Origin of the sequence: Flaviflexus salsibiostraticola, assembly GCF_003952265.1 — a bacterium.
GTDB lineage: Bacteria > Actinomycetota > Actinomycetes > Actinomycetales > Actinomycetaceae > Flaviflexus > Flaviflexus salsibiostraticola.
Window position 1 is genome coordinate 517,099 of sequence record NZ_CP034438.1, and the last position, 113,225, is coordinate 630,323.

General features: G+C 65.2%; 111 protein-coding genes and 1 pseudogene (2 of these 112 only partly in view). 68 read left to right on the plus strand and 44 right to left on the minus strand.

What is annotated here, in order from left to right; genetic code table 11:
* The 7 genes in view from EJO69_RS02430 to EJO69_RS02460 are tightly spaced (at most 47 nt apart) and all read left to right on the plus strand, a layout consistent with a single transcriptional unit that may run on beyond the window.
* On the plus strand, positions 1-538 hold the 3' end of the coding sequence (locus tag EJO69_RS02430) for an MFS transporter (protein WP_245993725.1). 767 nt of this gene lie to the left of the window's left edge; the window shows 538 of its 1,305 coding nt (coding positions 768-1,305); the start codon falls outside the window, past its left edge; the stop codon is at positions 536-538.
* Complete coding sequence (gene aes, locus EJO69_RS02435) at positions 531-1,502, plus strand: acetyl esterase (protein ID WP_126038755.1); 972 nt, start codon at positions 531-533, stop codon at positions 1,500-1,502. The genes EJO69_RS02430 and aes overlap by 8 nt, the downstream gene beginning before the upstream one ends.
* A 47-nt stretch (positions 1,503-1,549) precedes the next feature.
* The gene (caiA, locus tag EJO69_RS02440; protein ID WP_126038758.1) at positions 1,550-2,683 is read left to right on the plus strand and encodes a crotonobetainyl-CoA dehydrogenase; all 1,134 of its coding nucleotides are present in this window, start codon (positions 1,550-1,552) and stop codon (positions 2,681-2,683) included.
* A gap of 13 nt (positions 2,684-2,696) precedes the next feature.
* Positions 2,697-3,920 (plus strand): L-carnitine CoA-transferase, encoded by a 1,224-nt coding sequence (caiB, locus tag EJO69_RS02445; RefSeq protein WP_126038762.1) that lies wholly within the window; start codon positions 2,697-2,699, stop codon positions 3,918-3,920.
* A 10-nt stretch (positions 3,921-3,930) separates the two neighbouring features.
* Positions 3,931-5,484, plus strand: a complete 1,554-nt coding sequence (locus EJO69_RS02450) for an AMP-binding protein (protein WP_126038765.1) — start codon at positions 3,931-3,933, stop codon at positions 5,482-5,484.
* 13 nt (positions 5,485-5,497) lie between these two features.
* On the plus strand, positions 5,498-6,373 hold the full coding sequence (locus EJO69_RS02455) for a MaoC/PaaZ C-terminal domain-containing protein (RefSeq protein WP_126038767.1): 876 nt from the start codon (positions 5,498-5,500) through the stop codon (positions 6,371-6,373).
* A 39-nt stretch (positions 6,374-6,412) separates the two neighbouring features.
* On the plus strand, positions 6,413-7,747 hold the full coding sequence (locus tag EJO69_RS02460) for an MFS transporter (protein ID WP_126038770.1): 1,335 nt from the start codon (positions 6,413-6,415) through the stop codon (positions 7,745-7,747).
* A gap of 5 nt (positions 7,748-7,752) precedes the next feature.
* Here EJO69_RS02460 and EJO69_RS02465 read toward each other — a convergent pair whose 3' ends face one another.
* Entirely contained in the window at positions 7,753-8,373 is a 621-nt protein-coding gene (locus EJO69_RS02465) for a TetR/AcrR family transcriptional regulator (RefSeq protein WP_126038772.1), read from the minus strand.
* A gap of 138 nt (positions 8,374-8,511) precedes the next feature.
* Here EJO69_RS02465 and EJO69_RS02470 point away from each other — a divergent pair, with 138 nt between their 5' ends.
* The 9 genes from EJO69_RS02470 to EJO69_RS02510 all read left to right on the plus strand — a co-directional run bounded on the left by EJO69_RS02470 (position 8,512) and on the right by EJO69_RS02510 (position 20,342).
* Complete coding sequence (locus EJO69_RS02470) at positions 8,512-9,264, plus strand: electron transfer flavoprotein subunit beta/FixA family protein (RefSeq protein ID WP_126038775.1); 753 nt, start codon at positions 8,512-8,514, stop codon at positions 9,262-9,264.
* Between the two features lie 13 nt (positions 9,265-9,277).
* Positions 9,278-10,138: an electron transfer flavoprotein subunit alpha/FixB family protein gene (locus EJO69_RS02475; RefSeq protein ID WP_126038777.1), complete on the plus strand. Its 861-nt coding sequence runs from the start codon at positions 9,278-9,280 to the stop codon at positions 10,136-10,138.
* Positions 10,135-11,427 (plus strand): FAD-dependent oxidoreductase, encoded by a 1,293-nt coding sequence (locus EJO69_RS02480; RefSeq protein ID WP_126038780.1) that lies wholly within the window; start codon positions 10,135-10,137, stop codon positions 11,425-11,427. Before EJO69_RS02475 ends, EJO69_RS02480 begins: the two co-directional genes overlap by 4 nt.
* Positions 11,427-11,723 (plus strand): ferredoxin family protein, encoded by a 297-nt coding sequence (locus EJO69_RS02485; protein ID WP_126038783.1) that lies wholly within the window; start codon positions 11,427-11,429, stop codon positions 11,721-11,723. Before EJO69_RS02480 ends, EJO69_RS02485 begins: the two co-directional genes overlap by 1 nt.
* A gap of 127 nt (positions 11,724-11,850) precedes the next feature.
* Complete coding sequence (locus tag EJO69_RS02490; protein WP_211331476.1) at positions 11,851-12,996, plus strand: MFS transporter; 1,146 nt, start codon at positions 11,851-11,853, stop codon at positions 12,994-12,996.
* Between the two features lie 132 nt (positions 12,997-13,128).
* Positions 13,129-16,554: a TM0106 family RecB-like putative nuclease gene (locus EJO69_RS02495; RefSeq protein ID WP_126038786.1), complete on the plus strand. Its 3,426-nt coding sequence runs from the start codon at positions 13,129-13,131 to the stop codon at positions 16,552-16,554.
* A gap of 113 nt (positions 16,555-16,667) precedes the next feature.
* Positions 16,668-18,005, plus strand: a complete 1,338-nt coding sequence (locus EJO69_RS02500) for an MFS transporter (protein ID WP_126038789.1) — start codon at positions 16,668-16,670, stop codon at positions 18,003-18,005.
* Positions 18,006-18,072: 67 nt separating this feature from the next.
* The gene (gene cmtR, locus EJO69_RS02505; protein WP_126038792.1) at positions 18,073-18,444 is read left to right on the plus strand and encodes a Cd(II)/Pb(II)-sensing metalloregulatory transcriptional regulator CmtR; all 372 of its coding nucleotides are present in this window, start codon (positions 18,073-18,075) and stop codon (positions 18,442-18,444) included.
* Positions 18,441-20,342, plus strand: coding sequence for a heavy metal translocating P-type ATPase (locus EJO69_RS02510; protein WP_126038795.1), 1,902 nt, complete (start codon positions 18,441-18,443; stop codon positions 20,340-20,342). The genes cmtR and EJO69_RS02510 overlap by 4 nt, the downstream gene beginning before the upstream one ends.
* Before the next feature lie 305 nt (positions 20,343-20,647).
* Here EJO69_RS02510 and EJO69_RS02515 read toward each other — a convergent pair whose 3' ends face one another.
* Complete coding sequence (locus tag EJO69_RS02515; protein WP_211331527.1) at positions 20,648-21,724, minus strand: DUF3866 family protein; 1,077 nt, start codon at positions 21,722-21,724, stop codon at positions 20,648-20,650.
* A gap of 36 nt (positions 21,725-21,760) precedes the next feature.
* On the opposite strand from EJO69_RS02515, the gene EJO69_RS02520 reads away from it, so the two are divergent.
* The 10 genes and pseudogenes from EJO69_RS02520 to EJO69_RS12525 all read left to right on the plus strand — a co-directional run bounded on the left by EJO69_RS02520 (position 21,761) and on the right by EJO69_RS12525 (position 31,078).
* The gene (locus tag EJO69_RS02520) at positions 21,761-22,678 is read left to right on the plus strand and encodes a helix-turn-helix transcriptional regulator (RefSeq protein ID WP_164519840.1); all 918 of its coding nucleotides are present in this window, start codon (positions 21,761-21,763) and stop codon (positions 22,676-22,678) included.
* On the plus strand, positions 22,678-23,652 hold the full coding sequence (locus EJO69_RS02525) for a helix-turn-helix transcriptional regulator (RefSeq protein WP_126038804.1): 975 nt from the start codon (positions 22,678-22,680) through the stop codon (positions 23,650-23,652). Before EJO69_RS02520 ends, EJO69_RS02525 begins: the two co-directional genes overlap by 1 nt.
* Positions 23,649-23,930, plus strand: coding sequence for a hypothetical protein (locus tag EJO69_RS02530; protein ID WP_126038807.1), 282 nt, complete (start codon positions 23,649-23,651; stop codon positions 23,928-23,930). Before EJO69_RS02525 ends, EJO69_RS02530 begins: the two co-directional genes overlap by 4 nt.
* Before the next feature lie 44 nt (positions 23,931-23,974).
* The gene (gene tatA / locus EJO69_RS02535) at positions 23,975-24,235 is read left to right on the plus strand and encodes a twin-arginine translocase TatA/TatE family subunit (RefSeq protein ID WP_126038810.1); all 261 of its coding nucleotides are present in this window, start codon (positions 23,975-23,977) and stop codon (positions 24,233-24,235) included.
* A complete protein-coding gene (gene tatC, locus EJO69_RS02540; RefSeq protein ID WP_126038812.1) occupies positions 24,232-25,056 on the plus strand; it encodes a twin-arginine translocase subunit TatC in 825 nt (274 codons plus the stop codon). The genes tatA and tatC overlap by 4 nt, the downstream gene beginning before the upstream one ends.
* Positions 25,041-25,943, plus strand: coding sequence for a diacylglycerol/lipid kinase family protein (locus EJO69_RS02545; protein ID WP_126038815.1), 903 nt, complete (start codon positions 25,041-25,043; stop codon positions 25,941-25,943). Before tatC ends, EJO69_RS02545 begins: the two co-directional genes overlap by 16 nt.
* A gap of 77 nt (positions 25,944-26,020) precedes the next feature.
* Complete coding sequence (locus EJO69_RS02550; RefSeq protein ID WP_126038818.1) at positions 26,021-28,636, plus strand: DEAD/DEAH box helicase; 2,616 nt, start codon at positions 26,021-26,023, stop codon at positions 28,634-28,636.
* A 218-nt stretch (positions 28,637-28,854) separates the two neighbouring features.
* The gene (gene lnt, locus EJO69_RS02555; protein WP_126038821.1) at positions 28,855-30,342 is read left to right on the plus strand and encodes an apolipoprotein N-acyltransferase; all 1,488 of its coding nucleotides are present in this window, start codon (positions 28,855-28,857) and stop codon (positions 30,340-30,342) included.
* A gap of 62 nt (positions 30,343-30,404) precedes the next feature.
* A pseudogene (locus tag EJO69_RS12520) lies at positions 30,405-30,698 on the plus strand (glycosyltransferase); the annotation flags it as partial.
* Positions 30,699-30,718: 20 nt separating this feature from the next.
* A complete protein-coding gene (locus tag EJO69_RS12525; protein ID WP_245993880.1) occupies positions 30,719-31,078 on the plus strand; it encodes a glycosyltransferase family protein in 360 nt (119 codons plus the stop codon).
* A gap of 103 nt (positions 31,079-31,181) precedes the next feature.
* Here the strand turns inward: EJO69_RS12525 and EJO69_RS02565 are convergent, their stop codons facing one another.
* Positions 31,182-31,526, minus strand: coding sequence for an RNA polymerase-binding protein RbpA (locus EJO69_RS02565; protein ID WP_126038824.1), 345 nt, complete (start codon positions 31,524-31,526; stop codon positions 31,182-31,184).
* A gap of 185 nt (positions 31,527-31,711) precedes the next feature.
* Here EJO69_RS02565 and EJO69_RS02570 point away from each other — a divergent pair, with 185 nt between their 5' ends.
* Together EJO69_RS02570 and EJO69_RS02575 are read left to right on the plus strand one after the other, a co-directional pair.
* Entirely contained in the window at positions 31,712-34,060 is a 2,349-nt protein-coding gene (locus tag EJO69_RS02570) for an ATP-binding cassette domain-containing protein (RefSeq protein WP_126038826.1), read from the plus strand.
* A 127-nt stretch (positions 34,061-34,187) separates the two neighbouring features.
* Positions 34,188-34,793, plus strand: coding sequence for a TetR/AcrR family transcriptional regulator (locus EJO69_RS02575; RefSeq protein WP_126038829.1), 606 nt, complete (start codon positions 34,188-34,190; stop codon positions 34,791-34,793).
* A gap of 273 nt (positions 34,794-35,066) precedes the next feature.
* Here EJO69_RS02575 and EJO69_RS02580 read toward each other — a convergent pair whose 3' ends face one another.
* From EJO69_RS02580 to EJO69_RS02595, 4 genes are all read right to left on the minus strand, one after another.
* Complete coding sequence (locus EJO69_RS02580) at positions 35,067-37,781, minus strand: penicillin acylase family protein (RefSeq protein WP_126038831.1); 2,715 nt, start codon at positions 37,779-37,781, stop codon at positions 35,067-35,069.
* Positions 37,782-37,890: 109 nt separating this feature from the next.
* Positions 37,891-38,424 (minus strand): GNAT family N-acetyltransferase, encoded by a 534-nt coding sequence (locus EJO69_RS02585; protein ID WP_126038835.1) that lies wholly within the window; start codon positions 38,422-38,424, stop codon positions 37,891-37,893.
* Positions 38,425-38,575: 151 nt separating this feature from the next.
* Positions 38,576-40,225 carry a heavy metal translocating P-type ATPase gene (locus EJO69_RS02590; RefSeq protein WP_164519843.1) on the minus strand — a complete coding sequence of 550 codons (1,650 nt, stop codon included), beginning with the start codon at positions 40,223-40,225 and terminating at the stop codon, positions 38,576-38,578.
* Positions 40,182-40,403, minus strand: coding sequence for a hypothetical protein (locus EJO69_RS02595; protein ID WP_126038840.1), 222 nt, complete (start codon positions 40,401-40,403; stop codon positions 40,182-40,184). Before EJO69_RS02595 ends, EJO69_RS02590 begins: the two co-directional genes overlap by 44 nt.
* 366 nt (positions 40,404-40,769) lie before the next feature.
* On the opposite strand from EJO69_RS02595, the gene EJO69_RS02600 reads away from it, so the two are divergent.
* Both EJO69_RS02600 and EJO69_RS02605 read left to right on the plus strand, forming a co-directional pair.
* A complete protein-coding gene (locus EJO69_RS02600) occupies positions 40,770-41,321 on the plus strand; it encodes an NADPH-dependent FMN reductase (protein WP_126038843.1) in 552 nt (183 codons plus the stop codon).
* A gap of 153 nt (positions 41,322-41,474) precedes the next feature.
* A complete protein-coding gene (locus tag EJO69_RS02605; protein ID WP_126038845.1) occupies positions 41,475-42,110 on the plus strand; it encodes a TIGR03085 family metal-binding protein in 636 nt (211 codons plus the stop codon).
* A gap of 130 nt (positions 42,111-42,240) precedes the next feature.
* Here the strand turns inward: EJO69_RS02605 and EJO69_RS02610 are convergent, their stop codons facing one another.
* From EJO69_RS02610 to pepN, 4 genes are all read right to left on the minus strand, one after another.
* Positions 42,241-42,795 carry a MerR family transcriptional regulator gene (locus tag EJO69_RS02610; RefSeq protein ID WP_425454734.1) on the minus strand — a complete coding sequence of 185 codons (555 nt, stop codon included), beginning with the start codon at positions 42,793-42,795 and terminating at the stop codon, positions 42,241-42,243.
* 114 nt (positions 42,796-42,909) lie between these two features.
* Positions 42,910-43,656 carry a transcriptional regulator FtsR gene (ftsR, locus tag EJO69_RS02615; RefSeq protein ID WP_126038847.1) on the minus strand — a complete coding sequence of 249 codons (747 nt, stop codon included), beginning with the start codon at positions 43,654-43,656 and terminating at the stop codon, positions 42,910-42,912.
* Entirely contained in the window at positions 43,656-44,096 is a 441-nt protein-coding gene (locus tag EJO69_RS02620) for an FHA domain-containing protein (protein ID WP_164519844.1), read from the minus strand. The genes ftsR and EJO69_RS02620 overlap by 1 nt, the downstream gene beginning before the upstream one ends.
* A 277-nt stretch (positions 44,097-44,373) precedes the next feature.
* On the minus strand, positions 44,374-46,809 hold the full coding sequence (pepN, locus tag EJO69_RS02625; protein ID WP_126038850.1) for an aminopeptidase N: 2,436 nt from the start codon (positions 46,807-46,809) through the stop codon (positions 44,374-44,376).
* A gap of 162 nt (positions 46,810-46,971) precedes the next feature.
* On the opposite strand from pepN, the gene ald reads away from it, so the two are divergent.
* Both ald and EJO69_RS02635 read left to right on the plus strand, forming a co-directional pair.
* The gene (gene ald, locus EJO69_RS02630) at positions 46,972-48,096 is read left to right on the plus strand and encodes an alanine dehydrogenase (RefSeq protein WP_126038853.1); all 1,125 of its coding nucleotides are present in this window, start codon (positions 46,972-46,974) and stop codon (positions 48,094-48,096) included.
* 94 nt (positions 48,097-48,190) lie between these two features.
* Entirely contained in the window at positions 48,191-49,102 is a 912-nt protein-coding gene (locus EJO69_RS02635; protein WP_126038856.1) for an NAD(P)-dependent oxidoreductase, read from the plus strand.
* A gap of 149 nt (positions 49,103-49,251) precedes the next feature.
* On the opposite strand, the gene EJO69_RS02640 is transcribed toward EJO69_RS02635, so the two are convergent.
* The 5 genes from EJO69_RS02640 to EJO69_RS02660 all read right to left on the minus strand — a co-directional run bounded on the left by EJO69_RS02640 (position 49,252) and on the right by EJO69_RS02660 (position 55,689).
* Positions 49,252-50,655, minus strand: coding sequence for a mycothione reductase (locus tag EJO69_RS02640; protein WP_126038860.1), 1,404 nt, complete (start codon positions 50,653-50,655; stop codon positions 49,252-49,254).
* A gap of 63 nt (positions 50,656-50,718) precedes the next feature.
* On the minus strand, positions 50,719-52,275 hold the full coding sequence (locus EJO69_RS02645) for an ATP-binding cassette domain-containing protein (protein ID WP_126038863.1): 1,557 nt from the start codon (positions 52,273-52,275) through the stop codon (positions 50,719-50,721).
* Positions 52,275-53,117: an ABC transporter permease gene (locus EJO69_RS02650; protein ID WP_126038865.1), complete on the minus strand. Its 843-nt coding sequence runs from the start codon at positions 53,115-53,117 to the stop codon at positions 52,275-52,277. The genes EJO69_RS02645 and EJO69_RS02650 overlap by 1 nt, the downstream gene beginning before the upstream one ends.
* Positions 53,114-54,046 carry an ABC transporter permease gene (locus EJO69_RS02655; protein WP_126038868.1) on the minus strand — a complete coding sequence of 311 codons (933 nt, stop codon included), beginning with the start codon at positions 54,044-54,046 and terminating at the stop codon, positions 53,114-53,116. Before EJO69_RS02655 ends, EJO69_RS02650 begins: the two co-directional genes overlap by 4 nt.
* Positions 54,047-54,048: 2 nt before the next feature.
* Positions 54,049-55,689, minus strand: a complete 1,641-nt coding sequence (locus tag EJO69_RS02660) for an ABC transporter substrate-binding protein (RefSeq protein ID WP_126038871.1) — start codon at positions 55,687-55,689, stop codon at positions 54,049-54,051.
* A gap of 313 nt (positions 55,690-56,002) precedes the next feature.
* Here EJO69_RS02660 and EJO69_RS02665 point away from each other — a divergent pair, with 313 nt between their 5' ends.
* On the plus strand, positions 56,003-56,581 hold the full coding sequence (locus EJO69_RS02665; RefSeq protein WP_126038873.1) for a hypothetical protein: 579 nt from the start codon (positions 56,003-56,005) through the stop codon (positions 56,579-56,581).
* 108 nt (positions 56,582-56,689) lie between these two features.
* Entirely contained in the window at positions 56,690-57,241 is a 552-nt protein-coding gene (locus tag EJO69_RS02670) for a thymidine kinase (protein WP_126038875.1), read from the plus strand.
* A 33-nt stretch (positions 57,242-57,274) separates the two neighbouring features.
* Here EJO69_RS02670 and EJO69_RS02675 read toward each other — a convergent pair whose 3' ends face one another.
* From EJO69_RS02675 to EJO69_RS02685, 3 genes are all read right to left on the minus strand, one after another.
* A complete protein-coding gene (locus EJO69_RS02675) occupies positions 57,275-59,947 on the minus strand; it encodes a cation-transporting P-type ATPase (protein WP_126038878.1) in 2,673 nt (890 codons plus the stop codon).
* A 201-nt stretch (positions 59,948-60,148) separates the two neighbouring features.
* Positions 60,149-60,697, minus strand: a complete 549-nt coding sequence (locus EJO69_RS02680; RefSeq protein ID WP_211331478.1) for an NUDIX hydrolase — start codon at positions 60,695-60,697, stop codon at positions 60,149-60,151.
* Between the two features lie 124 nt (positions 60,698-60,821).
* Positions 60,822-61,454, minus strand: a complete 633-nt coding sequence (locus EJO69_RS02685; RefSeq protein WP_211331479.1) for a GyrI-like domain-containing protein — start codon at positions 61,452-61,454, stop codon at positions 60,822-60,824.
* 264 nt (positions 61,455-61,718) lie between these two features.
* Here EJO69_RS02685 and EJO69_RS02690 point away from each other — a divergent pair, with 264 nt between their 5' ends.
* Both EJO69_RS02690 and lhgO read left to right on the plus strand, forming a co-directional pair.
* Entirely contained in the window at positions 61,719-63,074 is a 1,356-nt protein-coding gene (locus tag EJO69_RS02690) for an APC family permease (RefSeq protein ID WP_126038884.1), read from the plus strand.
* A gap of 668 nt (positions 63,075-63,742) precedes the next feature.
* The gene (gene lhgO, locus EJO69_RS02695; RefSeq protein WP_126038887.1) at positions 63,743-64,936 is read left to right on the plus strand and encodes an L-2-hydroxyglutarate oxidase; all 1,194 of its coding nucleotides are present in this window, start codon (positions 63,743-63,745) and stop codon (positions 64,934-64,936) included.
* Between the two features lie 271 nt (positions 64,937-65,207).
* Here the strand turns inward: lhgO and EJO69_RS02700 are convergent, their stop codons facing one another.
* From EJO69_RS02700 to EJO69_RS02715, 4 genes are all read right to left on the minus strand, one after another.
* The gene (locus EJO69_RS02700; protein ID WP_126038890.1) at positions 65,208-65,690 is read right to left on the minus strand and encodes a DUF4383 domain-containing protein; all 483 of its coding nucleotides are present in this window, start codon (positions 65,688-65,690) and stop codon (positions 65,208-65,210) included.
* Between the two features lie 299 nt (positions 65,691-65,989).
* Positions 65,990-66,529, minus strand: coding sequence for a DUF488 domain-containing protein (locus EJO69_RS02705; protein ID WP_126038893.1), 540 nt, complete (start codon positions 66,527-66,529; stop codon positions 65,990-65,992).
* A 113-nt stretch (positions 66,530-66,642) separates the two neighbouring features.
* Complete coding sequence (locus tag EJO69_RS02710; RefSeq protein ID WP_245993728.1) at positions 66,643-66,936, minus strand: transcriptional regulator; 294 nt, start codon at positions 66,934-66,936, stop codon at positions 66,643-66,645.
* The gene (locus tag EJO69_RS02715; RefSeq protein WP_126038896.1) at positions 66,933-67,400 is read right to left on the minus strand and encodes a hypothetical protein; all 468 of its coding nucleotides are present in this window, start codon (positions 67,398-67,400) and stop codon (positions 66,933-66,935) included. Before EJO69_RS02715 ends, EJO69_RS02710 begins: the two co-directional genes overlap by 4 nt.
* Before the next feature lie 834 nt (positions 67,401-68,234).
* On the opposite strand from EJO69_RS02715, the gene EJO69_RS02725 reads away from it, so the two are divergent.
* The 3 genes from EJO69_RS02725 to EJO69_RS02735 all read left to right on the plus strand — a co-directional run bounded on the left by EJO69_RS02725 (position 68,235) and on the right by EJO69_RS02735 (position 70,061).
* The gene (locus tag EJO69_RS02725) at positions 68,235-68,651 is read left to right on the plus strand and encodes a helix-turn-helix domain-containing protein (RefSeq protein WP_126038898.1); all 417 of its coding nucleotides are present in this window, start codon (positions 68,235-68,237) and stop codon (positions 68,649-68,651) included.
* A 78-nt stretch (positions 68,652-68,729) separates the two neighbouring features.
* Positions 68,730-68,918 carry a hypothetical protein gene (locus EJO69_RS02730; RefSeq protein WP_126038901.1) on the plus strand — a complete coding sequence of 63 codons (189 nt, stop codon included), beginning with the start codon at positions 68,730-68,732 and terminating at the stop codon, positions 68,916-68,918.
* 54 nt (positions 68,919-68,972) lie between these two features.
* Entirely contained in the window at positions 68,973-70,061 is a 1,089-nt protein-coding gene (locus tag EJO69_RS02735; RefSeq protein WP_126038904.1) for a hypothetical protein, read from the plus strand.
* Between the two features lie 14 nt (positions 70,062-70,075).
* Here the strand turns inward: EJO69_RS02735 and EJO69_RS02740 are convergent, their stop codons facing one another.
* The 8 genes from EJO69_RS02740 to EJO69_RS02775 form a co-directional block, all read right to left on the minus strand.
* On the minus strand, positions 70,076-70,789 hold the full coding sequence (locus tag EJO69_RS02740) for a hypothetical protein (protein WP_126038907.1): 714 nt from the start codon (positions 70,787-70,789) through the stop codon (positions 70,076-70,078).
* Positions 70,790-70,876: 87 nt separating this feature from the next.
* Positions 70,877-72,604 (minus strand): UvrD-helicase domain-containing protein, encoded by a 1,728-nt coding sequence (locus EJO69_RS02745; protein WP_126038911.1) that lies wholly within the window; start codon positions 72,602-72,604, stop codon positions 70,877-70,879.
* 5 nt (positions 72,605-72,609) lie between these two features.
* Positions 72,610-74,469: an ATP-dependent nuclease gene (locus tag EJO69_RS02750; protein WP_126038914.1), complete on the minus strand. Its 1,860-nt coding sequence runs from the start codon at positions 74,467-74,469 to the stop codon at positions 72,610-72,612.
* Positions 74,466-75,638, minus strand: a complete 1,173-nt coding sequence (locus EJO69_RS02755) for an AAA family ATPase (RefSeq protein ID WP_126038917.1) — start codon at positions 75,636-75,638, stop codon at positions 74,466-74,468. Before EJO69_RS02755 ends, EJO69_RS02750 begins: the two co-directional genes overlap by 4 nt.
* A complete protein-coding gene (locus EJO69_RS12530; protein ID WP_126038920.1) occupies positions 75,628-76,395 on the minus strand; it encodes a DUF6414 family protein in 768 nt (255 codons plus the stop codon). The genes EJO69_RS02755 and EJO69_RS12530 overlap by 11 nt, the downstream gene beginning before the upstream one ends.
* Positions 76,392-79,373, minus strand: a complete 2,982-nt coding sequence (locus tag EJO69_RS02765) for a restriction endonuclease (RefSeq protein ID WP_126038923.1) — start codon at positions 79,371-79,373, stop codon at positions 76,392-76,394. The genes EJO69_RS12530 and EJO69_RS02765 overlap by 4 nt, the downstream gene beginning before the upstream one ends.
* Positions 79,373-81,235: a site-specific DNA-methyltransferase gene (locus EJO69_RS02770; RefSeq protein ID WP_126038926.1), complete on the minus strand. Its 1,863-nt coding sequence runs from the start codon at positions 81,233-81,235 to the stop codon at positions 79,373-79,375. Before EJO69_RS02770 ends, EJO69_RS02765 begins: the two co-directional genes overlap by 1 nt.
* Before the next feature lie 60 nt (positions 81,236-81,295).
* On the minus strand, positions 81,296-84,184 hold the full coding sequence (locus EJO69_RS02775; protein WP_245993730.1) for an SNF2-related protein: 2,889 nt from the start codon (positions 84,182-84,184) through the stop codon (positions 81,296-81,298).
* Between the two features lie 531 nt (positions 84,185-84,715).
* Between EJO69_RS02775 and EJO69_RS02780 the strand changes: the two genes are divergently transcribed.
* On the plus strand, positions 84,716-86,137 hold the full coding sequence (locus tag EJO69_RS02780) for a glycosyltransferase family 2 protein (protein ID WP_126038931.1): 1,422 nt from the start codon (positions 84,716-84,718) through the stop codon (positions 86,135-86,137).
* A complete protein-coding gene (locus tag EJO69_RS02785; protein ID WP_126038934.1) occupies positions 86,134-86,811 on the plus strand; it encodes a hypothetical protein in 678 nt (225 codons plus the stop codon). Before EJO69_RS02780 ends, EJO69_RS02785 begins: the two co-directional genes overlap by 4 nt.
* A 182-nt stretch (positions 86,812-86,993) precedes the next feature.
* Here the strand turns inward: EJO69_RS02785 and EJO69_RS12255 are convergent, their stop codons facing one another.
* The 4 genes from EJO69_RS12255 to EJO69_RS02805 all read right to left on the minus strand — a co-directional run bounded on the left by EJO69_RS12255 (position 86,994) and on the right by EJO69_RS02805 (position 89,403).
* Positions 86,994-87,269 carry a hypothetical protein gene (locus EJO69_RS12255; RefSeq protein WP_164519845.1) on the minus strand — a complete coding sequence of 92 codons (276 nt, stop codon included), beginning with the start codon at positions 87,267-87,269 and terminating at the stop codon, positions 86,994-86,996.
* 194 nt (positions 87,270-87,463) lie between these two features.
* On the minus strand, positions 87,464-87,895 hold the full coding sequence (locus EJO69_RS02795; protein WP_126038938.1) for a hypothetical protein: 432 nt from the start codon (positions 87,893-87,895) through the stop codon (positions 87,464-87,466).
* Between the two features lie 115 nt (positions 87,896-88,010).
* Positions 88,011-88,814 carry a helix-turn-helix domain-containing protein gene (locus EJO69_RS02800; RefSeq protein ID WP_164519846.1) on the minus strand — a complete coding sequence of 268 codons (804 nt, stop codon included), beginning with the start codon at positions 88,812-88,814 and terminating at the stop codon, positions 88,011-88,013.
* A 7-nt stretch (positions 88,815-88,821) separates the two neighbouring features.
* Complete coding sequence (locus EJO69_RS02805; protein ID WP_126038943.1) at positions 88,822-89,403, minus strand: hypothetical protein; 582 nt, start codon at positions 89,401-89,403, stop codon at positions 88,822-88,824.
* A gap of 42 nt (positions 89,404-89,445) precedes the next feature.
* Here EJO69_RS02805 and EJO69_RS02810 point away from each other — a divergent pair, with 42 nt between their 5' ends.
* From EJO69_RS02810 to EJO69_RS02820, 3 genes are all read left to right on the plus strand, one after another.
* The gene (locus tag EJO69_RS02810) at positions 89,446-89,808 is read left to right on the plus strand and encodes a DUF3024 domain-containing protein (protein WP_126038945.1); all 363 of its coding nucleotides are present in this window, start codon (positions 89,446-89,448) and stop codon (positions 89,806-89,808) included.
* Positions 89,809-89,852: 44 nt separating this feature from the next.
* Entirely contained in the window at positions 89,853-90,548 is a 696-nt protein-coding gene (locus EJO69_RS02815; protein WP_126038948.1) for a TIGR02391 family protein, read from the plus strand.
* Between the two features lie 97 nt (positions 90,549-90,645).
* The gene (locus EJO69_RS02820; protein ID WP_126038951.1) at positions 90,646-90,849 is read left to right on the plus strand and encodes a hypothetical protein; all 204 of its coding nucleotides are present in this window, start codon (positions 90,646-90,648) and stop codon (positions 90,847-90,849) included.
* A 68-nt stretch (positions 90,850-90,917) separates the two neighbouring features.
* Here EJO69_RS02820 and EJO69_RS02825 read toward each other — a convergent pair whose 3' ends face one another.
* Positions 90,918-92,087: a type IV pilin protein gene (locus tag EJO69_RS02825; protein ID WP_126038954.1), complete on the minus strand. Its 1,170-nt coding sequence runs from the start codon at positions 92,085-92,087 to the stop codon at positions 90,918-90,920.
* A 237-nt stretch (positions 92,088-92,324) separates the two neighbouring features.
* Here EJO69_RS02825 and EJO69_RS02830 point away from each other — a divergent pair, with 237 nt between their 5' ends.
* From EJO69_RS02830 to EJO69_RS02840, 3 genes are all read left to right on the plus strand, one after another.
* Positions 92,325-92,648 carry a hypothetical protein gene (locus EJO69_RS02830; RefSeq protein WP_126038957.1) on the plus strand — a complete coding sequence of 108 codons (324 nt, stop codon included), beginning with the start codon at positions 92,325-92,327 and terminating at the stop codon, positions 92,646-92,648.
* A gap of 150 nt (positions 92,649-92,798) precedes the next feature.
* Positions 92,799-93,335, plus strand: coding sequence for a DUF3846 domain-containing protein (locus EJO69_RS02835; protein ID WP_126038960.1), 537 nt, complete (start codon positions 92,799-92,801; stop codon positions 93,333-93,335).
* On the plus strand, positions 93,332-93,844 hold the full coding sequence (locus tag EJO69_RS02840) for a hypothetical protein (RefSeq protein WP_126038963.1): 513 nt from the start codon (positions 93,332-93,334) through the stop codon (positions 93,842-93,844). The genes EJO69_RS02835 and EJO69_RS02840 overlap by 4 nt, the downstream gene beginning before the upstream one ends.
* A gap of 91 nt (positions 93,845-93,935) precedes the next feature.
* Here the strand turns inward: EJO69_RS02840 and EJO69_RS02845 are convergent, their stop codons facing one another.
* Positions 93,936-94,229, minus strand: coding sequence for a helix-turn-helix domain-containing protein (locus tag EJO69_RS02845; protein ID WP_164519848.1), 294 nt, complete (start codon positions 94,227-94,229; stop codon positions 93,936-93,938).
* Between the two features lie 115 nt (positions 94,230-94,344).
* On the opposite strand from EJO69_RS02845, the gene EJO69_RS02850 reads away from it, so the two are divergent.
* The 3 genes from EJO69_RS02850 to EJO69_RS02860 are packed head-to-tail and all read left to right on the plus strand — an operon-like array spanning position 94,345 to position 96,077.
* Positions 94,345-95,343, plus strand: a complete 999-nt coding sequence (locus tag EJO69_RS02850; RefSeq protein ID WP_126038969.1) for a hypothetical protein — start codon at positions 94,345-94,347, stop codon at positions 95,341-95,343.
* Between the two features lie 29 nt (positions 95,344-95,372).
* Positions 95,373-95,798 (plus strand): hypothetical protein, encoded by a 426-nt coding sequence (locus EJO69_RS02855; RefSeq protein WP_126038972.1) that lies wholly within the window; start codon positions 95,373-95,375, stop codon positions 95,796-95,798.
* Positions 95,799-95,810: 12 nt separating this feature from the next.
* The gene (locus EJO69_RS02860; RefSeq protein ID WP_126038975.1) at positions 95,811-96,077 is read left to right on the plus strand and encodes a hypothetical protein; all 267 of its coding nucleotides are present in this window, start codon (positions 95,811-95,813) and stop codon (positions 96,075-96,077) included.
* 113 nt (positions 96,078-96,190) lie between these two features.
* On the opposite strand, the gene EJO69_RS02865 is transcribed toward EJO69_RS02860, so the two are convergent.
* Together EJO69_RS02865 and EJO69_RS02870 are read right to left on the minus strand one after the other, a co-directional pair.
* Positions 96,191-96,538: a DUF6907 domain-containing protein gene (locus EJO69_RS02865; protein ID WP_126038978.1), complete on the minus strand. Its 348-nt coding sequence runs from the start codon at positions 96,536-96,538 to the stop codon at positions 96,191-96,193.
* Between the two features lie 146 nt (positions 96,539-96,684).
* The gene (locus EJO69_RS02870) at positions 96,685-97,107 is read right to left on the minus strand and encodes a hypothetical protein (RefSeq protein WP_211331480.1); all 423 of its coding nucleotides are present in this window, start codon (positions 97,105-97,107) and stop codon (positions 96,685-96,687) included.
* Here EJO69_RS02870 and EJO69_RS02875 point away from each other — a divergent pair.
* Positions 97,100-97,768, plus strand: a complete 669-nt coding sequence (locus EJO69_RS02875) for a hypothetical protein (protein WP_126038984.1) — start codon at positions 97,100-97,102, stop codon at positions 97,766-97,768. The two genes, EJO69_RS02870 and EJO69_RS02875, sit on opposite strands and share 8 nt — an antisense overlap.
* On the opposite strand, the gene EJO69_RS12740 is transcribed toward EJO69_RS02875, so the two are convergent.
* The gene (locus EJO69_RS12740) at positions 97,753-98,142 is read right to left on the minus strand and encodes an AbiTii domain-containing protein (protein WP_164519971.1); all 390 of its coding nucleotides are present in this window, start codon (positions 98,140-98,142) and stop codon (positions 97,753-97,755) included. The genes EJO69_RS02875 and EJO69_RS12740 overlap by 16 nt on opposite strands.
* On the minus strand, positions 98,139-98,555 hold the full coding sequence (locus EJO69_RS12660) for an AbiTii domain-containing protein (protein WP_126038987.1): 417 nt from the start codon (positions 98,553-98,555) through the stop codon (positions 98,139-98,141). Before EJO69_RS12660 ends, EJO69_RS12740 begins: the two co-directional genes overlap by 4 nt.
* A gap of 206 nt (positions 98,556-98,761) precedes the next feature.
* Here EJO69_RS12660 and EJO69_RS02885 point away from each other — a divergent pair, with 206 nt between their 5' ends.
* Together EJO69_RS02885 and EJO69_RS02890 are read left to right on the plus strand one after the other, a co-directional pair.
* Positions 98,762-99,268, plus strand: a complete 507-nt coding sequence (locus EJO69_RS02885; RefSeq protein WP_164519849.1) for a type IV pilin protein — start codon at positions 98,762-98,764, stop codon at positions 99,266-99,268.
* 43 nt (positions 99,269-99,311) lie between these two features.
* Positions 99,312-99,656, plus strand: coding sequence for a histone-like nucleoid-structuring protein Lsr2 (locus tag EJO69_RS02890; protein WP_126038993.1), 345 nt, complete (start codon positions 99,312-99,314; stop codon positions 99,654-99,656).
* A 107-nt stretch (positions 99,657-99,763) separates the two neighbouring features.
* On the opposite strand, the gene EJO69_RS02895 is transcribed toward EJO69_RS02890, so the two are convergent.
* The 3 genes from EJO69_RS02895 to EJO69_RS02905 all read right to left on the minus strand — a co-directional run bounded on the left by EJO69_RS02895 (position 99,764) and on the right by EJO69_RS02905 (position 101,774).
* Positions 99,764-100,054 (minus strand): hypothetical protein, encoded by a 291-nt coding sequence (locus EJO69_RS02895; RefSeq protein WP_126038996.1) that lies wholly within the window; start codon positions 100,052-100,054, stop codon positions 99,764-99,766.
* Between the two features lie 217 nt (positions 100,055-100,271).
* Positions 100,272-100,538 (minus strand): hypothetical protein, encoded by a 267-nt coding sequence (locus tag EJO69_RS02900; protein ID WP_126038999.1) that lies wholly within the window; start codon positions 100,536-100,538, stop codon positions 100,272-100,274.
* A 132-nt stretch (positions 100,539-100,670) separates the two neighbouring features.
* Positions 100,671-101,774, minus strand: a complete 1,104-nt coding sequence (locus EJO69_RS02905; protein WP_126039002.1) for a hypothetical protein — start codon at positions 101,772-101,774, stop codon at positions 100,671-100,673.
* Positions 101,775-101,949: 175 nt separating this feature from the next.
* Between EJO69_RS02905 and EJO69_RS02910 the strand changes: the two genes are divergently transcribed.
* From EJO69_RS02910 to EJO69_RS02980, 15 genes are all read left to right on the plus strand, one after another.
* Positions 101,950-102,330, plus strand: a complete 381-nt coding sequence (locus tag EJO69_RS02910) for a hypothetical protein (protein WP_126039005.1) — start codon at positions 101,950-101,952, stop codon at positions 102,328-102,330.
* 107 nt (positions 102,331-102,437) lie between these two features.
* On the plus strand, positions 102,438-103,250 hold the full coding sequence (locus EJO69_RS02915; RefSeq protein WP_126039008.1) for a hypothetical protein: 813 nt from the start codon (positions 102,438-102,440) through the stop codon (positions 103,248-103,250).
* Between the two features lie 6 nt (positions 103,251-103,256).
* A complete protein-coding gene (locus EJO69_RS02920) occupies positions 103,257-104,357 on the plus strand; it encodes a hypothetical protein (RefSeq protein WP_126039011.1) in 1,101 nt (366 codons plus the stop codon).
* Positions 104,354-105,277 carry a hypothetical protein gene (locus tag EJO69_RS02925; RefSeq protein ID WP_126039013.1) on the plus strand — a complete coding sequence of 308 codons (924 nt, stop codon included), beginning with the start codon at positions 104,354-104,356 and terminating at the stop codon, positions 105,275-105,277. Before EJO69_RS02920 ends, EJO69_RS02925 begins: the two co-directional genes overlap by 4 nt.
* 2 nt (positions 105,278-105,279) lie before the next feature.
* Entirely contained in the window at positions 105,280-105,981 is a 702-nt protein-coding gene (locus tag EJO69_RS02930) for an MT-A70 family methyltransferase (protein WP_126039016.1), read from the plus strand.
* Entirely contained in the window at positions 105,978-106,208 is a 231-nt protein-coding gene (locus EJO69_RS02935; protein WP_126039019.1) for a hypothetical protein, read from the plus strand. The genes EJO69_RS02930 and EJO69_RS02935 overlap by 4 nt, the downstream gene beginning before the upstream one ends.
* A gap of 214 nt (positions 106,209-106,422) precedes the next feature.
* Entirely contained in the window at positions 106,423-106,629 is a 207-nt protein-coding gene (locus tag EJO69_RS02940) for a hypothetical protein (RefSeq protein ID WP_126039022.1), read from the plus strand.
* The gene (locus tag EJO69_RS02945) at positions 106,601-108,841 is read left to right on the plus strand and encodes a type IV secretory system conjugative DNA transfer family protein (protein WP_126039025.1); all 2,241 of its coding nucleotides are present in this window, start codon (positions 106,601-106,603) and stop codon (positions 108,839-108,841) included. The genes EJO69_RS02940 and EJO69_RS02945 overlap by 29 nt, the downstream gene beginning before the upstream one ends.
* Before the next feature lie 235 nt (positions 108,842-109,076).
* Positions 109,077-109,892, plus strand: a complete 816-nt coding sequence (locus tag EJO69_RS02950) for a replication-relaxation family protein (RefSeq protein WP_126039028.1) — start codon at positions 109,077-109,079, stop codon at positions 109,890-109,892.
* 88 nt (positions 109,893-109,980) lie between these two features.
* On the plus strand, positions 109,981-110,331 hold the full coding sequence (locus EJO69_RS02955; RefSeq protein WP_126039031.1) for a hypothetical protein: 351 nt from the start codon (positions 109,981-109,983) through the stop codon (positions 110,329-110,331).
* Positions 110,332-111,114, plus strand: coding sequence for a hypothetical protein (locus tag EJO69_RS02960; protein WP_126039034.1), 783 nt, complete (start codon positions 110,332-110,334; stop codon positions 111,112-111,114).
* A gap of 293 nt (positions 111,115-111,407) precedes the next feature.
* Positions 111,408-111,797 carry a helix-turn-helix domain-containing protein gene (locus tag EJO69_RS02965; RefSeq protein ID WP_126039037.1) on the plus strand — a complete coding sequence of 130 codons (390 nt, stop codon included), beginning with the start codon at positions 111,408-111,410 and terminating at the stop codon, positions 111,795-111,797.
* A 67-nt stretch (positions 111,798-111,864) separates the two neighbouring features.
* Positions 111,865-112,479, plus strand: coding sequence for an ImmA/IrrE family metallo-endopeptidase (locus tag EJO69_RS02970; RefSeq protein ID WP_126039040.1), 615 nt, complete (start codon positions 111,865-111,867; stop codon positions 112,477-112,479).
* Between the two features lie 2 nt (positions 112,480-112,481).
* Positions 112,482-112,721, plus strand: a complete 240-nt coding sequence (locus tag EJO69_RS02975) for a helix-turn-helix domain-containing protein (protein ID WP_245993812.1) — start codon at positions 112,482-112,484, stop codon at positions 112,719-112,721.
* Positions 112,722-112,746: 25 nt separating this feature from the next.
* Positions 112,747-113,225 carry the beginning of a tyrosine-type recombinase/integrase gene (locus EJO69_RS02980; protein WP_164519850.1) on the plus strand. The gene runs 1,075 nt beyond the window's last position, so the window shows 479 of its 1,554 coding nt (coding positions 1-479); the start codon lies at positions 112,747-112,749; its stop codon lies off the right edge, out of view.

Here is a 113,225-nt window from a genome sequence, read left to right on the forward strand (position 1 = left end):
CCCCGCGTTCGGCTTCATGGCGAAGGCCGTCAACTCCCCGTCGAAGATCATCGCGGCAGGCTCACTCGTCACCGCGATCTCGATCGTCGTCCTCACCTTCCTCCCGTCGAACCAGGCGGCGACCATCATCGCGGCCCTCATCATCGTCCTGCTCGGCTTCATCGCAAACGGCGTGTTCGGCATCGTCTCCTCGCAGCTCACCGAGGGCAAGGTTCCGCTCACCATCTTCGGTACAGCGACCGGCCTCCTCTCGGTCGTCGGCTTCCTGCCCGACACGTTCTCCTCGAAGTGGTTCGGCGCAATGATCGACGAGAAGGGCAACGACGCGTACCCGCAGATCTTCGGCATCCTCGCCGGCGTCGCGGTGCTCGCCATGGTCTGCGCCATCGCCCTCATCCTTTACGTCCGCAGGACGAACGCCCGCACGGCCGACGCGGTCATCGAGGCCGAGATCGCAGCCCAGGGCACGATTCCGCCGGCAGCGGCTGAGGCAGCGCTCGCCGAAACGGCAGTCGAGGTGGAGCCGACCCGTGGTTAACAAGATCGATGTCCCCTCGCGCTGGACGGCAGAGACAGGCGAGGCGGTGGCGAAGCAGAACGAACTCGCAGCCGACGTCTACTCCACCGACCAGAGCGTGGCGGAGATGAGGGAGGGCTACCGCAGGGAGCGCGCCTACTGGAACGAGGGCGGGCCGGTCATGGCCGCCACCGTCGATGGCGTCATCCCCACCGAGCACGGCGAGATCAAGGTCCGGATGTACCGTCCGACCGCCGATGCTGTCCTTCCCGCCATCTTCTTCACCCACGGCGGCGGCTGGTGCCTCGGTGACCTTGACACCCACGACAGGATGACCCGGCTCATCGCCGAGGAGTCCGGCGCGGCGGTCATCGCCATCGACTACGGGCTCGCCCCCGAGACGAAGTACCCGACCAACCTCCAGCAGTGCGTCGCGGTCGTCCAGGCGATTCGCGCTGCCGCCGACGAGTGGGGCATCGACAACGCCGATGTCTCGTTCGCGGGTGACTCCGGCGGGGCCCACATTGCGCTCGGCTCCTACCTCTACCTGCGGGACGTCGAAAAGGCGGCAGACAATGTTCGCGCCCTTCTCCTCTTCTACGGGTGGTACGGCCTGCGCGACTCGCCCTCGCAGCGCCGCCTCGGCGGCCCGTGGGACGGCATCACCCAGGAGGAGCTCCGCTTCTACCTGAGCCAGGCGCTGACCGATGAGAGCCAGATGACCGACCGGTTCCTCGATCTGTTCCAGAACGATCTGACGAGGGACATGCCGGCCACCTACATCGTCGCCGCGGATCTCGACCCGCTGCTCGATGACTCGCGTCTCCTCGCGGAGATCCTCAAGGACTCCGGAATCCCGGTCACGCTCGACATCTACGAGGGCATCATCCACGCCTTCCTCCATCATTCACGGATTGTGCCCGAAGCGGGAGCGGCCATTGCGGCTGCGGCCGACTTCTATCGCGCACAGGCCGAACGGTCCTAGGTGCGGCCACGCACAACCACCACCACACAGAAAGAAGTGACATCACCATGGATTTTTCGCTGAACGAAGACCAGGAGCTCATGGTCGAGGGTTATCGCCAGCTCATGGAGTCGCGCAACTGGGAGGACTACTTCCGCGAGTGCGACACGAACTCGGAGTACCCGATCGAGTGGGTTGAGGCGATCTGCGAGCTCGGCTTCGACCGGATTCTCCTGCCGGAGGAGCACGACGGCTTCGGACTAGACTGGACGGCGCTCACCGCGGCGTACGAGGAGCTGGGCCGCATGGGCGGACCGACCTACGTCCTCTACCAGCTGCCCGGTTGGAGCACGGTCCTGCGCGAGGGCACCGAGGAGCAGAAGGAGAAGATCCTCTCCTTCGTCGGTACCGGTCAGCAGATGCTCAACTACGCCATGACGGAGCCCGGTGCGGGCTCCTCGTGGGACGAGATGGCGACAACGTACACGCGCAGGGACGGCAAGGTCTATCTCAATGGACACAAGACGTTCCAGACGTCGGCCATGCACGCGCCGTACATGATCGTCATGGCCCGCAACGCCGACGACATGTCGGTCTACTCCGAATGGTTCGTCGACATGTCGAAGGCCGGCATCACGAAGGAGCCGCTCAAGAAGCTCGGTCTCAAGATGGACTCGTGCGCGGAGCTCTACTTCGATGACGTCGAGCTCGAGGAGTCCGATCTGTTCGGCACCGAGGGCAACGCGTTCATGCGCGGTGTCCAGGACTTCGACCTCGAGCGCTTCCTCGTCGCGCTGACCAACTACGGCACGGCCTACATGGCGTTCGAGGATGCGGCGAAGTACGCGAACCAGCGCGTCCAGGGCGGTGAGGCCATCGGCCGCACCCAGCTCATCCAGCTCAAGTTCGCGGAGATGAAGGTCGCCCTCGTCAACATGCGGAACATGCTGTACGAGATCGCCTGGAAGTCCGGTAACGGCACGCTCGGCCGCGGCGACTGCTCGATGGCGAAGTACTACTGCTCGCACGCGTCCAGCGAGGTCGTCGACCACGCGCTGCAGGTCCTCGCCGGCATCGGCGTCACGGGCGAGCACCGCGTCCAGCGCGCCTACCGCGACCTGCGGGTCGACCGCGTCTCGGGCGGCACCGACGAGGTCATGATCCTCGCGACCGGCCGCGCGGCGCTGCGGGACTACAGGTAAGGGGAAGAGCTCAATGGAGACAGTGAAACCGTCATTCGGCGTCCTCGATGACGTCAAGGTCGTCTACTCGGCCGTCGAGATCGCTGCGCCCACCGCGGCCGCGATCATGGGCGAGTGGGGTGCGGATGTCACGTGGATCGAGAACGTGTGGAGCGGTGACTCCATGCGCGACACCGCCTGGGTGAAGGAGATGGAGCGCCGCAACATGCGGTCGATCTCCCTCAACGCCTTCACCGAGGAGGGGAAGGAGGCCCTTGCGGGCCTCGTCAAGGATGCGGACATCTTCATCGAGTCCTCCAAGGGCGGCACCTACGCCCGCAAGGGGATCACCGATGAGTGGCTGTGGAGCATCAACCCGAGGCTCGTCATCGTCCACGTGTCCGGCTTCGGCCTGACCGGGGTCAAGGAGCGCGTCGAATCGGCGGCCTATGACCTGACGGTCGCGGCCTACGCCGGCATCGTCGCCCAGAACGGCACGCCCGAGCAGCCGATGAACATCCACCCCTACGGGGCGGACTACTTCAACGCGCTCATGATCGTGTCATCCTCGCTCGCCGCCCTCCACAGGGTCGGCGTCACGGGCGAGGGCGAGTCGGTCGAGGTCGCCATGTACGAGACGATGCTCCGCGTCGGGTCGTACTACATGATGGATTACCTCAACGCCGGCGTGACGTACGACCGTCCGGGCGGGCGCCACCAAAACCTGTGCGGCATCGGCCTCTACGAGTGCGCGGACGGCTACATCGGTCTGTGCCTGTACGGCGTCCCGCAGAACAAGTACCTGCTCGAGCAGATCGGCCTCGGCGACCTGTGGGGCACCGAGGAGTACCCGGAGGGCACGTCCGCTCTGTGGCTCGACGGCCCCAAGGCGGAGCTCATCGAGCAGAAGCTCGAGGAGTACCTCGCCGCCCGGTCGAAGTGGGATGTCGAGAAGGACTTCGTCGCCCACAGGATCGCGGCCCAGGTCGTCAACGAGATCAAGGATGTTCTGGCCGACGAGCATGTCGCGCTGCGGAACAACTTCATCGAGTGGGAGAACGCTGAGGGGAAGACCGTCCGCGGTCCGAACACGTTCCCGACGTTCGCGAAGAACCCGGGCGGCTTCTGGCGGCCCATGCCGAACCTCGGCCAGGACTCACGCGACGTCCTTGAGCGTGCCGGCTTCTCGGATGAGGACATCCGTCGCTTCGGCGAGTCGGGCGCAGTGAAGTTCGGAGAGCAGGTGGAGCAGCCGTAGGCTGCGCGCGATGACAGACATGAGTGTGGGGGAGCTGTGGGAGGCACGGTGCGTGTCTCACCCTGAGGCCGAGTTCCTCGTCTTCGAGGATCCGGATTCGGGGCGCGTCCGTCGGTACACGTACGGGCAGTTCGACTCTCGGGTCGAGGCCCTCGCGGACATCCTCGCCGATCGCGGCATCCGCGCCGGCGACCGCGTGGCCACGCTCCTCCACAACTCTGTCGAGTTCATCGAGACCCTCCTGGCGCTGGCGAAGATCGGCGGCGTCCTCGTCCCGATCAACGCGGCCAGCACACCCTGCGAGGCCCGCTACATCCTGGGCCACACCGGGGCACGTCTCGTCGTGTCCGACCCCGATCTCGGGGCGGACCTCGAGTCCCCGCAGCTCCACATCCGGGGCTGCGCGGAGGGCGCCTACAGCACACCACCTGCGCCGCCGCGGGCACGCCGAGACAGCCCGGCGGGCAGCGACCTCTTCCAGATCATGTTCACCTCGGGCACGACGTCCCGGCCGAAGGGCGTCATGCTGTCGCACCGCAACGCGACCTTCTCGGGCGAGTTCTGCGTGTGGCAGATGGCGATGACGAGCACGGACCGACTGCTGACGTCGATGGCGATGAGCCATATCAACTTCCAGTTCTCGGCCCTCATGCCCGTCATCGAGGCAGGCGCGACCCTCGTCGCCCTCACACGCTACTCGGCGACGCGCTTCTGGAGGTCAGTCCGCCGCCATCGCGCCACCCTCGTCCAGGGGATGGCGATGATCGCCCGAACCATGCTCAAGCAGCCGGTCGATCCGGGGGAGAGGGATCATGTCGTGCGCGACATGCACTACTTCCTGCCGCTGAGCGATGCCGAGAAGGAGGAGTTCACCTCCCGCTTCGGCGTCACCCTGCTCAACAACTACGGCTCGACAGAGTCTCTTGTCGGCGTCATCACCGACCCGCCGGTCGGGGAGCGGCGCTGGCCCTCGATCGGCAGGATCGGGCCCGGCTACCGGGCACGGATCTGCGCCGAGGACGGCACCGAGCAGCCAGCCGGTCAGTGCGGGGAGCTCTACATCCATGGCATCCCCGGGGTCAGCCTCATGATGGGCTACTGGAACGACCCGGCGGCGACCGCCGCTGTGCTGGCCGATGGCTGGTACCGCACCGGTGACTACGCCGTCGTCGACGAGGAGGGCTGGTTCTTCTTCCTCGACCGGCACCTCGACCTCATCAAGCGGGCCGGCGAGAACGTCTCGGCCACCGAGGTCGAGTGCGTGCTGTCCGGGTGCCCCGGAGTTGAGGCAGTCGCCGTCGTCGGCGTGGTCGACGAGGTGCGGGACATGGCGGTCAAGGCTGTCGTCGTCCCCGCATCCGAGCATGTGACCGCCCAGTCCATCATCGACTACGCCTCCCGCAGGCTGTCCTATTTCAAAGTTCCCACAATCATCGAGTTCCGCAGCGCTCTGCCGCGCGGCGCCTACGGCAAGGTCAACCGCCAGGCCCTCAAGGAACCCGCAGAGATCTCTGACCGGCCGCGGGCCTGTCAGCCGACACCTCACATCACGACCAGTCACTAGAAGGAGACCAGATATGGCGATCAATACGGAGATGGTGGGCCAGACATTTGGCCCGTTCGTCCGCGAATACACGTTCCGCGACCTCGAGCTCTTCGCGCTCGGCTGCGGCGCCGGCATCGACGGCCGGGACGGCCTCGAGTACATCAACGAGAAGGATTCGACGAACCCGGAGCTCAAGGTGCTCCCGATGTTCGGCGCGATGCTCATCGTCGACTCCGAGGTCACGCGCACCATCGACTACGGCTACAACTACGCGGGCTCCCTCCACTGGGGCTTCGACATCACGTTCCATGAGCCGATCACGAAGATGGCGGACCGTCTCGAGACCTTCGTCAGGCTTGAGGGCCTCTTCGACCGCGGCGAGGGTCGCGGCCTGCTCGCCCAGCACATCGGCGACACGTACGACTCGGATGGCACGAAGCTGTTCACGACCGAGTCGTGGGACTGCCTCATCTACGACGGCGGCTGGGGCGGCCCCGCCGCACCGAAGGACATCGTCGAGATGCCGGACCGTGAGCCGGACGTTGTCGTGACCGAGCGTATCCCCGAGAACCAGGCGCTCATCTACCGCCTGTCGGGCGACTACCACCCGCAGCACATCGACTGGGACTACGCCGCCGAGAACGGCGAGCCGCGCCCGATCCTCCACGCGATCTCCTACGCGGGCGTCGTCATGCGCCACGCCATCAACGAGTTCGTCCCCGGCGAGCCGGAGCGGATCACCCGCTTCAAGACCCGGATCACCTCACCCGTCCACCCGGGCACCACGCTCAGGACCGAGCTGTGGAAGGTCGGCGAGGGCGAGCTCCGCTTCCGCCTCGTCGATGAGGATGTCGACGCGACGGGAGCGAAGCCCCACCTCAACTGGGGAATCATCGAATTCAAGTAGGCGAACTGGAGCGGGCCACCCGCAGCGGAAGAAGGAAGAATGCAGAAAGTTAGCCTCGACGATCTGGGGATGAACACATTCCTCAAACGGATCACCCTCTACTCATCGGGAGGTCCGTTCCTCGAGGGATACGTGCTCGGCGTCATCGGCGTCGCGCTGCCCCTCATCGTCAGCGAGTTCAGAATCGATGAGCACTGGAACGGACTCCTTGGAGTCGCCTCCCTCATCGGCCTGTTCTTCGGCGCCTCTGTCGGCGGATGGCTCACCGACCTGCTCGGCCGGAAGCGGATGTTCATCATCGACATCGCGCTCATCGGCATCCTCTCCATCATCTCCGCCTTCGTGGCGAGCCCGCTCCAGCTCTTCATCGTCCGATTCCTCATCGGCCTCGCCGTCGGCGCGGATTATCCAATCGCGACCTCGATGATCGCCGAGTTCACGCCGCGCCGCTACCGGGCGATCTCGATGGGCTTCATCGCAGCGATGTGGTACATCGGGGCGAACACGTCCTACGTGGTCGGCTACTTCCTCCTCGACCTCAAGGGCGGTTGGCGGTGGATGCTCGCGAGCTCGATCATCCCGTGCCTCATCATCCTCATTGGGCGCTGGTCGATCCCCGAATCCCCGCGCTGGCTCATGTCGAAGGGCCGCACGGACGAGGCCGAGTCCATCATGGAGTCGATCTTCCACACGCCGGTCCAGCTCGAGGATGAGACGGCAGAGAAGACGGATCTGCGCAGGCTCCTGCACGGCACCTACCTCAAGCGCATCATCTTCGTCGGCGTCATCTGGCTGTGCCAGGCAATCCCCATGTACGCCATCTACACGTACGGCCCGCAGATCATCTCCGGGTTCGGCTTCGGCGAGGGCCGCGCGGCCCTCATCGGCGAGATCATCATCGGCACCTTCTTCATGATCGGCACCATCCCGGCCATGTTCCTCGCCGAGTACTGGGGCAGGCGCCCCCTCATCATCTGGAGCTTCGTCATCATGACGGCCTCCCTCGCGATCCTCGGCATCATCCCCGCGCCCACGATGGTCGTCGTCGTCAGCTGCTTCGCGATTTACGCGATCGCCTCGGGCGGCCCGGGCAACCTCCAGTGGCTCTACCCGAACGAGCTGTTCCCCACGAGCGTCCGTGCAACGGCGATGGGGGCGGCCATGGCCCTGTCCCGCATCGGCACCGTCGTCTCGATCTACATCCTGCCGACGTTCCTCGCGGAGAACGGGACGGGCATGACCATGCTCGTCGGCGCGGGGATCTCCCTGCTGGGCCTGTGGATCTCGATCGCCTGGGCGCCGGAGACCTCCGGATACCCGCTGACCGAGACCTCATCCGAGGGCTTCAATGCCCGGAAGGTGGCGTCGCGATGAGGATCTCAGGCGAGGCGCAGGTCCCCGGCATGGTGGAGGATCCGCAGCTGATCATCGACCAGGTCGTCGGCGTATTCGGCGAACTCGGTCTTGAAGCATTCGACATTGTCCGGGTGGAGGGTGAGGGCGCGCATGAGCGTCGATCCCTCGATGGCGTCGAGCAGGCGCGTGACGGAGATCTGCGTCGACAGCTCGCCGGCATTCTTGAGGATCCAGAGACGGTCGCGGACCGCCCGCATCGGGTAGAGGACGTGCGCGTTGTATATCTCGATGAGGGCGGGCTCGTTCTCCGTGTTCATCTCGACGAGGATGCGGCGGATCGCCTTCGAATGCTCGCCGAAGTAGAGGCCGAGGCGGTAGATCACCTCGTCGCGCAGGATCTCCCGGACCGTCGTGCCCGTGATCGGGGGGAACTCGATGAACTGGTTGAAGGAGTCGATGAGGAGGCGGTCCCGGCTGTTCCAGCGGGCGTACATCGTCGACTTTCCGACGCCGGCCAGCTTCGCCACGTTCGTCAGGTTGAACCCGTACCAGCCGGCTTCGCCGTAGAGATCGAGCGCTGCGCGCATGATCCGCTCATCCGCATCGCTGCTTCGCGGCCGCCCAACAATAGAGAACTGAGTCACGTGTCTTCCCTCCACAGAGCCAAAATGTCTCGCTGAACTATCCAATCAGGTCCAAAGTCCGGGGACCTGAGACCTAAGTCCACGCGGCCACCGCGTGCCCGGCACCACGCTGCACACCACACACAGAAAGAGGAAACCATGAGCGTCGTCGTCGCTTACAAGTACGCGTTCAATCCCCAGGACGCCTCGGTCGGGGCCGATGGCCAGATCGACTGGTCGCGCGCCAAGCCCGCCGTGTCCGAATACGACCCCGTCGCCATCGGCCTTGCCCGCACGATCGCGGGCGATGGCGAGGTTGTCGGCGTCTCCGTCGGCACCGCCGCGGTCGCCAGCTCCATGGCGAAGAAGAATGCCATCTCGAAGGGCCTCGATCGGGCCCTCGTCGTCGCCGATGATGCGAGCGCCGAGTGGAACGCGACGAAGGTCGCGTCCGCCCTGGCTGGCCTCGTCCGCAGGGTCGACGATGTCGAGGTCGTCCTCGCGGGCGATTCCTCAATCGATGAGGGCGCCCGGATCGTCCCGGCGATCCTCGCCGGCCACCTCGGCTGGCCCTGCTTCCAGGACGTGCTCGGCGTTCAGAAGACCGCGGATGGCGTCACCGTCATCCAGGCCGTCACCGGCGGCACCCGCACGATCGACATCACCGGACCGGCCGTCCTCGCGGCCACGTCCGACGCGGTCGAGGTCAAGGCGGCCTCGATGAAGGACATCCTCGCCGCCGGCAAGAAGCCGCTCGAGGAGGCCACGGCCGACGAAGTGGGCGTGTCCGACGCCGCCGTCACGGTCACCGACCGCAGCAGGCCCGCCCCGCAGGCGCGTAAGAACGATATCCGCAGCTCCGCCGACGCAGCCGGCCTGGCCGGCGAGCTCCGCGCAGCAGGCATTCTCTAGAAAGAAGATGAACATGGCACAGATTTGGCTTATTGCAGTGAACCCCGACGTCGCGAACCTTCTTGAGCTCGCCGCGGGCCGACCCGTCACCGCCGTCACCCTCGGCGCGGACATCCCGGGCGCCGCCCGGCAGATCGTCATCCCCGTCGCCGAGGGCACGCCCGCCGAGGCGGCCGCCCCGGCCGTCGCCGAGGCGATCACGGCCGAACCCGGCGACATCATCCTCGCCGCGAACCGCTCCGCGGAGCGCGTCCTCGCCGGTGCGGTCGCCGCGAAGCTCGACGCGCCCGTCCTCTCGGGCGTCACGGCGATCGGTGACGGCACTGCCCGCCTCGCCCGCTACGGCGGCATCGTCGAGGAGACCGTCTCCTTCGAGTCCGCGGTCGTCGCGGTCGCGGATGGCGGCACGACCCCCGTGGGCGACGTCCCCGCGTCGGAGACAGGCCCCGCAACCGTCCACGCCGCCGTCGTCACCTCGACGAGCCGCTCCGATGGCGAGTCCGTCAACCTCGCGGCCGCGAAGAGGATCGTCGCCGTCGGCCGCGGCTTCAAGTCGGAGGAGGACCTGAGGCTCGCCGAGGACTTCGCGAAGGCCATCGGCGCGGAGATCGCCTGCTCGAGGCCGCTGTCCGAGGGCACCGAGTGGCTGCCCCGCGACCGCTACATCGGGATCACCGGCCAGCATGTCGCCCCCGAGGTCTACGTCGCGATCGGCATCTCCGGCCAGATGCAGCACACGGCCGGCATGGCAGGATCGGGCACCGTCATCTCCATCAACAGCGATGACAAGGCGCCGATGTTCTCCCAGTCCGACTACGGCATTGTCGGCGACCTCTACGAGGTCCTGCCCGCACTGACAGAGGCGCTCGCGTGACCGACTACGACTTCGATGTCATCGTCGTCGGTGGCGGTGTCGCGGGGACGGTCTGCGCCTACCTGCTCGCGCAGGAGGGCCACGAGGTCCTCCTCGTCGAGCGGGGTGTCGAGCCGGGCTCGAAGAACCTCTCCGGCGGCGTGTTCTACTGCAGGATCATGCAGGAGATCTTCCCGAACTTCCTTGAGGAGGCGCCGGTCGAGCGGACCATCACCCGCAACTGCGTCTCATTCCTCAACGAGGGCTCGGCCGTCACCATCGACTACTGGGACCAGCGGCTGGCGGAGCCCGTCAATGCGGTGACCGTGCTGCGGGCAAAGCTCGATGCGTGGCTCGCCGAGCAGTGCGAAGAGGCCGGCGTGACGGTCATGCCCGGCATCAGGGTCGATGAGCTCCTCCGTGAGGGCGAGCAGTTCGTCGGCGTCCGCGCGGGCGAGGACGAGCTTCGCGCCCGCGTCGTCATCGCGGCGGATGGCGTCAATTCCTTCCTCGCCCAGAAGGCCGGCATCCGGTCCAAGGCGGAGACGAAGGACCTCGCGGTCGGCGTCAAGTCGGTCATCCGGCTCGGCGAGGACACAATCAGGCAGCGCTTCAACCTGTCGGGCAACGACGGGGCCGCGTACGCGGTCGTCGGCGACTGCACGAAGGGCGTCGCCGGCGGCGGGTTCATGTACACGAACACGGACAGCGTCTCCATCGGCGTCGTGCTTCGGCTCGATGATCTCGCCGCCAAGGGCGAGGCCTCGAGCGACGTGCACGACCACTTCCTCTCCCACCCGTTCATCGCCCCCTTCCTCGAGGGCGGAGAGCTTCTCGAATACGGCTGTCACATGGTGCCGGAGGGCGGGCAGGGGATGATGGGGGATGTCGTCCACCCCGGGCTCCTCATCATCGGCGACGCCTCGGGCCTCTGCCTCAACACCGGTTTCACGGTGCGGGGCATGGACCTGGCCGCGGGCTCGGCCCGCGCCGCCGCCCAGGCGGTCGACCGGGCCCTCAAGGCCGATACGGTGACGGCACAGGCGCTCGGCAGCTACACGACGTTCTTCAACGAGAGCTTCGTCGGTCAGGACATGGCGACGTATGCGAAGGCGCCCGCCTTCCTCGAGAACGAGGAGCTCTACGGGCAGATGGGTGTCCTCGTGGCGGATGTCATGCATGACGTCTTCAACCACGACCTGAGCCCCCGCAGACCGCTCGTCAAGGTCGCGCTCGGCGCCTTCAAACGGTCGGGGTTGACGGTGCGGCGCCTGGCGAAGATCGGCTACCAAGGAATGAGGTCACTCTGATGTCTGATTTTGTCAACGAGTCAGTCACCCAGAGGCTGGCCGGCAACCACTACGAGATCGATGAGGGCAACTCCCACATCGAGGTCAACCAGGAGATCGCCAAGGCGACCGGCACGGGTAAGCTCCTCGTCCGGATCTGCCCCGCGCAGGTCTACTCCGAGCGTGAGGATGGCACGATCGACGTCGAGTACGCGGCGTGCCTTGAATGCGGCACGTGTTTGGCGGTCGCCGCACCGGGCGCCCTCACGTGGCACTACCCGAGTTCCGGAACGGGCATCGTCTTCCGCGAAGGCTAGCCAGGTCGGCCCGCTCCCTGTGAGCGGGCCGTTTCCGTTCGCCGACTCCGTCGGAATCGTACGGCTGTGACGAATCTGCTCAGGCCGTATCGCTTGACTGCGCTGGTTGAGCGCTATCCTGGCTGGCGTGACTAGAACCTCTGTGCTCCGCTCCCCGGGCATGCCCCTCGTCGTTGCGATGACGGCGCTGGCCTTCTCCGGCTACTCCGCCCTCATGCCCGTCGCGCCGCTGTGGGCGGCCCAGGGTGGGGCCGATGCGGGCGGTGTCGGGCTGGTCAACGGCATGCTCATGCTGACGACCGTCCTCACTCAGCTCATGGTGCCGGCGGCCCTGCGTCGGTTCGGCTGGGAGTCGGTCCTCGTCACGGGCACGCTCTTCCTCGGGCTGCCGACGGCAGGCCTGTTCTTCGGCGACAGCCTCGGCCTCATCCTCCTCGTCTCGGGCCTGCGCGGCATCGGCTTCGGCATCATCACCGTCACGGGCAGCGCCCTCATCGCCGAGCTCGTCGATCCGATGCGCAGGGGAGAGGCGATCGGCGTCTATGGTCTCGCGGTGGCCGCCCCCCAGATCCTCTTCATCTCGACCGGGCCCTGGTTCGCCGAACGCTTCGGCTTCGAGACGATGTTCGCGGTTGGCCTCCTGCCCATCCTCGGCGCCGTGCCCGCCTACATCCTCGGCAGGCGGATGGAGCGCCTCCCGAAGCCACTCGAACGAGCCCCGTACAGGAATCTCCTGCGGCCGATCCTCCTCCTCCTGGCGGTCACCCTCGCGGGTGGCGCCATCATCACCTTCCTCGCCCAGATGGTGTCGGCGCCCTGGATGGCCATGGTCGCACTCCTCCATCTCACCGTCTTCGCCGCGGCCTCGCGGTGGCGCCTCGGCGGGCTCGCGGATGAGTTCGGCGCCCGGCGCTTCGTGTGGCCGCTCGTCGTGGCGACAACGATCGGCATGGCCCTCATCGCCTTCTCCGTCCGAGAGGAGACGACCCAGATCGCCGTCCTGCTCATGGGCACCTCCCTCGTCGGAATCGGCTATGGCGGACTGCAGAATCTCACGCTCCTCATCGCCTTCGACGGGGTCAAGCGCGCGCACTACGGATCCGCGAGCGCGGCGTGGAACATCGGCTTCGACGCGGGCACGGGCATCGGCTCCGTCGCCATCGGTGCGATCGCCGCAGGCTCCTCCTTCAGCACCGCCATCCTCGTCGGCGGCGCGATCTCGCTGCTCACGCTGCCGCTCGCGATCCGGCGGACTCCAAAGGTCAACGGCTAGAAGGTCACTGGCCAGACGGCCACTGGGCACGGGCAGTTGGCCCGCGCCGCGCCGCTGTTCTGCCTGTTTCCGGCAGTGCCGTAGGGCACAGTGGAGGGCACAGTGGAGTGATCATCCGGATGGGGGAGCGGCATGGAGATCGACAGTGACAGACGGGTCATCGCGAGTGCGAGTGACCTCGCGGCGGCATCGTCGTGCGAGTATTCCTGGCTCAGGCGGCTCGATGAGCGGCTGGGACGCCTCGATCCACTCGAGCGGAGCGTCGACGCGATGATGGCGCGAACGGCCGGCCTCGGCGAGGTCCATGAGCAGCGGGTGCTCAACCGACATCGGGACCTGGGCAGGCGGGTCGCAATCATCGGCCGCCCCGCCCGGCATGACCGGCTCAGCCTCGAGAAGGCGGCCGAGGAGACGCTGGCCGCGCTGAGGTCCCAGGCGGACGTGGTCTACCAGGCGGCGCTTCTCGCCGATGATGATCGTGGCCTGCCGTTCGTCGGCTTCGCCGACTTCCTCGTCCTTCAGGAGGACGGCTCGTACCGGGTGCAGGACACGAAGCTCGCCCGCACCGCGCGGGTGACCGCGCTCCTTCAGCTCGCGGCCTACGCGGGTCGGCTGAGGGCGCTCGGCATCCCGGTCGACGATCGGGTCGATCTCGTCCTCGGCGATGGCACGATGAGCACCCATCTGCTCGCGGACATCGAGCCGATGTATGCGCTGCGGCGCAGGAGGCTCGCCCAGATCGTCGGCGAGCGTCTCGAGGCGGCCGGGCCGGTCGAGTGGGGCGATGATCGGTACTCGAGGTGCGGCTCCTGTGAGGACTGCGCGTCTGGGATCAACGAGCATCGCGACATGTGGCTCATCCACGGACTGCGGGGTTCCCAGCGCGCCAAGCTCAGATCGGCGGGGCTACAGAGCATCGACGATGTGGCGGCCTGGCGGGAGGGCTCCCCGACAGGCGGTGTACCCGCGCGGACCATGTCGAAGCTCGCCTCCCAGGCCAGTCTGCAGATCGCGAGCGAAGGCCTGGACCAGCCCCGGTTCACGGTTATCGATCCCCAGGCGCTGGCTGCACTGCCGGCGCCAAGCGCGGGTGACATCTTCTTCGATTTCGAGGGTGATCCGCTGTGGACGCCGGACGGGGCGACGTGGGGGCTCGACTACCTGTTCGGGCTCGTCGACGCGGCGGGTGAGTTCACGGCGTTCTGGGCGCACGATCTGAGGGAGGAGCGCCAGGCGCTCCTCGATTTCCTCGACTTCGTCGAGGCCCGCAGGGTTCAGCATCCCGACATGCACATCTACCATTACGCGAGCTACGAGCGGGCTCACCTCGCCTCGCTCGCCCAGCGGCACGCGGTCGGGGAGGATCGGGTCGACACCCTCCTGAGGGAGGGCGTCCTCGTCGACCTGTACTCGATCGTGGGCCGAGGCCTCCTCATCGGCAGCCCCTCGTACTCGATCAAGGCGGTCGAGGCGCTCCACATGGCAGGCGAGCATCGGGAGGGCGTGACGACGGCGGCCGACAGCGTCGACCAGTACGCACTCTACGTCCAGCTGTCCGAGGCCGGGCGCGCCGATGAAGCCGCGGCGATCCTCGACGAGATCGCCGACTACAACCGGTACGACTGCCTCTCGACGCTCAAGCTGCGCGACTGGCTCCGTGACCTTGCCGCCGAGCACCCCGCCACACCCCCGACCGGCGGCACAACAGAGGAGAGGCCGGCGCAGCCGGAGTCTGCCGAACGCACCCGCCTCGAGGCCGAGGTCATGGAACGCGCTGGGGATCCGTTCGACCTGAGCCGGACGGCGGAGGAGAGGGCATGGGGGTTGGCGGCAGCCGCCCTCCAGTACCACCGGCGGGAGGAAAAGTCGTTCTGGTGGGAGCACTTCGCACGCCTGAGCGAGCCGGTCTCCGAGTGGGCAGGAACGCGGAACGTTTTCCTCGTCGATGAGGCGACAGTCATTCGCGACTGGTCAATCCTGCCGCGCGCCAAGACGAGGTCCCGCGACCTTTTACTGACGGGGGAATGGGCGGCGGGCAGCACGCCGAGCGACGGCGGCTGCTTCCTCGTCTACGACGAGGGCGTCGTCTCTGAGAATCACCCCGGCCAGCGGATGGCAATCGAGTCCACCATCGTCGATCACGGCGACCGCACGGTGACCGTGAAAGAACGACTGAAGGAAGGGACGGAGTCCTACGACACCCTTCCCTTCGCGGTGACGCCCGGCTCGCCGCCCAAAATTGGCAACCTCGAGGTGAGCATCGAAGCCTGGGTGCGCCGCGCACACGACTCGGGAGCGATTCCGGCCGATCCGCTGGGGGACCTCCTGTGCCGGCGGCCTCCCCGGTTCGTGTCCGGCGGGGGTCCGGCGCCCATGAGCGTGGACGATACGGTCACACCCGTCATCGCCTCCCTTCGGGACCTCGACCATAGCTATCTTGCGGTCCAGGGCCCTCCCGGGACGGGCAAGACCTACGTCGCCGCACACACGATCGTCGAGCTGGTCCGCCAGGGCTGGCGGGTCGGCGTTGTCGCCCAGTCACACAAGGTCATCGACAACGTCCTCATCAAGGCCCACGAATACGGACTCGATCCGGAGTTCATCGCCAAAGCGCAGACCAAGGACCGCGGGCGACTGCCGCTTCCGATCACCCATGTCCCGAATGCGAGGGCTAATGAGTTCAGAGCCGGATCCGGCGCCCTCATCGGTGGCACCGCCTGGTGCTTCGCGAAAATGGCGGCGGGCGGTCTCGACCTGCTCGTCGTCGACGAGGCCGGGCAGTTCTCGCTCGCCAACACGATCGCCGCCGCGGCCTGCGCGAGGCGGCTCCTCCTCGTCGGTGATCCCCAGCAGCTGCCGCAGGTCACGGTCGGCACCCACCCGGAGCCTGTCGATATCTCGGCGCTCGGCTTCCTCAGCGCCGGGCATGACGTCCTCCCGCCCGAGTACGGGTACTTCCTCCCTGAATCGAGGCGAATGAGTGCGCCGGTGACCGCTGCGGTCTCCGCGCTGTCCTATGAGGGCAGGCTCCACTCCCACCGGTGCACCGCGGAGCGGTCACTGTCGGGCGTCGCTCCCGGTGTCGAGGCGATCCCCATGCACCACCGGGGTAATGTCACGTCATCTGTTGAGGAGGCGGAGGAGGTTGTTCGGATCGCCGCCTCCCATCTCGGCCAGGACTGGTTCGATGGCGAGAAGTCGAAGGCCCTCGGCCAGGGCGACATCATTGTCGTCAGCCCCTACAACGCCCAGGTCGACACCGTGCGCCGCGCACTCGATCGTGCGGGGCTGGGGGAGATCAAGGTGGGCACCGTCGACCGCTTCCAGGGTCAGGAGGCCGTCATCGCGATCACGACCCTCGCAGCCTCATCCGCTGCGGACGTGCCCCGCGGGCTCGAGTTCCTGCTCCAGCGCAACCGACTCAACGTCTCGATCTCCCGGGCCATGTGGACGTCCTACATCCTCTACTCGCCCGGCCTCATCGACCACCTGCCGCCCACCCCGGCCGGACTGGCGGAGATGAGCAGGTTCGCCCGGCTCGTCGGCGCCGACGCCTGAGGACACCCATCACTCTCCAGCAGACTCCGGGGACCTTCGGCGCTGACGAGACATTCCCGACATTCCACCGATCCTGCCCTCTGAGTGACCTCGGCATGGACTAGGGTTCTGGCGTGAGCAGAAGTGAGAGAGTCTATTCCACCCTCGTGACCCGCAGCCCCAAGGCGGCCGAGGCCATGCCGGACGAGGTGCGGCGCAACATCCCGAAGAACGGCATGCGCCAGGTCGTCGGCAACGCCCTCCAATCCTCGGGCGATCAGATCGTCAACGCCTCCACAGTCCTGCCCTGGCTGTTCGCCGTCCTCGGCGTCCCACCCTCGCTCACGGGCGTGCTCGTCCCGATCCGTGAATCGGGTTCGATGCTTCCGCAGGCCTTCCTCACCCCGCTCGTCCTCAAGGTCAGGCACCGGAAGTGGGTGTTCGTCACCGGAGCCCTCATCCAATCCGCCTCGGTGGCCTTCATGGCGGGCACCGCCGCGCTCGCCGAGGGCCTGACAGCCGGAGTGCTCATCATCATCGCACTCGCGGTCTTCTCACTCGGCAGATGCCTCGGATCGATCTCCTCGAAAGACGTGCAGGGTCGAACAATCCCGAAGGGTGAGCGCGGCCAGATCAATGGTCTCGCCACGACCGCCTCCGGCATCGTCGCCATCACCCTCGGTCTCGCCATCCGCGCCTTCGGCGGCGAGGATCTCTCACCGGGGCAGCTCGCGTGGATGCTGGCGGGCGGCGCCCTCCTGTGGGCACTCGTCGCCGTCGTCTATGCGGGCATCACCGAACCCTCGGAGGAGGGCACCACGGATTCCGCACGGGCTGAGGAGTCGAATGATTCGCCGAACTGGTTCGCCGGCATGGTTGCCCTGCTCCGGGACGATGATGTCTTCCGCCGTTTTGTCCTCGTCCGCAGCCTGCTGCTTGTCTCCGCGCTCAGTCCGCCCTTCATCGTCACCATGTCGATCCAGGAGGGCTCGAATATGCTCGTCGGCCTCGGCGGCTTCGTCATCGCCTCCGGGCTCGCCGCCCTCATCGGCGGCCGGATCTTCGGCCGCTTCGCCGACAGGTCGAGCAGGCGTCTCATGAGCGTCGGCGCGGGCCTCGCCTCGGCGGTCATCATCGCCATCGTCATCGCCGTGTCCCTGCCGGGCTTCGATGGCGCGTCATGGGTCGGGACGGCCGTCTTCGTCGTCGGCTACTTCCTCATCCGGCTCACCCACACGGGAGTGCGCGTCGCACGCAAGACCTACATCGTCGACATGGCGGAGGGCGATAAGCGGACGACGTACACGGCCGTGTCGAACACGGCCATGGGGATCATCCTCCTCATCGTCGGAGCCATCAGCTCCGCCATCGCCGCCGTTGCGATCATCTGGGCGCTGCTGTTCCTCGCGGCCATGGGCCTCATCGGTGTCTTCGCCGGCGGCACACTGCCGGACGTCTCCGCCAAGGCGTGACCAAGACAGAGCCCTGAACGGGACCAAGGACTGCTGACGGTTCATCGCCTGCTGTATAGTTCAGTCCATGCTGAACATTGAAGCGGACCGCGGGGCACGGTCCCGATCCGAGCGTCTCGACGTCATGCAGAGGCTGGGGCGGGCGATGGCGGACTCGACGCGCTCGCGGATCCTTCTCACCCTCCTCGACGGGCCGGCCTACCCGTCCGACCTCGCGCACGACCTCGGCCTGTCACGCTCGAACGTGTCGAACCATCTGGCCTGCCTGCGCGACTGCGGCATCGTCCTCGCCGTGAGCGAGGGCCGTCAGACCCGGTACGAGATGGCGGGCGGGCACCTCACACAGGCGCTCTTAGCCCTCGTCGACATCACGCTCGACGCCGACGAGTCCGCGCCCTGCCTCGATCCGGAGTGCTCCGACTGCGGGGTGGGGGCATGAGCGCATGCGGATGCGAACACGACGAGCGGGAAGAGGAGACCCCCTGGTGGCGGGACACCGAGATCCTCCTTCCAATCCTCTCCGGCCTCGCGCTGGCGGCGGGCTTCACCGCTGAACAGCTCGGCGCGGGCGGTGCGGCCTTCTACTGGGCAGGTCTTCTCCTCGGCGGGTACACGTTCGCTCCCACGGCCGTGCGGACGCTGGTCACCGAGCGCCGCCTCGGCATCGGCCTGCTCATGACGATCAGCGCACTCGGCGCCATCATCCTCGGCTATGTCGAAGAGGCGGCGGCGCTCGCCTTCCTCTACTCCATCGTCGAAGCCCTCGAGGATAGGGCGATGGACAGGGCGCGGTCCGGGCTCGGCTCGCTGCTGTCTCTCGTCCCCGAGACGGCGACGGTCGTGGTCGACGGTGCGGCCGCCGAGATCCCCGCCGCCCAGCTCACAGTCGGGGGCACGATCCTCGTGAGGCCGGGGGAGCGGGTCCCGACCGATGGGATCGTCGCGAACGGCCGCAGCGGGCTCGACACGTCGGCGATCACCGGTGAGTCGATCCCGGTCGATGTCGGTGTGGGCGATGAGATCATCGCCGGCTCCATCAACCTCACCGCGCCGCTCACGCTGACAGCAACCGCGAGCGGCACCGACAACTCGCTGACAACCGTCGTCAGGCTCGTCCGCCAGGCCCAGCAGGAAAAGGGCGAGCGCGCCCGCATCGCCGACCGCATCGCCCGGCCCCTTGTCCCCGGCGTTCTCATCCTCGCCGCCGCGGTCGCGATCCTCGGCTCTCTTTTCGGCGACCCGGAACTGTGGATCACCCGCTCCCTTGTCGTCCTCGTCGCCGCCTCCCCGTGCGCGCTCGCAATCTCTGTGCCGCTCACCGTTGTCGCCGGCGTCGGTGCGGCGAGCCGCTTCGGCGTCGTCTTCAAGTCGGGGTCAGCCTTCGAAGAGCTCGGCGGGATCCGGGCAATGGCATTCGACAAGACGGGCACGCTGACGATGAGCAGCCCGAGCGTCGTCCGGGTCGAGACGGCCCCCGAATACACCGCCGACGACGTCCTGTCTCTGGCCGCCGCCCTCGAGCAGCACAGCACCCACCCGCTCGCACGGGCGATCACGGACGCAGTTGCAGCACCGCCGGCCTCCGACGCCGAGGAGTCCGCGGGTTTGGGCATGACAGGGACGGTCGGCGGTGCCCGCGTCGCCGTTGGCAACCCGACGTGGCTGAGCTCAGGCCACCTCACCGCCAAGGTTAAGGAACTGCAGGGGAGCGGCATGACCGCCGTTATCGTTCACCGTGAGGGCGAGCCGGTCGGCGCAATCGGCCTGCGCGACGAGCTGAGATCCGAGGCCGCCGAGGCCATCGGGCTCCTCCACGAGGACGGCATCGAGACGGTCATGCTGACAGGCGACAGCGAGGCGTCGGCACGGGCCCTCGCCTCAGCCGCGGGGATAGACGACGTGCGAGCGAACCTGCGGCCCGAGGACAAGTCGGACGCGATCGCCGGGCTCACGGGCCGCGGCCGCACGGCCATGGTCGGCGATGGCATCAACGACGGTCCCGCCCTTGCCTCTGCCGACCTCGGCATCGCCATGGGCCTGACGGGTTCGGATGTCGCGATCGAATCAGCCGACATCGCCTTCCTCGGCGATGACCTGCGCCTCCTGCCGCAGGCGGTGCGCCATGCCCGTAGGGGAAGGCGCATCATCGACGAGAACATCCTCCTGTCGCTCCTCATCATCACCGCCCTCGTCCCCCTCGCCATCAGCGGCGTCCTCGGCCTCGCTGCGGTTGTCCTCGTTCATGAGGTCGGCGAGATCATCGTCATCCTCAACGGCCTGCGAGCATCCCGCAGGCCAACAGCGGGAACGAGCACGCCACAGGCAGTCACCGTCTGAAGGCTGGTCGGCCCGTACCGATCGTGCAGTGGTCGACCCTGACGAGTCGGCGTCCATGACTGCGCGGCCGGTCCGTGTCCATCGGTGCGGGGCAGGTCTGTGCCATCAGTGCGCGGCCGGCCCGTGTGAGTCGGTGCGGTGGTGCCGGCCGGGGCCTCACTGCATCGCACAGGCTCTCAGCACTGAGCGGCGCCAGAGTTCCCCGGCGCAATCCACCCTGGGCACGGATGGAGGGAGCGCTGACGTCCGTCGATCAACGACGCACTCCTCGTTCGGCCTGCTGCTCGAGGAGCACGAGCGAGTGCTCAGCGCGTGGAGGCTGTCCTCTGCGCCGCGAGGACCCCGCCGGCACCCGCGAAGGCGAAGGCCGCGTAGTCGTCGGTGAGCCCGCGCCCCATGGTCCTCAACGGGACCGGCGACTGGTGGAGGGCATCTCTGATGCCATCGACGTCGACGAGGGTCAGCCTGCCGGTCGAGAGCAAGGCGGGGTAGTCCGCTTCGATCGCGGCGAGTGCGTCCGCCTCGATTCCCTCGCTCGTGACCGGGACGAGGGCAGGCGTGAGCGCGACCCTCGTGTAGGCCGTGAGGGAGTGGTGGGAGATGCCGCGATGGCGGGGGCGATGATCGGCCTGCGAAACCCGCAGGGTCGCGATCGCTGTGCCGCCGAGGAGATTGATTGCGTTGATCGCCTCACCGACGGCTGTCCCGGAGAATCCCCACCGCGTCCCCGTTCCGACATTGCCCGGGCCCTGGACGACGACCGCCATGTCAGCGCCGATGACATGCCGCGCCGCAAGGAGGGCTGTGTGGAGGTTGACGGCCTCGACGTCGCCGCCGAAGGACTGCCCGGAGGTGATGGTCGTGATGTCGCCGCGCTCCCGCAGGAGTGCAGCCGTTCGCGAGAACGCAATCGGCAGGGCAGCCGTGTCGGTGTGGATGTAGGCAATCGACAGCTCGGGGGAGTGGTGCCGTGCGACGGCGACAACGGCGGGCAGGGCCGAGTGCAGGTCGGCCACGACAACGGGCATGGAGTCTATGCCCTCCGCGTCGCGGAGGATCGGGTGGTGGGGGGAGTCCTGCTCATCGACGGCGAGCACCATGGTCTGCTGCGGCATGTAGCGTGCCTTGACGATGTGGCCGGGCCCCGAGCCCTCCTCGGGGATCCTGTCGAGCGGGGCGATGATGTAGAGATAGCCGCCGGTGCCGAGGCCGCGATCCGCGGCGGTCGAATTGAGGAGAACCCGATCGCCGATCGCCAGGTCGCCGACGATCTCGGTGTAGGCGAGCCCGCGGCGCCGCGTCCCCTCAACGTCGACCCACCACTCGTGGGCGCCCGCCCAGGAGTCGCCCGGCTCAAGGATCACGCCGCTTCGCCATGTCATCACAGCCCGATCTTAACGTGGGCTACTCTAGGTCCTGTGACAGGCACTCGAACCTATGACCCGGGCAGGCGGCTGTTCCGGCTGCTGGCCAATCTCGTCGACGAGCCGCGCAGACGCTCCGAGCTCTATGAGCTCGGCTATGACCATGCGGGAGCCGATCGAGCGAAGGCGCTTAACCGCGACATTGAGAAGCTTCGCGAGCACGGCTATCCCGTCATCCAGAGCGAGGATGACGATCCGGTCTTCGAGCTCGTCCTCGACGGACTCGTCGCACTCGATCTCGACGCCGCCGATCTCACGCTCCTGCGGCTCGCCGCCGAGTCCCTCACGGGCAGAGCCGAGCTCCATCGGGTGGCGAAGAGGACGGTCCAGAAGCTACTCGGCGGGGCCCGCATCACCGACGATCAGGCGGCCGTCCGCATCGCCCTTCCCGAGATCGGGCATCTCTTCGACATCGTCGACGCCATCGCCGCGCGGACTCCGCTCCTCATCGAGTACGACAATGTCCGCAACCCGGACCGCCGCTACTACACGGTCGAGGTCCATGGGGTGTGGGAGACATACGGGCAGTACTACTGCCGCGGCGCCCGCATCGCAGTCGGCTCCGGCCGCGACGACATGATCGAGACCCCGCCGGAGACACGCAACTTCCGACTGTCCCGGATCGTCTCGGTCGAGCCGCTTGAACCGACCGCCTATACACCCGAGCCCATCACCGTCCGCTCGTTCGACCCGGTGACCGCCACGATCCACCTCGCGCCGGGAGCGGGCGATCATCTGCGGAGCCGAGGCGAGCACGTGGGTGCGGATGATGAGGGGTGGGAGGGCTACCGGTTCGCGGATGCTGATTGGCCGCGGATGCTCGACGTTCTCAACCTTCTCGGCATCGAGGCGCGCACCGATGTCGACGACTACCGCGAGCGGCTTCGCCACCTCGCAGAGCTGGGGCAGTGATGGCCAATCCCGACGTCGTCCTTCTCACCGCCATGACCTCCTTCATCATCAACACGCGGCAGACGACTATCGGCGAGATCGCCGATGTCTTCAATCTGTCGCTCGACGATGCGGTGGAGGCTCTTAAGATCCTCATGATGACTGAGGTCGACAGTCGACCGAGTTTCTACTTCATCGAGCTCGTGGTCGACGCACAGGCCGACGAGGACGACAATGACCTCGTCTACAGCCGGGACGACTCGGTCTCGTGCATGCCGACCAAGTACGACGATCCGCTCGTCTACCTCACCCTCGGCGAGGCGGCCGTCTCGATCGAGATGATCGATCAGGTGCTCAGGCTGCTCGATCCGACATCCGACGCTGCCGAGTCGCTGCGCACGGTTCGCGAGAAGATCCGCTCCGCGACCGGGCAGACGATCGGTGCGGAGCCGCCGCGGCCGCGCGGCTCTCAGGATGTGCTCGATGCGATGTGGGAGGCCCTGCGCGAGTCGCGGCGGCTCACCTTCGACTACCACGGTCCCGGCGAGCTCACCGAGAGAGTGTCGACCCGGACCGTCATCCCCTGCGCCGTCGTCTCCGAGACCGACGGCTACCTCGCCGCGCTCCAGGATGAGAAGCAGCTCCGCTGGTTCCGACTCGACCGGATGTCGAACGCGTCCGTGGGGGAGCCCGTCTCCTCGACAGAGGCCGGCAGGGCCCGCCGGACCCTGAAGAAGCAGCCCGAGCCGAAGCCCGTCGACGGTTTCCCCGTCACCTTCACGGTCAAGCCCGGGGCCGCGTGGTTCGCGGAGGCGACGCCGGGAGCCGAGGTCGTCAATCGCGGCGACAGCCTCGAGATCACCTTCACCGCGGTGTCGACGACGTGGGTCCGCGGATCTGCGCTCAAGATCGGCACCGACCTGCTCGATATTGCCCCGCGCAGTGTGAAGGACGCTGTCGCTCAGCAGGCCCGGGCGATCCTGGAGGTCCAGTGACTCCGCTTGTGATCCTTCTCATCGTCGCCGGCGTCGCCTACCTCGCGTGGGACGTGTTCCGCGTCGTCCGGCTCAACTGGCGCGCTGCCGCGCGTCTCGGCGAATCGGTGAGCGCCGCGGCCGAGCGCATGGCATCGGTTGAGGCCCCGCCGCGCGTTGCTCCTCCCTCCGAATCACCCGCGGAGACTCTGGCCCGGATTGCCGAGGTCAGAAAATGTGGCCGAGCACAAAGAATGACTAGGACCATCGAACGGTGGGCCGACATTTACCCCGGGTAAAATCGGGATAGAGTACATGTCGTAGACACACTAGGGAGCTCACAATGAACCTCAGCGGTTGGGAAATTCTCATCATCCTGCTCGTCCTCATCCTGGTCTTCGGGGCTGCCAAGCTGCCCACGATCGCCAGCTCGATCGGCAAGTCGATGAAGGTGTTCAAGAAGGAAGTGACCGAGCTTCGCGAGGACACCGATCCGAACAAGCCGCCCCGCGCAGTCGAGCAGCAGGGCGAGGCCCCGCGCTCCAGCTATGATGCGACCGCACAGCGCGACGAGCGGCGCGACGAGGATCAGCCGCGCCAGTGACCGAACGGATCACGAAACGCCGTGATCCGGAAGGGCGGATGCCGCTCGCCCAGCATCTGCGGGAACTCCGGAACCGGCTCCTCTATGCCCTTCTCGGCATCGCCCTCGCATCTGTCGCGGGCTGGTTCCTCTATGAGCCGCTCGCCACGCTCATGGTTCAGCCCCTCGAGGGCATCAATGAGCGCGGCGGCAACGCGGAGCTGAACTTCGCAACAGTCGGCGTCGGCTTCGAGCTGCAGCTGAAGATGGCGGCCTTCATCGGCATCTTCATCTCCTCGCCGTGGTGGATCCTTCAGATCTGGCTCTTCATCGCGCCCGCGCTGCGGCGCAAGGAAAAGATCCTCGCGCTCAGCTTCACGCTCGTCGCCGTTGTCCTGTTCCTCCTCGGCGGGCTCCTCGGCTGGTTCATCCTGCCGCGGGCCGTCGTCATCCTCACGGGCTTCGCACCGGAGTTCGCGGTCAACATCCTCGACGCGAGAACCTACTACCGGTTCTTCATGCAGATCATCGGCGCCTTCGGCGTCAGCTTCCTCCTGCCCGTCGTCATGGTCGGAGCGAACTTCATCGGCGTCATCAAGGGCACGAGCTACCTGCGCGGGTGGCGGTGGGCCGTCGTCGGCTGCTCCGTCTTCGCCGCCATGGTCAACCCGCTGCCCGACGCCTGGTCGATGATGGCCATCCTCACCCCGATGATCACCTTCTACTTCGCGGCCACGGGCATCGCCATCATCCATGACAGGCGCAAGGCCAAGCGCCGTGCGAAGGAACTGGGTGAGCTCTTGGGGGATGAGAGCGAGGGCCAGGATTGGCTGCAGCCCTAGGCCTTGTCGTCAGCCCCTCCGCCGGCACGGGGAGGGGCCTCACTCTCGGCAGGGAGGCTGCCCGTCGGCTTGAGGCCGCCGGGCATCATATCGTCCCGCTCGGAGCCCCAACCGTTGACGAGACGCGCTCCCTCATCGCCCGTGCCGTCCGCGGCCGGGCGGTCGATGGGATCGTCACGATGGGCGGGGATGGCACGATCCACCTCGCTCTCCAGCACCTCGTCGGGTCCGACCTGTTCCTCGGCCACGTGCCGTTCGGCACCGGCAACGACATTGCCCGCGCACTCGGGCTCACGACGATGTGGGAGACCGGCCTCGAGCATCTCCTCGACACGCTCGAGCGAGCGGAGCCCGTCTCTCTCGACGTCATGGAGATCACCGGGGGCCACGGAACGACCTACGGTCTCGCGGTCCTCTCCGCCGGCCTTGATGCGATCGTCAACGAGGCGGCCAACGGCTACACGTGGCCCCACGGCCACGCCCGGTACCTTCGCGCCATCGCAGCCAAGCTGCCCCGCTATTCGCCGCGGACCTACCGGATCACGGTGAACGGGCGAACCAATACGGGCAGGGCCCTCCTCGTCGCCGTCGCCAATCTCAGCTCCTTCGGCGGCGGGCTCACGATCTCGCCGGACTCGGATGGCAGGGATGGCGTTCTCGAGCTCATCCTCGCCAAGCCCCTCACCATGCCCGAGGTCATGTCCGTCTTCCCGAAGCTCTACGAGGGCCGCCACCTCGAGGCGGACTTCATTCACGTTCACCGCACGGGAAAGGTCGTCATCGACGCGGTCGGCGAGGGTGTAACGGCCATGGTCGACGGTGAAGAGGTCGGCCCACTGCCCGTCACGGTGACCGTCCTGCCGCAGGCGCTGCGCTTCCTCTGCTGAGCGGACGCGACTGCGCCTCCTGTCGCCGCCCGGCGGTTCGATGGCGCGGCGGCGCCGCAGTCGACTAGCCTTGCCCCGTGGGCATCTACCTCGATCATTACAGGGACTCGGTCTCGGCACTCGGCTTCGAGCTCGACGGTTTCCAGATCGACGCATCGCAGGCACTCGAGGAGGGGCACGATGTCCTCCTGTGCGCACCGACCGGGGCGGGCAAAACCATGGTGGCCCTGTTCGCGGTCGAGATGGCGCTGGCAACGTCGACGGACTGCATCTACACCACCCCGATCAAAGCACTGTCGAATCAGAAGTACCGCGAACTGGTCGAGCGCTACGGCAATGACATGGTCGGCCTCATGACGGGGGATGTGACGATCAACCGCGGGGCACGGATCGTCGTCATGACGACGGAGGTCCTGCGCAATCTCCTCTACGCGGGGGAGGACCTGGCGAGCCTCGGCTACGTCGTCCTCGACGAGGTCCACTACCTTGCAGACCCGGAGCGCGGTCCCACGTGGGAAGAGGTCATCCTCGAACTCGACCGGTCCGTCCGCGTCGTCTCGCTGTCGGCGACCGTCGCCAATGCGGAGGAATTCCACGCATGGCTCGAATCGGTGCGCGGCAACACCCGCCTCGTCCAGACCAGCCAGCGGCCCGTGCCGCTCCTCCAGCAGGTTGTCATAGGCAACAGGCTCCATGACCTCTACGACGGCGGCCCGTCTGCCACTCTCGGGGCCGGGCGAAGCCCGAATAGGAAGGCGCTCGCCGCACTCGAGAACAAGAAGCTGCCCGAGAGGATCGGGCCCGCCCAGCGCCAGAAGGTGCTGCGGCTCATGGAGGAGCGCGGCCTCCTGCCCGCCATCCACTTCATCTTCTCCCGCAAGGGCTGCGACGATGCGGTGCGAGATCTCGTCAAGGACGGGATCTCGCTCACGAGCCGCCACGAGCGGAAGCTCATCCACCAGGCACTCGACCCGATCCGCGAGGAGCTCACGGACGAGGACCAGGAGGTGCTGCGGTTCCGGTCCTTCGAGCGCGCCCTCGCGTCCGGGTTCGCGGCCCACCACGCCGGCGTCTATCCTCCGTTCAAGGAGATCATCGAGCGCCTCATGCAGCGCGGGCTCCTCAAGCTCGTCTACGCAACCGGCACGCTCGCCCTCGGGATCGACATGCCGGTGCGGACCACCGTGATCGAGTCCCTGACGAAGTTCAACGGGACCGAGTTCACCGACCTCACCGGCATCGAATACACCCAGCTCATCGGCCGGGCCGGGCGGCGCGGCAAGGACGATGTCGGGCACACCCTCGTCATCGCGAGCACCGATACCGATACGGACGTGCTCCTCTCCCTCGGCGCCGGCGAGCTCGAGCCCCTCATCTCCGCGTTCTTCCCCTCCTACAACACGGTCGTCAACGTGCTGGCCGAACACGAGTACCAGAGCGCCCGAGCCCTCCTCGCACGCTCATTCGCCCAGTTCCAGCGCAACCGTGAACTCGCCGCGCTCGAGGTGACCCGCGAGCGTGTCCGCATCGCCCACGAGCGGGAGGCGGCCCGCGTCCGGGGCCTGTGCGAGCACGGCGATGTGACCGAGTACGTCGAGCTGCGACGTCGTGCCGGCCGAGCGAGCGCCGCCGCCCGGAAGAAGGCGAAGCGCGCCTACCGGGAACGGGTCGCCAGCTCCTTCCAGTGGGCCTACGGCGGCGAGGTCATCGCCTATGCCTATGGGACCTCCCTCGAGTACGCCTATGTCACCCAGGTCGACGAGGATCGCCTCCGGGTGGCGACGTGGATGGGGGATCTCGTCTGGCTGCGCCAGGACGATGTCCGCTCCGAGCTGCGCCACGTCGGCGAGTACGAGCTGCCCTCGGGGATGAAGCTCCGCGACCCCGCCCAGCGGGAGGTTCTCGCCTCCCACATCACGGACCTTGTCGCCGACCGCATCGAGGTCGGCATCGACGATGACCTGCTCGAGTCGTGGGATAGGGGAGCGGTGCGGGAGAGCCCCGAGCTCATCGCCCACCCCGTCCACTCCTGCCCGGACCGGGAGGCGCACGTCGAAGCCGCTGCCGCCTACCGGACGCTGTCGCGCCAGCTCGAGAGCCTCGCCGACCTCGCCGAGTCCTACGACGACTCGGTGGGCGCCGAGTTCGATGCGACGTGCGAGCTCCTCGCAACCCTCGGCATCCTTCGCGGCGAGCCGGGTGACTACAGCCTCGGGTCGGGCGCCACGCCACTGCGGAGTCTCCACTCGTCGGCGGATCTGCTCATCTACGAATGCCTCAAGGATCCCCACATCGCGGGGCTCTCGCCGGCGATGCTGGCGGGGATGATGGCGGCCTTCTCGTTCAAGGACCGCAGGGGCCGGTCGAATCCTCCCGCGGACCCGCTCGCCTGGCGAGTGATCCGCCACAATCGCGATTATCTCAGCGACCTCGAGGAGCGGTTCGGCCTCGAGCGTCAGCCGGAGATCTCCGCTCATCCGACAACCGCCGTGGTCGCCTGGGCGGAGGGCGCAACGCTCCAGGCCTGCCTCTCCATCTGCCAGCTGCTGCCCGGAGACTTCATCAACGGACTGCGGCGAACGACGGATCTGCTCACCCAAGTGGTTCACGCCGCGCAGGGCTCGCCGACCTCCGACACCGCCGCCGCGGCGCGCCGACTCCTCGAAAGACCGGGTGTCACCCAGGCGATCTAGACGCGCCGAGGGCCGCGACACGCCGACTTTGTCCCATGTAGACTCGCGTTCACATAAGTTACTCGACTGAAGATTTGCACAGTGCGAGTACGGTCAATACGCTTGCAGGGATGCATGGGTTGATCCCGTGTACCCGCCGCCACTCCGTTAGAAAACGTTGGACATGCGCCAACGGCCCGAGGGAGTGGCGGCGGGATTTTTTTCGATAGTGTTATGTGGTGCACTACGGACTGCTCCTCCTCGCCTCCGCCCTTGGCGGGGGCCTCATGTGGGCATCATTCGACCCGCTCGATCTGCCACTGCTCGCATTCCCGGCCCTCATGATCCTCGCGCTCGTCACTCGTGCCGGAGGAATGGTCTTCGGGTTCGCGGCGGGCACGTTCTGGGGCCTCGCCTTCTTCCTGCCGCTCATCGAATGGACATGGACGGCGGTGGGAGAGCCCCTGCCCTGGGTTGCCCTCAGCCTCTTCCAGGCGCTCTTCATCGGACTCGTCGGCGCGATCTGGGCGGGACTGTGGCGGATGGACGGGATCCCCGCGGCTGTGCTCGGCGCCATCGCCTTTGCCGGTGTCGAGGTCGTCCGCACCAACTGGCCGTGGGGCGGTTTCCCGTGGGGCATGGTCGCCTACTCCCAGGTGGGCACGCCCCTCCTCCGCACTGCCCCCTACATTGCAGCCGTCGGCGTCACGCTGCTCACCGTCCTTGTTGCGCTGCTTCTCGCCATGGCGCTTCGATGGCTCTATGAGGGGCCCCGGCTCGCGGGACTCGCCACCGGCCTCGTCGCCGTCATCGCCGTCGCCGCGTGTGTGGCGATCCCGCTCTCGGTGCGCGGCACGGACACGATGACCGTCGGCTGGGTCCAGGGCGGTCCCGACCGGGGTGAGCATGATTCCGGCAGGGCGCTCAATGTCACCCTCCGGCACGAAGAGGAGACGGAGCGGCTGCTCGCGACAACGGATGGAATCGATCTACTCCTGTGGCCCGAATCTGGGTCAGACCGCGACATCCGGGTGGACCCGGAGGCCGCCGCCATCGCCCGGCGGGTGAGCCTGGGCGCCGGCGTCCCGCTTCTGATCGGGACCCAGGAGTACGTCGACGAGGGTCGATACAACGACTACGCGCTCGTCATAAACGGGGAGATGGTGAGCCACTACTCGAAGTCCCGCCCCGTTCCCTTCGGTGAATACATCCCGTCGCGGGACTTCTTCCGGCGCTTCACCGAGGCGGTCGATCTTGTGACGACCGACATGCTCGCCGGCGACGGCCCCGCAACCATCACCGTCCCGATCGGAGAAAGATCGGAGATGCTGGCCGTGCCGATCTGCTTCGAGATCGCGATCGACTCCGTCATCCAGGACGCCATCAATGCCGGCGGCCGCGCCCTCATCGTCCCCGTCAACTCCGCCTCCTTCGGGGACAGCGCGGAATCGGAGCAGCAGATGAAGCAGACGATTTTCCGGGCCGTCGAATACTCCCGTGCGGCCGTCCAGGTGTCGACCGTCGGCGTCTCCGGGGTCGTCATGCCGAACGGCACGGTCACCCAGCTCTCGGACAAGCAGACCAACGCGTCCGGGGCGGCAACGATCCCGCTGCGCGATCACCTCACCCCAGCCGCCCGCTATGGGCACCTCTACCGGGGCGTCGCCGTGGGCGGCGCTCTCCTCGCCCTCATCTGGGCGTTCGCCCTCAGGAAGGAACGGCAGTGAAGCCGATTGTCATCATCCCCACCTTCAACGAGATCGAGACGCTGCCGACCACGCTCGACCGCGTGCGCTCCGTTCTGCCGGACATCGCCATCCTCGTCGTCGACGACAACTCACCCGACGGCACGGGTGCCTGGGCTCAGGAGAGGTCGGAGGCCGATGAGCGCCTCCATGTCCTGCACCGCCCCGGCAAGGGCGGACTCGCCGCGGCCTACATCGCCGGATTCGGGTGGGCGCTCGATCGCGACTGCACGCACGTCGTGCAGATGGATGCGGATGGATCGCATAGGGCGGACGATCTCGCCCGGATGCTCGAGCGTGCCGCCGGGGCGGACATGCCCGATCTCGTCATCGGATCACGCTGGGTCCCGGGCGGGGAGTGGAGAACTGGCCGCTCTCGAGACAGCTCCTGTCGCGTCTGGGCAACGTCTACAATCGAGTCTCGCTCGGGTTGCCGTACACGGATATCACCGCCGGGTTCAGGGTCTACCGCTGCGACGCCCTGCGGGAGATCAACCTCGACGAGGTCGAGGTGGTCGGCTACTACTGGCAGACCGACATGACACAGCGGATGCACTGGATGGGCGGCCACATCGTCGAGGAGCCGATCACCTTCCATGAGCGCGAGGCGGGGGAGTCCAAGCTCTCCTCAACGATCTTCTTCGAGTCGCTTAAGGAATCGACGCGTCGCGGCATTCGGCACCACATGACTCAGGCTCGAACCATCCTGCGCGGCTGAGTCCTCGAGCGCAGCCGACTCCTCATGCCGCACCTGGGCTGACAAAGCATGATCGGGGACCCGCGGGTCCCCGATCATGACGTCTAGGCGATTCCTGCGCGCGTCAGCGGCTGCGCAGACCGCGCTTCTCGAGCAGCGCCATGCGCTCCTGCAGAAGCTCGTCCAGCTCCTCGAGAGAGCGGCGCTCGAGCAGCATGTCCCAGTGGGTGCGCTGAGGCTTGGCCTTCTTCGCATCCTCCGGCTCCTCAGCATCCTTGAGCAGCGCGCTGGCGCCACAATGGCACTCCCAGAGAGCGGGGACGTCCGCCTCCTCGGCGAATGTCTTGTGGAAGACGTGTCCGTTCGGGCAGGTGTATTCGTGCTCCTGGCGCGCGACGAAGCGCACGCCCTCATCTGTCTCCAGCGATGACGCACCGATTTTCATTCCGCGAAGCGATCGTTCAGCCATTCTTCTCCTTTGTATCCACCCGTGTGAACGCCGGGCTCGTCGAATTTGTTCCAGGGATTGGTGTGGACGAGGGCACTGATCGAAGGAGTGAGTGTCGCCGCGGGGGTTGTCGGATCGCCGTGCCGCCACGGGTCGTTGCTCACCGCGGCGGGTGGTAACCTGTCGCCTTGACGTGAGGAGGGTCCATGACCGTTCACCCAGCCGACAGCCATGACATGATCAGGGTCCGCGGTGCTCGGGTCAACAATCTCAAAGATGTTGACCTCGATCTGCCCAAGCGGCGGCTGACTCTCTTCACCGGTGTGTCGGGATCCGGCAAGAGCTCGCTCGCGTTCGAGACGATCGCCGCTGAATCCCAGCGCCTGGTCAATGAAACGTACTCCGCCTTCGTCCAGGGCTTCATGCCGACGAGCGCTCGGCCGGAGGTCGACCTGCTCGACGGTCTGACCGCCGCCATCATCGTCGACCAGGAGCGCCTGGCGACAAACCCCCGCTCGACCGTGGGAACCGTTACCGACGTCAACGCCTACCTGCGGCTCCTGTTCAGCAGGCTCGCCGAGCCCCACATCGGCTCGCCGCTCGCGTACTCCTTCAACACGCCCTCGGTCAGCGCGCAGGGCGGGGTGACAGTCGCCAAGGGGAACCAGAAGAGGCAGGTCGTCACGTATGAGCTGCTGGGCGGCATGTGTCCCCGATGCGAGGGCCGCGGCACCGTCGCCGAGCTCGATATCACCCAGCTCATCGACGAGGAGCTGTCCCTCGACGAGGGCGCCATCACCGTGCCCGGATACAAGCCGGGCGGGTGGTCCGTTCGCTACTACGGCGAATCCGGGTTCGTCGACCCGGCGAAGAAGGTCAAGGACTATACGGAGCAGGAGCGGCACGACCTCCTGTATCGGGAGCCGGAGAAGGTCTCCATCGGCGGGATCAACATGACCTACGAGGGACTCGTCCCCAAGGTCAAGGCCTCCTTCCTGCAGAAGGACCGGGCGTCGATGCAGCCCCACATCCGCAGGTTCGTCGACAGTGCAGTGACGTTCGAGGCCTGCCCCGACTGCGGCGGCACCCGCCTGGCCGAGCCGGCCCGGACCTCGCTCATCGACGGGTTGAGCATCGCCGACGTGTGTGCGATGCAGGTCGGTGACCTGCTGGGCTGGGTGCAGAACCTGGACAGGCCCGGCATCGATGCGCTCACCGAAACCCTCATCACCGCGATTGAGTCGATCATCGACATCGGTCTCGGATACCTCACACTCGACCGCCCGGCAGGCTCCCTCTCGGGCGGCGAGGCGCAGCGCATCAAGATGGTCAAACACCTCGGATCGTCGCTCACCGACATCACCTACGTGTTCGACGAGCCGACGGCGGGTCTCCACCCGCACGACATCGACAAGATGAACGCGCTGCTCATGGCTCTGCGCGACAAGGGGAATACGGTCCTCGTCGTCGAGCACAGGCCGGAGACCATCGCCATTGCCGATCACGTCGTCGACCTCGGTCCCGGCGCGGGCACCGGCGGCGGAGAGATCACCTACGAGGGCGACCTCGAGGGTTTGCGCGGCTCCGACACCGTCACCGGCAGGCACCTGTCCCAACGGGTCGGCCTCAAAGAGGACGTGAGGACTCCCACGGGTGCGATCGAGGTGCGCGGGGCTGATGCGCACAACCTCAAGGATGTCGACGTCGACATTCCCCTCGGCGTTCTCACCGTCATCACCGGCATCGCCGGTTCCGGCAAGTCCTCCCTTGTTCGAGATTCAATCCCGCGGGATGAGGGGCTCGTCTACATCGACCAGAGCTCGATCCGAGGATCCCGACGCTCCAATCCTGCGACCTACACCGGCCTCCTCGACCACGTGCGAAAGGCGTTTGCCCGCGAGAACAAGGTCAAACCTGCACTGTTCAGTCCGAACTCCGAGGGTGCCTGCCAGAACTGCAGGGGACTGGCGGTCACCTTCGTCGAGCTGTCGTTCGTCGAATCGATTCCCGTTCCCTGCGAGGTGTGCGGGGGAGACAGGTTTCAGGATCACGTCCTCGAACATCTGTACAAAGGCAAGAACATCGCCGAGGTCTTCCGCATGACCGTGGGGGAGGCGGCCGAGTTCTTCGCTCAGGCGAAGCTGACGGCAGCGACGAAGATCCTCAATCGGCTCGTCAGCGTCGGGCTGGGCTACCTCACCCTCGGGCAGCCGCTGTCGACCCTGTCGGGCGGAGAGCGGCAGCGCATCAAACTCGCGAATCAGATGGGGGAGTCGGGCGGAATCTATGTGCTCGACGAGCCGACCGCCGGCCTGCATCTGGCCGACATCCGCTCCCTGCTCGAGCTGCTCGACCACATGGTCGACTCCGGCATCTCCATCATCGCCATCGAGCACCACCAGGCGGTGATGGCCCACGCGGACTGGATCATCGATCTGGGCCCAGGCGCCGGAAGTGACGGCGGGCAGGTCGTCTTCTCAGGCACGCCCTCGGCGCTCGTCGCCGACCCATCGACGCTGACAGGACAGCACCTCGCGCACTACATTGCACAGTAGGGTACTGGAGTGAGCCAAATTATGGTATAGTAGCCACCACAATTCCACGGGGCAGTCTCTGCGGAGCTGCAGAAGAGCCTGAGCGACAGCGACGCACACCATAGGCACAGTCAAGAGGAGGGGCTCCATGGAAGAGTCCGAACGTCACTACCACCACGGCGATCTGCACAACGAGATGATCCGCGTGGGCCTCGCGCTCATCGCCGAAGGAGGCACCAAGGCAGTCGGTCTCCGCGAGGTTGCTCGCAGGGTCGACGTGTCACCATCGGCGGCGTATCGTCATTTCGACAGCAAGGCCGACCTGCTCGAGGAGATCAGGAAGAGGGTCCTGCAGGATCTCTTCGCGCACCTCGAAGCAGCGCTCAACAAGCACCAGGACGAGCCGGTCGGCGACCGCATCGCCATCATCTGCCGAGCATACTTCCGATACGCCGTGGAGAATCCGACCCAGTTCCAGGCCGCCGTCTACGAATTTCCCATCAGCGATGATCGGGAGACCGTCTCAGAACGTCCGCTGAGAATCCTCAAGGAGATGGCGATGCAGATCCACCCGCCGGTCGACGATCCGGTGCAGGTGTCACTGGCTGTCTGGGCGGCTGCGCACGGCCCGGCCACACTGTCGACATTCGGCAGCCTGCGGGAGATGCCTCTGGAGAAGAAGTGGGCACTCCTCGAGACGACGATCGACATTCTCCTCAAAGGCCTGGGCCTTTCGCAGACGACGAGGGGCTGAGAGCGGATCGGGGCCCGCTTTCCACGAATCCACCCGCTGTTCCGATAATGGATATTATGTCATTATCGGGAACGGGAATCCCTGGAGCCCGTCCTGCACTGCTCGCATGGCTCTCCCCCTGGAGAGCTGAAGCTCTGATCGTCTGAAAGCGTTGACCGCCACTCCAACGGCAGCATCCTCAGTCAGCTCGGCCCGCGGCGTCCTCAGTCGGCTCGACACCGGACTGAGTCCCAACGGCGACGATCGAGAATCTCCCACCGAGTGGCTGCGAAGTCAGCGATGACGGAACGTCCGTGGACGGTCCTCGGTGCTCGGCTCCGACCGGATCGTCATCATCGACTGCGACCGCTCCTCGACCCGTTCGCGCGTGAAGACCCACGGAAGGCTCTGTCCGCTCGCCCACATCTCGAACTGGTCGTCGACGCGCCCGGAACGCGGGTGGCCGGAGGATCCGGAAGAAATAATCCAGATCGCCTCATCAAGCCCTGCCATGTCGACCGCCATCCTCATCGACGGCCCCGCCGTCACCTCGTAGTCGACGAGCCCGTCGCCCTCTCCCACCGCGGGCGAGAAGTGCATGGCGTTCGGGATGGCGGAGCCGCCGGGAACGGACAGCGGATCGCCATTGAAATGTGACCGAACAATGCCGGGAATGTCCTCACCGCCGAGCACGGAGTGCGTCGGCGTCTCGACATGGACATCGCCCCACCGCCACGACTCCATGTCCTCGCCCATCTGCGCCGACAGGTCTCGGTCCATCGCGTGGAGCGCGTTGAGCAGCGCCTCGTCGCGGCTCTCCTTGGGCTCCGACACCCCGTTGTCCCACCAGGGGCTCGACTCCTCGAGCCCCGTGAAGAAGATGAGGTAGTCGGTCGTGTTCACCGCGTCGAATTGGGAGATCCGCTCCCCAAGTGTCTGGTCGAGAAGGTGGGCGTAGACGGAGGCCATGATCGCCGCTCCTGGCTCGTCGACGCCGGTATGGGCGCCGCGGTCGAGCCAGTCGCTCACGATGTCCTGGGCCTGGCGGATCCTCTCGTCATCTGTCGGCACGGTGGCGAAGAGCTCCCCCAGCTCCTGGCCGAAGGGCGACTGATCGAGCAGCATGAGCCGCTCCGCATCGGCGAGGCTCATCTTTGAGCCGGAGTCGATCCTCTCCTGAATGGCCTGCCGGATCGCCTCCGAGCGGTAGCCCCCGTCCGAGTAGGAGCCGAGGAAGGGGCCCAGGTCCGACGCGGTGACCTGCTGGTTCGCTGCGACGATGAAGCCCTCGTCCGGGTTGGTAAACGCCGGCATGTCCTCCGGGGCGTAGTAGCCCTGCCAGTCGTAGGCCGAATCCCATCCGGGGCGAGGCCACCGGCCATCGGCGCCGAGGTTCTCCGGGATCTGCGCGGCCTCGAGGTCGCCGTCGGCTTCGGAGATCTCCGGGCGGATCGGGAAATGCCCCGGAGCCTGGTATCCGTACTCGCCGTCGACCGTGGCGAAGACGATGTTCTGAGCGGGAACCGCGAAGATCGCGGCGGCCTCGGCCACATCCTCCGCGTTCGCTGCCCGGTTGATGGCAAAGATCGCATCTCCCGTCAACCCGGGCTTGAGAGCTGTCCATTCGAGGGCGACGGAGAACTCCCCCGGAACACCCGGCAGGCCCGCTGTCCTCTCATCCATGAGGAGGAGGTCGGAGATGACAGGGCCGTGGACGGACTGGCGCACCTCCGCCTCGAAGGAGTCCGCTCCGGCGACGTTGAACGTCTCGGTCCAGATCTCGTACTCGACGTCCTCCCCGTCCCGCTCGTACGTCGTCTCCCCTGTGTTCCTCTCGATGACGAAGTCGGTGACATCACCGCCGAGATTGGTCAGCCCCCATGCGAGATCGGCGTTTCGGCCGATGATGAGGCCGGGCATGCCGGCGAAAGAGAAGCCACTCGCGTCATAGGTGCAGTCGTCCGTGATCTCCACGCAGTGAAGAGCGACCTGGTACCAGACGGAGGGATAGGAGATCGTCAGGTGCGGATCGTTGGCGAGGATGGGCATCCCAGATTCCGTATGCTCTCCCCCGATGACGAATGAGTTCGAGCCGATCCCGCTGCCGCGGCCAAGCACGATCGGCATTGCGTCCAGCGCGGCCTGCGCGGAGAGAACCGCGCTCCCGATCTCGGCGCTTGCCTCCGCCTCTGCGTCCACGCTGTCCTCCGCATCCTCGGGCGCAGGACTTGGTGCAGTCGGGATGGGCCGGGACTCACCCCGCGGGTAGTCCTCTCGGGGCGTCAGGTTCGATTCAACCTCGGAGGGGACGATGGGGGTATGGCTGGTCGTGGAGAAAGCCGGGAAGAGCTCTTCGACCCGCGCGGAGTCTCTCAGGCTGTCGTAGGCGACGACTCTCGCCGTCTCCTCATCGAGGTTGTTCTTCAGGTCCCAGGCCATGGCCTTGAGCCAGGCAAGTGAGTCGATTCCCGTCCACGGTTCGATGTCCTTGACCGGCATGGACAGCGACAGCACCTGGTATTCGAGGGCGAGCTCAGAGGGTCCCCGGTCGGCGATGTAGGCATTGACCCCTTCTGCGTACGCCGTATAGAAGTCTCTCGATTCGTCGGAGATAAGGTCCCACTCCTGCTCGGCGAGCCGGCGCCAGCCCATGCTGCGGATGACGACATCGGCCTGTCTCGCCGCCTCAGCATCACCGACCAGCTCAGACAGCCGGCCGCCGGTCATGTGGCGACGGTAGTCCATCTCAAAGAATCGGTCCTGGGCATGGACGTAGCCCTGAGCCCTGAAGAGATCCTCATCCGTCGTCCCGTAGATGTGCGGAATTCCGTTCGCATCCCTCATCACCTCGATGAGTCCATCGGCCTCCGGAATGAGATGCTCGCCGCTGTGGTTCGGCAGCGGCCGGTTGAGCGCGACGAGCAGCGCCGCTCCCCCAGTCATCGCCACGACGATGATGAGGGCGAGAATGGACAGGAGGATGCGGCGGATCGTACGGCGCTGTGACATCGTTCACCTCATTGGAATGCAGTCAGGCGTCATATTACCGAACAGTAGGTGCCAGGTGGCTCGGCACGCCGGACAACCACAGCACGCAGACCGTGCGACGCACATGTTTTCACCTCGGCTCTGTCCCCTGCCAGTTTCTGCGCAGCATCGCCATCTGAACCGAGTCGTAGCGTTCACCCTTCCAGGAGCGTGCCTCGGGGATCCTCGTGCACTCGGTGAATCCGAGCCGCTCCCCCGTTGCCAGCATCGCCTCGTTACCCGACCACGTTGTCATGGTGAGGACGTGGGCATTGGTGCGTCGAAAGGTGTCATCAATCCAGAGGAGTGCAGCAGCAGTGCCGATTCCCTGTCGCCGGTGAGCGGGATCGAAGATGACGATTCCCCAGTCCCACCATCCGCCGCCTGTGGGGGCGAGTTCGCCGCGGTTGACGTATCCGACCGGCTGGCCGTCGTGCTCGATAATGGCTCCGAGCCAGGTGTTGAGACCTCGACCGCTCGTGTACTCGAGGTAGGTCAGCCTGCGGGTGCGGGCGTGCAGGAAAGGCGAGTCCCACTGCTTCCAATCAGGATCGGTGAGCTCATGGCGCCAATGCCACAGCCACGGCCAGTCATCACGAGTCTCGGGCCTCAGCGTCACGGTCATGAGCCGAGTCTATGGGACGGAAGGATCCGCTTCCCCTCTGATCGACCGTCACCTGCCCGTTCCGAGCGGGAAAGCAGCCAGCGATGAATTGGGGGTTCGGCCGAGCGCCAGCGGCATGAGTCCAGTGGGGGCGCCCACACCGCACTGCGTGTCAGGAGATCGCGACCCCGACCTCTACGCGGGGCCGCTCAGCCTGACTCATGGCGATAAGCTCCTTTTCCTGGCGGGACGGACGTGCCGCCAGCAGCGCCCAGAGGATGCAGGCGAGGTCGACCAGCTCCTGCATCCACGCCCCGACGAAGGCCGGCATGACGCCGGTGGCGCCGATGAGCATGAGGACCACCGAGAAGATGACTCCGATGAGGATGGCCTGCCAGGCGATCTTCATCGTGCGCTGGCCGAGAAGCAGCAGGCGCGGGATGCGGGCGAAATCGTCGAGCATGATGACAACATCCGCGGACTCGACGGCTGCGGTCGAACCGCGCGCCCCCATGGCGACTCCGACATCGGCCACCGCGAGGACGGGGGCATCGTTGACGCCATCGCCGACCATCATGACGGGTCTGTTCGGCATCGTACTGACCGCGTTGACCTTGTCCTCGGGGAGCAGCCCGGCCCGAACATCGTCAATTCCGATCGCTGCCGCAACCCTGTTCGCCGTGTCCTCGGCATCGCCGGTCAGCATCGCCGTTGTCGGTACGCCGGCCTGGTGGACAGCGGTGAGAGTCGCGCGCGTCTCGGGCCTGATCGGATCGGACAGGTCAACACGACCGACGAGGATGCCATCGATTCCGATCCAGATGACGGTGTATCCAGCATCCGGCTCCGGGCCGGTGTCGACGCCGCCGGAATCGTCGGCGACGAACGCTCGCTTGCCGACGCGGACATGGGCGCCACCGACGACCGCGGAGACTCCCTGCGCCGGGACCTCCTGCGCCGACGATGGGACGGGGACGTCGCCGTCACGCCGCGCTGTGGCGACGATGGCCTCACCGAGAGGGTGGGAGGAGTGAAGCTCCGCAGAGGCCGCAAGGCGGAGCATCTCCTGCTCGGTATGACCGGCGAAGCAGTGCACAGCACTGACCTCCAGTACCCCTCGCGTGAGGGTCCCTGTCTTGTCGAACGCGACTGTGCGGACCTTCGAGACCTGCTCGATCGTCCCGGCGTTCTTCACGATCATGCCGCCCCGCGCGGCGCGCGACATGCCGGCCATGAAGGCAACCGGGGCGGCGATGATGAGCGGGCATGGAGTTGCGACAACGAGGACCTGGGCGAACCTCATGGGATCACCAGCGATCATCCACGCAGCACCGGCGATGACGAGGGCAATGAGGGTGAAGGGAACGGCGACTCGGTCGGCTAGCCGGACGAAGGGTGCCTTCGAGTCCTGCGCCTCCTGGACGAGTTCGATGATCCGCTGGTACTGCGACGCGCTCGCGTCCGCCGTCGCAACGACCTCGATGGCGGCGTTGCCATTGAGCGATCCAGAGAGGAGCGAGTCCCCCTCGACGTGCTCGACCGGCAGCGACTCGCCCGTCAGCGAGCTCTCGTCGATGACGGCGGTGGCCGAACTCAGCCGACAGTCAACCGGAATGGTGTCGTGGGGTCGGACGAGCAGGCGGTCGCCGATCTCGACGTCCTCGACGGGAATCGGCGTCACATCGCCCGACTCCATCCTGTACGCCACCGTCGGGGCTCCCTCGAGGAGGCTCGTCAGCTCCGAGCCGGCTCGCGCCTCGGCGTAGTCCTCGAGCGCCTCACCGCCGGTGAGCATGAGACAGACAACGAGCGTTGCCGGCACGAAGAGAATCGATCATGCCCTTGAACTGCATCGCGGCAATGACGAGGGCGATGGCAGAGACGAACCACTGCGCGCTCCGGTCCGGTCCGACGAACTCGAGGACGATGCCGATGGCCGCGGTCCCGAGGACGAGGACGACCATCGGGTAGTGCCGAAAGAAGCTGCTGAGCTTGATCATGAGAACAGTTTCGTCCAAGTTCTCGCGGATTACAACGAAGGCCAGGCTTGCCTACGCGCTGGTCAGAGCGATGGTGCAGCGGTTCCGAAAGCCGTCCATCTCACCAGCATTCCATCACTGAATGTCAGCCTCGAGGACGTCCACCTCAAGGTTCTTCGATGTTCTTCGCCGACGCGCTCCCACCAGATCGCATCCCTCGGGAGACATGACACGAGATGCGCTCCCCCAACGACCATTCTCATCAGCATTCCGGAACCACCATTCACGAGATAGTTGAATGCTCAATTATGCCGGAAGCGGAGAAATTTTGTCGCCCCCGGTCGGCCCTGTTGTCATTGACGAGGAAACTTCCATGAAAGGACAAGCATGAAGATTGGCATCATCCTCGGCTCCATCCGCGAGGGCCGCGCGGGCGCGCAGGTGGCCGAGTGGGTGTACGACAGGGCCAAGGAGCACGGCGGCGCAGAGTTCGAGCTCGTCGACCTCAAGGACTACAACGTCCCGCTGCTCACGACCGGTGTCCACCCCGCCATGGCCAACCGCGACTACGAGTCGCAGGAGGTCAAGAACTGGGGCCGCAAGATCGATGAGTTCGATGGCTACATCTTCGTCACCACCGAGTACAACCACGGAGTCCCCGGCGCGTTCAAGAATGCCGTTGACTCCCTCGCACCGGAGTGGATGAACAAGATGGTCGCCTTCGTCGGCTACGGGGCCGCCAACGGCGTTCGCGCCATCGAGCAGTGGCGCGGCATTGTCGCCAACTTCAACATGTGGGACATCCGCACCACCGTCGAGTTCAACATCTTCTCGGAGTTCACGGATGGCGTGTTCGCGCCGAACGAGCGTTACGAGGGCGAGATCACCGCGCTCTTCGACCAGCTCGTCGCCGCACACAGGGCAGCGAAGGCCGCCTGATCGCATGCGTGAGAAGGCCCTCCCACCACGGTGGGAGGGCCTTCCTCGTTCACGCGTGATGCAGGCCGTAACCTACCGCTCCGTATTCGCCCGGTACAGCAATGCCCAGCGGGTTTGGAGGGTTCTTCCAGCCGCCCTGCCTAGCGTGGAACCATGCACTTCGTGACCGCCGAACGACAGCGGCTCCTCTCGACACTCGAACGCGTTGGCGCCGATGCCCCCACCCTCTGCTCGGGCTGGGACGCGCAGGAGCTCCTCCGTCATCTGGTCCTCCGCGAGATCCACCCCCAGGACCAGATCCTCTCGAAGATCCCGGTCAAGGCAGCCGACAGCGCCCGCGATCGGATGGCTGAGATCGACGGCATGAGCTTCGACGAGCTCGTCGAAGTCTTCCGGACCGGACGACAGACCTTCTCACCGCTGAAGATCCGCCCGGTCGACCAGGCGGTCAACACCCTCGAGTACGTGATCCATCACGAGGATGTGCGGCGGGCTCAGAATCCCCCGCTCGGCCGCGTGCTCACATCAGATGAGCAGAAGGCGATCTTCGGTCAGCTCAGGCTCATGGCACAGCTTCTCCTCCTCACAGCGCCCGTCACCGTCGTCCTGCGGTCGCCCGAATTCGGCGACATCACCGCCCTCGCAACAAAGAGACACAAGACAACGGTGACCGTCATCGGAGAACCGCTCGAATTGGCACTGTTCGCATTCGGTCGAGATGCGGACGTGCAGTTCATGGGAGACCCGGGCGACATCGACCGACTGAAGACGTCAGATCGATCGATCTGATGAGACGTGCCGCGCTGTCACTGACAGGGTGACCCGCGGTTTGACTGCCGGCAGGGGCTGGTGAATGTGTAGTGGCGGGGCATGTGCCCCGCCACTACAGCTTGCGAATGTCTGCGCCGATTGACTGTTGTCAGGAGGTTTTGCGCTTCGCCGCCCTGCGCTGTGCGAGCTCATCGACAACGCCGGCGGCGGCCTCTTCCTCAGCCCGTTCGGTCGGCAGTTCGGAGAGGGAGAATTCGATCTCCTGCCAGACGCGACCCAGCGCGATGCCGAAGACACCCTGCCCGCCGTTGACGAGATCGATGACCTCGTCATTCGACGTGCACTCGTAGACCGAGGCACCGTCGGACATCAGGGTGATACCGGAGAGATCCTGGACGCCGTACTTGTTGAGCTGGTTGATCGCGACCCTGATCTGGTGAAGCGAGACTCCCGTGTCGAGGAGGCGCTTGACCACTTTGAGGACGAGGATGTCGCGGAAGGAGTAGAGGCGCTGCGAGCCGGAGCCCTGCGCGCTGCGGATCGAGGGCGAGACGAGTCCCGTCCGGTCCCAGTAGTCGAGCTGCCGGTAGGTGATGCCGACGGCCTTGCAGGCGATGGGCCCCCGGTAGCCTTCGCTCTCGTCCAGCGGCTGCTCCCCGAAGAGGGAAGGCTGGACATAACTCGGCTGTGCGGCGTCTGTCACCACGGCCTCCAATTCTTTGATCACTGAACCCAACGTTAGGCTCAGCGGGTAGCCCGGTCAATCATCGAGGCCGATATCGCATCGGCGTGTCGCGCCTCAACCTCACGTTGAGGGTCAGGTATCGAGTTCGACTTCGACGTTCTCGACGAGGAGAGCCTGGTAGAGCTTGACGAGGATGGCGGACATCTCACTCCCCTGGGCGTAGGCACGCTCACGGGCGACTGGCGACTGCTTGGCGAGCTGGGGTGCGAGTGCGGAGCGGATGGTCGCCGCGTGGGACCCAGCCGAGTTCTTCACGGCGCGCACCTGGCGCACATCCAGACCCGCATCGGTCAGCATGAGCGCGTAGCGGATGATGTCGACGGAGTGGCTCGTGAGCCGGCCGCGGGGGTCGACCTCGACGATGCCGAGCCGGGCGAACTCCTCGATGTCCTCAAGGTTCGCGCCCGTCAGGTCGGAGACCTCGCGCTTCGTCAGCCGCGTGCCGGGCTTGGGCCGGGGAAGGTCGTCGGTGCTCACGGCCCGCATGCGGCCGGGATGCTCGGCGCCGGCCTCCCCAGAGTCGAGCTGGCGCAGGAGCTCACCGATCTGGGTGAGCGGAAGGTAGCGGTCGCGCTGCTCCGTGAGGATGAAGCGGAGCCGCTCGACGTCGGCATAGGAGAAGAGTCGCTGATTCGATGAGGTCCGGTGCGGGACGACGAGATCGATCGACTCGTAGTAGCGGATCTTCGAATGGTTGAGCATCGGGAACTCCGACCTCAGCACCTCGCGGACCTCGCCGATCTTCAGGACAGGATCATGCGATACGTCGAAGGGCCACGATTCGGCCTCGCGCTCCGGCTGCCTCTGCGGTTGGGCCATCACCGGCGCTTGGGCGAATCGTGGAAGGTGAGGCGGTACTTGCCGATCTGCACTTCGTCGCCCGTCTCGAGGGCGATCTCGTCGATCCGCTCACGATTGACGTACGTCCCATTGAGCGAACCATGGTCGCGCACATAGAACGTGCCCTCGTGGCGCAGGAACTCGCAGTGCTGGCGCGAGACAGTCACGTCGTCGAGGAAGATCTCCGACTTCGGGTGACGCCCCGCCATCGTGGAATCCGAGTCGAGGAGAAAGCGCGCGCCGGAATTGGGGCCCTTCTGAACGAGCAGGAGAGCCGAGAAGGGAGGAAGCGCCTGCACAGCTGCATAATCGTCAGGCGACATGCCGATCCGTCGCGCGTCCAACTCGGCCGTGTCCGGAGATCCGGTCACTGCTGAGAACTGTGATGTTGCATCGGAATCATGTCCGCTGCTCGTCATAGCGACCTCCTCGCTCGTTATCGCTTTGTAATATCCTATCCCTTTTCACTGACGAATGCCTACGGTTGATTAACCCATCGACCAGCATTACGGGTGGTGGTGAGCACGCACCTCAGATGTGACGCGCGTACGGGGAAGAGTTAGGATACGCCCCCGAGGCTGCCGGGGACAAGTCCGCATAGCCCCAGGTCAGAGGACAATTCTGCAGGCGCCTAGCACTCGGTGCGGAGAACTCTCGACCGCTGATCGGCGGTCGAGAGCCCAGCCCGGCGACGCCTCACCGCTCCCCGACCTGGAACCGGGAGGTGTCGCGGAACGCATCCCGCACCCGTCGGTCCCGCCGCAGCGTGTCGAGTCCGTCGGTGACGATCTTCCGAAGCGCATTCGGTGCACCCGCCCCCGGACCCTCCAGCCATGCCTCGGCGTCGGCGATGCCGGCCTCCTCCTCGGGGAACAGCGCGTAGAGGATCCGCTCGGCCATTTCCTGTGTGTGCTCCTGCCACACCGGACCCGCAATCTCGAAGAACGGGTAGGACTCACCATCGAAGCGCGCAGTTGCGCCGGCGAGCAGCGCAGAGATCCGATCGTTCGAGAGCGAATCGTCGAGCGCGCGCTCGTAGGCGGCACGGCGACGACCGGGAATCGAGGCCACGGCCTGCATATGAGCGACGATATCGGCCTCGGAGGGGTTGACGAGCTCGGCGTCGAGCTCGGCCTCCGTCGCGGATCCGGTGGACGCGAGCCCGATGAGGATCCGCCACCGTTCGTCCCGGTCCCCGCGCACGGTGTCGAGAGCCTCCCGCAGGACCTGCTCCGCCTCGGGCAGCGTGGCGCCCGCCCGTGCCAGGGCCGCTCGCCATAGGTAGATGCGGTCGGCCTCCTGGTCGGCGATCGCGTCGCGCCAGGAGTCGTCGCAGATGCCGAGCCACACGGTCCGCGCCGTGTCGACGTCGACCGCGTAATGCTCGACGAGGTACTCGCAGTTGCGGATCATCTGGCCGAGCAGGGTCGTATCGGTCTCATCGTGGAAGCGGCCGACGGCCTCGACGTAGCGCGCGGGGTCGAGGCGTGCGTCCCGAACTGCCTCCCACAGCCCCGTCCACACGACGCTCCTCGCGAGTGGGTCGGCGATGCGGCAGTGGAGGAGGTGCTCGGTCTGGTGCTCATCGAGGGCGACGATCGCGTACGTGTGCGCCTCGTGGTTGGGGATGATGACGTCGCCACGGACGCTCACCGTGACCGACTCGGTCAGCTCGACGGTCTCCTCGGCGACGAGGACGAGCTCACCGCCGACCCGGCTGTAGGCGCCGACGCTCATCCGGTGCGGGCGACGGATCTCCGCGCCGGACGGCTCGTGGCCCTCCTGGATGATCGTCGAGCCCTCGACCCGCAGGATGGAGGCTCCGGTGGTGTGGAGCCATTCCTTCGCCCACGCACGCAGGTCCCTGCCCGAGGTCTCCTCGAGTGCGGACAGCAGATCGTCGAGGGAGGCATTGCCGAAAGCATGTCGTGTGAAGAAGACGCGGGCGCCGGCGAAGAAAGCCTCCTCGCCGACGTAGGCGACCAGCTGCCTGAGCGCGGCGGCGCCCTTGGCGTAGGTGATTCCGTCGAACGCCTGATCGGCGGCCTCGAGGTCGACGATGTCGGCGACGATCGGATGAGTGGTCGGCCGCATGTCATTGAGGAACGCCCATGCGCTGCGCCGTGCCGCGAACGTCGCCCAGGCCTCCGTGAACTCCGTGGCCGCCACGCTCGCCCATGACCCCATGTACTCGGCGAAGGATTCCTTGAGCCACAGATCGTCCCACCACACGGGGGTGACGAGGTCGCCGAACCACATGTGGCTCATCTCGTGAAGGATCGTATTGGCCCGCGCCGCGTGCTGGGCGCGCGTGGACTGCCCGCGGAAGATGTAGGACTCCGTGAACGTGACGAGGCCCGGGTTCTCCATGGCGCCGAGGTTGTACTCGGGGACGAACACCTGATCGTATTTGCCCCACGGGTAGGGGTAGTCGAATGCCTGCTCGAAGGCCGCAAGACCGGCGAGGGAGATGTCGAAGATCTCCTCATGATCGAGGTGCTCGGCGAGGGTGGTGCGGCAGTAGACCGAGAAGCGCGGGTCCTGCGGTGAGGTCACCCGGTGGTAGGGACCGGCAACGATGGCCGTGAGATAGGTGGAGATACGCTCCGTCGAGGCAAAGATGTGGCGCACTCCCCCGTCGACGATCTCACTCTCGACCTCCTCGCGGTTGGACAGCACGGTCCACTCCTTCGGCGCCGTGATCTCGAAGGTGAAGGAGGCCTTGAGGTCCGGCTGCTCCATGTTCGCGAACACGCGGCGGCAGTCGGCCGGCTCGTACTGGGTGTACAGGTAGACGGATCCGTCGAGCGGATCGACGAAGCGGTGCAGACCCTCCCCGGAATGCGAATAGCGGCCCCGGCCCCGCACAGTGACGAGGTTGTCGGCGGCCAGTCCTGTGAGGGCGATGCGCGCACCGTCCCACTCGACGTCGCGCTCCTCGCCGTTGACGACGACGGAGCTGACCTCGGCGCCGATGAAGTCGAGGAACGTCTCGTCCATATCGGCCGTGAAGGAGATGGTGGAGATCGTCTCGAATGTCTCCTCCCCGCGCACGTCGAGCTGGACGCGGTAGGAGTCGATGGCAATGCTGCTGCGGGCGGCCGCTTCGGCGCGGGTCAGGTTCTCACTCACCGTGCCATCCTAAGCCGGTCCCGCCGCGGTTCTCCACAGCGCACGAACGCGCCTGCCGACGAAGTCCCGCTACCACACGCGAGTCCCAGAGTCACGAATCGGTCCGACGTGCCGGTCCCAGGCGGGCGCGTCTACTATGGACCTACGAAAGAGAGGCCCACCATGATCATTGGCATCCCGGTTGAGATCAAAGACGACGAATCACGAGTCGGGCTGACGCCCGCGGGCGCGGCGGAGCTCATCGCCGCCGGACACAGCATCGTCGTCCAGACCGGGGCCGGGGCCGGAGCGCTCTGCACCGACGAGGACTACGCAGCCGCCGGTGCCGAGATTGTCGACGGCGCGGAGGCCGTGTGGGAGCGCGCCGATCTCGTCGTCAAGGTCAAGGAGCCGATCGGGCGGGAGCTCGATCTGCTCCGCGAGGGCCAGACTCTCTTCACCTACCTCCATTTGGCCGCCGATGAGGAGCTCTCGCGCCGCGTCGTCGACTCCGGTGCGACCGCCATCGCCTACGAGACGGTCCAGCTCGAGGACGGCTCCCTGCCGCTGCTCATGCCCATGTCCGAGATCGCGGGCAGGCTTGCACCCCAGGAGGCCGCCCACCTGCTCATGAAGCCCTTCGGCGGTCCCGGCAGGCTCATGGGTGGCGTGCCGGGCGTGCCGCCCGTCCGCACCCTCATCCTCGGCGCGGGCACGGTCGGCTCCCACGCGGCGAAGGTCGCGGTCGGTATGGGCGCGGATGTGACGATCATGGACATCAATACGCAGAAGCTGCGCGAACTCGACCGTGAATACGGCACGCGGATCCGGACCCACACGTCCTCGCCCGCCCACATCCTCGAAGAGGCGCGGGCCGCCGACGTCATCATCGGCACCGTCCTCATCCCCGGGGGCCGCACCCCCCAGCTCATCACAGCCGAGATGGTCCCCGAGCTCAAGCAGAATGTGCTCCTCATCGATGTCGCAATCGATCAGGGCGGCTGCTTCGTGGGATCGCGCCCCACCTCTCATCACGACCCGATCTTCCACGAGGATGGCCGGACGTACTACTGCGTGGGCAACATGCCCGGCGCGGTGCCCGTCTCGGCCACGACGGCGCTGACGGACCAGACGCTGCCCTACATCAAGATGCTCGCAGAGGGACCGTTCGAGGCGATGCGGGCCCGCCGCGATCTCGCCCTCGGCCTCCAGGCGGCCGGTGGGAGGCTCGTCGAGCCCGGTGTCGCCGAGGCCTTTGGTCTCCCGCTCGAGGACCTCGACGAGGTCCTCGCCGCCGGGCGCGACTGAGAGTCGCCTCGGGCTGTCATGCCCGACAGTTGCCAGGCTGAGACCGGCCGGTCATGCGGTAGTCGAAATCTCGACGGGCATGTAGGTTGGAGGCGTGACTAACGTGACTATCGCCATCTCCCCGGACTGGACCATCGATCTCAATATTCCTGGCATCACTGTCCTGGAATGGGATTTCAAGACGCCGCCGCCTGCGGAGCACATCGACATCGCCGTCGGTCCGCACGTCACCACCCCCGACCTGGTGGAGCGTGTGGCCGAGACGGGCGCGAAGCTGCTCCAGCTGGGCTCGATCGGCTACGACTCGATCCCACGTGACCTTCCCGAGGGTCTCGCGGTTGCGAATGCGGCTTCGGTGCACGAGACCGCCACCGCGGAGCACGCGCTCGCCATGCTCCTCTACGCGGCCCGCGACATCGACCGGGTCACTGCCAATCAGCGCGAGGGCCACTGGGAGACCTTCCATACCCTCGGCCTGGCCGACACGAAGATCGTCCTCATCGGCATCGGCGGTGTCGGCAGCGCGATCGCCCAGCGCCTGGCACCCTTCGAGACGACCGTTCTGCGTGTCGCCCGCCGCGCACGCGAGGACATGTACGGCAGGGTGTATTCCCTCAAGGACCTTCCCGAGCTGCTGCCGGAGGCCGATTCCGTCATCGTCGTCGTCCCCCTCAACGAATCGACCGAGAACCTCGTCGACGACGAGTTCCTGTCGTCGATGAAGGACGGGGCGATCCTCGTCAACGTCGCTCGCGGCAGGGTTGCCGACACGGATGCTCTTCTCAAGCACGCCGACCGCCTGAAGATCACGCTCGACGTGACCGACCCGGAGCCGCTGCCCGATGGTCATCCGCTCTTCGAGGAGGCAACCCTCATCACCCCGCACATCGGCGGCAACACGGACGCAATGTATTCACGGATGAACAGGCTGGTCCGTCGCCAGGTCGGCAACTTCATCTCCGGCGAACCATTCGTCAACGTCGTCCTCGGCGACAAGGTGCCGTAGGAGAATGATGTGGGGGCTGGGTCTGCCGTTCGCGGCGACCCAGCCCCTTTCTCGTCCCATGAACCAGTGCCAGTCCCACGCCGGCACCCATGCTCGGCCGCGCCGGCCGATGCCGGCGGCCGAGCAGATCGGGCACTGGCGTCGCCGGCTCAGCCGGTGATCTGCAGGAGGGCGTTCTCGATGAGTTCGGGCATGGCCGGGTGGATCCAGTACTGGGTGTCGACGATGTCGCGGACTGTCTGACCCGTTGACATCGCCTGGATGAGGAGCTGGATGAGTGTCGGGGCGTGGGGGCCCATGATGTGGGCGCCGAGAATCTCGGTCGTCTCCCGATCGGCGATGATCTTCGCGAAGCCGGTCGTGTCCTCCATCGCCCAGCCGTAGGCGATCCCCGCATACTCCTGGCGGGCCACGATGATGTCAAGGCCCTTGAGCTGTGCCTCCGCCTCGGTCATACCGACAGCGGCGATCTGCGGATCGCCGAAGACCGCGTGCGGCACGAAGCGGTGGTCGGTCGCCTTCATCGCATCCGGGTGGAGGAGGTTGTGGCGGACCGTCTTCGCCTCCTTGTTGGCGACGTGCTTGAGCTGCCAGTCGGAGCTGATGTCACCGAGGGCGAAGATGCCGTCCATGACCTCGCCCTGCGGGTCGAGGACCCGCTGGTAATCGTCGACCATGACCCTCCCGTCGGGGTGGGTGCCGATGCCGGCGGCGGCCACGTCGAGAGTGTCGGAGTTCGGGATGCGGCCCGTCGCGACAAGCAGCTCATCGGCCTCGAGGGTCTCCTTGGCATCGCCCACCCGGCCGGAGACGAAAACCCGGCCATCACGGCGCTCGACACGGCCGGTGCTGAACCGGAGCTTGACCCTGTACCGGCCTGAGGCGATCTGGGTGTACGCGTCGGCGATGTCGCGGTCGTGGTGGCGCAGGAGGACGGGGCTGCGGGCGATGAGGGTGACGTCGACGCCGAGGGAGGAGAAGATGTGCGCCATCTCAGCGCCGATGAAGCCCGATCCGATGATGATCATCGAGCCGGGCAGCCGCTCCATCCGCATGACCGAATCGGACGTGAGCGGATTCGACTCCGCAAGGCCGGCGACCGCGGGGAAGGCGGGCCGTGAGCCCGCGGCGATGACGATCCGGTCTGCCGTGATCTCCCGGTCACCGTCTGCGGTTGCGACGACCATGCTCTTGGGCCCCGTGAACCGACCAATCCCCTGGTAGACGGTGAGGTTCCGATTATCCTCATGGACCTTGCGGTACTCCTCACCGCCCGCGGCGATGGGATCGATCCTGCCGAACACTCGATCCCGGATCGCGGGCCAGTCGACGCAGTCGAGCGTCTCGCTCACCCCATACTTCGGCGCCCGTGCCGGTGTGTTCGCGATCTCCGCGGTATAGGTGAACATCTTGGTCGGGATGCAGCCCGCGTTGAGGCAGGTTCCGCCGAAGAGGCCCTTCTCGACAAGGGCGATCGAGAGGTCGTCGAACTCGGGCCCCGGCAGTGAGTTGCCGGAGCCTGTGCCGATGATGAGGAGGTCGTAATGCGTCATGGCTCCAAGCCTAACCAGAAAGGCCGAAACGCCCCGTACCGTTCCTCTCAGAGCGGGCAGGGCTCAGTCGGCGGACCCGACGAGCGCCCGGGTTGCCGGGTGAGCGGGCGAGTCGAGGACAGCGTCGCGCTGACCGATCTCGACGATCCGGCCATCGGCCATGACGGCGATGCGGTCGGCCACCTGGCCGATGACGGCGAGGTCGTGGGAGATGAAGAGCTGGGTGAGCCCACGCTCCCTCTGCAGGCGCGTGAGCAGGTCGAGGATCTCGGCCTGGACGGTGACATCGAGGGAGGACACCGGCTCGTCCGAGATGAGGATCGCCGGGTCCGTGGCGAGCGCGCGGGCGATCGCGACACGCTGCCGCATCCCGCCCGACAGGTGGAGCGGCCTGCGGTCCACCGTCTCGGGAGGCAGGCCCACATCGGCCAGCAGCGCCCGGACCTGCGCTCGCAGCTGCTCTGAGGCCCGCCGCCAGCTCGGGACAGCCCCATTCGAGGCCGCATCCGCCAGGATCGAGCCCACCCGCACGCGCGGATCGAACGAGGACAGGGCGTCCTGGTAGATGACGGAGATACCGGCGCGGCGCTCGCGGCGCTCACGCTCGGGCACGCTCGACCACGGCTCCCCGAGGAGCGTCACCTCTCCCCCGGTCGGCGTGTCGATTGCCAGCAGGAGCCGCGCGAGGGTCGTCTTGCCCGAGCCGGACGAGCCGACGAGTCCGAGGGTCTCACCCCGGTAGACGGCCAGGTCGACTCCGTCGACCGCGGCGCGGTCGGGCGCCCCGCCACGTCCCGGGAAGACCCGGTCGAGGGCCTTCGCCTCGAGGACGGGTGGGGCGGGCGGCAGGGGCGGCTTCGTCGACCGGGTCGGCACCGCGTCGATGAGCCTGCGAGTCGTGGGGTGGGTAGGAGAGTCGAGGACCGCGGGGCCCGACTCGATGATCCGCCCGCCCTCCATGACGCACACATCATCGGCGATCGCCCGCGCGATCCCAAGATCGTGGGTGATGAGGAGGAGGGCCTTGCCGGAGTCGCGCAGGCCGGCCAGCAGTCGGACGATGCGGTCCTGGACGCTCCGATCGAGGGCGGTCGTCGGCTCGTCAGCGATGATGATCGGTGGATCGGCGGCGACGGCGGCGGCGATGAGGGCGCGCTGGCGCTGGCCGCCGGACAGCTCGACGGAGCGCTGCTGCGCACGATGCACCGGGTCATCGAGGCCCACCCTCTCGAGCAGCTCGAGGACGCGGCCGGGAATCTCGCCGGGCGTGAGGTCGGTGTGGAGGCGGAGGGTGTCGGCGACCTCCCGGCCGATGGGGCGGAGCGGGTCGAGTGAGACGAGGGCGTCCTGGAGGACGAGCCCGACGCGGCCACCGCGGACCTGTCGCCACGACCGGGTGCTGGCGCCGGTCATGTTCCGCCCGTCGATCGTGAGCTCGCCCGTGACGGTGGCGCCGCCACCGGCGAGGCCGAGCAGCGCCCGAGCGGTGACGGACTTGCCGGAGCCCGACTCCCCGACGAGGGCGAGGCACCTGCCGGGGACGAGATCGAAGGACACGTTCGTGACGACGGGCCTGTCGAAGGCGACGGAGAGGTCGCGGACGCGGTAGATCGGCTCCATTAGGCCCTCCTCGAGGCTGCGGCGATCGAGCGGGAGAGGACCGTCGTCGACACGGCCGTGAGGATGATCGCCAGGCCCGGGAAGAAGGTCATCCACCACGCGCTCGACGTGAGGTAGGTGCGTCCCGCATTCATCATCGCTCCCCATTCGGGTGACGGCGGCGCGACGCCGAGCCCGAGGTAGGACAGGGACGCCGCCCACACGACCCCCTGGCCGACGCCGAGGGTGGCGATGACGAAGAGGGGGACGACGAGGTTCGGCGCGATTCGTCGGGCGAGGATCTGACGGCGGGTCCTGCCCAGCGCACGGTCCGCCTCAACGTACCCGGACCGGACGATCTTGATCGTCTGCGTGCGGATCATCCTCGCGTACCCCGGCGCGGAGGCAAGACCGACCGCAATCGTCGAGGTGATGACGCCGGGGCCGACAATGGTGATGAGGAGGAGGGCGAGGACGATGCCGGGCAGGGCGAAGAGGACCTCGATGAACCGGGACAGGGTGAAGTCGAGCCACCGCGGCCCGAGCGCCGCACCGACCCCGAGGAGCGCGGCGAGCGCGAGCCCGATCCCGGTGGCCGCGACGCCGATGATGAGAGAGTCCCGGGTTCCGTGGACGACGCGGCGGAACGTGTCCCTGCCCGACTCGTCGGTGCCGAACCAGTGCTCCCAGCTGGGCGGCTGGAAGCCCGCACCGGGGTCGACCGCGAGGGGATTACCGGGGGCGATGAGCGAGGGGGCGACTGCGCTGACGAGGAGGAGGGCGAGGAAGCCGAGCGACAGCCACCCGCCCACTCCCAGGCCGCCGCGGGAGCGGGCCGTCCGCGTGAGGACTACGGTGCTCATGCGGGCCTCCGCACCCGCGGGTCGATCGCGGCCTCGGCCACATCGACGAGGAGCATGACAGCGACGTAGACGGCGGCGATGACCATGAGGATCCCGATGACGAGCGGCATGTCCCGCACGCTCACCGCACCGAGCAGGGTCCGGCCGATGCCCTGGCGGGCGAAGACCTCTTCGACGATGACGGCGCCCGACATGAGGGAGCCGAACGCCCACCCGGCGAGCGAGACTGCGGGCAGGACCGCGTGGCGCAGCAGGTGACGGGCGAAGAGCCCGATTGTCGACTCACCGCGGGCCCTGGCCGAGGTCGTGAAGGGCGCCTCGAGAGCGTCGAGCATCGACTCGCGCATGATCTGCCCGAGGAAGCCCGCCGTCGGCACGGCGAGCGTGAGGGCGGGGAGGATGAGGGAGTCGAGGCTGTCGGTGCTGACGGGCGGCAGCAGGCCCAGCCACGTGGAGAAGATGACGATGAGGACGATGGCGAGGGCGAAGTGCGGCAGTGCGGCGGAGACCACCTCGATCATCGACATGACCCGCCACGTGCGCCGGCCGAAGACGCTGATGAGTGCGAAGATCAGTGCCATGACCCACGCGAGGGCGAGGGCGGCCAGCGACAGGGTGAGGGTGGACGGCAGCTGCTCACCGATGAGCTCCGTCACCGGCCGGTCGTAGGAGAAGCTCGTCCCCCAGTCGAAGGTTGCGATCGCCTTGAGCTGGACCCAGTACTGGACGAGGAGCGGTTGGTCGAGGCCGTGCGTCTCGATCGCGAGGGCGACCGCCTCCGCACTCGCGTTCGATCCCGGGCCGAGAATCGCATCGACCTCGTCGCCCGGGACCGCCTTGAGGGCGAGGAAGACGATGGTGGCGACGGCCCAGAGGACAAGGATGAGGCCCCCGAGCCGCGCCAGCAGGTATCGGACGACCGGCGGCACGCCTAGTCGACCCAGACCTCGTGGAACCACGGTGCCGACAGGTTCGTCTCGAGCCGGAGCCCATTGACGCTGTCGCGGTGGAGGATCCTCGTCTGCCAATCGTAGAGCGGCATGACGTACGCGCCATCGACGATGATCTGCTGGGCCTCGGCGTAGAGCTCGGCCCGCTCATCCTCATCCGTCGTCTGGTTGGCGCGCTCGAGGAGCGAGTCGAGCTCCTCATCGCGGACATTGATGTTATTGGCGTGGTAGCCGGACGGAGCGGGCTCGATGCCGTCGGAGTGGAAGATGATGCGGAGCACGTCGGGGCTCGACTTGCCGTAGGGCGCGGTGATCGCGTCGAACTCCCATGCCCCCGCCGCCGCGTACCAGCTCGACAGATCCATCGGATCAAGGGTGACATCGAACCCGACATCGGCTGCCTGGGACTGGATCTGCTCGAGCAGAGACTGCTCGGCGGGGATCGACTGGTGGGTCGAGACGGGGATGCGGACAGTCAGCCGCTTCCCATCCTTCGTCCGGACGCCGTCGGAGCCCATCTCCCATCCGGCCTCGTCGAGGAGGTCGGATGCGAGCTGCGGGTCGTAGTCGTACGCCCCGTCGTCGTGCGTCGTCCCATGCGGCGTGCTCGAGGCGAGCAGGCTCGTTGTCCGCTCCGCGGTGCCGAAGAAGAGCGTGTCAACGCCGGTCTCGATGTCGGAGGCATGCATGAAGGCGCGGCGGACGAGCGGATCGGAGAACGTCTCGCCGCCCGTGTTGAGCTCAAGGCGAGTTGCTGCGCCGGAGCGGACTCCGACGAGATCCTGGATCGGCCCGTCCGCCCGGCGGGCCTGGGCGATCGTGTCGGGCTGTGCGGAATCGATGACGTCGACCTCGCCGGCCTGGAGTGCGGCGTAGCGCGAGGCCGCATCCGGCATGAAGCGGATCGTCAGCGTGTCGAGCAGGGCTGGTCCCTCATGCTCGGCGGTGGCCGGTGCGCTCGTGTATCCCTCGTTGCGCGAGTAGGTGATCGAGTGCTGCCTGTTCCACTCCTCGACAACGAACGGACCGGTCCCGACCGGTGCCTCGCAGTTCTCCTCCCGGCTCCGCTCGAGAGCGGCGGGCGACTGGATGCCGAGCCAGGTCTGGGCGAGTGACTCCTTGAGCGCGGCATCGGGCTCCGACATGTGGAACACCGCCGTGTGGGCGTCGACGGCCTCGACCTCGTCGACGTGCTCGACGGCGAGATACCCGGTCGAGGATTCTGTTGCGGGGTCCTGGAGATGCTCGATGTTCGCCTTGACCGCCTCGGCGTCGAAGGGCGTGCCATCCGTGAACTCCACCCCCTCCTTGAGGGTGAAGGTCCACGCCATGCCGTCGTCCGACATCTCGCCGGACTCGGCGAGCCACGGCTCGACCTCGCCGTCCTGAGTCATCGTGAAGAGGGATTCGACGACGTGGATGCCGGCGATCTTCTGCGGCATGTTGCCGCCAACATGCGGGTCGAGACAGGTCGGCTCGGCATCGCCCGTCGCGAAGGTGAGGTTCCCGCCCTCAACGGGCTCGCCCGAGGCCCCGTCCTCCTCCGCTGCCGTGCCGCAGCCTGCGAGGACAGCTGAGGCGGCCGCGATGGCGGCGATGGACGTGCGGCGGAGAGTGAACATGACATCATCCTTGATGGGCCTGCTGGCCCGAACGAACCTGTAGAGACATGTGTGATTATAGGCCGGACAATTCGCCCACTCCTCCCCCGCCCGAACGGTGGGCAGAGACAGGCATCGCGAACAATGTCGGTCGGCTCGCCTCCGTACCCGATCACCCAGCATGGGCCCCGTCGGCCCATGTGGATGACCCTCACTGCTCCGGCGTGACCTATGGGCCCATGGATGAACGAAACGAGCCACGCGCCGCCAGACTCCTCGAGGGGTGTCTGCGCCTCCACCTGACAGTGAGATCTGAGTCACCTAGGCTGGCACGATGGCGACCACGACTATCAGACACAGCCGACCGCTCTCGATCGCAGTCACCGTCATCGGGCTGCTCCTCATCATCATCGCGGCACTCGGCGACATGCCCATCAACTACGCGATCGGCGGCGTCATCGCCATCATCGGCACGCTCCTGCTCGTCCAGCCACTTGTCGAGCTCGAGAGCTACGAGGTGAGGTCCAAGAGTCCCGGCGGCATGACGAGAGGTACCTACCCCGTCCGCTATCCAGGCGACCTCGACATCCGCGACGGAGGCCTGTGGCATGTGCCGACCGGCAGGCGCATCGCCAGTCTCGGCCTCAGCGCCCACCGGCCCGATGTCGAGGCGCTGGAGGCCATGATCGCCGAGAGCTCACCGGACGACTACACCCCGCCCGCGGGCGCCGACCAGAAGCCGGAGTCGATGCGCTACCGGGAGCCGCCCCAGCCGGATCCGTTCCTCGGCGGGCCGGGATGGGGAGGTGCCCCGCAGAACCCCGGTGGCAGGGACGCCCCGACCCCGCACGGAGAGGACCCGCCCCCACACCGCGCGCCGGGCGAAGAATCGCCTGGCCCGTTCCCCCGCTGAGAACCGAGGTGCCCCGGGCGGCACGGTGACGGCAGTACCGACTCGGGCAGGGTTCGGGAGCATATTCCTCTCTCGGATTGCTCCGCCGGAGGGGTATAGCGTAGCGGTATGAGTCCTGGACATCTCCACGTCATCACGGGCCCGATGTTCGCCGGGAAGACCGCCTCCCTCATCGCCGAGATCGGGCGGCTGCGGGCGGGCGGCACCCATCCCGACATCCTCACCCACGCAATCGACGATCGCCGGCGGATCGGCGACATCTCGACCCACGATGGTGATGCGCTTGAGGCCCGTGCGATCGCCTCGGCCGATGACATCGTCCGAGCCGTCACATCGGATGCCGTCGCCATCGATGAGGCCCAGTTCTTCGGTCAACCACTCGTCCCCGCTGTCGCCCAACTGCTCGACACCGGCAGGCACGTCATCATCGCCGGCCTGTGCGTCACCTTCGACGGGCGCCCGTTCGATCCGATACCAGAACTCATGGCTCTCGCCGATCGGGTTGATAAGCTCGTGGCCCGATGCGACATCTGCGGGGCACCCGCCCCCTATCACCTGCCCGTGCGCCAGGGCCTGGGCGATCCCCTCGCCATCGAATCCGGCCAGGTGGGCGGCGCCGAGTCCTACGAGGCGCGCTGCCGACTGCACTTCGGAGTCTGACTCGCGCTCGGCCGCAGTCCGTCCACCTGGCAGTCAGTCCCTGCCGCCGCTCCGAGTCAGCGCCTTCTCGATCTCGACGACGAGGAAGACGGCGATGCCGACCCCGATCGGGACGAGCCAGCCGACCCAGCCCACGGACTGGGAGGAGAAAGCCGTCTGCATGACGGGCAGGTGGACAAAGCCGATCTGGAGGAGGATCATGACGCCGATGCTCACCCACGAGAGCGGGTTCGTCGTGATGAGCTCCCGTCGGATCGACGAGGTCCTCGTGAATCGGCTGGCCAGCAGGTAGAAGATCTGCCCGACGACGAGCGTATTGACGGCAACGGTGCGCGCGTAGTCGACGCCCCACCCAGCCTCCATCCCGAGGACGAAGACCGCGATCGTGCTGCCGCCGATGAGGAGGGAGACGTAGGCGATGCGGAGGACGCCGGAACGGGGCAGGATCGAGCCGCCCGGCTGTCGCGGGGGCCGCTTCATGATGTCGGCCTCGGCCGGTTCGAACGCGAGTGCGAGCGAGAGCGTCACGGCCGTGATCATGTTGACCCACAGCACCTGCACGGGGGTCAGCGGGAGAGTCAGACCGAGGAGGACCGCGGTGAGGATGACGAGACCCTGGGCGCCGTTGGTCGGCAGCATGAAGATGATGGCCTTGCGCAGGTTGTCGTAGATGGTCCTGCCCATCTCAACCGCTGCCTCGATCGTGGCGAAGTTGTCGTCCGCGAGGACGATGTCGGCCGCGTCCTTTGTCGCCTCGGTTCCCTTGATGCCCATGGCGACGCCGACGTCGGCCTGCTTGAGTGCGGGCGCGTCGTTGACCCCGTCGCCCGTCATAGAGACGACCTCGCCGTTGGCCTGCATCGCCCGCACAAGGCGGAGCTTATGTTCGGGGCTCGTGCGGGCGAAGATCTCGTGCTTACGCACGATCTCCCGCAGCTCCTCATCGTCGGCGGCCTCGAGCTCAGCGCCGGTGACGGCCCGCTGGTCCTGGCCGATCCCCATCGCGTGGCCGATCGCCGTTGCCGTGCCGGCGTGGTCGCCGGTGATCATCGCGACGCGGATGCCGGCCTGCCGGCAGAGGCGGATCGCCTCGATCGCCTCGTCGCGGGGCGGGTCGATGATCGCATAGAGGCCGACGAAGGTGAGCTCCTCGACGTGGTCGTGGTCGAGGCCGTCCGTGTCGACCTGTCGGATCGCGGCCGCGAGCAGTCGCAGGCCCCGCGAGGAATACTCGTCGATCTTCTGCTCCCAGAACTCCCGGTCGAGGGGCTCCGACGAGTTTGGTGAGAATCCTTGGGTGGTCGACCGGTCGAGCAGTCGGTCCGGTGCACCTTTGACGTGGACCCAGCTCTGTCCCTCGTGGGAGTCGAGCGTCGCCATGTACTTGTAGGTCGAGTCGAAGGGCACCGAATCGATTCTCTCCTGAGGGTTATCGAAGTCCGCCTTCATCGCGAACGTCCGCAGCGCCCCGTCGGTCGGCTCACCCGACAGTGCCCAGGAGCCGTTCTGCTTCGACACGGTCGAGTCATTGGCGAGACCGGCGATCCGAACGAGAGTGCCCAGCCCCGCATGATCCTCGATCCGGACTGCGTCGCCGTCGAGGGTGATCGCGCCCTCCGGAGCGTAGCCGGTGCCTTCGACCTCATAGTCATGGTGTGCGGTGATGACTGCCTGGACCGTCATCTCATTCCTCGTCAGCGTCCCGGTTTTGTCCGTACAGATCGTTGTGACGGAGCCGAGCGTCTCCACGGACGTCATCCGCCGGGTGATCGCGTTCCTGCCCGCCATCTTCTGCACACCGAGCGCGAGAGTGATCGTCAGAACAGCCGGGAGCCCCTCCGGGATCGCGGCAACGGCGAAGCCGATCGAGGAGAGCACGAGCTCGCTCCACGAATAGTCGTAGAGGAGGCCGATGCCGAACATGGCGACAGCGAGGACGACGACAACGATCGCGAGCCCGCTGGAGAATTTCGTCATCTGCTTCGTCAGGGGTGTCTCGAGGGACTCGACCTCGGACAGCATCGTCGAGATCCTGCCGATCTCCGTATCCTCCGCGGTACCGACGACGATCCCCGCGCCGGCGCCGGCGACAACCGTCGTCCCGGAGAACGCCATGCTCGAACGGTCCCCCACCCCCGCATCGGCCTCGACCGGGTCGGTGGATTTGTCCACGGGCTCGGACTCACCTGTGAGGGCGGCCTCGTCGACCCGCAGGCTCGAGACCTCGGTCAGCCTGATGTCGGCGGGGACCCTGTCGCCCGCCGACAGCCACACGACATCACCGGGCACGACCTGTTCGGCGGGGATCTCAACCCATGTGCCATCCCGCCTGACATCCGCACTGAGGGAGAGCATCTTCCTGATCCCCTCGAGGGCGTCCTCGGCACGGCCCTCCTGGATGAAGCCGATGACTGCGTTGATGATGACGACCGCGAGGATGACGATCGTGTCGACCCAGTGTCCGAGGATGGCCGTGAAAGCGGCCGCGCCGATGAGGACCCAGATCATCGGATCATTGAACTGCCGAAGGAGCCGAGCGAACGCGGAGTCCTTACCCGGCGGCGCCAGCTCATTGAGGCCGACTGCCTCAAGCCGCTCGGCCGCCTCATCGCTGCTCAGACCTCCGGTGCCAACGCCGAGCCTCTCGGCCGCCTCGTCAATCGTCTCTGCGTGCCACTGCGCCGCTGACTGCCCTGTTCTATCCATGGATGCTCTCATCTGCCCTCTCACTCGCGCCTTCACTGGCCTGCCTGCATTATCCCGCGGCGACCGTGGCTTACCGTGGCAGGGACCTGGATAGAGGCTGAAGCGTTTCGGGAGACGCACCATGGCTGGTCCGCGAGCGCGGGGGCTGGGTGCGACAGCAGGTGCGAGGACCTTAGGAGTATTCCGCGGATCGTTGGACTGTCAGTCGGTGTGTCTCCTCAGCGACGCCACCGCGCGGTCGATCCGCCGGGGCAGGTCCGCTGTCGCTCCCTCCGGCAGGTCGGCGATCGGCCACCAGGCGACGTCCTCGCTCTCATCACTGACAGCGATCGGCGTCAGCGGGTCCGCGAGCGCGGTGAAGCCGATGTCCCAGTGGGTGCGGCAGGTGAAGCCGCCGTGCAGATCGTGCCGGTCGAGGTCGGCCACTCCCCCGATGAGGCGCAGTGTGTCGATGCCGCTCTCCTCGCGGGCCTCCCGCAGGGCGGCCGCCTCGAGGGACTGATCGGCGGGTTCGAGGTGGCCGCCGAACTGAACCCAGAACTGGCCCTTGCGGTGGTGGGTGAGGAGGATCTGGTCAAGGTCCGGTGACAGGACGAAGCAGCTTGCCGTGATGTGATGGTCGGCGAGACCCTTCCACAGCATCGCCTCGCCGCGGCCTGCGACGGCGTCGGTGTAGGCGTCGCGCAGCTGCCGCTGGTGGGTGTCGGCGGGATGGAATGACTGCAGGTGTGTGAGGACGGATGCGTGCACCGGCTCAGTGTAACTCTGCGTCCAACTGCGCTGTGCGCTCGTGGCAGTGTGGGGACAGGTCGGGGGCGCGGGTCCGCGGGGAGCAGGCCGCACCCTCACGGCGGATCGCCGCGGACTGGGGCACTCAGTGCATGGGTGGCGGCTGATGCTCCCGGCTGACCGGTTGCCGGAGGAGGGTGCGAAGCCTCTCCGGGGCGGTGCGGTCCGGATCGCTGAGGTAGATCTCGTGGTGGCGGCCGCGGAGGGTGAGGCCCTCCGCGGGGAGGAACTCCCTGTGCATTCTCTCCAGGATGGGCCCCTCCTCGTTGTAAGGGCCGATGTGGAGGGTCTGGACGCACAGGCCCTCGTCGAGTATCTCCCACCTGACACGGTCAAGGGCGGCCGGGGCGTCCTTCTTGGCTCGCACGTGGTCGCGTGCCTCCTGGGCGTCCTGCTCGGTGACCCAGTCCGGCTGGGCGATCATGAGGGTCCACTGCCAGGCGTTTCTGTCGAGCCGGTCGGTGAAAACGGAGTAGTCATCAGCCCACCACAGGGCCTCGAGTGGGCCAACGACGAAGTCCTCGCCGCGAGCTTTACAGGCGAACTTCACCGTGTACGCCGTCGGGTACAGCGCCCCGACGCCATCGCGGAACTCCGTCGAGGTTGTGGGGTCCCCCGCGCCGTCGACCATGAGGTAGGCAGTGGCTGGGACCTCGAGGATCCGGAACTGGCCGGCCTTGGCTCGATAGTGGTCAAGCTTCTTCATGTCTGCTTTCACAGCCGCTCCTTCCCTGCTGGTGCATTCAGCGTAGGCCTGCTTCAGTGCTGCGTACAGATCGTTCGCAGCCGACGCAAGGATGCGAGGACCTGGCATTGGCGTGGCCGGTGGGTGCCCTGCCACTGGGGGTCGATACGCAGCCGTGAGGGAGCCTCGCGCCCCTCGACGTGCGACCGAGGTCACGTCGTTGCATACTGGGGGCCCTACGGGCACCGCCCGGGACGCGGGACATCCCGCGCTCGTCGACAGCGAAAGCGGAGCACAATGACTGAGCATAGGTCGCGTTTGAAGAAGGGCATGGGAGGCTTCCTCCTCTTCGCCTTCATCCTGGGAGACGTTCTCGGTGCGGGCGTGTACGCCCTCTCGGGCAGGCTGGCAGGCGAGGCCGGGGGCATGACGTGGGCCCCGATCATCGTCGCCCTCCTCATGGCACTCTTGACGGCAGGCTCCTATGCCGAGCTGGTCACGAAGTATCCTCGAGCTGGCGGAGCCGCCGTCTTCGCTCAGCGGGCCTACAAGAGCCCCGTCGTCGCCTTCCTCGTCGGCTACTGCATGCTGAGCGCCGGCATCGTCTCCGTTGGTGCTCTGGCGATCGCGTTCACGGGCGACTACCTGTCGGCGATCATGCCGGTTGCTGTGCCGATCGCGGCGCCGATCTTCCTCGCCATCCTCGCGCTCATCAACCTGCGCGGCATCAGAGAGTCCGTCCGCACGAACCTTGTCATGACGATCATCGAGACCTCCGGTCTCGTCCTCGTCCTCGTCGTGGTGGCGATGGCGATGGGCGATGGCATGGGAGACACCTCCCGGCTCATGGAGACTCCCGACGGCGTCGGCACCGCGGGTGCCGTGCTCGGCGCGGCCCTGCTCGCGTTCTACAGCTTCGTCGGCTTCGAGACCTCCGCCAACGTTGCCGAGGAGGTCAAGGATGTCACGCGCGTCTACCCCCGAGCACTCTTCGGGGCGCTCTTCGTGGCCGGCACGGTCTACGTCCTCATCGCCCTCGCGTCCTCGATCATGCTTCCTCCGGACAAGCTGGCCGAGTCCACCGGCCCTCTTCTCGACGTCGTCGGCGCGACCGGTGTCGCGATCCCGAGTTGGCTGTTCAGCACGATCGCTCTCGTCGCGATCGCCAACACGGCTCTCATGACGTCGATCATGAGCTCACGGCTGGTCTACGGCATGGCGGACCAGGGGATCCTCCCGAGGATCTTCACCGCCGTCCTGCCGAACCGTCGCACCCCCTGGGTCGCGATCGTCGTCACCGCCGCGCTGTCCGCTGTGCTCGCACTCGCGGGCGAACTCCAGCTGCTGGCCGAGGCGGTCGTGCTCTTCCTCCTCTTCGTCTTCATCTCGACGAACCTCGCTGTCCTCGTTCTCAAGAAGGACCGCGTGGCCCACAGGCACTTCAGCATTCCGTCCTTCGTGCCCGTGCTCGCCCTCGGCAGCTGCGCAGTCCTCCTCACCCAGCAGGCCGCCGAGGTCTGGCTGCTCGCGGGCGGACTCCTCGTCGTCGGCGTCGTCATCTATTTTGTCGCGCAGAAGGTCGACACGAAGGATCCGAACGAGGACCTGACGTATGCGGACGTCGAGGATGAGGATCCGGTCCTCCCGAACTGAACCACTCTCTGGTGAGGTGAACCCCCAGTCGGGAGAAGTGAGTCCCAGCGGCACCTGAAGGAAATGCACGACGCATCTGACGTCCTCGCGGATCTCGCGGCTGACGGATGGGCCCGTCGAACCGCTGCGCCGTTAAGGAGCAACGATGCCCTCTCGCCGCGGCGCGCTGAGGCACGTTCTGCATGCTCGAGGCTCCGGCATGCGCCAACGACACCGTAATCGTGCGGCACCGACCTGCCTCGGCTCGCGCGTGGCCAGCGGACAGACTCTGTGATGAGAAGGAAGCAGGATCGACGTCAAATTCCGAATCGATCAGGGCTTCATAGATGCGCGTCGCCAGGGCAGACTGGTGGCACGCGCACGTCGACTGCTCGCACCAGGGTGGAATTCGGGTTGTCGCAATGGCACGCGCGCCATCGACACTGGGGAAGTCCTGCAGGAGTATCGCAGCGCCACGCGATCGAACCGAATCGTAGGTCACGGCACAATCCGTTGGGGGCAGGCATGGAAACCATGCATCACATGAGGGCACACGTCCATGCCACAGCAATCGTCCTCTCCGCTCCTGACACTGCGAAGATTCACCGCACGCGAAGGCTCATCCCCAAGTCACGTGGACTGCTGGCCGATGGGTCCTTCCTCGATACCACCGCATGTGGGAGCAGACTATGAACCGTCAGTTCGACGCTGTCGTGATCGGCGGCGGCCTCGTAGGCCTTGCCACAGCCCTCAGCCTGCTCGATCGCAGCCCGGGCCTACGGCTCGTGGTCCTGGAGGCAGAGCCGCAGGTGGCGCTCCACCAATCCAGCCACAACTCGGGCGTCGTGCATGCCGGCATCTACTACGAGCCCGGCTCCCTCAAAGCGAGGCTCTGCACCAGGGGCAAACACCTGCTCGAGGAATTCTGTGCCAGACACGACATACCTCTCATCGCCAACGGAAAGCTCGTTGTCGCCACCAAAGAGGACGAGCTTGGGCGATTGGCGGACCTATGGACGCGAGCGAATGCCAATCACGTGCCGGGGCTGCGCCGGGTGGGAACGAGCGAGATGAGGGAGATCGAACCTCTTGTGGACGGAGTCGCGGGATTCCATTCACCCCACACGAGCGTCGTCGATTTCCGGATGGTGAACGAGGCACTCGCGCGAGACGTCGAGGAACGCGGCGGGCAGATCCGGACGTCATTTCCCGTATCTCAGATCCAGGACAGGACCGATCATGTCGAGATCACGTCCGCCAGCGGAGAGACGCTGACGGCACGATCCGTCGTCGTCTGTGCAGGGCTTGAATCCGACCGGCTTGCGGGCCCCGCCGCAGAAGGGCTGCGGATCGTGCCGTTCAGGGGCGGCTGGTTCACTGTTGATCCCGACGTTTCCGAGCAGATCAACGGGAGCATCTATCCCGTCCCCGATCCAACGCTCCCGTTCCTCGGCGTGCATGTCACCCGTCGGATCGATGGCAGCGTCTGGGCAGGACCGAACGCCTTCCTGGCGCTCAGCCGCCGCGACTACCGGCACTGGGCGTTCAGGGGGCGCGACGCAGCGTCAGCGCTCGGATTCGTTGGACTGTGGCGATTCGCTCTCGGTAACCTGCCGACGGCGTGGACCGAGTTCACTCACGACGTTTCGCGTCGCGCTTACGCGCGCGCTCTGCGCGACTACGTCCCGACGATCACCACGCAGCATCTCACTCGAGGGCCAATGGGAATACGTGCCCAAGCCATGTCGAAGCAGGGGAAGCTGATCGACGACTTCGTCATCCGCTCACGCGGTCGCGTGCTGTATGTCCTCAACGCGCCCTCCCCCGCAGCGACGTCGTCGCTCGCCATCGGCGACTACATCGCCGACCATCTTGACCGATGACATTCCCCTGAGCCGGCCGGGGTGTGGCCGGTATCAGCGCCCGCGCTGTCGACTGGGGCGGCCCCGGTCCACCAGCCTCAGTGGACTCCTGAACGGCGCGCCCGGTCACGCCGCCGATTCGGCGGGAATCCTTCCACACGAACCGCATCACCACAGCAGGTCCTGGCGACCAGACCGATGAGCCGAAGTGCGCCGCCGCCTTGGCGCCCTGGGGCGAATTGCCTCGGCCGTCGATCATGCGATCGAGGCAGGCATCCCCGGGCTCTCAATGTCAGATTCGAGGTTCCCGGCCGTATCTCCTGTCGACTTTATGCTCCTGCACTCTGCGCTGACCGGGGAGGAAGGACAGGGCAACCATCGCGACGCCCAGGCCCAGGTGCAGCCAGTCGTCCGCATCGTTGAGCGGGACGAAGTTCGCGGTCGACTCCTTGTCGATGAGAAGGCCGTAGAGCCACAGTCCGAGGTAGACGACACCGCCGATGAGGAGGTAGCCCCGCGCGCTTCCCGCCGTGCGAGCCAGCGCCAGGCCTGCGACGCCATAGAGGAGATGGACAATGTTGTGGAGGATCGAGACCTGGAAGATCCCGAGCAGCATAGCCTCCGATTCGTGGCCCGCGAATTCCATCGAGCCCACATCGCTCGTGATCCCGGGGATGAAGCCGGCGATGCCGACGAGAAGGAAGACGGCGCCGAAAAGCAGGGCTGCAAGCTGGACCGGCGTTCTGCGTGATTCTGAATAGGTGCGATCAGTCATGATGACCTCCGATACCGAAACCTCGCACGCGCGGCGACGGGAAGCAGTTCGATGACCAGTCGACGGCTGCGTGTGCCCGTGTCCAAATCGGACATTCAGTGCACGCGACCATAGACCACCCATAGATGCTTGACAAGACCACAGAAGGTATCGGGTAGTCACCGTTCGATCACGCGGATTGGTCTGCTCGTCGGCGACGTGTCGTCCTCAGCCTCGGCCGGTCCGGAGACGACTCCCCCTTCCTAGTCTGCTTCGGGGCATTGGCGCGGGCGAATATCCCCCATCTTCCAGGCCGGTGATCAGTCGGCAGGGTAGGTGACCCGCTGGTCGTCGACCTTGGCTCCCGTTGTCAACGTCGCCTCGGGCGTCGAGCCATTCGGCATGAGGTGGAAAATTGGGACGTTACGGGCGAGGAGGAAGTCGGCGATGATCCGCCGATGGCATCGCCACCAGACTGCCTCTGAACACATGATCGCAGGGGTGCGGTCCGGGGCGAGGAGCCCGATGAGGCGGTCGAGCCCGGCCCTGAACTCGTCGCTCTGGGCATAATCGGCGTACCGATGGAAGCTCTTGTTCTCCCAGAAGTCGTTAAGAGCCGGGTCAATGCTCCTGTCCGCCTTGCGCAGACCCCCGAGCGCCTCCTCCCTCACGTAGTCGATCCCCAAATCAGTCAGGCTCGGCCCGAGGTTCTCCTCGTTGAAATGCGGAAAGCGACGCGATCCCGGCAGCGTCCGCACGTCAACGACCTGGGTTACCCCTGCCGTCGTGAGCAGATCGATGAACTCCTCGATCGAATGGGTCGAGTGCCCCACGGTCAGGACTCTCGATTCACCGGCCATCTCTTCCTCCTCGACTCGTTCGTCCGCACACCCTACGACGGCTGAGCGTTACACGCGCGTCGACCCTGGCGCGGTCAATTCCGCCGGCAGTGAGGACCCGCGCGCCCACGCTGTCAGGAGTCCTCGCCCAGCATCGCAAACAGTGCCTTCCGGTGGGCGCGGTAAGCGCGGTCGCCCTGTGCCGTCATGAGGTAGGTCGTGACAGACCCGGGGCCGCGGCCGCGCTTCTTGGCCTTGACGTAGCCTGCGGACACCAGCGTCGACATCTGCTTCGACAGGTCTGAGTCCGTGAGGTCGAGCCGATCTTTGAGGAATTGGAAGGTGGCGAACTCCGTGTTCGCCAGAATCGCCATCGCCATGAGCCGCTTCGGAGCATGGATAACCGGATCGAGCTCGGGCAGGCTCACTGGAGTCGCTCCCGCACCGCGCTCGCGGCACGCTCGTAGCGGTGCGCGTAGAGCATGTACCCAGCCGTCACGAGCACAAAAGCCGTGGCGGACGCGACGGCAAGTCCTGCCGCCCACCACGCGAGCACCACCAGGGCCGCGACAACGAGGACGCCGGCCGCGTAGAGCCGATACTCGCGGCGGATCTCAGGCGGCGGGTTTCCCCGGCCGGGCATCGGAAGCGCACCGAACCGCCTCATATACCACCCCAGGAAGAACCCGATCAGAGCCGACAGCCCGAGCATGCTGAGGATGAACAGCGCGGTGCTCACATTCCACAGCGCGAATGCTGCAACGTAGACGGCGGACCATGCACCGAACGCCGGCGCCAGCCATGCGGACGACGTCGGCTGGTCGATGTAGGGCGCTGCCTCACTGCGCTCGAGCGCCCGAATCTGCTCTGCCCAATCCTCAGTACTTTCCATAACGTGAAGCATAAGAGATGCTTTCCATCGTGGCAAGTGTTATACCAACGCGCCCTCCGTCCGGATCAGATCGGTGGCAACGTGCTGACAAGGCCTAGTCGAGTACTGACCATGGCCGAGGGCCTCAGGAGTACGAGTCCCACCAGTCAAGGACGCGCTTGGCACGGAGGGTCAGCCACTTTGAGCGGTCGCCTGCGGGGACATCGACATGAAACCAGACTCTCCCGGCGAGCCGATGACTCTGCAGCCATGAGCCACCCGCCCTGCCCGCCCATGGTGGTATAGCGACATCGCTTCGACACCGAGCTCTCTGCCGACGGCGCGCATGTCGGGGCAACCTCGGCGGCGGGCCGCCGGGTCCCTGGAAGTGGACATTCGCCGCCGTCTTCATGCTCCTTCTAAACGCGATGATTTTGGCGACATGCCTCGCCCAGCAGTTCCCCTCAAGTGGATGACAGTCGTCTCCTCCGCCGCGCTCGCGATCTCCAACATGGCTGCCCTACACAGGATTCCTCGACGATCTCCGCATCATCGTATGCCTCACATTCAACTCGTTCGTCGCCAGGACCGCGTGGGTCTGGAATCCAGGGTGTAGACAACGTTTTCCGCATCGGGCCGACTGGTGTGGGTCGCAGCGCCCATCCCATCAGAGCACTCGCTGGGCGTGATGACTGAACGTCCTGAATAACGCCATTGTCCGACTGGCAAACTCCCCCGAGTGCACAGCTCGGCAGGGTCTCTCTGAGCTGACTCGTAGGACTTTCGACCGCTCTTCCGGCGGGTTCGCCACCGTGCGGAAAGGGCTATCCAGAACCTGCTCGGATAGCCCTTCACATGCCTTTTCACTCTGTCGGGCTCCTGCGAAACTACTGCCAACAAGCCCGGAAAGCCGCGGAACTGGCCGAGCTCCTGGCCACGGCACGCGAGTCGACACGAGAGGTCAACGACCGCACGGTCCCCCAGAAGAACGCCCTCCACAGGTCGGTCGTCAAGCTCCTGATCGAGGACTACGAGGCCGGGGCGTCCACGTACGAGCTTGCCAAGCGGTACAACCTGCGCCGCAACACAGTCCGCGACACGCTCCGTCGCGCAGGATTTGATCTCAGCGCCAAGGCGAAGCGTGCAGCGGTCAGCGAGAAGCAGAAAGCTGAGGCGCGACGCTTGTTCGCCAGCGGGACGACCCGACGCGAGCTGATGGAGCTGTACGGAGTGAGCGAGTCGACGATCAGGCGGGCGCTGCGCTGTCGGTGATGAACAGCACCTACTCCTCGCCGGAAGGCTCAGCGGGCGCGAAGCCCTCCTTCGCCATGATGCGGCGCGCCATTGCGAATGCATGCGCTCCAGGAGCGGAACGCTCTTGTCGCGATAGTCCTCGCGGACCCCCTCGGCTGGCCAGAGGCGCACCTCGAGGAATCCGACCCGCTCCGCCGCATCTGTCTTCCCCAGGGCGACTGCCCCGATCTGAGCTTCGACGAGCGGCGGGAATGGAGACAGCGGAATCCGCAGCGCAACTGGTGACGCAAGCGGGCGACATCGCTGGGCGCTTTCCGGTTACCTCGGCAGACTAGGAGCATGCATCTTCCAATCCGGGCGCAGGGCACCACGCTGACCGATGAGCAGGCGAAGATCCTCGACGACGAGTTCTTCCTCTCCAATCCGCTCAGCCATTTCTCGTCGCGGGTCTCGATGCTGCTCGAAACCGCTCGATCGAGCTACGAGGCGAGCCCCGAGAACGAACCGGAGTTCTTCAAGACACTTGGTCTTGACAGCGCAGATTCGGCGCTCAAGTTCGATGCTCAGCACCGCAGCGTCCAGGTCGCGATCGATGCGTTGTCTCTTCGCCATCAGGCTGCCGAAGCCCTGACCCGTTTCATCTATGCACGAGTCGCCGCGGCGCCGCGGGATGGCGATGCGAAGTCCACCTGGCTGGCCATCGCCGACAGCCCAACTCCCATGATCAAGGTCATCGAAGCCAACAAGACGGCGCTTGACGCAGACCCACACCGCTTCGTCCAGCTGCTCTTCCCGCCTGGCACTGTCGTTGAGGGGCCGGTTATGGGGGCTGCTGAGACGGCGGTGGCATGGGCGAATCACGCCGTGTGGTTGCTGACAAGCGATGAGCTTTCCATCAACGCAGCACACAACAAGCTCAAGCACGGCCTGGCGACGTCGGCACGCGGAGACGTGCGAATCGAGTTGATCACGACGCCACCGAACGAGGACGGGACGATCCCCACCAGCGCCTTCGGAGAAGGCAAGTCGATTCCGCTCTTCGACCGCCCGATGCTCACGTATCTCAGCCGACCGCCCAAAGAGTTGCGACAGGGCCTAGAAGCAGTCTCCCTCCGGGTCGACCTTCCCGTAGTGCTGACCGAGACCTGGATGATGGCGAATGTGTACGCCGCGATGTTCCACATTGCTGCCTGCGAACACTATGGCGAGAACCTCCCGGAGGGCGTCGCCCCGTACCCCACGCTCGTCGTTGGACGGCTGCCAGAGCACGTCATCGGTGGCCGTCCCCTGGGGTATCGGTCGGCGGTGACGTTGCCGCCCGATGGGACAACCGCGCCGCGCCCGTCCGGGGTCGCCTTCTTCAAGCAGTTCTGGCCGATGATCATTGACTTTGAAAGCAAGACCGAAGGCGTCGTCGTTGACGGGTAGCCGGGCGGATCAGATCAGTTGAAACGGAACGTGCGGTACGAGCTCTGTACGTTGAAGCGGCGGCCTTCCTTCCGTCGCTGCAGGAACCCCGCGACCGTGTCAACGTCGTCCGGCCGCATGCCGAGTGCCCGGCACTTGGCGCGCACCTGTTCGACGGTGATCGGCACCCAGCGCTCCGGCCTGTTCATCATGTCTGCTTTGAGTTTGTCTTCTTCATTCCACTTCAAACCCGACGAGTAGCCAGCCGCCATCGCCGCGATGTACTCGAGAATCCCATCCACCCCGTTCGGCAACGGTTCCTGCCGATCTGCTGGCTCCTCGACAGGCTGAGGCTCGACGGTGCGCCCATGAAACAGTTGGACAGGGGTGGCGTCTTCGATCCACTCCGCCGTCTCGTCCTCATTCCACTCGATGACCGCAAGCGCGTCAGCGTCAACGCCCCACAGGCCATTCAGGTGCTTCCGGTTCGGCCAGGCGTAGAGCACACGGCGGCCCGCGAGCGACCCCGTCGAGAAGCCCCTCCATGAAAGATGAGTGACTCCCGATGTCACCACCAGCCGCTTCAGGATGTCGCTGTGCACCTGCTTCTGCGGGGTCACGACAACGACAGGACCGCCAGGTTGATCCGCGAGCCACTGAATCGCACGCAGGTTCTGCGGCTCGCGAGAGGTCTCCCCCTCGCTGAGCCGCGAGATCGCGACGGGGAACGTATACGCGTGGGATGTCATCAGCAGCGCCTCACTTCGTGTTGGGCTACTCACGGTAGTGGTGGCCACCGACATTCTTAGGTTGGAAAGCGCGGCGATTGTGCGTCCTCAGTTTGAGAACGACGAACTCGCTGGTGTTACGAGATCTGGAGCGCCCCGCGGTCGAATGATCGCCACTTGGTGCCGCGCACGTGTGATGCCGACCCGCAGCAGGCGTCGCGATGCGGCGCGCTGCGCCTCGGTGTCGGTGTCGCGGAAGAAGCTGCCCTGGTATTGCCCTTCAACGAGCAGGACGCCGTCGAACTCTTTGCCCTTGGCCTTGTGGATGGTCATGAGGACGCAGCCGCGTGGGTCGCGCTGATCGGACTGAAGCCTGCCCGCCTCGAGCGCGCGGCGAACCAGGTCGATGGCGCGGCCGTAGCTACCGCGAAGATCCCAAGCTGAGGCGAGGCGGCTTCCGATCTCGTCGGTTGCTCGGAAGAGCCGGACGAACTTGGCGTTGGCTAGTAGATCCGACAAGTCGTTCCCGGCCGCCAGCAGATCACGCGCGTGTAGCCAGTCCCTTGCAGGATCACCCTGAAGCACCAGACCGTTGTCGTAGGAGGCGGTGAGACCCTTGGCGCTGGCCAGCCGCTGCGTCTCACCTCTGCGCGCTCGGTCTGCGGCGGTACGGTATCGCTCGCTGGTCTGCCGGGCGGCGTTGCTCGCACTGGCAGCGTTCTTCGCATCGAAATAGTCGGCGATGCGGTCGAAGGTCTGGCCGAGCGCCGTTTCCTTGGGGCAGCCCGGCCATTCCAGAATCGAAGCTACTACCAAAGCAGCTGCTGCCGTGAGGTCGGCGTCCCACAGCACATCGTGCTCGACGGGTTTGATCGTCTGGCCGTTGAAGTTGTGCTCTTGCCCCAGGACCGTCGACAGCTTTCCGACGAGCGCGTTCGTTCTGGCGAGTACCACTACGGACGGGTGAGCGACCCCCGCCTTGCGGAGCGAGCCGAGCATCCAGACTACCCCGGCGTGGACGGTGCTATCGAACGCGTTCGGCCAGTAGGCGCGCGTGATCACATCCTTGGTCTCAGGCAGAGGCCGGTTCGTCAGGACGGCGTTGGCGTACTGCAGGATGCCGGCGTCGGGGCTTCGATGGTTCTCCCCGCTGAGATCGAACTCGGCCGGGCTGAGGTGGGTGCGCAGGTGATTGAGGCGCTCCGGATCCACGCGAGCGTCATAGTCGAAGATCCGCTGATCAGGGTCGGCCATAAACACGGTCTTTGACCGCGTCGACAGCGCCTTGACCAGCGCCCACTGCGCGTCATCGGTGTCCTGGAACTCGTCCAGGATGATCACGGGGTACTTGTTGGCGAGCAGCGATGCAATCGACGCGCTGCCAGCAACGAGTTGGGCGGCAGCGGCTGCGAACTGTCCGAATGTGAAGCGGCCGTCATCGCGCGCAAGACGTTCGGCCTCAGCGCCCCAGTCACCATCGAAGGCAGCCTTGGCGAGGTTCTCCTCGCCGGGATAGACAATGCGCGGAACGCTCCCGGTAAGCATGCGACCGTGCGCTCGAAGAATGTCCATGGCGAACGCATGGTAGGTGCGCACGGCGATCTGCCGCCGCTCGTCCGAGCGCAAGATGTCACGGCAGCGGATCTCGACCTGGCGGACGGCTGCGCGAGAGAAACTGAGGAACAGGATCTCTTGGCCAGGTTCTAGGGCGGGAATCATCTCCTGGGCTTTCAGCAGCGACAGCGTGGTCTTGCCGGAGCCGGGGCCGCCGAGTACCAGGACAGGGCAGTCGCGATCCAGCGCTTCCTGGGCGGTCTTGGAAAGCTGCACCTCCACGGTGCCTACTCCTCGGGCTCCGCGGCGTCGGCCGTCGGCGCAGAAGTGTCGTCATCCAGTATCAACTCAGGCTGGTCCTGGAGCTGCTCGTTGATGATCAGGAGCGCATCACGGATGAAGGCCGGCAGTTCGGCCTCGGTCTCGCACTGCTCGATGAGCGTTCCGGTGTACCCGAAGCCGAACGCATCGCCCTTGCGAGCCTTCAGCACCTTCGCTGCCAACTCGGCCAAGTCGCCGTCAGCAACCTGGTCAGCCACGTATGGGTGGCTTGACGGGTAGTCGTCGCGCCGCACGACTTCGTCGAGGAAGCTTCGCAGCACTCGCGTCGGAACCTGCTTCACGAGGATCTGCTCGATGCCGGTCTCCGGTGATTCCCAGAACTCGTCGAACGACTTGATGTTCTCCGTCGCGTCCGCTGCATCCGGGGCGTTCAGCTTGTCGCGCATGCCGTAAACCCGCTTGCCGAGCGCCTTGAAGATCGGGGCGTAGCGCGGGACTTCGCGGTCATTACCTGCGTTGAAGAGGGTGACTCCGGTGAGGTCGACGTGCGAGTAGTCGTCTCGGAAGCGTTCGAGCGCCGAGGAGACGGCGTGCACGGTAACCATCTCCGTCTGTCCCTCGAGGACAAAGACGGCACGGCTCAGTATCGCTTCGGCAAACTGGCGGCGTTGCGTGCGGTAGGTCTTCGGCTTGACGCTCGCGGTATCGATTGGCGCGCCGGAGACGGTGTCTCCGTCACGCGAGAGGATGACCACGTTCTCCGGGTCGAATTGCTCGATGACGTAGGGCGAGTGAGACGTAACGATCGACTGTCCCATCTGTTGCACCACGTACTTCGTCACGCGCCGCTGGGTGTGTGGAGGAAGCGCGATCTCCGGCTCCTCCATCACGAAGATGACCGACTGGTCTTCCTTGAGATCCGCGATAATCGTCAGCAACGCAAAGACCAGCAGGTTGATCGAGCCGGTGCCCTGCTTGGCAAACGGTACTGAGTGGTTGCTCGGTTGCGTCGCAACGAAGAGCCGCACGACCTCGCGCAGATGCTCGCGCGTCAGATCTGAGGCGAAGAACGCGGCAGAGTCCTCACCTGGGGCCAGGTTGACGAACTTACCGAGACGCGTGCGGATGTTCTCTCGGATGACCTTGAGCTGTTCGATCTCTCCGATAGCCGGATCGAGGTCTTGCAGCGCGCCAAGCGCGTCCCGCCACATCTCCGCTGCGCCCTCACCGCCGAGTCGGAGAATGGTGTCGAGCAGCGAACCGCGCTGCAGGCTGAGCGCACGAGATCCCGTGCGCAGCGCTCGCAAGAAGATGAAGCCGCAAAGCCGCTTGTGCGCACGGCTGAACTGTGCACGGCCCGCTCCGAGTGATGCGCGCTCATCTTCGTCGAGCTCGTCGAACCCGGGTAGCGGGTGGTCGAAGAAAGTGTCCCCGATGAAGTCGTCCTCTTCACGGTCATAGCGCCCGATGAAGATGACGGGGAGTGCCCAGACGATTCCATCGCCGTCGGCAGATTGGAGGCTGTCGGGTTCTTCATCGATGAACGAGAGCGCCTCGTCGTCCCAGCGTCGAACGTGCTGGAAGAACCGGCGCAGCTGCTCGTCCGAGAGGTCAGTGAGCACTGCGCGCACGCGAATCTCACGTGGGCCGCCCTCATCGCCGAGGTAGTCACCGTGGGAGAAGTCATGCTCGTCGATGACCGGTCTGCGATAGAGGCGCTCTGGCCCCAGGACCACCTCCAGCGCTTCGCACACCGTGGACTTGCCGATGTTGTTTCCGCCGACCAGCAGAGTGTGCTGTTGGAAGACCACCCGGCCCTCTGTGATGCCACGGAAGTTCTCGATCTCGAGCTTTCTGACCCTCATGCCGCTGTCTCCTCGTCATCGGGGACGGTTGCGACGGTGGGATCAGGCGTTTCGTCCAGCACCGCACGGACCAGCAGCAGCGAGATCACCTCATCGACCAGCTTTCCGAGCTTGCGGACATTGCCAGTGCTGCTCGCGCGAGCGTGTAGCAAAGACTTGATCTCGTCGCTATTGAGCGCTGCTCGCTCATGGAGCGAGAGAGCCTCAAGGCGACCATCTACCAGCCGATCGATGACCTGCTTGATCTCGTCCTGAGACAGCGGCTCGAAGGGGATCAACGCATCGAAGCGGGAGTACAAGGCATCCCCAAGCGCTTGACGTATCTCGTCTTCCGAGCCGTAGTTCGAGGTGCAGATGATCAGCGCCGGGCCGAGTTGCACCCGGTAGTTCTTATCTTGAAAGACGCCTTCGTCGAAGACCTCGTAAAAAGCACTATGGAAGACAGAGTTGGCCTTGTCGAACTCGTCGATCAGGATCACGCCCGAGGAACGGTCAAGTAGATCCCGCGCAAACGAACTTTCGGAGTGGGTGCCGCCGAAGACATAGGAGGCGAACTTGTCGCTATGGAACATCGAGAACTGCTTGCGCAGCAACTTCCCGCCCAGAAGACCGTTGATGAACTGAGCGGTCTCCGTCTTGCCCACGCCTGACGGGCCATAGAACATTAGGACGACCGGCTTGGCGCGTCGATCCGTCGTTAGCGGGTAGAGAGCAGCCAGCATCCGCTCTCGAACTCTCTGCTGGCCGACAAGATGATCAGCGAAGCCGTCGCGGAACTGGATCAGAGTGTCACGCGTGACGAGCGGGTAGGTAAACGACTCCACCTTCGTCTTGAACACTCGGTCAAGCTGCGTATGGATGAGCTCCGGTGGGTTGTGCAGGAGCAGCTGCTTCGGATTGATCTCCCGCACGAGACCAACGAAGTTGGTGATGGCATGCTCATGGACGCTCGCGTAGTCGCTGGACATCGCGACAAGGCGGTCTGGCCGCGGCGCTGGCGGCTCCTCCTCAGTCCTCTCCTGCCCGTCGACGGTATGCCGGATGCGGCGCCTGGCTTCGTCGCGCTCGTTGACCGCGTCAAGCAGGTATCGTCGCGACCCCTTGCCGAGTTGCTTCTCGAACCATGCAAGAGGGCCGTAGTAGACGGTGACCTTCGTGTCACTCCCCATACTCGACTCCCGCAAGGATGACGTCGTACACATCGAGAAGCGTGCTCGGCTCTGCTGAGGGTCCGTCGACCACGTCCAGACCTGTCAACGGTGCGGGCTCCGCACCGGGCGCCATCTCGGCCTGCATCGTCAGGCTGGACTCTGCGGCCTTGCCGACGCAGATACCGTGAAACACGAGTCGCATGCGGCCGAGATCAACCAGCCCGTAGTTGTTGCGGAAGGCCTGGATGTTGAAGCGCAAGATGCGCTTCGCGCCGTCCACGCTCTGCCCGAGTAGCTCGTAGTAGCCCTTTGCTGACGTCAGCGCACTATCCAGTTCAGCAAGATTGACGGGTAGCTCATCGATCTTGAGCATCGCCAGGTACGGCGTATACATCTTCATGTATGCCGCTGAGTCGCTGCGAGCAGTGACCGTTAGGCCATCCAGCCGCTCGATGCCCTTCAGATCGTCGAGCTTGCTGAGATAGTCGGTCAGGATCGTGTTCGAGAGCGTCTTGTTGAGGATGCTGCGCCCGACCGCCGACGCACTCGCGGCGGCACTGGCCTCCGCCGATCCTCCGAAGAACGGGAGCCAGTTAAACTTCGCAGCGGCCTTCGCGCGCGCCTCAGCCTCAACTTCAGCGGCCCGTTCCTTGGTCGACTCCTTCGAAGAAGTCTCTTTGCCGCCGGCCACGATATCCAGCAAGTCGGACGCCGACTCCTCATCGAAGTAGACAATCTTGATCAATGACACCTGTGTCGTGTTCTGCTTCGTCATAGCCTCCACGCTCCCGGTACTGCCCGGTCGTAGTCTTCGATGCCGATGGCTTCGAAGTGGCGCTTGGCGGACTTGATCTTGGCAAGTTCGGTTGGGCGGAGCTTCGAGTCGTCGAGTGTGCTCTTCGTCTCGCGGATCATGTAGATCCGGTCCTCGCCGTCCTCCTGCTTGATGATCGCCCAGTCGGGGTTGTACGGGCCGACGGGGGTGTCGATCTTGAACTTGGCTGGCAGCTTCATGAACAGTTTGATGTCCTCGCGAGAGTCGAGCAGTTCCGCGAACTGGCGCTCGACGTCGGAGTCGAAGACGACGTAGTCGAAGTCGGTCTTCTGGGTGTGCTGCACCTTGTACATCTGGTCGAGGAAGCGCTCCTTCTCCTCCTCGCCGTCCCGCTGCAACTCGCGCAGCTCGTAGACCGAGCCTGCGATTCGCTCGTACTGGATGCCGTCGACCACGATCTTCGCGAGCTCACTCTGGAGTGCGCGCTTGGTCATCGCGATGAAGTCGTTCGGGTTGCCGATGAACTCGCCCAGCCGGCCGCTGCCGATCAGGATGTCGACGATGGTTTTGCGGGTGAGGGAAGTGGCCTCCTGCAGCTCCGTGATGATGTCGGGCAGGTCGTAGCTGCCCTTGAGATCCGCCGAGCGGGTGCCGAGCTCCTCGCCCTTGGCGCCGCCTCGAAGCACCTTGACTCCGGCGCGGGTGACCTGGATACGGAGCGCATCGATCTGCGGCGCTTCCCGGATCGCACGGACGGCGTTCTCGATCAGCTGGTCGCGGCTGACCTTGACGCGGTAGGTGGTCTTCTGGCTGATGGTCTCCCAGAACTCCTCGAACTCCGGGTTCGAGTAGAGCTGCTTGTTGAGCATGCGCGGCTGGCGCTTGCTGACCGGCTTGACGTACTTGCCGATATTGGCGCGCTCGACCAGTTCGATGATGATCGACTCGGCCCATGCGAAGTCGACCGGCAGGCCGAGATCGAAGCCGAGCTGGTTCGGCTGGAACTTCGAGGTGACCGCGCCGTCCTTGTCGATGAAGCCCTTGTCCTTGAGGTGCTCCCACACGAGGACGGAGCGCTGGTAGCCGAACTGGTCGTCGGTGAGCGCGCCGTTCTCGTCCTGCAACGGGATCTTCGAGAACTCAGCCCTACGCACCCGGCCAATCTCGACCCCGGCGTCCTTGTACTCGCGCTGGAGAGCGTCCGCGAACTTCGTGTACGACTCGTTCGCCACGACCGTCAGCGTCGCGACGCCACGGTCAGCGACGCGGGTGTAGCCGTCCTCGGTCTTTGCGACAGGGAGGCGGAGTCCGCGGCCGAGGGTCTGGCGGCGCTCGGTCTCCGCGCCCATTTCGCGCAGGGTGCAGATCTGGAAGACGTTCGGGTTGTCCCAGCCCTCGCGCAGGGCAGAGTGGCTGAAGATGAACCGGACAGGCTCGTTCTCGTCGAGCAGCCGTTCCTTCTGCTGCATGATCAGTTCGTAGGCGTCGTCATCAGCTTTCGTCGTGCCGGACGAGTCCTGGAAGGTGGTCGTCTTGCCGCGCTTGATCTGGGAGAAGTACGCCCGGCGAAGCTCGCTCGGCGCCTGCGGCAGCAACTCCTGGTAGCGGGCGGACTTCGCGCGTTCCTCGACGAAGACCTCATCGAACCACTGCACGAAGTCACCGTTCGCGTCGTCGTTGCTCGTGCCGTCACCCAGGTAGCTGGCGACCTTGTCGACGAAGAAGAGGCTGAGCACCTTGATGCCCTTGGCGCGGAGCATCGACTCCTTGCGGAGGTGCTCGCGGACGGTCTCTCGGATCATCTCCTTGTAGATCGCGCCAGCCGAGGCACCGATGCTCTCACCCTCATAGAGGAAGCCATGCGTTGTGAGGTCGACATAGGCAGGCTCGATGCTCATCTCGTTGATACGCCAGCCCTCGTAGATCGGATTGTTCGTCAGGCGCGCATCCGACAGCTCCTGATGCTGCTTCACGCTCACAATGCGCCGCTCAAGCGAGCCATCGGCCTTGCGACAGGACAGCTCCAGTCGGGCCGACCACGACGGCTCACGCCGCACCTCGACCAGCTTGATATACGGCGTCGCGTCCGCACCCTGCTGGGCCACCTCGGCCACAACGATCTGCTTCACCAGTCCGAGATCGTGAGCGTCCACCGGGTCAAGCCGGTAGACGACGTTGCGCTGCTTCTTGTGGGTCGCGCTGTAGCGCAGCGTGAACACCGGATCGAGTTCACCGACAGCCGACTGCGAGAGCTGCGACTCCATGTTCTGCGGCTCGTCCATGATCACGACCGGGTGGGTCGCCTTCAGGTAGTCAATCGGGCGCAGACCGTTCAGCTTGTCGCGCGTCTGGTGGATGATGCGGGTGTTCGCATTGCCGCGGATCGAGTCGATCGTCATGATGAGGATCTGCACGTTCGTCGAGGTCGCGAACGACTGCACCTCCTCGGCGCTCTTGCCGCTGTAGATCGAGGCGTCGAAGGTGATGCCCTGCGGCTTGTAAAGGTTCTCGAAGTGCTCGCGCATGAGCCGGATGCTCGTGCTGACCCCCTCGCGAATCGCCACGCTCGGCACGAGAATGACGAACTTCGTGAAGTTGTACCGGACGGCCAGATCGAACATCGTGCGCAGGTAGACGTATGTCTTGCCGGTGCCGGTCTCCATCTCGATATCGAAGTCGAGCGCATCGCCCGCAAGCGACGATGCGACCTCAAGGCCGTTCCGATCCTGCACGCGCTGCAGGTTCGCGAGGATCAGGTCGCGATCCAGCACGAGGCTGTTACCGACCGCACCAACCTCCTGCGTGAGATCAATATCGAGCGCCGCCTGATCGGACTCAGGCAGCACCGCCGCACCGCGCAGCGTCGTGACCAGCTTCTCTGCATCCTTCGGCTGCCCGTCGAACAGGTCGACCACGGACGCGATCGCATCCAGCTGATACGGCTGGCTGGCGTCGAACTGAAACCCTGATCCGCTCATCACGCCGTCCAGAGCTCAATGCCCTTGCTCTTCGCGAGCTGGGCCAGGTTGGTCTTCAGTTCGTCGTCACCCTGGAAGGCGTCCTCGAGCACGATGATCCGCGTCGGCTCCTCATCGACAAGCGCGCGGAGCTGCTCAAGCGTCGGCTTGACATGCTCATTCAGGTACGCCAACACGGCAACGTCACCATCACGGTCACGCACAAGCCGAACGTCGAGACCACCGACCTCAGCAGGCGAGACGGCCTCGGTCAGCGAGTACCCCTGCTTGAGCAGGATCTCGGTGAGCAGCTCATCGGCAGTCGCGTCATCGGTCGCACTATCGCGAAGGCTGAGTAGGTGCTGCTGGAGCACGTCTTCCTCGACATCGCTCGACAGGCGCCACTTCGAGAAGTTCGTGTCGGCCAGCTTGTAGGCGCGGAATCCGGTGTCCGTCGTTTGGGCGGTGATCTCGGTCTTGATCTGATTTCCGGCCAGCTCAAGTCGCCGCCGTGCGATGTCGGCCAGCGTTGGAAAGCCTGCTTTGTAAGCCGCAGAGTTTTCACCTGTCGGTTCCGGCAGCTGCACTTGGATGTGACGACGGGTTCCGCCATCCTTCGCGTTCGAGGACATTACTGCATGTCCGGTTGTAGCGGAACCGGAGAAGAAGTCGAGGACGATGTCGCCGTTGCCGACTCCAGCGACTTGCATCATCCGCTCGATCAGCCCAATTGGTTTCGGGGTATCAAAAGGCAGAACGCCGTCAAAGAGAGCTTTGAGTTCGCGTGCCGCATCGCGAGTGACGCCAACTTCCTTGCCGAACCAGATCGACTCAACGGCGCGGCCCTCAACAGTGTCCAGGTAGATCTTTCGCGTGATCTTGGTCTCAGCCTCGTCGAAGACGATTTCACCGCTTTCAATCTTCGCAGCCATCGTCTCCTTACTCCATCGCCAGCCATTCTCAGGTGGATCAATCTGCTTTCCACTCGGAGTCTCAAGCGGATAGCGAAGGTTGGGCCTGTAGAGAGCGTTCCGAACGTCGCCTGCACGCCAAGGACCACGAGGGTCGTTGTCGGGATTCCGATAGTTGACGTTGTGCTCGGCAGTGCGCTCAAGCGCATGTAGCTCGAACGCTTCGCTGCGGCGATAGCAAAGAAGAATGTTGTGATGAAGGGAAACCGTGTTGGTGTAGCCCTTCGGCTGAATACTGTGCTGCCAGACGAACTCGCCCACGAAGTTGGACGCGCCAAACACCGTATCCATGAGCAATCGAAGGTTCGCATCTTCGTTCTCATCAATGCTGACAAAGATGACACCGTCATCGGTGAGCAGGTTCCGCGCGAGCTTGAGGCGCGGGTACATCATGTTGAGCCAGTTGGAGTGGTAGCGCCCTTCGGTCTCCGCGTTGGTCGTGACCTTCTTGCCCTCCTCGTTGACCTGGCGCGTCCACTCGAGGTAGGTGTCGAGGCCCTCCTTGTAGTTATCCGGGTAGACGAAGTCCTTGCCGGTGTTGTACGGAGGGTCGATGTAGATCAGCTTGATCTTGGCGTGATAGTGCTTCTGCAGGATCTTGAGCACTTCCAGGTTGTCGCCCTCGATGAAGACGTTCTGTGTCGTGTCCCAGTCCTTCGAATTGTCGAAGTCAGGCTTCAGCGTCGCCGTGGTCGGCTCCTGCGCCGCGCGGAGAGCACGCTTCTTGCCAGGCCAGAACAGTCCGAACCGCTCACTGCCGTCGGCGGCGTCGCCGTCGAGCAGTTCCTTGAGCTTCTCGACATCCACCTTGCCGTCGGCGATGACCTCGGGAATCAGATCGGCAAGCTGCGCTGCCAGCTCGGTCTGGAAGTTCGGAGTAGTGGATGGTGTTTCGTAGATCTCGTCAGTCATTCGGGTGATTCTCTTTCATGATTTTAACAATTTGTGTCGGGTTTGTGAATGACCCGTGGTCTATGTGGCGATCCGCCATCGGATCGTGAACAGGTGCTCGGTCTCCTGGGTTCCCTGGAGCGACTGCTCGATCAGCTCAAGGTACTTGTCGGCCTCGGCGCGGAGCTTATTGCGTGTGTCCCGGAAGTCCTCGTCGGCTTCCTCGGCACGCTGCTCCCACTTCCGGGCTTCCTTCTTGAGCCGTAGTTGCTCCATCGGATCATCGGCCTGCCGGGCGAGCTTGCGGGCTTCCTTCTCCTTGGCCCGGTACTCACGAATCTTGCCCTCATGTTCGGCCTTGCGGTCCTGCTGGTTGCGGTAGAGCAGTTCCTCCTGCTGGTCGTAGTAGCGGGAGTTTCGCCCCTGGACTTCCTTCTCCAGCTCCGCCCGTCGCGCATCAAGGTGCGGCGCGAAGCGTGTTTCGTCGATCGCCACGGGCTGCTCTCCGACCGAGATGCAGGCCAGGTCGAGGATGTCCGCGACGTACTCCTCGTCGAGCCACTGGCCGTCATCGGTTAGGGCGCCGGCCAGCATGTAGGACTCGGAGACATCCTCGTCACGTGCTTTCATGCGGAAGGTCGCGAGGTTCACAGTCAGCTCGCCGCTGGTGCCCTCCAGTGCCCGGATCGCGCTGCTGACGCGCTCTGACTGCCCGAGCGAGAAGGTCAGCTCCCGCGCCGGGGTCTCATGTCCTTTCGACGTGTCGACGACGTACTGGGCCAGTGGGCTCGCGTAGCGGTATTGGTGGGCGTTCTCCAGCGGCTGCGACTTGAAGAAGTAGCGCCCGGTCGGTGCATCCTGCACAGGTGACTCGTCGAGAACGAACCTGCGCCCGTCGCCTTCGAAGGTGGCGAATCGATCCAGCTCATGCCGGGTTACCGCGAGCAGCAGGCGCTCGAACTTGTTGAGCACCTCGCCGGACTGCGTGTCATACGCCTTGAGGCGATCTTGGACGTGCGGGTCGAGGTTGTCGAAGACCTTCGCCTTGGCGCTAGCCATCTCCCGCGAGATCTCGCCCGCGTACTGTGCCTCCAGCTCTTTGAAGGCGGCGTCCAGCTCGTCGGCTGTTCGGCAGCGGGTGAGGATGTCGCTGATCGTCTTCTCGAAGTCCAGTCCGTCCTCGATCGCACCGAGCACCTCGTCGCTTGCGCCGAACACGCTGGAGAACAGCTGGAACTTGTTCGTCAGCAGTTCCAGGATGCGCTGCTCGGCGATGTTGCCCTTGTTCGAGAAGTTCACGACGACGACGTTGTGCTTCTGGCCGAAGCGGTGCACGCGGCCGATGCGCTGCTCAACGCGCTGCGGGTTCCACGGCAGGTCGTAGTTGACGAGCATCGAGCAGAACTGCAGGTTGATGCCCTCTGCCGCCGCCTCGGTCGCGATCATGATCGTTCCCTCGGTGCGGAAGTAGTCCACGAGTGCCTTGCGGCGATCCACGGCGGCGATGCCGGTGATCAGGTCGCCGTCTTTGTTCTTCTCTAGCCACGCCTGGTAGATCGCAGTCTGCTCAGGCCCGTTGTTCGAGCCGTTGAACAAGACGAGTCCCTCGCCACGACCGGCTTCACGCAGGGAACGAGCGATGTACTCCTGCGTCTTGGTCGAGTCGGTGAAGATGATGGCCTTCTGGGGAGCGCCCAGCTCGCGGAGCCGCTCGAAGCCCAGGTCGAGTGCCTCACCGAGCTTGACGGCCTTCTGGTTCTCCGTGATCGAGCGGGCAAGCGCGGCGTACTCGCGCAGCTCGGCAACCTCAGCACGCATCGCCTCCAGCAGCGACCCGTCAAGCGGCAACGACGACGGGCGGGAGCCGTTGGCGGTTCCGTCGATCTCCTCGGCCTCCTCCAACTCCTCGCTAGTGATCTCATCATCCACCGCGAAGTCGGCTGCCACGAGGCCACCACGACCATCGCGCCGCTGTCCGGCCGCGACCTCCTCCGCCAGACGGTTGGCGATATTCTCCAGCGTGCTCGCGACCGCATAGGTCGACGAGCCGAGGCGCTTACGGATGATCAGGGCGGAGAGATGACGCTGACTCCCCGCGAAGGCGAATAACTCGTCTCGCTGCAGGTAGTCATTCACCAGGTCGTAGAGCCGCGCCTCGTCCGGCGACGGCGTGAACTCTACGGTCAGGGGCAGGCGCTTCGTGAAGTGAATGTACTTGTCAGCGTCGCGCCGCAGCGTGCGCTTCGAGACGGTCGCGACTCGCTCCACCAGGTCGTCATCACCGCCCAGGTCGCGGTTCTTGACGTACCGCTCGCGGAACGCATCGAGCGAGTAGAAGTAGCTCGGGTCGAAGATCGACACCAGCCCGTATAGTTCCTCGAGCTTGTTCTGTAGCGGCGTCGCCGTCAGCAGCACCGTCTTGTGCGCACCTGACACGACGTGCGCCACCGCCTCAGCGGCCTTGGTCTTGCCCGTCCAGTAGTTGCGCAGCCGGTGCGCCTCGTCTGCGACCACGAGATCCCACGCCTTGAGCAGCGAGGTCTCGTGGCGGAGCGCGAACTCGTAGGAACAGATCAGCACCTGTGCCGAGCGTCCGCCTGCTGCAGCAAGCAGCGAGTCCTTCGACTTCGGATCGAGGATGGCGGACGGGATCAGGAACTTCTCGTACAACTCCTGCTGCCACTGCTGCCGCAGGCTCGAGGGCGCGACAATCAGGATTCGCCGCTTGCGCTCCGCCCAGTACTGCGAGATGACGATGCCCGCCTCGATCGTCTTCCCGAGGCCCACCTCGTCCGCCAAGATCACGCCAGGCAGAAACGGGGTCTGCAACGCGAACAGCGCCGCATCGATCTGGTGAGGCTTCGGCTCCACCTGCGCGTCGAACAGCAGGCCGGCGAGCTTACCGACGTGATCGTTGGCGTAGCTGCGCTGCAGCTCGTGCGCGTAATACTTCGCCTGGTAATCGGTCAACGGGAGGTTCATCGATGAGACCTCCGCTCGACGCTCTCGGAGCGCAACGAAGCCGCGGCGACCAGCCGGTCGCCGCGGCGGGGTGATCGTGCCGCTCTGCGCTTCATCGGGTTGTGCTCCTCCGCGCCGAGGGCGCGTCTTAAGTTGTGCTAATAGTGCCGTGTCCCACGGTACCGGCGGCCTCCGACACTGCTAGGGTGCCGCGCCGCTCGGGCGGTTCGGGGTGTCGCAGGCGGGAGCCGGACGGCTCGACCGGGACGCTGCGATCTACCTTCTATTCTCTCATAATCCGCAATTTGCCGGAATAGGAATATCGCAAAGCGAGAGATAAATGCCTGACGAGAGGCGCTTTCAGTATTGCCTCAGTAATCGATTCATGTTATATTCCGGAGCAGTAATGCGTCTGGCTTTCCACCGCACCATCTCCAATTCTTTCAGCACCCTCGCCATTCGAGGGGGTGATTTTGGAGCCGTCGCGTAGTGCGTCTGGTGCCGGATCTCTCGCCAGTCGGCTGGTTCCTGTTCGGAGCGATGGTGCTCCTGATCCTGACCTACCTCTACTTCTGGTGGATGGTGATCAAGGCCAGCGCTCACAAGCATGTCTCTCGTGAGAAGGTCACCAACCGGACGCTCACCGCGTCCCTCGCTCACGCGAAGCGCAAGGGGAACACGCATCGCTTCCTGATCCAGATCACCACCAAGGGCGGTGCGCTCTCCGTCGTCCAGCGTGGCATCGACAACGTTCTCGCTGGCGTCGCCCGCTATCCGGTGCTGCAGAAGGTCGTTTGGGTGGAGATCATCACCGAGGACGCCGATGAGGTCGCCGCACTCCAGACCCGCTACCGCAACGCCGTCATCCCAGTGACGCCGTACCTACTGCCGACGGACTACCGCACACCGAAGGACACCCGTCTCAAGGCTCGCGCGCTGGAGTACATGGTCGAGCAGCACCGCGCCACCCCGACGGATTCCTACGTCGTCCACTATGACGAGGAGTCCGTCTTCACGCCCGACAACCTTGCACGCCTGGTGCACCGTCTGAGCCGTCATCCGGTCGGGATCTCGGAGGGCATGATCTCCTATGGTCTGGACTGGAACGAGACGACGCTGCTGAACAAAGCGATGGAGTCCAACCGTCCCTTCGGCTGCCACGAGTGCTACTCCGTCATGACCAGCCCACCGCCGATGCACCTGCACGGCTCGAACCTCGTCGTCCGTCAGGATCTGGAGAACCAGATCGGCTGGGACATCGGCAACCTCGATGGTTCCGCCCTCATCGCGGAAGACCTCGTCTTCGGCCTCGCCGCCTACCTCAAGTTCGGGAAGAACGTGTTCGGGTGGCACCACACCGAGATGATCGAGCAACCGCCGTTCACCTTGAAGGCCGCCTACAAACAGCGTGAGCGCTGGGTGTTCGGCGCCATGCAGGCCCTCGCACACATCCGCCAGCAGCCCGACTGGATGCGCCTGTCCCGCAAAGATCGGTGGCACATCAACGTGATCATCCGCCTGCGTGTGCTGACCTACGCGCTCGGCTTCCCGGTCTCACTGCTCGCGCTCGGCTCCAACGTCGTCATCCTGCTTATCCTTGCCGCCGAGGCTATCCGGGAGGGCACCATCACGGTCGTCGCACCTGAACTGACGGTCTACGGCATCATCACGACGATCGGACTCGTGCTCTGGATGGCGGGCACGCAGCTCGGCCTGTTCTACAACCTCCGCTACACCGGCATGAGCCGCCTGCAGAAGCTCCGCGACCACGTCCTGGTGCTCGTCGTCACGCCGTTCGCTGGTGTCATCGACACCGCCGGCCCGCTCGTGGCCGTCCTGAAATGGCTCGCCGGTATCCGTGAGGTGGCGTGGAAACCGACCCCGAAGCTCGCCGTGGAGCCGAAACAGCAACCTAAGCGCGTCGCTGCCGCCGAAGTAGCAGCAGGAGAAAAAGCAGCATGAGCAGTTACCACCAGCAACGAGAAACCCGCAGCCGGATCATCTTCACCGTCCTGATCATCGCCGTCACCGTCGGCATCACCTACGGCCTCATCCGGCTCACCCTGCCAAGCCTCACCGGCCAGACCACGACCACGAAGGACGACTCCACCTCCCAGACCGCCGAAAAGCAGGAAGAGGAGAAGGATCTGCCTCGCGGCGACGCCAAGCGCGTTGCCGACCTCGACCGCCTCGCCGCAGCACTCAAGACCTACAAAGAACAGCACGGCGGGTATCCGATCAGCACCGGCACCTGCGCAGGCGGGAGCTTCGACAGCGACGCCGATCTCGGCTTCCTTGCCGACCTGGAACGGGAAGCCGTCATCGACGCTATCCCACGCGACCCCGCAGGCATCGCCAAGACCACCAAGACAGCGCAGGGCACGGATGCGGCCAGCACCGAGGACTGCGACACCATGTACGGCGCGAAGCACTACCTCTACTACTCCAACGGCACCAAGTTCGCCCTCATCGCCAGCGTCGACGACGCCGACGCCATCCCCGACAACGCCGCAGGCGTCTACCTCGCGGAAGGCGACCGCGAATGGTTCGACGGCTCAGCCCTCATCGCCGACTGGCACTGGAGCCGCAACGTCTACATCGTCAGCAACCAGAAGCTCGCAGAACCCGCGAAATAGTCCTCGTCTGTAGAAGAGCCTGCACGGTCAGAGACGCTCAACGGATCAGGGCAAATCACGCTTCGATTGCTTCAGCTGGAAACACCACGACGGAGCCGTCACGGCCCCGCTCAATCTCGCTGTCTACCTCACTTTCAGCTTCCAGCTAGGTCCAGTCACCCTGTTGCACGATGCAACGTGATCTAGCCGAGCCCGTAAAGGGTGGCTGCTCGCCGCACCCGCTTCGGCCACGGCGCCAGCGTCGCCATCCGGTACCTCAGCCACAGGTCGACGAGCACTGCCTGGTCAGTCACGATCTGCACAGCCTGTCGAGTCGCCTGACCCCACGTATGGCGCGGTCGGAGCCCGGCGCCGTCGAGGTAGTCCGCAATCGTCGCTCCGCCGTAGGGGCGGAGGGCGATCCCTTCGAACAGCTCCCCTCGAACGTCGATCAGGTGCTCACGCAGCGTATGCGCCATCCAGTGCGGCCACCGATGCGCTGTGGAGTCGTCTTCGAGCTGGGCGATGACGATGTAGGGATCACGTTGACAGTCTTCACACGCACGGTCATCGGCGAACATCGGACGGCGAGCCTGATGGGCTGCACTGTCACGCCACGATTGCAGCGCCCGGTCCAGCTTCTCGTCCCAGGACGGGTATGGCTCGGCGTTCATCAGCAGGCAGACGTCGCGATGTAGTTCGGTTCCAGCGCCACCGTCTTCGGCAGCGTGCCCGGGTCGAAGCGCCGACTCAGCTCGATCCGCTCCTCCAGCTCCGGAGTCAGCCACGAGTGCACCTCCAGCGGATACCCCATCCAGAACAGTCGCTTCACGACGGGCTTGTACCAGCAGGCCACCCGGGTCTGTCCCTCGAAGATGGTGAACTCGGCGTGCAGCGACCGGGCATGCGACGTCGACCCGATTACCCGGATCGGATGCGCCAGGTCGATGCAGAAGTCCGAGATGAAGGAGCACGACGAGGTGTGCCCACCAACAGAAACGACCCGAGTCGAGATACTCGGGTCGTTATCGAAGATGGCGGTACTCGCCGCAATGGAGTTCTTGCCATAGTCGGCAAGGCGGAGGTAGTGGAGGCGCTTAGGCATAGCGGAGGGCTCCTTCCGGGAGGGTAGGGACGAGGAACATACCGTCCTCCCCCGGGCCAAGCCCAGTCCGGCAGTAGCCGCCCCAAAGCGCCCGTAGGAGTCCCATCCGGCGGCCTCAGCCGGAGTACCCCCGGTGCGTGTTTTCCTTGATGAACGCCATCAGAGACTCGCGTGAGATGTACTTCCGGCTGCCGATCTTCGTGTGCTCAATGTCCCCACGGTTCGTCAGCTCGTAGACAGCCGAGTAGGGAATCCCCAGCGCCTTGCCCGCGTCCTTGAGCGACAGCAGCATCGGGCCGGACTCTGAGAGCAGGTTCGGTCGGATCACCGTTGTCTGTTCGGCTTCGACCACTTCGACTTCCGATGCCACGTCCTTCCAGGAGCCGAAGTAGCCATACGGACGGCTCAACTCCTCCTGCACCTTCTTCGCCGCGTCCTCTTCATCCGTGGCACGCACCCACCGCTCGGCGACCTGCACGCGTGTCACCACGACCTTGTACCTCACGTACGTCTCCTGCTTCTGCACCTGCCGGGTGCGCGGCTTCTTCGAAGACTTTCCAGACCTCGTGCGCTGAACACGACGCATCGCCCGCACCGTCGCCCCGACATGCTCGTCGTCGACAACGGCGGCACCAGGTTGCTGCGGTGCTCGAGCAGGTGACGGTGGAGCTTCATCCTCTTCGGCCGGCTCCGGCCACACACGGCCTTGCTCCGTCGGCTCGGCTCGCCAGGACGCGCCATGCCCGCTGATACGCACCAGCCCCCGGCTAGCAAGCACTCGCGCCGTGATCCGGTGCATGTACGAGTCGTTCGGATACACCCCGTCAGGGCAGCCGCTCTGAATCCACTCGAGCACCGCGACCTGCGCTGGATTGAGCTTGATCGTGCTGCGACCAAGGCGCTCGGAATCGCGACTCACAGCAGCATCACCATTCCGGCAGTACCGAGTGCCAGGCATGCCCCGGAGGCAACCCGACGCGCTCCTCCTGCGCGAAGTCCCGGTAGTGCTCTGGCAGCAGCACCGGCGCCTCCGACTCGTCGACTAGCAACAGATCCCAGCGATCTTCATAGCGCTCGAACGTCGAGAGCAGCACGCGTGACCGCTCGACCGGGGCGTTCCGCTTGCCCGGTTCGACCCCGGCCTCGGTGAGCCAGTTCATGTGCTCGATCCAGGCTGCAGCGGCGACGTGAGAGCGCGGCACGACGAAGTTCCGTGGTGGCAGGGCGAGGTCGTGCGGCACGGCCACCATGACGTAGTACTCCCGCTCGTGCTGGCTCGGACCTTGCGACTTCGATCCAAGCGGCCAGCTGATCGACCTCCACGCCGACCCACGCGCCGTCTTCACCTGAATCTCGACCATCCGACGGTTATCCGGGTCGGCAAGCACGGCGAGGATGTCTGTGCGTTCCAGACCGTCACGAGTCAGTGCCGGCGCCCAGCCACGTCGGGCCAGCTCCGCCGCAACGTGATGCTCCCCGATGGTCTTCGTCTGCTTGGTATCCGCCACAGCTTCGAGGCTACCGAGGAGATCGGACAGCAGAATGGACGTATGGCTATGCCCGAGACCGACCTGCTGCGCATCGGCCGCTGGTGCCGTGAACGCGTGCCCGAGCACCTGTGGGATCAGGTGCGGGTAGAAGCCGAGATTGCCGATCGGCACGTCACGATCATCGAGACGCGGCCGCCGTGGGACGGGCAGGGCGACTGGACACGGTTCCCGGTCGCCCGTCTCCGCTACACCGTCAAGACCGGCCAGTGGAGCATCTACTGGCGCGACCGTCACATGAAGTTCCACGAGTACACCCGCAAGCGCCCGACGAAGAACGTCCAGAGCCTGCTCGACTACATCGGCAGCCACCAGGATCCGATCTTCTGGGGGGTGAAGCCTCCGCTGGTGTGTCGGTGGTGCTGACTACCGTTGCCTGTAGAGGCATCTGAGCTGACAGGAGTACACGCATGGCACTGCCGAGCATCGCCCGGCGTCACGGCACGAAGAAGGTCGTGATCATCCGGCACGAGGGCACCGAAGATGAAGCCCGCACCGAGGTCGAGGCCATGATCCAGGCCGAGAGCGGGTTCTTCGACGTCACCACGCCCATCTACGAGGGCGACGTCGTCGAGATCCCCGACCCGCGCGGCGGCATCGACCGTCGGCTCGCTGCCGAAGTGCACGTCAACGACTACGGCTCGAAGGAGCTGCATCACACCCAGGTGAAATGGGGAAAGGCGCCGGCTGCACGAACAGCTCCGGTGCGTCGTCTGTCGATCGAGCATCTGCATCCTGAGGTGATCAGTGCTGCGAGCGACCTGTTCGCAGACGGGCACTACTCGAGCGCCGTCTACGAAGCCTTCAAGTCCATCGAGGTCCGTGTACGCCAGCTCACCGGCATCGACAAGTCCGGCGCGGCCCTCATGGGCGATGCATTCGGCGGCAAGGAGCCGAGGCTGTCGGTCGCTACCGCGCCGGGGCGGAGCGGCGTCGACGAACAGGAGGGCTTCTTGTCATTGTTCCGCGGCTCCATGCTCGCCGTACGCAATCCGAAGGCTCACGAGCTCGCCAAGGACGATGACCCCAGGCACGCGCTTGAGTACCTCGGACTGGCGAGCCTGCTCCACCGCCGACTCGATTCCGCAGCATCGTCACGCTCTTGATCGCTCGGTCAGTGCCACTCGCTACGCTTGCCGCCATGACTTCCGTTCCGCACCTACCCTGCCCACCGGGCGGGAGTTGTACCGGAAGGAAGTACGCATGGCTGAGAACACCTGGCCGCTGAAGAACAAGCTCCCGGAGGGCTACGAGCTCTTCACGAAGGCTGACCTGCTGGAGTTCCTGAGCGAGGTCGACGACGAGACGCCGATCTGGCTCAACAACTACTGGCAGCCCGTACGTCAGATCACGCAGCGCCCGATGGAGTTCCTGGCAATCCGCCCGGATGGCGTGCATATCGCGTAGGCCAGAACACAAAGCGCCCGCATCTTGACCCGATGCGGGCGCTTCCACGATGTGCACACCGGGGCGGGCTACAGCGCCCGACCGGTCGACGTCGATGCATTTGGCGCGCCATTCCATATCCAGTTCGGCGAATCTCCATCCGCGAATGTATGTAGTGTGGCGTCTTTTGTGATCATGAGGCCGGTCTGATCCAGCCAATCAGTAGATGTCCATCCGATTGCATCGATGTTGACACGCACGGCCAAATACCCGCTCGACGTTGCAGTTATCGTTTGACTAAGTCGCTTCCACTCGCCCTGTGGCATGGAAGTAACCGGACCGTTACTGCTCCCTTGCAGCCAGGTAGATCCGTCATGAATTCTGCTACGAATCAGTACGTTGGCTTCGCGCGAAGTCCTCACCCATGCAGAGATGGTGATTGTCTCGCCAGCTGCAACTGGGACGGAGGTTGCAGCTGAGCCAAAAGATGAGACGTCCTGGTTCATATACCAGTCCACACCGCGACCGTAACCGACAGAACCGCTTGAAACAGTTGCACGCATGTACGAGTCTATGCCAGCAGGTCCATCGCCGTCCGTAGGGAACGATCGCGCCCAGCCCCAGCGAGTCTGCATTTCCGCACTAGAGCCGCCCTGGATCATCCGCGGATTCAACACGAGATTGGTAATCGCTGCCACTCCGCCGCTGCCATGTCCAGCGCACGCGCCCTCAGTGGGTGTCGTCTGCGTGTTCGATACATAGGCGCTCTTGTTGCCGACGGTAACGGTGGCGCACCAGGTCGCTGGAGTCGATGAGCTCAGGGCGCGGTACTGATACGTCGTGGAATCAGTATCTTCAATGTCAACGTCGGCGAGGGAGCTGGGGTAGCTGTCGCCGTGTTCCACGGCGTAGAGCGCCACCGCATCGGACACCTGTTTCGCTGCCGACATTGCCGCGGAGGTTCGCGCGCGGTCTTGGATACCGTTGTAGGCGGCGATCGAGATCGCGGCCAGAATCGCGATCACGACAATGACAATCAGAAGCTCGACAATAGTGAAGCCGCGTCGCAGAGCCGGGCCAGCAAGCCTCCCTGAACTATGAGGCAGTTGCCTCACTTGCTGCCCCGACACCAAAGCGTCACGCGATCTCACGCGCGTGAACCTCTCGTTACGCGAATGGGGGGGGGTGAGGCTACTTGAACACGCGCCGGCACGTCGCGCTTGGCTTAGTGTCTGGATATTGGTGTTCGTACGCTTCATAAACTACCAATGACTATGAAGCACGAGCATTTTGTCGTCAACGAACAGTGCTACGTAAAATTGACAACAGGCGCAACAGAACTATTGCACTTTTTCAAAGAGTGAGGTATAAGTAGGCGCAGAGTTTAGAGCGTTCGCTTTAGTGGACAGTTCAAACTCACACTCGTTCTCGCACTGCGGCCTCCCACGTGATCCACCCAGGATCGCGGGCCGCACACGAGAAGGAGGTCTCGCATCATGAGCGAGCACATCCCGCCTGGGTATGGCGGTGCCGCCTACAAGGTGCTGACCGTTCGCACCAGCGAGGACACTCGAGCGCAGCTCGAAGTCCTCGCCCAGTTGAACGAGCGCAGCGTTACCGAGGAAACTCGGATCGCCCTGGAGCACTGGGTTGACAAGTCCAAGTCCGACCCGGCAGTGCTCAGGCGTGCCGAGCAGGTGAGGGCGGAGATCGAGCGCGAGGCAGAGACCAAGCGCAACGCCATCGCCGCTGTCCTCGGCAGCAAGCCGAGCACCAAGGCCTCCCCCAGGCCAACTAAGCAGGCGTCGCAAGACGCCTGACCCACACGGTGGCCGCGCCCGGGATCGAGAACGTACGAGTTCTCTCCCGGGCCGGCCACCACAACCACCCAATGCATCTCGTTGCTGCGCTGCGGCTCAGACGGGGAACCATCCAGGTTCGCCGGCCGCTTGCAGTAAGGAGAAGCAGTCATGGCCAGAGGGATCTACGTCCCAGCCGAAGCGAGCGAACCGCTCGAGGAGCGTCAGTTCGTCGGACTGGAGGACTACCAGCGGGCCGTCGATGGGTGGATCGAGGCGGTCGACGTGCCCGACCTCGGCGTCACCATCTACATCAACGAGGAAGGGCTGCTCCGGCATCTCGACTTCAACAGCAGGGCAACGTTCCTGTGGTGGCACTACGTCCCGGAAGCTCGCCAGCAGGCGATGCTCGTCGGCAACGCTGTCATCGTCGGGATGCCCGACAAGAACGGCGACTCCACCGACGTTCCCGAAGCGGCCTTCCGGCTGCTGATGCAGCACGCTCGGTATGCGGTTGTCCTGCAGCTCGAGGACGGCTCCTTGCTCGGCATGAAACACGCCTATGACGACTTCTTCGAAGCCATCATGTGGGCCTCCGTCATCGAGCAGCGGCGGGACGACGTGGAGAGCACACTGATCATCGCGTGGGACGAGCTCCCGAGCGAAGCACGCGACGCGATCGAGGCGAAGCGGGAAGTGGAGCCGTGACCACCGGACTCCTCATCCCAGCCGATGCCGCCGCTCCGATCCAGGAGCTGACGTTCGCCGGGGTAGGTGACTACCGCGCCGTGATCAGTGACTGGACGAACGACGTCTGGCTGGAGCGCCTGGGCGTCACCGTCCACGTCGACCTGGGCGGCATCGCCAAGGGTCTGCCGCTCAACATCCGAGCCTCGCGGCTCATGTGGTCGGACAGGCCGGATCTGATCGACACAGTGAAGCTCTACGGCGACGCTGTGCTCGTCGGAAACGACGGCTCAGGCGAGGAGACGGACGTACCCGAAGCGGTGCACCGAGCCCTCACCGAGCCCGGCGAGTACGCCGTACTCCTGAAGGTCGCGGGTCGGCCGTGGGAGCTCCATAGCGAAGGGCACGAGCACTACCTCGAGGCCATCACCACCGGGCTGGTGCTCATGCAGTGTTGGCCAGACGCCGAGGACATGCGCGTACTTCCAGCCGCGGAAGCCCGCCAGTTCCTCAGCTCACAGCCGTCGTAGTGGCGGCACCACAACCACAACGGGAGCCCGTTCCGGCATCGAGAACCATCGGTTCTCTGCCGGGGCGAGGCTCCCTCTTCACGTCGTGCGATCAGTTGCTTGCGGTGCGCACAGCGAGCTTCGGCACCTCGGGCAGGAGCTTCTCGATCGGGGTTTCGAGCACTTCACAGAGCGTGAGAACCGTCGCGAGGCGAGGATTCGTGGCAGCCCCATCAGGCTTCACTTTCCCTCGTTCATATTGCTGGTAGGCGTATAGGGATATCCCCGCGAATTCCGCCATATCCTCCTGCGTCAGGCGCTTCGCTTCGCGCGCTCGACGCAAATTGTGTCCCAGTTCTTGGGCAAACTCGGCCCACGCTGCACTCGCTGCGGGTCCGGTAGCCATACCCTCTAGCGTCGAACCAATAAGAGTTGGTGAACACCTATAAGAGTTGGTAAGTTCGGCCTTGACCCCTGCCTCCCGCGCCGACCCCGCGGCGCGCCGGACGAACGGACTGCCCATGCGCCGTGCCCGACTCCTGCCCGCCGCAGCCCTCGCGGCGCTCCTGCTACTAGCCGGCTGCGCGGCCGAGGCACCTGACGACGCCGAGCCTCCGGCCAGCTCGGGCACCGCCGCTCCGGCAGTCGATGACGCGCCGGATGCCGATCAGACGAATGGCCTGGTTCCTGCGGGGTACCCGGAGGGCTTCGACTGCGAGGGCATCGGCCCCCTGATCTCGACCTTCACCGACGGGCTCTACCTCAACTCCAATCACGGCGAGACAGACCGCGAGCGAGTGTGCTCGTGGAGCGACGTGCCGCTCGACACGATCCTTCCCGAGTCGGGCACCACCGAGTTCGACGTCATCGTGCACGTCGACTTCGATCTCGACTCCACCCCAGAGTCGCTCATCTACTACTGCAACCACGAGAGTTCGGTCGCAGCCCCCGCTGCCATGCAGATCTTCGACGGCGAGGCAGAGTGCGGCGGAGGGACATTCCACGGCGACGGCAGGAGCGACCGCGTCTGGGCACAGATCCCGTTCTTCGAGTTCCGGATCAGCATCACCTGCGACCTGTCCGTCAACTGCGAGCCCGAGCGCTTGGACGAGTTCACTGACGAGCAGGGCTTCGAGGCTCTGCGCGCCCTCGCGGACAGCCTGACCAGCCAGCTCACCTGGGTCGAGCCGGTCATCGTGAGCACTGCCACCAGCGGCCCCGACTACGTCCAGGATTGGGCTGACGCCGGCTTCCCCTCGCACAGCACCGAGCCTGCCTGGTACTGCGACATCTACCCGGTCGGCAATGGTCAGGGCTACGACTGGCTCCAGCAGGACAGCATGCGTGACGGCTGGGACGCGAACGTCAGTGATGAGCTGAATACCGAGCGTGCCTTGCCTGAAGTCATGGTCGAGTTCGTCGGCCCTGGCGACGGCGAGGTCACCTCCTACGCCATCTCCCTTGTCGGCAACGGCACCACCAAGTTCTGCATCGCTGACGTCCAGGAGGCGTCATACTGACGCCAACGGTGTACATGCAGGGAGCGCGCATGGGGTTCGGAGACTGGCTGAAGCGAGACATCGAGAAGTCTCGCGACATGAAGCACTACTACGAAGTGGGCTGTGAGGTCTTGGGCGCGCCTGCGGGTGGATGGTGGGGAAGCACTCTTCGGGAACGCACGGACCGTATTGAAGCAGGCAAGAAGGAAGTCGAACGTCGTCGACGCCTGGGCGCACAAGCGACCGAGTCGGCACTGCGGTCAGCGTACCGGGAGGCGCAAGCTCAGCGCGGTCGCGACGTACAGTTCAAGTCCAACGGGATAACCGTGAAAGTCAAGAACGGATACAGTCGGCAGTACGACCAATTCACAACTGACATTATCCTCATCGATCCCGGACGCCCAGGCGAGCACCTGCACTACATCCTGGACGAGAATGGAAATGAGATTTACGCGCGGTGGACTCAAAATCATTAGAAGTGTATTCTAATGACGTACATGAAGCATGATCAAGAAAAGCTTATCGTCTACGTTCAAGCCCAGGCCGCACTGTTTCGCAGCGGTCAGATTAGCCTTGATCAGCTTTCAGCACGGGTGACCCACCTGAACTTCGACGAACGCTTCACGGAAGAAGTGCAGCAAGCGAATCCGATGCTCGACCACCTGATTTCCGATATCGCCCCCGATCTTGAGTGGCAGCCAGGCGGTGAACTCGTGGAGAGGTTCCTGAAACTCGTGGACGGCCTATCGGTGTAGGCGCCGTTGGCATGGCGGTATCCAGCAAGCAAGCCCCATATTCCCGTGCGGGGAAAGGAACAGTGCGGCAGCCCGGTTCAGGCCACCGTCACTGTCCCGCTCTGGCGTTTCGCCTAAGCCATCGCTGTTGCGCGACCGAGCAGTACGCCGAGCGCCGCATGCAGTCGCACAGCGCTCTCCAACGTCACCTCGACCTTCTGCCGGTCATTCGCAATGGCCACCCAGGTCTCTCGTGCGCTGACGTCTCGGAACGCGAGGACGTTCAGTTCCTCGGCTTCCACGTCGTCGTTCGGCCGGTGTCGGCCTCGTGGCCAGCGCTCGCTCGGCTGGATGATCGGCACTACCTCGTACGCGCTGCAATGGCGGCGATCGTCCACCATGCTCTGGTCGTCATGACGTCCGTCGCACCAGGCAGGGCAGGGCTCGGTCAACCAGTCCGGTCGTGCGGTCTCGGGATTCATTCGGATCTCCTTTCGCCCAGGGCGCTCGGTGCGCCCGGGCGAACAACCACACAGCCCGAGCACGGACAGGAAAGCGAGCAAGATCGCGGACGGAGAACACCACTCGTACGGCTCAGGGAGTCCCGCCGCCAAGCACGGCGACCGCGTCAGTCTGGGAACGGCGGCTCGTCGCCCCACATCGCAGACGCAGCCCGGTTCGCTGCCGCGCTGCCGACTCGATTGGCCGAGACGCTGGGGCTCGAGATCCGCGCCGAGTGCGTCGAGCGGTAGACGACCCGGTCCCCGACGACGGTTCCGGCGTAGCTGCCGGAGGGGTCGAAGACCTCGTCGCCCCGGATGCGGCCGACGTATGTTCCCGAACGCGCAAACAGTCGGTCACCGTCTCGCCTCAGCGGACGGCCATTCTTGGTGTAGAGATCAGCCATGCCGCGATTGTCCACCGCACCACTGACATCCTGCACCACCCCGACTGCAAGGGAGTCACCATGCCACTGACCGACGAGCAGAAGGCCGCCCGTGCGGCGAAGCGGCGGATGACGCAGGCGCTCAAGGAGGAGGCTCGTGCCCATCGAGAGGAGGCTCGTCGCCGGGAATGGGTCGAGAAGGGGATGTACCCTCACTCGAGAGGAGGCGGCGGCCGGCGAACCATGCCGCGCGTGCGGGCTACCCGTGATCGATCGCCTTGGCAACTGGCCCGGCACCATGTATCTCTCGCCCGAGGACCGCATCGAGTACGACGCCGCTGAGGCTCGCTTCAAGGAGATGCATCCCGACTGCGAGTCGCACCGTTGGAGCATCTCAGGCTCCCGTGCCACGCACTGCGGGTTCTGCTGTCCGCCAATCCCGTTCTCCGATGCACAGCTCGAAGCCGTCGCCCAGATCTTCAGGAACTCCAAGACACGCGAGGAAGACCTCGATATCTGGGAGCGCACGCTCACCTGCGGGCACACCATCCAGCGAACGGTGCATCGCACCAACTCTGGCCCCGGCTTCTCCACCGAGCACTGCGAGCAGTGCGACATGACCCGAGGCGTTGTCAGCTCGGAGAAGATCGTCGATGCCGCGTCAAGACAGCGCGACGCCCAGCGCAAGCGCGACGAGCAGGTTGCCAAGGCCGAGCGCGAGGTTGCCAAAGCCGAGAAGGCCGCGAGGAACGCGCGGAAGAAGCTCGACGAACTCCGAAAGGGCAGGACGCTCGCCTCAACGGACGAACATTACCCAGCTCCCTGAAACTGCCACCAGGCGATGACAGTAGCCGCGATGGTTGCAAGCCCTACGGCGATCGCTCCGATGCGCTTTCCGACCGTCCAGAACGGACCGTCGGGCTCCTCACGAGCCCCTGACGTCGCCGAGGCACCATCGCCTTCGGCGTGAGCGACGTGCACGCGATTGCCTCTGCCATTGATCACGACATTGACGGCGTTGGCGGCCTGCGACGCGGTTGGCACGTCAGCACTCGCTGGCGTCACCGCTCGGAGCTCGCCAAGCAGCTCCGCCAGACGGGTGCGCACCTGGTCGATCAGCCCCTCGAGTGCCGATGCGCTGACGCTCCAGTACAGGGCGTTGATTCGCTGGTAGGGGTTGCCTGACGCCTTGTCGATCAGGTGCGCGAGTACGCGCTCCCCGGAAGTGAGATGCGCACAGTCTTACCCTCGCCGCTGCCATCGATCATCGCCTGAATCTCGCCGATGCCCTGATAGAACGGCACCTGATTGGTGATGTGCTCGCGCGCTTCCTCCGGCAGCTCGTGTGGCCCCACGGTCTGATGGGACACCTGGTGGGGACCGACGACTGCGTCCATCTGAATGATCGCTGGGATCTTGCGATAGGCGGGCAAGTCGTCGACATGCACGTCCGCGTAGCCGCGAAGCTCTTGCGCCGCCCAGTCCCGCAACTCGGCCGACCCGGCGCGTCCACCCAGGAGGATTAGCTTGCGGAGGACGTTCGCGACGGAGACGTTGTCGAGCAGGTCTCGTTCGATCTCGGTCAGTAGTGAAGGCGCGGGCGGGTCGGGCATTTCTGAAGCATGGCACGACATGCACAGCTCGGTACAACTGACGCTTCGACACAGAGCTCTCGGCGCACATGCATGCGATTACTAATATCGACTCTACTCACCATGCCCTTATTGTCGAAAACCCTTGATTCAAAATGGGGGGGGGTGCTAATAATAGACATAAGCACAAAACTCATGCATTAAACGGATTCCACAACTCAATACATATGACACAACTTTATACAGGCACCACAAAACAACCCAGGCACGACAAGACCATCACTCGCCATCAACGCGGCTTCACTATCGTCGAGCTACTCATCGTGATCGTCGTCATCGCCATCCTGGCCGCGATCAGTATCGTTGCCTACAACGGCGTGCAGGAGCGGGCACGAGCATCCCAAGCGAGTTCCGAACTCCGTGATCTTGCTCAAGCAATCACGATGGCGCGCGAGAGTTCCGGAAAAACCCTTATGCAGATTACGGGGTCAAACTGCACTCGCTGCTACCCAGACGCGTATACGACATCAATCAGCCGGATCGCATCGGCCGCCGGAGTGGACCTCAGTCATGTAGCTGATGGTGACCCCTGGGGGAATTCCTACAGCCTTGACGAAAATGAGGGCGAGAACGGCGGATGCAGTCGCGACAGCATTACGATTCAGAACCAAGCGAATCATCCAAGCGTCACCATCCCGACCATCCCATTGGGTGGCTATTCCGGCTGTCTCTAACACGATGCTGCCGGTTCCTGCTTCGCGTGACACAATGAACCGCATGGCTCGCAAGCAGATCACTCAGTACATCGACGACCTGGACGGCACTGTCCTCGAAGCAGGCGAGGGAAAGACCATCCGCTTCTCACTTGAGGGTCGTTCCTACGACATCGACCTGTCTGAGACGAACGCCCAGAAGCTTCGCGACGCCCTCGCCCCGTTCATCGAGGTAGCCACTCCCGTCTCTGCGGTTGCCAAGTCCGACAGATCACGCGCGCAGCGAGGCGCCACCCGGAAGTCTGATCTTGCAGCGATCCGCTCCTGGGCCAACCAGAACGGCTACAAGGTCAGTGACCGAGGCCGTGTGCCCGCTGCAGTGGTTGAGGCTTACGACGCCGCTCACTGAGCCTTCTTTCTCGGTAGTTCCCAATTAGAAGAAGCCCACCGTTCACAAGGAGCGGTAGGGCTTCTTCTTGTGTTCGGTGGGCGAATGTTGAAACGTGACATGGCTGTTCAGACCAGCACGCGCAGCCACGCTTTCTCGATCTCGTCCTTGTGCTCGATGAACAGGCGCATCGCCTGCTTCGTGCCTGTCGGCATCGAGTGGTCACCGCTGCTGCGGGTTTCCAGCTCGAGCGCCAGCTTGTACGCCAGCCCGAGCAGGATGCACGTTCCTTCCATGACATCGTCCCAGTAGTCCCTGGGCGAGTCCGAGCTCTCGGGTATGTCGAGAACTGTTGTGATGAGCTTCCAGATGTCGCGACCAGCGTTTCGCTCGTCTTCGATGCTGAATTCTTCGCTCATTGTTCCTCCTGATATTCGTATGGGATAGAGCGCTTCAACCGCGAGCAACTTTGCTCTCGACGGGGGCGCTCCATCTCAGCAAGAGGAACAGCACAAATAATATCACAAGTTGTTCATTTCGTCAATCGACATCGGTTCGTTAGTTGTCATAGAAGAAGCCCACCGTCCATGAGGAGCGGTGGGCTCTTCTCATCGAACGATGGGCGTTGTCTGAGCGCTACGGCTTCACGACGACCGGCAGGATCTTGATCTCCGTGACGCCGCTGTGCTGCGTTCCGGAAAGAATGCCGGTTGAGAGCCACGGGCGGAACTCGGGTGAGACGCGCTCGGCGAGCACGTCGGCCGGAAGCGGCTGGCCCATCAGATCCACGAACTCCAGCAGCATGCCTGCGAACTCTTCCTGTCGTCGCACCTGCGACGGCGTGGCCTCAACGCGGAAACGCCAAGTCACATCGATATCCACGGTGACGCGCTCTTCGGTCATGATGCACCTCCAGTGCAATAGGGAGGTGCGCCTCAGAGAGCCGCACCTCATGAATTCGGTGGGCTCAATCTGAGCTGTCTCTAGTTATGCGCCATTTTGCAGAAAAATGCAAGCATAGGCGGAATGACCAGGCTATTCGCTCGCTTCGTCGACCTGGGCTTGCGGTGGCGTGTCGTTCTCAGTGTCGGCGGCGAACTCGCTCCGAGCAACCCGCGCCACAGCGGCCCCTTCATCTGCCGCCGAGCTACTGAGCACGGCAGCGAGGAGCCGGTACGACTGCCGGATTTTGCTGACGTGGTATGTCCGCGCACCCGGCTCCTTGCCGTCCGGCCGACGCGTTGTTGTGGGCGGCGTGATACCGGTGAGGTTCGGGAGCTTGTCGAGACGATCAAGGAATGACACGCTCGGATCGCCCGTGATCAGGTAATCGAGATCGACATCCTTAGCCGCGTAACCGTGCAGCGGACGTGGGTTCTGTCCGAACCCGGCGCGGTTGTCGGGCTGGGTTATGTGTCGGACGTAAGCGCGCACGGCGTCGGGATAATCCCGTGAGAGCGCTTCTCGCACAATGCTAGTGAGACGCTCAGTCGCGGATGCGCCGGAACCCTTCCAACGGGAATCGAACTGTTCGAGAGCAAGGACGGCGAGTCGCTCTCGAAGGGCTTCGTGCCCGGCGAGAGAGAACAGTCCAAGGAGCCGATCGACTGCCGTCCGTTCGATCTGACTCATGACCTGCTGCTCTGCCGCCGCGCGACACGGGCTGACGTCGCGCAGGAGCAGCTGGTTCGCGAGTTCGTCGTACGCCAATCGCACAAGCTCGAAGTACCGGCTCCGGCTGTACTGCAGGATTCCTTGCACCAAGTCATGGCGGCTGCTAATCGATGACGCTCGCCTGACACTATCCCAACCGTCTTCGGATTGGACGGTAAGCAGGTTGTAGTCGTAGCGCATCGTCAGGATGAGGATCGTCTGCTGGATGACGTCTGGGATGGCGTGGTCGAGCACGCATCCGATAGCCCCATAGGCAGCCAGGTGTCGATCTGCTTCGACGTACTGCTTGAGCTGCCGATGGTCGTCGACGATCGGCAGCTGCTGGATCAGCGGAGCTACCTCACGGATCTTCGTCGGCGAGATGCCCTCGCGTGCACGCAGCGCCTCCAGCTCACGCAGCACGTCTGCGCTTGACGGGCGGGCAGTAGCGTCCGTCGCTGCCGTGATCCCGCCTGCCTGGTCCATGACCCAATCGTAGGCAAGCCAGCCGCCGTCCGGTGTTTGCGTCCGCTCGTCGACGAAGACCGGACGGCTGGCTGCTATCGGCGAGTTCCGCCCATCTGGAGGCTTGAAATGCGCCACCGGCCGGCGCGCCTGGGCCCGTCACCATCGGGCTCTTCCTCTCGATCGGAGCCTCCTCATGACCATCGTTCCTTCCGTGCCACCGTTCACGATCCCTTCCGACGCAGACGATGCCACCCGCCACGCGCTGCTGGTCTGCTTCCGCGTAACGGAGGCGAAAAAGCAACTGCGCGCGCTCGACCGAGCACACGCCAGGTTGCTGCCGCTGCTCATGGATCTCGATCCGGAGATCGGTGACAAGTACGTGATCAGAGCTCTGGGGCTGCGCGACTACTTCCCGGAGTTGGTTCGCAAGGTCGACGACATTCACGCCTTCGCGTCTCCAGTTGCCCGCGAGTACCAGGAGGCGAAGTACAAGGCGATCCGTGAGGCCGTTGCGCGTCGCCTGGCGGAGAAGGAGGCGAACGAGAACTCCAGCGATTCCTCGCCCGGCAGCTGAGCCGGTCTTACGCAAGACGGGGTGGCCCCTGAGCGGCAACTCGAGGGCCACCCCTGCCACGCATCACCCCACCCATCCACGCGAATGAACAAGGAAGGACGTCAGTCGTGACGTACATGAATCTACGCCGGGCACTCCCGGCTGTCCTCGGGATCGCCGCGCTCGGCCTGCTGGCCGGCTGCAGCGACGCCCCGGTCACTCCCGGCGAGCTCGGTCGTCTCCAGCAGGTCGTCGCATCCTGCCCGGTAGACGCAACCGAACACCACCAGACCCGTATCGACGTCTCCGGCTCCGGCGAACGATCCGGTCTGTCCAGTACGACGCGTCAGGTTGTCAGCGACGCGATCGAGCGCACCGCGATCTGTGGCGCCGGCACGTACAGCTTGGTCGTCTTCTCGGCCGGCGCCGCCCACACCGCTTCCGTGTTCGAGAGCACGCTCACGCTCCACGGAGCGACGGAGAACGCTCGGCTGCGACGGGTGCCCGCGCTGCTTTCCGAGACGCTTGAGCAGATCGACCAGGCATACCCGGATGCGGTCGCGGCACTCACGGACGGCTCGACCGACGTGGTCGCGCAGCTGTCGGGTGCCGCCGAGTTCGCCGCCCAGGTGACCCGTGGCGGTGAGGGTGAGCAGGTCGTCGCCGTCACCATCCGCACAGACGGTATCGGGACGGCGGGGACGGGAAGTCTCCCGACCTCGATCACCACCTCCGGTGCAGTAGCCGCCGCCGATGCGATCGCCGTCCCGGATCTGTCGGCGGTCGATCAGCTGACGTTCTCGGGTGTCGGGCAGGTGTCGAGCGGCACCGCTCCGTCGACGGCCTACGTCGAGGCGCTGAAGGCGTTCTACCAGCACCTCGGTGAACGCACCGGAGCTGGCTCCGTGCTGGTCGTCACCGAACACCTCGAGGGGCGGTGACCGGCCATGTCGCTCTGGAATAGGCCCACACGGGCAGGAACGCCGTCCCCGCCGGACGCCGCCATCGCGCTTCGGGATGAGATGGATCAGACGGCGCTGCAGCTGGTCGACCAGGCACAGGCTGTCTCCCGTCCCGACGCGGTCGGGCACACCTACAAGGAGCTGGAGCTCGACGAGCGTGCCATCGAACAGGAGCCGCTGTTCGCCGCTGATGGCGAGCATGCCGCACGTGATGCCCGTATCGCAGCGGCGGGCCTTTCACCTCGGGCACAGACCGCTCGTCAGCTGGCGGATGACCATCTGCCGTCTGTCGCGCGGGCTCGCCAGCGCTACGAGGACTGTCTCGAAGCACTCGGTGCGCATCGGGTTCGTGGTGTGCGCGGCAAGCTCTGGTACGGCGCACGCACCGCACTGCTGCTTACCGGCGACGTCGCTGGCATCTCAGGTGCCGCGATCAGCCTGGGGGAGGTGCCGCTCAACGCCTTCCTGCTTGCCGGCTCGGCGTCGGTGGCGACGATCGCTGCTGGCTTGGTCGGCAAGGACGTCCGAGCTGTCTATCTGCGGAACCGTCGCGCTCGCGTAGCCGAGCACCTCGGCAAGGCGCAGGAGCCGTACCGGCACCTGTTCACGGACGGGCAGGGGTTCTCTCGCATCCTGCGCGGCATCGTGTTCGCTTCGGCTGCTGTCGGGCTCGTGGTTGGTATCAGCATCTACGGGCTGCGCACATCTATCGAGGGGTCGCTGTCCGGCCTGGTGTTCGGTGCGCTGGCGTTGTCCGTAGCGATCGGATCGTTCCTCTCGTCGTTCGCTTACGGCGACGAGGTCGCCGACCAGATCGACGCTGCCCGGCATGACTACGAGGTCGAGCTGCGGCGAGCCCGAGCGCTCGCACGTTCTCGGGCTTGGAGCCAGTACGAGCGGCACCAGACCCGTGCCGCGTCGATCCGGGACGAGTACGCCCAGCGCGGCACGGCTGCCCGAATCGCGGTGACCGGGGCGAAGTGGCGCCTGCTGTCTCGCAATCCCGGGGTCGTAGGCCACGGCCCGGCCGCGGGACGCACTGAGGCTATCGGGCGCAAGGCACGCACGAGCGGTGATCCCCGATGAGTCGCCTCCTGCCGTCCGCTCTGGCACTCAGCCGGATCGTCGCACAGTCCGCTGGCACCGCTCCTCAGCCGGACGGGCTTCAGCTCGGCCACCCCGGGAGCGATCCGAAGCGCCCGGTCATCGTGCTCGTAGCGATGGATCACTCCTACTCGGTGACCGGCCTCGGCGGTGCCGATCCCATCGGCCGCCGCTTCGAGGAGCTGACCCGGGCCATCCGGCATGTCGCCCGGCATTCGAAGCGGGGAACGCACCTCGGACTGCTGAGCTTCGACCAGCCAAGTAGTGGGGACGTACGACCTGGGGCCGTCGGGTCGACCGAGCACCGGAAGGTGCTGGAGCGCAACCTCCGGGTGCCGCTCGATGCCCGCGGCAGCAGCAGTCTCGGGCCGTCGCTCGCGGTAGCCGAGGAGGTCGCCCGGAACAACCCGACAGCCGAGGTGTGGTTCGTCCCGATCAGCGACTTCGCACTGACGGATGCCGATCTGCCCGACATCTACGAGCGACTGTCGAGCTTCCCCGGCCACGTCCTCGCCGTCGTACTCGGGCACCTCGCCCCAGCCGAACTTGCGGGGCCACGGCTGTCGGTCTGCGAGGTCACGACCCAGAGCCCGCCCGGCACCGTCGCGCTGGCGCTCTACGCGGCGCTCACCGCAGGCCGCCGGAATGCCGACCGCAGCGCAATCGGGACGGTCGTGCGTGCATCAACCAGCGAAAGCGTCGCGAAAACTACAACGCGCATTTCATTTCCCAAACACACCGCTTCACCTCAAGAACGCGGTGTCCTGCCGCCTGTCCTGCCGCCCGACAGGACTATTGCCAACTATTCGCCCCTCGCGCATAACCAGTACCCAGCTCGGCCACCAGCCGCATCAATGCGGCGCAGCAATACCAGTTCGGCCCAGCAGAAAGGAATGAAGTAATCATGAACATCAACAAGGAGCCTGTGGCCGGGCCGGATAATGCGGGCCGGGACTTCGCTCATAAGCGGTACGCCACGGTGGTGATGGATCCGCCGTGGGGTCACCAGCAGAAGGGGCGACTCGGCGCGCAACGCCACTACGACCTCATGACAACGGAGCGCATCGCGGGCCTCCCGATCCCCGATCTGCTCGAAGAGAATGCCCACGTCTGGATCTGGTGCTTCGTCGCCTCCCGCATGGATGCCCAGCGCATCGCCGAGGAGCACTGGGAGATGACCTTCCGATCGGAGCTCATCTGGGATAAACGCAAGACCGGACTCGGGAATTTTCTCCGCAACAGCCACGAGCATCTGCTGCTGTTCACCCGAGGCAAGGCGCCGGTGCTCTATCGGGGGCAGCGCACCGTGGCGGACTGGCCGGTACAAGATCACAGCCACAAGCCGGAAGAGGCCATGGCGATGATCCAGCGCGTCAGCCCCGGCCCGTTCCTCGAGTTGTTCAGCAGGCGTCGGTTCCCCGGCTTCGACCACTGGGGCAACGAGGTTCCCGGTGGCTCCGACGTCCACATCCCCGGCTACCCGGTGCCGGAGTACTCGGCACGCGCCTACGACCCGACAGCCGGTGATCCGCTCTGGCCTGACGGCGTCATCCGGGGCGGCGGGGTCTTCCGTCACGTCCTCCAGATCGAGGAGGGGAAGTCGTGAGCTGGCTCAACCCCGACGAGGGCAAGAAGAACGACGAGAAGGAGAAGGACACCATGAGCCAGCGCTTCTTTACTGCCTGTCTTCTCATTCTCGGCGGCGCTATCGCCCTGACGATCGCCATCGAATTTCTCGCTCAAATCTGGGGCTGGCTGGTACTCGGGGTAGTCGTGGCAATCGTGATCTGGATTCTCGCAAGAGTCGCGAAGTCGCGGCAGGACAGGTGGTGAAGCATGAGCACGTTTACCTCCGTCAAGTCGTTGTGCTTTTCACAAACACCATTGACTGTCCATCAAAGTGGACGTATAAACAGCGCTTGGAGTGCTGTCCACCAAAGTGGGCACTCTGGCCGCGTTCGACATCTCACTTCGGGAGGTGTCCGCGATGCCTAAGCCCTCCCCACGCCGCAGGCGGAGAAGTAGCACGGGATCACTGCCAGTCCGTGTGACCAGCCTGCGCTTCAATCCGGCCGATCCCTCCCGGCTCGCCAATGCCTTGCTGCTGAACGCATCAGAGCAGGCGGCGCGCCTGGAAGGGAAGCCTCGGCCGTTCCTCGCCGGCATCGACCGGCTGAGCGACATCACCACGAACACCACCAACACGCAACGAAAGGAGCAGACCAATGACGATCACCCCGACACCAGCACATAGCCCGGTCGCCGATGCCAGCGGACTGGTCTACTCCCGACTGTTTCTGCCAACGCCGCTCGAACTGTCCCAGGCGGGGCAGTTCCTGCGGCGACTGGCGGCCGAACGCCGCCCCCACCGGATCGTCCTGGAGACCCTCGCCACACCGGGCGGCATCCTCCACCTGATCGGAACAGAGGCGACGCACATCCACCAGCTCCGCCGCCTGCTCGGGGATCTCATCCCCGGCGTCGTGATGGCCGGTCTGGGCAGTGAGCAGCGCATCGCCCCGGTCTCGGTCGGACGCATCACGGTGAAGCCAGCCGGCCTGCCGCTCGAGGCATCGGCAGCGGAGCAGGCAACCAGGGCGCTCTACTCGGCGCTCTCGCATCGGCTCCATACAGGCGAGGCCATCTGCCTCCAGGTCGTGCTCGGCCACGGCATCCATCCAGCGCACACTCCGGCGAAGATCGCCGATCCGAGACCGCTCGGCATCTGGCAGGCGCTCACGACCGGCACGACACCGGCACCAACCGACCTGCGTTCTCGGATCCGTGACCGCCAGTCCGACTACGGGCTCCAGGTCAGCATCCGAGTCGCAGCGGCAGGAGATGATCCGGCCAGGCGGCAGCGTTTCATCTTCGAGGTGCTCTCCGCGCTGTCCATCCTGGAAGCGCCCGGCGTGGACGTTGCCGCCTCCCGCGACAAGCCCGAACGCTTCACCCGCGCTGTGCTTCATCGTCCACTGCGGTTGTCGGTGACGGAGCTGGTCGGTGTTACGGGGTGGCCGGTGGGCGCCGAGCGTCTGCCGGGCATGCCGCCTGGGCATCCGAAGCTGCTCCGGCTTGACCCGGCAGCGAACTCGACCGAGCGCGTCTTCGCTCGTTCAGCCATCCCCGGTGACGAACGGCTCGTCGGCATCACCCGAGCCGATTCCGGCATGCATGGGATCGCCGTTGGCCCCACCGGCGTCGGCAAGTCCACCGCCCTGGAGCACCTCATCCTCGCCTCCATCCGAGACGGCGATGCCGTCGCCGTGATTGACCCCAAGAGCGAGATGCCCGAGTTTCTGCGCGCCCGGATCCCCCGGGAGCGGTGGAAGGACATCCGCGAGATCGACGGTGCGGCCGGTGAGCCACTCGGCTTCAACCCGCTCGACGCCACCGGACGCGACCCCGATGTCGTCGCCGATGGCATCCTGGCGGTGTTCGCCAAGATCTTCTCAAGCGGCTGGGGCCCTCGAACGGCGGACATTTACTCGGCGTCGCTGCGCACCCTGATCCGTGCCTCCGATCCGAAAGTTCCGAGCACGTTGCTCGACCTGCCCCGGCTCTGGACGGATGACCGCTACCGACGCCGGCTGGTCGCCGCCGTCCCGAGCGACCCTGGGCTGGCCGGGTTCTGGGCCTGGTTCGACGCGCTGAAGCCAGCGCAGCGGATGAACGTGCTCGCCGCGCCGATGAACAAGCTCCGCCAGGTGCTCCTCAAGCCCGCGGCGGTGAAGATCCTCGGGCAGCGCAACCCCGGCTTCCGGCTCCGGGACATCTTCCGGGACCGACTCATCGTCATCCTGCCGACCAATCCGGCGCTCATGGGTGAGGAGACCGCCGCCCTGATCTCTGCGCTGGCCATCGCGGACGTCTGGCAGGCAGTCCAGGAGCGCGTCACCGACCCGGAGCGCTCGAAGCATCAGGGGCATGTGTTCGTCGACGAAGCCGACCGACTCATGCACCTGCCGGTCTCCCTCAGCGACGCACTCGCCCGCAGCCGCTCCATGCACGTGTCGTGGTGGCTGGCCGTACAGGGGTGGCACCAGATGCCCACCGAGATGCAATCCGCCGCGAAGACCAACGCCCGAACGAAGCTCATCTTCAAGGCCGAGGACGACGACGAAGCGAAGGTCATCGCCCGCATGGCGCCCGAGCTCGAGCCGATCGATCTACTCAAGCTCGACCGCTTCCAGGCGTATCTGAAGCCGGTTATCCAAGGAGTGACCCGCGACTGGGCGCTCGTACAGACCCTTCCACCCGAGCCCGCCCAGCACGATCCGGACGAAGTGCTGGCCGCATCCCGTGAAGCGTGCCCACCGTCCGCGCCGGACAACTACACGCCGCAGGCGACGCCGTCCACCGATGAGGACGAGCAGTCCGCAGCGACGGAGACCGGCGACAGCGAGACGAACACGGAAGGTGCAGCGGACGAGGTGTTCGGCGTGAAGAAGAGGAGGCGGCAATGAGGAGAGAGTTTCGGAATGAAGTGAAGCAGCGTCCTCTCTGTCCTGCCGCCCGTCCTATCGACCGTCCAGCCACGTTGCCCATGCACCAGCGATTTCCGCACAGTTCGGGCCGTCTCGGCCCCCTACGGGATGGGACTCACCCCTGTTCCAGGGGTGACGCGCGGCTCCGCCAGGTCGTCGCCCAGGCCAGCATGATGGCTCGCTTCCGAGCCGCCTTCGGCAGACAGGAGGCGTCATGATGCCACCGACCACAGACGCACTCATAGCGAAGCTGTCGCCTCGGGATCTGGCGATCCTCGACGACCTCCAGCAATTCCGATTGCTCTCGACTCGGCACATCCAGCGACTGCATTTCCCGATCGCGCCAGATACTCATCGCACCGCAGCAGGCGCGACCAAGGCGACCTGGCGGGTACTGACGCGGCTGGAGCGGGACGGACTCATCTCGCACCTCCAGGGCCGGATCGGCGGTGTGCGGCAGGGCAGCCAGGGCTACGTCTGGCAGCTCGGCTCCACCGGCGAACGCCTGCAACGGCAGCGACACGGCTACAAGACCCGTCGCCGCTATACCGCCCCGAGTCAGCCGTTCATGGAGCACCGGGCCGCGGTCAATGACCTCGTCGTCCGGCTCCGCGAGTTGCAACGCGAGGGCGATATCGAGCGGGTCGAGGTGGAGGCAGAGCCGCAGTGCTGGCGCACCTACACCGGCCCGCACGGCGTCCCGCAGACCCTCAAGCCGGATCTGTATGCCGTGATCACCCGCGGAGAGTACGAGAACCACTGGTTCATCGAGGTAGACCTCGCCTCCGAGCACCTCCCGCAGATCGTCCGCAAGGCAGGCGTCTACCGTGCACACGCCGCGACTGGGCTCGAACAGCGGCGCCTCGGCATCTACCCAGCGGTGCTGTGGATCACGACCGATCCGCCCCGGGTTGCCGCCATGCGTGCCGCACTGCGTACCGATCCGGGACTGCCGAAAGGCATGTTCACCGTCATCGCCGCGAGCGAGGTTGACGCGTTCCTGCGCGGTAGCGAGGGAGGTGCTGGATGAGCCTGCCGCACCACTTCAACCCGCCACCGAGCGCTCCGGGATAGGGGCAGGGAGGGAGACATCACCTAAACGAAAGGACTACATCACCATGACAATTCATCACGAACGAGACCTGCGTCGCATCGCGCGCGGTCTCGACCAGGAATCCCGCATGCGAGAGCACATCGGACGACTCCTCGAGGAAGGCCACCCGATCACCCGGGAGACGGCTCGTCTCATCGCCGCTTGCATCCACAGCGGAGACGGCTCCGCCCTGGAGCGCTTCGCTGCCTCCGACCAGCTCGACACCGCAGCTGCGCTTGCCGAACTCACCTCGATCCGAGTGCCGAGCTACCAGACCGGCTGGGTCATCGCGCTGTGGACGTTCCTCGAAGTGGAATCCGACGTCGAACCGCTCGGCGCCCTTCAAACGGCACCCGCTGCACAGGAGGGCTGGTAGATGGAACGCTTCCGAGCACGACACAAGCAGCCAGAGAACGACTACAACGTCGACCTCGACGAAGCCGTGAAGCCCGAGAACCTCACCGGCGACGGCGAAGTACGAGCCAAAGCCTCCGGTGCAATCGCGGCAGAACTCGTCCGCTATGCCGGCCTCGACGAGAACTCCGCGCTGGCGCGCTACGCCACGACCGGACGAGGGCGCAACGAGGAACTCCGCGAGGAGTACCTCCTGATCCACCACGACCCCAGCGCACCAGAACCGATCCGTGAGCTGGTCGCCTGGTTCGCCAGCGGCGTCATCGCTGCTGAGAACACCTACGGACGCTTCCCGCACCGGCCGCACGGCCAGACACCATCCCTCCGCGCGATCCTCTGGGAAACCAGCACCGGCGAGGGTAAGGAAGCGATCGCCGTCAACGTGCCGGCCGACACTCCGACGGAGATCATCCGGAGGTTGCGTGACCGCCTCACACCGCTGCTGGACGAGCTGGGCGCACCGTTCGAGGCGTTCCTGAAACTGCCCGACGTAAACGCCACGGCCGACAACCTCCAGAAGACGTTCCAGGACTTCTATATAGGCAGCTTCGACGACCGCGAAGCGCTCGTCCGTGAACTCACCGAATACAACCAATGGGAGGAGGAGATCACCAAGCTCTGCCACCAGCACGGCATCCCCGAAGGTGTCGTGACGATCGACCTCGACGAGCTGTGGCACTACGTCGAGGGCGGCTGGGACATCATCCCCGGCATCGACGGGCGTCTCCACGTCTTCATGACGTAGGCCGCCCGGAGCGCCCACCAAACGACGCATATCCGCTGCTTGTTGCGAAAAGCACTACGCCTACGCGGATCGCGTCGTCATCCAATGGCGATCTGCTCGCTTCGCTACCTGTAGCGGCGTGACAGAGAACGCCTACACCACATCCATCTATTACCAGCACCCATCACTGCATATGCATCTCGGAAGTTCGCCAACGGCAGACCCGTAAAACGTTGTAGAAAATGCCTTTGACCGGGACTTATTGCGAGCAGCGAGGTAAAATAGCGAGAGTAATGTAAACGGAGATTACCGCAATGAACAACGCGGAAGAACCCACAACCAAGCTTGGCGAATTCATCCGCCAGAAGCGCATCGAAAAGGATCTCTCGATCCGGAAGCTCGCCGAGCTGTCAGGTGTCGTGAACAACACCGTCTGGCGTATCGAGCACGGCGAGATCGTCCAACCTCGACCGGAGATCCTCACCGCGATCGCCCGCTCGCTCAGCATCCCCGCAGCCGACCTGTACGCACTGGTCGACTACCCGTCGCTCACCAAGCTCCCGTCCTTCGGGGCATACCTCCGCGCTCGCTACCAGGAGCTCACTCCGAGCCAGGTCGCCCAGCTCGAGGGCTACTTCGCTGCCATAGCGCAGCAGAGCGGCATCAACCTCGACGGGCCAGAGCCCGGCGAAGACGAGTTCTAGGCAGCAGACGACGAGACGTATCAGTGATGGCTAACTCCCCGGGTGGGAATGAGAGGAGGAGAACTTCATGACATACCAAATCGGCGAGCTGACTGAGCAGGCGCCTCGAGTGCCCTCGGGCCTCATCCGGTGCCTGCGCAACCTCGCTCGCGAACACCGCGCCCGCCCGGTCAGCTGGGTTGCCGCCCAGCGCATCGCAGCCCGCCAAGGCGCACTCGTCGCCCGAGAAGCGGCCATCCGGAACATCACCGTCGATGTCCTCGTCGCCAGCCTCCCGCAGGTGAAAGTCGAAACGGATCGCGAGCTGCCGGCCTCCGGGCTTGCCGTCTGGAACCGGGACGAACGCACCTGGATCATCCGACTCAACGCCAAGGACGCCCCGGAACGACAGCGCTTCACGCTGCTGCACGAGTTCAAGCACATCCTTGATCACAACACCAGCGTGCACCTCTACGACCCGCGCTACCTCAGCGGGCACGCCCAAGCCGAGATGGCAGCCGATGGCTTCGCCTCAGCCGCCCTCATGCCCGCACGCGTCGTTCGTCGCCTCGTCAAACGAGACCGCTGCGACGTCGTCGAACTCGCCCGCAGACTCCGCGTCAGCCGCGACCGCGCGGCCCTACGGCTGTCCGACCTGAATCTGCAAGCAACGAAAACCACGAGAGGAGGGAACCCATCGTGACCATGACCAACATTCACCAACCAGGCGAACGCGCCGTCCACCACGATGCGCCCCGCCTCTACACGCTCGACGAGGCCGGGCAGGTGCTGCGCGTCAGCAAGTGGACAGTCCAGCGCCTCATCCAACGCGAACTGCTCGGCTCCGTGAAGGTGGGCGTCCGAACGCTCGTGCCTGCAGAGGACATCGAGCGCTACATCGCCGAGCAAAGCACCGGCCGCATCCGTGGAGGCTTTCATGGGTAGGCGAGCCAACGGCGAAGGAACCCTGGTGCGGCGCGGAGACGGCCGCTGGCAGGCTTCTGGCTACGTGCTTGTCGCCGGTGGCGGCCGCAAGCGCGTCCACTTCTACGGCACGACTCAGCAGGCCGCACGAGAGAAGCTCCAGGCGGCGCTCGAGCAGGCACGCCGCAACATACCTGTGCCGGAAACGAGCTGGAGTGTGGGGCGGTACCTCGATTACTGGATGCGTACGGTCGTGCCGATCAAGACCAGGCCACGCACAGCCGAACTGTACGAGTCGACGGTTCGGCTCTACATCTCGCCGTTCATCGGCAAGAAGCGCCTCGACAAGCTCTCCGTCCAGGACGTCCAGGAACTCATCAACCGCCTCTACGCCGACGGCAACTCCGAACGCACCCTGCACCGCGTCCGCACCGTGCTCTCGTCAGCACTCAGCCGGGCCGAGAAGGAGGAACTGGTCTACCGCAACGTCGCCCGCCTGATCGACCTGCCCAAGTACGAGCGCAA

What these genes read in the sequence shown, in the direction of transcription:
- EJO69_RS02645 (WP_126038863.1), bottom strand. Translation starts at nt 52,275, where the DNA reads ATGGAGCCGATCTACCGCGTCCGCGACCTCTCCGTCGCCTTCGACAGG.
- EJO69_RS02665 (WP_126038873.1), top strand. Translation starts at nt 56,003, where the DNA reads ATGGCGACCACGACTATCAGACACAGCCGACCGCTCTCGATCGCAGTC.
- EJO69_RS12660 (WP_126038987.1), bottom strand. Translation starts at nt 98,555, where the DNA reads ATGCCCGACCCGCCCGCGCCTTCACTACTGACCGAGATCGAACGAGAC.
- EJO69_RS02795 (WP_126038938.1), bottom strand. Translation starts at nt 87,895, where the DNA reads ATGCCTAAGCGCCTCCACTACCTCCGCCTTGCCGACTATGGCAAGAAC.
- EJO69_RS02890 (WP_126038993.1), top strand. Translation starts at nt 99,312, where the DNA reads ATGGCTCGCAAGCAGATCACTCAGTACATCGACGACCTGGACGGCACT.
- EJO69_RS02920 (WP_126039011.1), top strand. Translation starts at nt 103,257, where the DNA reads ATGTCGCTCTGGAATAGGCCCACACGGGCAGGAACGCCGTCCCCGCCG.
- EJO69_RS02830 (WP_126038957.1), top strand. Translation starts at nt 92,325, where the DNA reads ATGAGCGAGCACATCCCGCCTGGGTATGGCGGTGCCGCCTACAAGGTG.
- EJO69_RS02675 (WP_126038878.1), bottom strand. Translation starts at nt 59,947, where the DNA reads ATGGATAGAACAGGGCAGTCAGCGGCGCAGTGGCACGCAGAGACGATT.
- EJO69_RS02585 (WP_126038835.1), bottom strand. Translation starts at nt 38,424, where the DNA reads ATGACCGTGACGCTGAGGCCCGAGACTCGTGATGACTGGCCGTGGCTG.
- EJO69_RS02865 (WP_126038978.1), bottom strand. Translation starts at nt 96,538, where the DNA reads ATGAATCCCGAGACCGCACGACCGGACTGGTTGACCGAGCCCTGCCCT.
- EJO69_RS02975 (WP_245993812.1), top strand. Translation starts at nt 112,482, where the DNA reads ATGACCAACATTCACCAACCAGGCGAACGCGCCGTCCACCACGATGCG.
- EJO69_RS02510 (WP_126038795.1), top strand. Translation starts at nt 18,441, where the DNA reads ATGAGCGCATGCGGATGCGAACACGACGAGCGGGAAGAGGAGACCCCC.
- EJO69_RS02485 (WP_126038783.1), top strand. Translation starts at nt 11,427, where the DNA reads ATGTCTGATTTTGTCAACGAGTCAGTCACCCAGAGGCTGGCCGGCAAC.
- EJO69_RS02860 (WP_126038975.1), top strand. Translation starts at nt 95,811, where the DNA reads ATGACGTACATGAAGCATGATCAAGAAAAGCTTATCGTCTACGTTCAA.
- EJO69_RS02455 (WP_126038767.1), top strand. Translation starts at nt 5,498, where the DNA reads ATGGCGATCAATACGGAGATGGTGGGCCAGACATTTGGCCCGTTCGTC.
- EJO69_RS02515 (WP_211331527.1), bottom strand. Translation starts at nt 21,724, where the DNA reads ATGACATGGCGAAGCGGCGTGATCCTTGAGCCGGGCGACTCCTGGGCG.
- EJO69_RS02930 (WP_126039016.1), top strand. Translation starts at nt 105,280, where the DNA reads ATGAACATCAACAAGGAGCCTGTGGCCGGGCCGGATAATGCGGGCCGG.
- EJO69_RS02650 (WP_126038865.1), bottom strand. Translation starts at nt 53,117, where the DNA reads ATGAGCACCGTAGTCCTCACGCGGACGGCCCGCTCCCGCGGCGGCCTG.
- cmtR (WP_126038792.1), top strand. Translation starts at nt 18,073, where the DNA reads ATGCTGAACATTGAAGCGGACCGCGGGGCACGGTCCCGATCCGAGCGT.
- EJO69_RS02765 (WP_126038923.1), bottom strand. Translation starts at nt 79,373, where the DNA reads ATGAGCGGATCAGGGTTTCAGTTCGACGCCAGCCAGCCGTATCAGCTG.
- EJO69_RS02910 (WP_126039005.1), top strand. Translation starts at nt 101,950, where the DNA reads ATGACCATCGTTCCTTCCGTGCCACCGTTCACGATCCCTTCCGACGCA.
- EJO69_RS02885 (WP_164519849.1), top strand. Translation starts at nt 98,762, where the DNA reads ATGACACAACTTTATACAGGCACCACAAAACAACCCAGGCACGACAAG.
- EJO69_RS02525 (WP_126038804.1), top strand. Translation starts at nt 22,678, where the DNA reads ATGGCCAATCCCGACGTCGTCCTTCTCACCGCCATGACCTCCTTCATC.
- EJO69_RS02750 (WP_126038914.1), bottom strand. Translation starts at nt 74,469, where the DNA reads ATGAGGGTCAGAAAGCTCGAGATCGAGAACTTCCGTGGCATCACAGAG.
- EJO69_RS02965 (WP_126039037.1), top strand. Translation starts at nt 111,408, where the DNA reads ATGAACAACGCGGAAGAACCCACAACCAAGCTTGGCGAATTCATCCGC.
- EJO69_RS02595 (WP_126038840.1), bottom strand. Translation starts at nt 40,403, where the DNA reads ATGATCAAGCTCAGCAGCTTCTTTCGGCACTACCCGATGGTCGTCCTC.
- EJO69_RS02450 (WP_126038765.1), top strand. Translation starts at nt 3,931, where the DNA reads ATGACAGACATGAGTGTGGGGGAGCTGTGGGAGGCACGGTGCGTGTCT.
- EJO69_RS02600 (WP_126038843.1), top strand. Translation starts at nt 40,770, where the DNA reads ATGAAGATTGGCATCATCCTCGGCTCCATCCGCGAGGGCCGCGCGGGC.
- tatA (WP_126038810.1), top strand. Translation starts at nt 23,975, where the DNA reads ATGAACCTCAGCGGTTGGGAAATTCTCATCATCCTGCTCGTCCTCATC.
- EJO69_RS02495 (WP_126038786.1), top strand. Translation starts at nt 13,129, where the DNA reads ATGGAGATCGACAGTGACAGACGGGTCATCGCGAGTGCGAGTGACCTC.
- caiB (WP_126038762.1), top strand. Translation starts at nt 2,697, where the DNA reads ATGGAGACAGTGAAACCGTCATTCGGCGTCCTCGATGACGTCAAGGTC.
- EJO69_RS02570 (WP_126038826.1), top strand. Translation starts at nt 31,712, where the DNA reads ATGACCGTTCACCCAGCCGACAGCCATGACATGATCAGGGTCCGCGGT.
- EJO69_RS12530 (WP_126038920.1), bottom strand. Translation starts at nt 76,395, where the DNA reads ATGACGAAGCAGAACACGACACAGGTGTCATTGATCAAGATTGTCTAC.
- EJO69_RS02785 (WP_126038934.1), top strand. Translation starts at nt 86,134, where the DNA reads ATGAGCAGTTACCACCAGCAACGAGAAACCCGCAGCCGGATCATCTTC.
- EJO69_RS02950 (WP_126039028.1), top strand. Translation starts at nt 109,077, where the DNA reads ATGATGCCACCGACCACAGACGCACTCATAGCGAAGCTGTCGCCTCGG.
- EJO69_RS02700 (WP_126038890.1), bottom strand. Translation starts at nt 65,690, where the DNA reads ATGACTGATCGCACCTATTCAGAATCACGCAGAACGCCGGTCCAGCTT.
- EJO69_RS02820 (WP_126038951.1), top strand. Translation starts at nt 90,646, where the DNA reads ATGGCTGAGAACACCTGGCCGCTGAAGAACAAGCTCCCGGAGGGCTAC.
- EJO69_RS02845 (WP_164519848.1), bottom strand. Translation starts at nt 94,229, where the DNA reads ATGGCTACCGGACCCGCAGCGAGTGCAGCGTGGGCCGAGTTTGCCCAA.
- EJO69_RS02620 (WP_164519844.1), bottom strand. Translation starts at nt 44,096, where the DNA reads ATGACGAGCAGCGGACATGATTCCGATGCAACATCACAGTTCTCAGCA.
- EJO69_RS02945 (WP_126039025.1), top strand. Translation starts at nt 106,601, where the DNA reads ATGACGATCACCCCGACACCAGCACATAGCCCGGTCGCCGATGCCAGC.
- EJO69_RS02895 (WP_126038996.1), bottom strand. Translation starts at nt 100,054, where the DNA reads ATGAGCGAAGAATTCAGCATCGAAGACGAGCGAAACGCTGGTCGCGAC.
- EJO69_RS02575 (WP_126038829.1), top strand. Translation starts at nt 34,188, where the DNA reads ATGGAAGAGTCCGAACGTCACTACCACCACGGCGATCTGCACAACGAG.
- EJO69_RS02825 (WP_126038954.1), bottom strand. Translation starts at nt 92,087, where the DNA reads ATGAAGCGTACGAACACCAATATCCAGACACTAAGCCAAGCGCGACGT.
- EJO69_RS02810 (WP_126038945.1), top strand. Translation starts at nt 89,446, where the DNA reads ATGGCTATGCCCGAGACCGACCTGCTGCGCATCGGCCGCTGGTGCCGT.
- EJO69_RS02730 (WP_126038901.1), top strand. Translation starts at nt 68,730, where the DNA reads ATGCATGCGCTCCAGGAGCGGAACGCTCTTGTCGCGATAGTCCTCGCG.
- EJO69_RS02460 (WP_126038770.1), top strand. Translation starts at nt 6,413, where the DNA reads ATGCAGAAAGTTAGCCTCGACGATCTGGGGATGAACACATTCCTCAAA.
- EJO69_RS02580 (WP_126038831.1), bottom strand. Translation starts at nt 37,781, where the DNA reads ATGTCACAGCGCCGTACGATCCGCCGCATCCTCCTGTCCATTCTCGCC.
- EJO69_RS02955 (WP_126039031.1), top strand. Translation starts at nt 109,981, where the DNA reads ATGACAATTCATCACGAACGAGACCTGCGTCGCATCGCGCGCGGTCTC.
- EJO69_RS02740 (WP_126038907.1), bottom strand. Translation starts at nt 70,789, where the DNA reads ATGACATCCCACGCGTATACGTTCCCCGTCGCGATCTCGCGGCTCAGC.
- ald (WP_126038853.1), top strand. Translation starts at nt 46,972, where the DNA reads ATGATCATTGGCATCCCGGTTGAGATCAAAGACGACGAATCACGAGTC.
- EJO69_RS02900 (WP_126038999.1), bottom strand. Translation starts at nt 100,538, where the DNA reads ATGACCGAAGAGCGCGTCACCGTGGATATCGATGTGACTTGGCGTTTC.
- EJO69_RS02565 (WP_126038824.1), bottom strand. Translation starts at nt 31,526, where the DNA reads ATGGCTGAACGATCGCTTCGCGGAATGAAAATCGGTGCGTCATCGCTG.
- EJO69_RS02715 (WP_126038896.1), bottom strand. Translation starts at nt 67,400, where the DNA reads ATGGAAAGTACTGAGGATTGGGCAGAGCAGATTCGGGCGCTCGAGCGC.
- EJO69_RS02815 (WP_126038948.1), top strand. Translation starts at nt 89,853, where the DNA reads ATGGCACTGCCGAGCATCGCCCGGCGTCACGGCACGAAGAAGGTCGTG.
- EJO69_RS02850 (WP_126038969.1), top strand. Translation starts at nt 94,345, where the DNA reads ATGCGCCGTGCCCGACTCCTGCCCGCCGCAGCCCTCGCGGCGCTCCTG.
- EJO69_RS02670 (WP_126038875.1), top strand. Translation starts at nt 56,690, where the DNA reads ATGAGTCCTGGACATCTCCACGTCATCACGGGCCCGATGTTCGCCGGG.
- caiA (WP_126038758.1), top strand. Translation starts at nt 1,550, where the DNA reads ATGGATTTTTCGCTGAACGAAGACCAGGAGCTCATGGTCGAGGGTTAT.
- EJO69_RS02870 (WP_211331480.1), bottom strand. Translation starts at nt 97,107, where the DNA reads ATGGGCACGAGCCTCCTCCTTGAGCGCCTGCGTCATCCGCCGCTTCGC.
- EJO69_RS02475 (WP_126038777.1), top strand. Translation starts at nt 9,278, where the DNA reads ATGGCACAGATTTGGCTTATTGCAGTGAACCCCGACGTCGCGAACCTT.
- EJO69_RS02855 (WP_126038972.1), top strand. Translation starts at nt 95,373, where the DNA reads ATGGGGTTCGGAGACTGGCTGAAGCGAGACATCGAGAAGTCTCGCGAC.
- ftsR (WP_126038847.1), bottom strand. Translation starts at nt 43,656, where the DNA reads ATGGCCCAACCGCAGAGGCAGCCGGAGCGCGAGGCCGAATCGTGGCCC.
- EJO69_RS02605 (WP_126038845.1), top strand. Translation starts at nt 41,475, where the DNA reads ATGCACTTCGTGACCGCCGAACGACAGCGGCTCCTCTCGACACTCGAA.
- EJO69_RS02660 (WP_126038871.1), bottom strand. Translation starts at nt 55,689, where the DNA reads ATGTTCACTCTCCGCCGCACGTCCATCGCCGCCATCGCGGCCGCCTCA.
- EJO69_RS02925 (WP_126039013.1), top strand. Translation starts at nt 104,354, where the DNA reads ATGAGTCGCCTCCTGCCGTCCGCTCTGGCACTCAGCCGGATCGTCGCA.
- EJO69_RS02770 (WP_126038926.1), bottom strand. Translation starts at nt 81,235, where the DNA reads ATGACTGACGAGATCTACGAAACACCATCCACTACTCCGAACTTCCAG.
- EJO69_RS02725 (WP_126038898.1), top strand. Translation starts at nt 68,235, where the DNA reads ATGCCTTTTCACTCTGTCGGGCTCCTGCGAAACTACTGCCAACAAGCC.
- EJO69_RS02735 (WP_126038904.1), top strand. Translation starts at nt 68,973, where the DNA reads ATGCATCTTCCAATCCGGGCGCAGGGCACCACGCTGACCGATGAGCAG.
- EJO69_RS02690 (WP_126038884.1), top strand. Translation starts at nt 61,719, where the DNA reads ATGACTGAGCATAGGTCGCGTTTGAAGAAGGGCATGGGAGGCTTCCTC.
- EJO69_RS02960 (WP_126039034.1), top strand. Translation starts at nt 110,332, where the DNA reads ATGGAACGCTTCCGAGCACGACACAAGCAGCCAGAGAACGACTACAAC.
- EJO69_RS12255 (WP_164519845.1), bottom strand. Translation starts at nt 87,269, where the DNA reads ATGGCGCATACGCTGCGTGAGCACCTGATCGACGTTCGAGGGGAGCTG.
- EJO69_RS02470 (WP_126038775.1), top strand. Translation starts at nt 8,512, where the DNA reads ATGAGCGTCGTCGTCGCTTACAAGTACGCGTTCAATCCCCAGGACGCC.
- EJO69_RS02755 (WP_126038917.1), bottom strand. Translation starts at nt 75,638, where the DNA reads ATGGGGAGTGACACGAAGGTCACCGTCTACTACGGCCCTCTTGCATGG.
- lhgO (WP_126038887.1), top strand. Translation starts at nt 63,743, where the DNA reads ATGAACCGTCAGTTCGACGCTGTCGTGATCGGCGGCGGCCTCGTAGGC.
- EJO69_RS02970 (WP_126039040.1), top strand. Translation starts at nt 111,865, where the DNA reads ATGACATACCAAATCGGCGAGCTGACTGAGCAGGCGCCTCGAGTGCCC.
- EJO69_RS02640 (WP_126038860.1), bottom strand. Translation starts at nt 50,655, where the DNA reads ATGACGCATTACGACCTCCTCATCATCGGCACAGGCTCCGGCAACTCA.
- EJO69_RS02780 (WP_126038931.1), top strand. Translation starts at nt 84,716, where the DNA reads ATGGTGCTCCTGATCCTGACCTACCTCTACTTCTGGTGGATGGTGATC.
- EJO69_RS02705 (WP_126038893.1), bottom strand. Translation starts at nt 66,529, where the DNA reads ATGGCCGGTGAATCGAGAGTCCTGACCGTGGGGCACTCGACCCATTCG.
- EJO69_RS02835 (WP_126038960.1), top strand. Translation starts at nt 92,799, where the DNA reads ATGGCCAGAGGGATCTACGTCCCAGCCGAAGCGAGCGAACCGCTCGAG.
- EJO69_RS02905 (WP_126039002.1), bottom strand. Translation starts at nt 101,774, where the DNA reads ATGGACCAGGCAGGCGGGATCACGGCAGCGACGGACGCTACTGCCCGC.